Origin of the sequence: Ningiella ruwaisensis, assembly GCF_004798935.1 — a bacterium.
Classification (GTDB): domain Bacteria; phylum Pseudomonadota; class Gammaproteobacteria; order Enterobacterales; family Alteromonadaceae; genus Glaciecola; species Glaciecola ruwaisensis.
In genome coordinates, this window is sequence record NZ_RAHT01000006.1 from 57,672 (window position 1) to 173,014 (window position 115,343).

At 43.0% G+C, this 115,343-nt stretch carries 95 protein-coding genes, 5 tRNA genes and 1 pseudogene (1 of these 101 only partly in view); 42 read left to right on the plus strand and 59 right to left on the minus strand.

Annotation, left to right across the window (positions count from 1 at the left end):
- The 4 genes from D6V41_RS12890 to dusC all read right to left on the minus strand — a co-directional run.
- Positions 1-94: the 5' end (the start) of an exodeoxyribonuclease III gene (locus tag D6V41_RS12890; protein ID WP_136251948.1), read on the minus strand. The gene continues 677 nt to the left of window position 1, outside the view; only the first 94 of its 771 coding nucleotides appear in the window; the start codon lies at positions 92-94; its stop codon lies off the left edge, out of view.
- A gap of 205 nt (positions 95-299) precedes the next feature.
- Positions 300-1,595 carry an amidohydrolase family protein gene (locus tag D6V41_RS12895; RefSeq protein ID WP_179952559.1) on the minus strand — a complete coding sequence of 432 codons (1,296 nt, stop codon included), beginning with the start codon at positions 1,593-1,595 and terminating at the stop codon, positions 300-302.
- The gene (locus D6V41_RS12900) at positions 1,592-3,001 is read right to left on the minus strand and encodes an amidohydrolase (protein WP_136251949.1); all 1,410 of its coding nucleotides are present in this window, start codon (positions 2,999-3,001) and stop codon (positions 1,592-1,594) included. The genes D6V41_RS12895 and D6V41_RS12900 overlap by 4 nt, the downstream gene beginning before the upstream one ends.
- Positions 3,002-3,152: 151 nt before the next feature.
- Positions 3,153-4,082, minus strand: a complete 930-nt coding sequence (dusC, locus tag D6V41_RS12905) for a tRNA dihydrouridine(16) synthase DusC (RefSeq protein ID WP_136251950.1) — start codon at positions 4,080-4,082, stop codon at positions 3,153-3,155.
- Positions 4,083-4,258: 176 nt separating this feature from the next.
- On the opposite strand from dusC, the gene D6V41_RS12910 reads away from it, so the two are divergent.
- Positions 4,259-6,661, plus strand: coding sequence for a two-component system response regulator (locus D6V41_RS12910; RefSeq protein ID WP_168711032.1), 2,403 nt, complete (start codon positions 4,259-4,261; stop codon positions 6,659-6,661).
- On the opposite strand, the gene D6V41_RS12915 is transcribed toward D6V41_RS12910, so the two are convergent.
- The 5 genes from D6V41_RS12915 to gltX all read right to left on the minus strand — a co-directional run bounded on the left by D6V41_RS12915 (position 6,649) and on the right by gltX (position 10,438).
- Positions 6,649-8,454, minus strand: coding sequence for a PAS domain S-box protein (locus D6V41_RS12915; RefSeq protein ID WP_136251952.1), 1,806 nt, complete (start codon positions 8,452-8,454; stop codon positions 6,649-6,651). The genes D6V41_RS12910 and D6V41_RS12915 overlap by 13 nt on opposite strands.
- A 165-nt stretch (positions 8,455-8,619) precedes the next feature.
- Positions 8,620-8,695 (minus strand) — tRNA-Glu (locus D6V41_RS12920).
- 76 nt (positions 8,696-8,771) lie between these two features.
- Positions 8,772-8,847, minus strand: a tRNA-Glu gene (locus D6V41_RS12925).
- 19 nt (positions 8,848-8,866) lie between these two features.
- A tRNA-Ala gene (locus D6V41_RS12930) sits at positions 8,867-8,942 on the minus strand.
- 86 nt (positions 8,943-9,028) lie between these two features.
- Positions 9,029-10,438, minus strand: coding sequence for a glutamate--tRNA ligase (gene gltX, locus D6V41_RS12935; protein WP_136251953.1), 1,410 nt, complete (start codon positions 10,436-10,438; stop codon positions 9,029-9,031).
- 417 nt (positions 10,439-10,855) lie between these two features.
- Here gltX and D6V41_RS12940 point away from each other — a divergent pair.
- The 3 genes from D6V41_RS12940 to D6V41_RS12950 all read left to right on the plus strand — a co-directional run bounded on the left by D6V41_RS12940 (position 10,856) and on the right by D6V41_RS12950 (position 12,864).
- A tRNA-Val gene (locus tag D6V41_RS12940) sits at positions 10,856-10,931 on the plus strand.
- A gap of 27 nt (positions 10,932-10,958) precedes the next feature.
- Positions 10,959-11,034: transfer RNA gene (locus D6V41_RS12945), tRNA-Val, on the plus strand.
- A gap of 465 nt (positions 11,035-11,499) precedes the next feature.
- Positions 11,500-12,864, plus strand: a complete 1,365-nt coding sequence (locus tag D6V41_RS12950) for an MBL fold metallo-hydrolase (RefSeq protein ID WP_136251954.1) — start codon at positions 11,500-11,502, stop codon at positions 12,862-12,864.
- A gap of 5 nt (positions 12,865-12,869) precedes the next feature.
- Here the strand turns inward: D6V41_RS12950 and D6V41_RS12955 are convergent, their stop codons facing one another.
- From D6V41_RS12955 to D6V41_RS12965, 3 genes are read right to left on the minus strand one after another with little or no spacing between them, the layout of a single operon-like run.
- Positions 12,870-14,471, minus strand: a complete 1,602-nt coding sequence (locus tag D6V41_RS12955; RefSeq protein ID WP_136251955.1) for a diguanylate cyclase — start codon at positions 14,469-14,471, stop codon at positions 12,870-12,872.
- Entirely contained in the window at positions 14,471-16,012 is a 1,542-nt protein-coding gene (locus tag D6V41_RS12960; RefSeq protein ID WP_136251956.1) for a bifunctional metallophosphatase/5'-nucleotidase, read from the minus strand. Before D6V41_RS12960 ends, D6V41_RS12955 begins: the two co-directional genes overlap by 1 nt.
- A gap of 58 nt (positions 16,013-16,070) precedes the next feature.
- Positions 16,071-17,789 (minus strand): potassium/proton antiporter, encoded by a 1,719-nt coding sequence (locus tag D6V41_RS12965; protein ID WP_136251957.1) that lies wholly within the window; start codon positions 17,787-17,789, stop codon positions 16,071-16,073.
- 572 nt (positions 17,790-18,361) lie between these two features.
- Between D6V41_RS12965 and D6V41_RS12970 the strand changes: the two genes are divergently transcribed.
- From D6V41_RS12970 to D6V41_RS12985, 4 genes are all read left to right on the plus strand, one after another.
- Entirely contained in the window at positions 18,362-18,652 is a 291-nt protein-coding gene (locus tag D6V41_RS12970; RefSeq protein ID WP_168711033.1) for a DUF3135 domain-containing protein, read from the plus strand.
- A gap of 136 nt (positions 18,653-18,788) precedes the next feature.
- Complete coding sequence (locus tag D6V41_RS12975) at positions 18,789-19,544, plus strand: class I SAM-dependent methyltransferase (protein ID WP_136251959.1); 756 nt, start codon at positions 18,789-18,791, stop codon at positions 19,542-19,544.
- Positions 19,545-19,617: 73 nt separating this feature from the next.
- Positions 19,618-20,163 (plus strand): prepilin-type N-terminal cleavage/methylation domain-containing protein, encoded by a 546-nt coding sequence (locus tag D6V41_RS18475; RefSeq protein ID WP_136251960.1) that lies wholly within the window; start codon positions 19,618-19,620, stop codon positions 20,161-20,163.
- A 68-nt stretch (positions 20,164-20,231) separates the two neighbouring features.
- Positions 20,232-21,317, plus strand: coding sequence for an SO_0444 family Cu/Zn efflux transporter (locus D6V41_RS12985; RefSeq protein ID WP_136251961.1), 1,086 nt, complete (start codon positions 20,232-20,234; stop codon positions 21,315-21,317).
- A gap of 24 nt (positions 21,318-21,341) precedes the next feature.
- On the opposite strand, the gene nhaD is transcribed toward D6V41_RS12985, so the two are convergent.
- Both nhaD and D6V41_RS12995 read right to left on the minus strand, forming a co-directional pair.
- A complete protein-coding gene (nhaD, locus tag D6V41_RS12990) occupies positions 21,342-22,781 on the minus strand; it encodes a sodium:proton antiporter NhaD (RefSeq protein WP_136251962.1) in 1,440 nt (479 codons plus the stop codon).
- Between the two features lie 392 nt (positions 22,782-23,173).
- On the minus strand, positions 23,174-24,220 hold the full coding sequence (locus D6V41_RS12995) for a PLP-dependent cysteine synthase family protein (RefSeq protein WP_136251963.1): 1,047 nt from the start codon (positions 24,218-24,220) through the stop codon (positions 23,174-23,176).
- 225 nt (positions 24,221-24,445) lie between these two features.
- Here D6V41_RS12995 and D6V41_RS13000 point away from each other — a divergent pair, with 225 nt between their 5' ends.
- Positions 24,446-25,222 (plus strand): hypothetical protein, encoded by a 777-nt coding sequence (locus tag D6V41_RS13000; protein ID WP_136251964.1) that lies wholly within the window; start codon positions 24,446-24,448, stop codon positions 25,220-25,222.
- A 157-nt stretch (positions 25,223-25,379) separates the two neighbouring features.
- Here the strand turns inward: D6V41_RS13000 and D6V41_RS13005 are convergent, their stop codons facing one another.
- Both D6V41_RS13005 and D6V41_RS13010 read right to left on the minus strand, forming a co-directional pair.
- Entirely contained in the window at positions 25,380-25,775 is a 396-nt protein-coding gene (locus D6V41_RS13005) for a hypothetical protein (RefSeq protein WP_136251965.1), read from the minus strand.
- A 17-nt stretch (positions 25,776-25,792) separates the two neighbouring features.
- Positions 25,793-26,998: a hypothetical protein gene (locus D6V41_RS13010; RefSeq protein ID WP_136251966.1), complete on the minus strand. Its 1,206-nt coding sequence runs from the start codon at positions 26,996-26,998 to the stop codon at positions 25,793-25,795.
- A gap of 391 nt (positions 26,999-27,389) precedes the next feature.
- Here D6V41_RS13010 and D6V41_RS13015 point away from each other — a divergent pair, with 391 nt between their 5' ends.
- The 3 genes from D6V41_RS13015 to D6V41_RS13025 are packed head-to-tail and all read left to right on the plus strand — an operon-like array spanning position 27,390 to position 30,627.
- On the plus strand, positions 27,390-29,072 hold the full coding sequence (locus D6V41_RS13015) for a GMC oxidoreductase (RefSeq protein ID WP_136251967.1): 1,683 nt from the start codon (positions 27,390-27,392) through the stop codon (positions 29,070-29,072).
- Positions 29,069-29,707: a gluconate 2-dehydrogenase subunit 3 family protein gene (locus D6V41_RS13020; RefSeq protein ID WP_136251968.1), complete on the plus strand. Its 639-nt coding sequence runs from the start codon at positions 29,069-29,071 to the stop codon at positions 29,705-29,707. The genes D6V41_RS13015 and D6V41_RS13020 overlap by 4 nt, the downstream gene beginning before the upstream one ends.
- A gap of 20 nt (positions 29,708-29,727) precedes the next feature.
- The gene (locus D6V41_RS13025; RefSeq protein ID WP_206663262.1) at positions 29,728-30,627 is read left to right on the plus strand and encodes a 3-keto-disaccharide hydrolase; all 900 of its coding nucleotides are present in this window, start codon (positions 29,728-29,730) and stop codon (positions 30,625-30,627) included.
- Between the two features lie 106 nt (positions 30,628-30,733).
- Here D6V41_RS13025 and D6V41_RS13030 read toward each other — a convergent pair whose 3' ends face one another.
- Entirely contained in the window at positions 30,734-30,979 is a 246-nt protein-coding gene (locus D6V41_RS13030; RefSeq protein ID WP_136251969.1) for a hypothetical protein, read from the minus strand.
- Positions 30,980-31,163: 184 nt separating this feature from the next.
- Between D6V41_RS13030 and D6V41_RS13035 the strand changes: the two genes are divergently transcribed.
- Together D6V41_RS13035 and D6V41_RS13040 are read left to right on the plus strand one after the other, a co-directional pair.
- On the plus strand, positions 31,164-31,745 hold the full coding sequence (locus D6V41_RS13035) for a DsrE family protein (RefSeq protein WP_241664543.1): 582 nt from the start codon (positions 31,164-31,166) through the stop codon (positions 31,743-31,745).
- A 32-nt stretch (positions 31,746-31,777) separates the two neighbouring features.
- Entirely contained in the window at positions 31,778-33,583 is a 1,806-nt protein-coding gene (locus tag D6V41_RS13040) for an ABCB family ABC transporter ATP-binding protein/permease (protein WP_136251970.1), read from the plus strand.
- A gap of 4 nt (positions 33,584-33,587) precedes the next feature.
- Here D6V41_RS13040 and D6V41_RS13045 read toward each other — a convergent pair whose 3' ends face one another.
- Complete coding sequence (locus tag D6V41_RS13045) at positions 33,588-34,937, minus strand: class II 3-deoxy-7-phosphoheptulonate synthase (protein WP_136251971.1); 1,350 nt, start codon at positions 34,935-34,937, stop codon at positions 33,588-33,590.
- Positions 34,938-35,047: 110 nt separating this feature from the next.
- Entirely contained in the window at positions 35,048-35,884 is an 837-nt protein-coding gene (locus tag D6V41_RS13050) for an ABC transporter ATP-binding protein (RefSeq protein WP_136251972.1), read from the minus strand.
- Between the two features lie 175 nt (positions 35,885-36,059).
- On the opposite strand from D6V41_RS13050, the gene glpK reads away from it, so the two are divergent.
- Positions 36,060-37,553, plus strand: coding sequence for a glycerol kinase GlpK (gene glpK, locus D6V41_RS13055; RefSeq protein WP_136251973.1), 1,494 nt, complete (start codon positions 36,060-36,062; stop codon positions 37,551-37,553).
- A gap of 29 nt (positions 37,554-37,582) precedes the next feature.
- Here the strand turns inward: glpK and D6V41_RS13060 are convergent, their stop codons facing one another.
- Positions 37,583-38,752, minus strand: coding sequence for a DUF1501 domain-containing protein (locus tag D6V41_RS13060; RefSeq protein ID WP_136251974.1), 1,170 nt, complete (start codon positions 38,750-38,752; stop codon positions 37,583-37,585).
- Between the two features lie 62 nt (positions 38,753-38,814).
- Entirely contained in the window at positions 38,815-40,221 is a 1,407-nt protein-coding gene (locus D6V41_RS13065; protein WP_136251975.1) for a DUF1800 domain-containing protein, read from the minus strand.
- A 274-nt stretch (positions 40,222-40,495) separates the two neighbouring features.
- On the opposite strand from D6V41_RS13065, the gene D6V41_RS13070 reads away from it, so the two are divergent.
- The gene (locus D6V41_RS13070; protein WP_136251976.1) at positions 40,496-41,332 is read left to right on the plus strand and encodes a spondin domain-containing protein; all 837 of its coding nucleotides are present in this window, start codon (positions 40,496-40,498) and stop codon (positions 41,330-41,332) included.
- A gap of 72 nt (positions 41,333-41,404) precedes the next feature.
- Here D6V41_RS13070 and D6V41_RS13075 read toward each other — a convergent pair whose 3' ends face one another.
- The 7 genes from D6V41_RS13075 to bioB all read right to left on the minus strand — a co-directional run bounded on the left by D6V41_RS13075 (position 41,405) and on the right by bioB (position 47,690).
- Complete coding sequence (locus D6V41_RS13075) at positions 41,405-42,376, minus strand: FecCD family ABC transporter permease (protein ID WP_136251977.1); 972 nt, start codon at positions 42,374-42,376, stop codon at positions 41,405-41,407.
- A gap of 15 nt (positions 42,377-42,391) precedes the next feature.
- Positions 42,392-42,862 (minus strand): low molecular weight protein-tyrosine-phosphatase, encoded by a 471-nt coding sequence (locus tag D6V41_RS13080; RefSeq protein WP_136251978.1) that lies wholly within the window; start codon positions 42,860-42,862, stop codon positions 42,392-42,394.
- A 196-nt stretch (positions 42,863-43,058) separates the two neighbouring features.
- On the minus strand, positions 43,059-43,310 hold the full coding sequence (locus D6V41_RS13085) for a hypothetical protein (RefSeq protein WP_136251979.1): 252 nt from the start codon (positions 43,308-43,310) through the stop codon (positions 43,059-43,061).
- 89 nt (positions 43,311-43,399) lie between these two features.
- Positions 43,400-44,113 carry a dethiobiotin synthase gene (gene bioD, locus D6V41_RS13090; protein WP_136251980.1) on the minus strand — a complete coding sequence of 238 codons (714 nt, stop codon included), beginning with the start codon at positions 44,111-44,113 and terminating at the stop codon, positions 43,400-43,402.
- A gap of 41 nt (positions 44,114-44,154) precedes the next feature.
- Complete coding sequence (locus tag D6V41_RS13095; protein ID WP_136251981.1) at positions 44,155-45,189, minus strand: methyltransferase domain-containing protein; 1,035 nt, start codon at positions 45,187-45,189, stop codon at positions 44,155-44,157.
- Positions 45,183-46,508, minus strand: coding sequence for an aminotransferase class I/II-fold pyridoxal phosphate-dependent enzyme (locus tag D6V41_RS13100; RefSeq protein ID WP_136251982.1), 1,326 nt, complete (start codon positions 46,506-46,508; stop codon positions 45,183-45,185). The genes D6V41_RS13095 and D6V41_RS13100 overlap by 7 nt, the downstream gene beginning before the upstream one ends.
- Before the next feature lie 3 nt (positions 46,509-46,511).
- Positions 46,512-47,690, minus strand: coding sequence for a biotin synthase BioB (bioB, locus tag D6V41_RS13105; protein WP_136251983.1), 1,179 nt, complete (start codon positions 47,688-47,690; stop codon positions 46,512-46,514).
- A 123-nt stretch (positions 47,691-47,813) separates the two neighbouring features.
- Here bioB and bioA point away from each other — a divergent pair, with 123 nt between their 5' ends.
- Positions 47,814-49,115: an adenosylmethionine--8-amino-7-oxononanoate transaminase gene (bioA, locus tag D6V41_RS13110; RefSeq protein WP_136252172.1), complete on the plus strand. Its 1,302-nt coding sequence runs from the start codon at positions 47,814-47,816 to the stop codon at positions 49,113-49,115.
- Positions 49,116-49,155: 40 nt separating this feature from the next.
- Here bioA and D6V41_RS13115 read toward each other — a convergent pair whose 3' ends face one another.
- The 5 genes from D6V41_RS13115 to D6V41_RS13135 form a co-directional block, all read right to left on the minus strand.
- Positions 49,156-50,520 (minus strand): sigma 54-interacting transcriptional regulator, encoded by a 1,365-nt coding sequence (locus tag D6V41_RS13115; RefSeq protein ID WP_277750976.1) that lies wholly within the window; start codon positions 50,518-50,520, stop codon positions 49,156-49,158.
- A gap of 1 nt (position 50,521) precedes the next feature.
- Positions 50,522-51,109: a SlyX family protein gene (locus D6V41_RS13120; RefSeq protein WP_136251984.1), complete on the minus strand. Its 588-nt coding sequence runs from the start codon at positions 51,107-51,109 to the stop codon at positions 50,522-50,524.
- Between the two features lie 3 nt (positions 51,110-51,112).
- Entirely contained in the window at positions 51,113-52,570 is a 1,458-nt protein-coding gene (locus D6V41_RS13125) for a sensor histidine kinase (RefSeq protein ID WP_136251985.1), read from the minus strand.
- 83 nt (positions 52,571-52,653) lie between these two features.
- Positions 52,654-52,905: an EF-hand domain-containing protein gene (locus tag D6V41_RS13130; RefSeq protein ID WP_136251986.1), complete on the minus strand. Its 252-nt coding sequence runs from the start codon at positions 52,903-52,905 to the stop codon at positions 52,654-52,656.
- A 405-nt stretch (positions 52,906-53,310) separates the two neighbouring features.
- Complete coding sequence (locus D6V41_RS13135) at positions 53,311-53,730, minus strand: hypothetical protein (RefSeq protein WP_136251987.1); 420 nt, start codon at positions 53,728-53,730, stop codon at positions 53,311-53,313.
- A 180-nt stretch (positions 53,731-53,910) separates the two neighbouring features.
- On the opposite strand from D6V41_RS13135, the gene asnS reads away from it, so the two are divergent.
- From asnS to D6V41_RS13160, 5 genes are all read left to right on the plus strand, one after another.
- A complete protein-coding gene (gene asnS / locus D6V41_RS13140; RefSeq protein WP_136251988.1) occupies positions 53,911-55,308 on the plus strand; it encodes an asparagine--tRNA ligase in 1,398 nt (465 codons plus the stop codon).
- A 288-nt stretch (positions 55,309-55,596) separates the two neighbouring features.
- Positions 55,597-56,751, plus strand: a complete 1,155-nt coding sequence (locus D6V41_RS13145; protein WP_136251989.1) for an efflux RND transporter periplasmic adaptor subunit — start codon at positions 55,597-55,599, stop codon at positions 56,749-56,751.
- A gap of 13 nt (positions 56,752-56,764) precedes the next feature.
- A complete protein-coding gene (locus D6V41_RS13150) occupies positions 56,765-59,926 on the plus strand; it encodes an efflux RND transporter permease subunit (RefSeq protein WP_136251990.1) in 3,162 nt (1,053 codons plus the stop codon).
- A gap of 222 nt (positions 59,927-60,148) precedes the next feature.
- On the plus strand, positions 60,149-61,252 hold the full coding sequence (gene cheB / locus D6V41_RS13155; RefSeq protein ID WP_136251991.1) for a chemotaxis-specific protein-glutamate methyltransferase CheB: 1,104 nt from the start codon (positions 60,149-60,151) through the stop codon (positions 61,250-61,252).
- A 30-nt stretch (positions 61,253-61,282) separates the two neighbouring features.
- Entirely contained in the window at positions 61,283-62,509 is a 1,227-nt protein-coding gene (locus tag D6V41_RS13160; protein WP_136251992.1) for a threonine/serine exporter family protein, read from the plus strand.
- Here D6V41_RS13160 and D6V41_RS13165 read toward each other — a convergent pair.
- Positions 62,506-63,528, minus strand: a complete 1,023-nt coding sequence (locus D6V41_RS13165; RefSeq protein WP_136251993.1) for a GGDEF domain-containing protein — start codon at positions 63,526-63,528, stop codon at positions 62,506-62,508. The two genes, D6V41_RS13160 and D6V41_RS13165, sit on opposite strands and share 4 nt — an antisense overlap.
- A 319-nt stretch (positions 63,529-63,847) precedes the next feature.
- Between D6V41_RS13165 and D6V41_RS13170 the strand changes: the two genes are divergently transcribed.
- Positions 63,848-66,232 carry a M12 family metallo-peptidase gene (locus D6V41_RS13170; protein WP_206663263.1) on the plus strand — a complete coding sequence of 795 codons (2,385 nt, stop codon included), beginning with the start codon at positions 63,848-63,850 and terminating at the stop codon, positions 66,230-66,232.
- Between the two features lie 306 nt (positions 66,233-66,538).
- Here the strand turns inward: D6V41_RS13170 and D6V41_RS13175 are convergent, their stop codons facing one another.
- The gene (locus tag D6V41_RS13175; RefSeq protein ID WP_136251995.1) at positions 66,539-67,456 is read right to left on the minus strand and encodes a LysR family transcriptional regulator; all 918 of its coding nucleotides are present in this window, start codon (positions 67,454-67,456) and stop codon (positions 66,539-66,541) included.
- A gap of 85 nt (positions 67,457-67,541) precedes the next feature.
- Between D6V41_RS13175 and D6V41_RS13180 the strand changes: the two genes are divergently transcribed.
- Positions 67,542-68,225, plus strand: a complete 684-nt coding sequence (locus D6V41_RS13180) for a hydrolase (RefSeq protein ID WP_168711034.1) — start codon at positions 67,542-67,544, stop codon at positions 68,223-68,225.
- Between the two features lie 480 nt (positions 68,226-68,705).
- Here D6V41_RS13180 and D6V41_RS18190 read toward each other — a convergent pair whose 3' ends face one another.
- Together D6V41_RS18190 and cobB are read right to left on the minus strand one after the other, a co-directional pair.
- Positions 68,706-68,846: a hypothetical protein gene (locus D6V41_RS18190; RefSeq protein ID WP_168711035.1), complete on the minus strand. Its 141-nt coding sequence runs from the start codon at positions 68,844-68,846 to the stop codon at positions 68,706-68,708.
- A gap of 23 nt (positions 68,847-68,869) precedes the next feature.
- Complete coding sequence (gene cobB, locus D6V41_RS13185) at positions 68,870-69,568, minus strand: Sir2 family NAD+-dependent deacetylase (RefSeq protein ID WP_241664544.1); 699 nt, start codon at positions 69,566-69,568, stop codon at positions 68,870-68,872.
- Between the two features lie 365 nt (positions 69,569-69,933).
- Between cobB and D6V41_RS13190 the strand changes: the two genes are divergently transcribed.
- Positions 69,934-70,296: a DUF3718 domain-containing protein gene (locus tag D6V41_RS13190; protein ID WP_136251998.1), complete on the plus strand. Its 363-nt coding sequence runs from the start codon at positions 69,934-69,936 to the stop codon at positions 70,294-70,296.
- Positions 70,297-70,425: 129 nt separating this feature from the next.
- On the opposite strand, the gene D6V41_RS13195 is transcribed toward D6V41_RS13190, so the two are convergent.
- From D6V41_RS13195 to D6V41_RS13205, 3 genes are all read right to left on the minus strand, one after another.
- Positions 70,426-72,255, minus strand: a complete 1,830-nt coding sequence (locus D6V41_RS13195) for a choice-of-anchor I family protein (protein ID WP_136251999.1) — start codon at positions 72,253-72,255, stop codon at positions 70,426-70,428.
- Positions 72,256-72,411: 156 nt separating this feature from the next.
- Positions 72,412-73,392, minus strand: a complete 981-nt coding sequence (locus tag D6V41_RS13200) for a calcium/sodium antiporter (protein ID WP_136252000.1) — start codon at positions 73,390-73,392, stop codon at positions 72,412-72,414.
- A 98-nt stretch (positions 73,393-73,490) separates the two neighbouring features.
- Positions 73,491-74,291 (minus strand): alpha/beta hydrolase, encoded by an 801-nt coding sequence (locus D6V41_RS13205; protein ID WP_241664545.1) that lies wholly within the window; start codon positions 74,289-74,291, stop codon positions 73,491-73,493.
- A gap of 300 nt (positions 74,292-74,591) precedes the next feature.
- On the opposite strand from D6V41_RS13205, the gene D6V41_RS13210 reads away from it, so the two are divergent.
- From D6V41_RS13210 to D6V41_RS18385, 7 genes are all read left to right on the plus strand, one after another.
- Complete coding sequence (locus D6V41_RS13210) at positions 74,592-76,283, plus strand: cation:proton antiporter (protein WP_136252002.1); 1,692 nt, start codon at positions 74,592-74,594, stop codon at positions 76,281-76,283.
- 10 nt (positions 76,284-76,293) lie between these two features.
- Positions 76,294-77,262: a universal stress protein gene (locus D6V41_RS13215; RefSeq protein ID WP_136252003.1), complete on the plus strand. Its 969-nt coding sequence runs from the start codon at positions 76,294-76,296 to the stop codon at positions 77,260-77,262.
- 45 nt (positions 77,263-77,307) lie between these two features.
- Entirely contained in the window at positions 77,308-77,754 is a 447-nt protein-coding gene (locus tag D6V41_RS13220; RefSeq protein WP_136252004.1) for a phosphate-starvation-inducible PsiE family protein, read from the plus strand.
- A 117-nt stretch (positions 77,755-77,871) separates the two neighbouring features.
- Positions 77,872-78,642, plus strand: coding sequence for a meso-2,3-butanediol dehydrogenase (gene budC, locus D6V41_RS13225; RefSeq protein WP_136252005.1), 771 nt, complete (start codon positions 77,872-77,874; stop codon positions 78,640-78,642).
- Positions 78,643-78,888: 246 nt separating this feature from the next.
- On the plus strand, positions 78,889-80,595 hold the full coding sequence (locus tag D6V41_RS13230; RefSeq protein ID WP_136252006.1) for an L-lactate permease: 1,707 nt from the start codon (positions 78,889-78,891) through the stop codon (positions 80,593-80,595).
- A gap of 439 nt (positions 80,596-81,034) precedes the next feature.
- Entirely contained in the window at positions 81,035-82,621 is a 1,587-nt protein-coding gene (locus tag D6V41_RS13235) for a sulfatase-like hydrolase/transferase (RefSeq protein ID WP_168711036.1), read from the plus strand.
- Between the two features lie 122 nt (positions 82,622-82,743).
- A complete protein-coding gene (locus tag D6V41_RS18385) occupies positions 82,744-83,703 on the plus strand; it encodes a hypothetical protein (RefSeq protein WP_241664546.1) in 960 nt (319 codons plus the stop codon).
- A gap of 35 nt (positions 83,704-83,738) precedes the next feature.
- Here the strand turns inward: D6V41_RS18385 and D6V41_RS18540 are convergent.
- Positions 83,739-83,801, minus strand: a pseudogene (locus D6V41_RS18540) (hypothetical protein); the annotation flags it as partial.
- On the opposite strand from D6V41_RS18540, the gene D6V41_RS13245 reads away from it, so the two are divergent.
- From D6V41_RS13245 to D6V41_RS13260, 4 genes are all read left to right on the plus strand, one after another.
- Complete coding sequence (locus D6V41_RS13245; RefSeq protein ID WP_168711030.1) at positions 83,775-84,260, plus strand: hypothetical protein; 486 nt, start codon at positions 83,775-83,777, stop codon at positions 84,258-84,260. The pseudogene D6V41_RS18540 and the gene D6V41_RS13245 overlap by 27 nt on opposite strands.
- Complete coding sequence (locus D6V41_RS13250) at positions 84,230-84,772, plus strand: hypothetical protein (protein ID WP_136252010.1); 543 nt, start codon at positions 84,230-84,232, stop codon at positions 84,770-84,772. The genes D6V41_RS13245 and D6V41_RS13250 overlap by 31 nt, the downstream gene beginning before the upstream one ends.
- A 320-nt stretch (positions 84,773-85,092) precedes the next feature.
- Entirely contained in the window at positions 85,093-85,593 is a 501-nt protein-coding gene (locus D6V41_RS13255) for an LURP-one-related/scramblase family protein (RefSeq protein ID WP_136252011.1), read from the plus strand.
- A gap of 252 nt (positions 85,594-85,845) precedes the next feature.
- Positions 85,846-86,127 carry a SemiSWEET transporter gene (locus D6V41_RS13260; RefSeq protein WP_136252012.1) on the plus strand — a complete coding sequence of 94 codons (282 nt, stop codon included), beginning with the start codon at positions 85,846-85,848 and terminating at the stop codon, positions 86,125-86,127.
- 29 nt (positions 86,128-86,156) lie between these two features.
- Here the strand turns inward: D6V41_RS13260 and D6V41_RS13265 are convergent, their stop codons facing one another.
- The 6 genes from D6V41_RS13265 to D6V41_RS13290 form a co-directional block, all read right to left on the minus strand.
- Entirely contained in the window at positions 86,157-87,110 is a 954-nt protein-coding gene (locus D6V41_RS13265) for a sugar kinase (protein WP_136252013.1), read from the minus strand.
- On the minus strand, positions 87,107-88,306 hold the full coding sequence (gene uxuA, locus D6V41_RS13270; protein ID WP_136252014.1) for a mannonate dehydratase: 1,200 nt from the start codon (positions 88,304-88,306) through the stop codon (positions 87,107-87,109). Before uxuA ends, D6V41_RS13265 begins: the two co-directional genes overlap by 4 nt.
- A 145-nt stretch (positions 88,307-88,451) precedes the next feature.
- Positions 88,452-90,596 carry a TonB-dependent receptor plug domain-containing protein gene (locus tag D6V41_RS13275; RefSeq protein ID WP_136252015.1) on the minus strand — a complete coding sequence of 715 codons (2,145 nt, stop codon included), beginning with the start codon at positions 90,594-90,596 and terminating at the stop codon, positions 88,452-88,454.
- The gene (locus tag D6V41_RS13280) at positions 90,589-91,329 is read right to left on the minus strand and encodes a FadR/GntR family transcriptional regulator (protein WP_241664547.1); all 741 of its coding nucleotides are present in this window, start codon (positions 91,327-91,329) and stop codon (positions 90,589-90,591) included. Before D6V41_RS13280 ends, D6V41_RS13275 begins: the two co-directional genes overlap by 8 nt.
- Positions 91,330-91,481: 152 nt before the next feature.
- On the minus strand, positions 91,482-92,663 hold the full coding sequence (locus D6V41_RS13285) for a WD40 repeat domain-containing protein (protein ID WP_136252017.1): 1,182 nt from the start codon (positions 92,661-92,663) through the stop codon (positions 91,482-91,484).
- A 13-nt stretch (positions 92,664-92,676) separates the two neighbouring features.
- A complete protein-coding gene (locus D6V41_RS13290) occupies positions 92,677-93,990 on the minus strand; it encodes a mandelate racemase/muconate lactonizing enzyme family protein (RefSeq protein WP_168711037.1) in 1,314 nt (437 codons plus the stop codon).
- A gap of 120 nt (positions 93,991-94,110) precedes the next feature.
- On the opposite strand from D6V41_RS13290, the gene D6V41_RS13295 reads away from it, so the two are divergent.
- The 3 genes from D6V41_RS13295 (at position 94,111) to D6V41_RS13305 (ending at position 98,092) form a co-directional block, all read left to right on the plus strand.
- Positions 94,111-95,481 carry an SLC13 family permease gene (locus tag D6V41_RS13295; protein ID WP_136252019.1) on the plus strand — a complete coding sequence of 457 codons (1,371 nt, stop codon included), beginning with the start codon at positions 94,111-94,113 and terminating at the stop codon, positions 95,479-95,481.
- A 148-nt stretch (positions 95,482-95,629) separates the two neighbouring features.
- Positions 95,630-96,469 (plus strand): mechanosensitive ion channel family protein, encoded by an 840-nt coding sequence (locus tag D6V41_RS13300; protein ID WP_136252174.1) that lies wholly within the window; start codon positions 95,630-95,632, stop codon positions 96,467-96,469.
- Positions 96,470-96,505: 36 nt separating this feature from the next.
- Entirely contained in the window at positions 96,506-98,092 is a 1,587-nt protein-coding gene (locus tag D6V41_RS13305; RefSeq protein ID WP_136252020.1) for a leucyl aminopeptidase family protein, read from the plus strand.
- Between the two features lie 140 nt (positions 98,093-98,232).
- Here the strand turns inward: D6V41_RS13305 and D6V41_RS13310 are convergent, their stop codons facing one another.
- On the minus strand, positions 98,233-99,468 hold the full coding sequence (locus tag D6V41_RS13310) for a mandelate racemase/muconate lactonizing enzyme family protein (RefSeq protein WP_136252021.1): 1,236 nt from the start codon (positions 99,466-99,468) through the stop codon (positions 98,233-98,235).
- A 201-nt stretch (positions 99,469-99,669) separates the two neighbouring features.
- On the opposite strand from D6V41_RS13310, the gene D6V41_RS13315 reads away from it, so the two are divergent.
- Positions 99,670-100,944, plus strand: a complete 1,275-nt coding sequence (locus tag D6V41_RS13315; RefSeq protein WP_136252022.1) for a WD40 repeat domain-containing protein — start codon at positions 99,670-99,672, stop codon at positions 100,942-100,944.
- Positions 100,945-101,066: 122 nt separating this feature from the next.
- On the opposite strand, the gene D6V41_RS13320 is transcribed toward D6V41_RS13315, so the two are convergent.
- The 5 genes from D6V41_RS13320 to D6V41_RS13340 form a co-directional block, all read right to left on the minus strand.
- On the minus strand, positions 101,067-101,627 hold the full coding sequence (locus D6V41_RS13320) for a hypothetical protein (RefSeq protein ID WP_136252023.1): 561 nt from the start codon (positions 101,625-101,627) through the stop codon (positions 101,067-101,069).
- Positions 101,628-101,846: 219 nt separating this feature from the next.
- Positions 101,847-102,638 carry a twin-arginine translocase subunit TatC gene (tatC, locus tag D6V41_RS13325; protein ID WP_136252024.1) on the minus strand — a complete coding sequence of 264 codons (792 nt, stop codon included), beginning with the start codon at positions 102,636-102,638 and terminating at the stop codon, positions 101,847-101,849.
- On the minus strand, positions 102,625-102,936 hold the full coding sequence (gene tatB, locus D6V41_RS13330; protein ID WP_136252025.1) for a Sec-independent protein translocase protein TatB: 312 nt from the start codon (positions 102,934-102,936) through the stop codon (positions 102,625-102,627). The genes tatC and tatB overlap by 14 nt, the downstream gene beginning before the upstream one ends.
- A 17-nt stretch (positions 102,937-102,953) precedes the next feature.
- Positions 102,954-103,235 carry a twin-arginine translocase TatA/TatE family subunit gene (tatA, locus tag D6V41_RS13335; protein WP_136252175.1) on the minus strand — a complete coding sequence of 94 codons (282 nt, stop codon included), beginning with the start codon at positions 103,233-103,235 and terminating at the stop codon, positions 102,954-102,956.
- Positions 103,236-103,314: 79 nt separating this feature from the next.
- Entirely contained in the window at positions 103,315-105,249 is a 1,935-nt protein-coding gene (locus tag D6V41_RS13340; protein WP_136252026.1) for a PhoX family protein, read from the minus strand.
- A gap of 607 nt (positions 105,250-105,856) precedes the next feature.
- Here D6V41_RS13340 and D6V41_RS13345 point away from each other — a divergent pair.
- Positions 105,857-106,708, plus strand: coding sequence for a hypothetical protein (locus D6V41_RS13345; RefSeq protein WP_136252027.1), 852 nt, complete (start codon positions 105,857-105,859; stop codon positions 106,706-106,708).
- Positions 106,709-106,918: 210 nt separating this feature from the next.
- Here the strand turns inward: D6V41_RS13345 and D6V41_RS13350 are convergent, their stop codons facing one another.
- The 3 genes from D6V41_RS13350 to D6V41_RS13360 form a co-directional block, all read right to left on the minus strand.
- The gene (locus tag D6V41_RS13350) at positions 106,919-107,737 is read right to left on the minus strand and encodes an ion transporter (protein WP_136252028.1); all 819 of its coding nucleotides are present in this window, start codon (positions 107,735-107,737) and stop codon (positions 106,919-106,921) included.
- Between the two features lie 181 nt (positions 107,738-107,918).
- On the minus strand, positions 107,919-110,399 hold the full coding sequence (locus tag D6V41_RS13355) for a polyprenyl synthetase family protein (RefSeq protein ID WP_168711038.1): 2,481 nt from the start codon (positions 110,397-110,399) through the stop codon (positions 107,919-107,921).
- A 209-nt stretch (positions 110,400-110,608) separates the two neighbouring features.
- Positions 110,609-111,916: a TAXI family TRAP transporter solute-binding subunit gene (locus tag D6V41_RS13360; RefSeq protein ID WP_168711039.1), complete on the minus strand. Its 1,308-nt coding sequence runs from the start codon at positions 111,914-111,916 to the stop codon at positions 110,609-110,611.
- A 352-nt stretch (positions 111,917-112,268) separates the two neighbouring features.
- On the opposite strand from D6V41_RS13360, the gene D6V41_RS13365 reads away from it, so the two are divergent.
- Positions 112,269-113,021: a hypothetical protein gene (locus tag D6V41_RS13365; RefSeq protein ID WP_136252031.1), complete on the plus strand. Its 753-nt coding sequence runs from the start codon at positions 112,269-112,271 to the stop codon at positions 113,019-113,021.
- A gap of 44 nt (positions 113,022-113,065) precedes the next feature.
- Here the strand turns inward: D6V41_RS13365 and D6V41_RS13370 are convergent, their stop codons facing one another.
- The 3 genes from D6V41_RS13370 to D6V41_RS13380 all read right to left on the minus strand — a co-directional run bounded on the left by D6V41_RS13370 (position 113,066) and on the right by D6V41_RS13380 (position 115,313).
- Positions 113,066-113,740 carry a phosphatase PAP2 family protein gene (locus tag D6V41_RS13370; RefSeq protein WP_136252032.1) on the minus strand — a complete coding sequence of 225 codons (675 nt, stop codon included), beginning with the start codon at positions 113,738-113,740 and terminating at the stop codon, positions 113,066-113,068.
- Between the two features lie 62 nt (positions 113,741-113,802).
- On the minus strand, positions 113,803-114,819 hold the full coding sequence (locus D6V41_RS13375) for a hypothetical protein (protein ID WP_136252033.1): 1,017 nt from the start codon (positions 114,817-114,819) through the stop codon (positions 113,803-113,805).
- Positions 114,816-115,313: a TlpA disulfide reductase family protein gene (locus D6V41_RS13380; RefSeq protein ID WP_168711040.1), complete on the minus strand. Its 498-nt coding sequence runs from the start codon at positions 115,311-115,313 to the stop codon at positions 114,816-114,818. Before D6V41_RS13380 ends, D6V41_RS13375 begins: the two co-directional genes overlap by 4 nt.
- Between the last annotated feature and the right edge of the window lie 30 nt (positions 115,314-115,343).

The window sequence follows — 115,343 nt, forward strand, 5'->3', positions numbered from 1 at the left end:
AAATAATATCAGGCGCCAAAGCCTCAAATGATTGAAAAAAGTCCTTTTTTAATACGGCACGAATGCCATTTACATTCCAACTTACTATTCTCATTTTTTTTCCTGTTTAAAGATCTGCATACCAAATAAAGCGGCATCGCTAACGCAGGGAAGCTACTAGGCCCACGATAAATGCTCTCCAGCATCGTTAATTTGCTTAGCAGAGGGGCCCCTCTACTTTCGTCGCAAATTAACAAAGCAAGAGAGCACTATTCGCATCCACAGTCCTTATTTTTTGCTGCAGATACAGAGGCTAAAGGCTAATTAGAGTACGCCACCGGTTTAGCCGGATCGCGGTTTAAATAACGGTCGCGAAGTTTGATTTGTCGCGAAGTCATTTCAACCGGCTCGCCTTTAATAAATACCTGCTCAGCCGCCTCGGTGACTTCTAATGGGTCGCCTGTCCAAATCACCAAAGATGCCTCTTTGCCCGACTCCAGACTGCCGAGTGTGTCATCTAACCCAAAGATTTTTGCCACATTTAGACTGATTGCGGCTAAGCCAGCAGAGTGCGGCAATCCATTAGCCACTGCGTTTCCTGCATGCTGTGGCGCCAGGCGAATGTTGTGCGTATCCATGCCAATGGCAACTAGCACACCAGCTTTGTGCAATCTGGCTGCATTTTCAAGCGTTGCACCTATCTGATCAAAGCCACCTGGTAAGTTATTCTCAGGGTTAAGAATTACCGGTACATTCGCTTTTGCAATTTGCTCTGCAACGCGCCAACCCTCCGTCGCGTTTACCAACACAAGGTTTAAGTTTTCATAACGGTTTTTCAAAGCCAATGCCTGTAATATATCAGCCGCTCTATCAGCCGTTATCAAAAGCGGCAGCTCCCCATTTATAACCGGTATCATCGCTTTTGCATCAGCACGCGTTATCATGCCTTCCCAATCTTCCGTTGGGCTTAGGTCAGTACCAGCAGCAAACACTGCTTCATCTAGGGCTTGATTCAATGCCACCCATAATGCAGCACGACTATCACCGTTAGCGTGTGTGCCGCCATCCCCTACATTTACATGCATAAATGCATTGGCTTTAACAAGCGCTGTAAAATCACCTGCCAAATCAATCACCGCACCCTGACCATTAAATAACTGGCCGGTGCGACTGATGCCTGTCACTGCGTGCGTGAAGCCTTCTACGCGCGTTACAGGCACTAAGGTTGAATCCGGATTAATGGCAAATTGAACGTCATAGGCAGCTCCAACAGACGAGACAGGAAGTGCTTCTACGCGCGCATCAACTGGTCCTGCCGATAAACTCACTTCTTCTAAACCAAGAGAGGTCAGTGCACCAATAAAGCCTGGCGTTATTACTTTTCCGTCGGCTTCTATTTCACGATAACCGGAAGGCACTGAATCAGCGTCTAATACCTGCTGAATCTTTCCGTTATCAATCAGTATCGTACCGTCTTCGATAACACCTGCTGAACCAAGCGTATGAATTTGAGCGCCAGTGATGGCTATTTTTTCAGCTACAGCGCTTGCACTTAAGGCAAGTAGACAAGCAGAGGCGAGTAAACTAAAGCGCTTGTTCAATAATGTATGTTTCATTTTGCATCTCCTTGACCAACTTGTCCCACTTCGAAATCACTCACGGGCCAGCTTTCCGGGTTCGTTCTGTCGTAAACCATTGCACCGTCAATAAATACTTTTTCCGCTTGAGAATAGGTTGAGAACGGGTCGCCAGACCAAAGTACAACGTCTGCGTTTTTGCCCGCTTCCAGCGAACCGGTGTGCTCAAATATTCCTAAAGATTTGGCAGGATTGGCTGAAAGCCATGTCCATACATCTTCTTTGGGGATGTCGATACCAGCGCGTTTTCCGTCTGACCAGGCTTTCGCCGCTTCCTGATTTAATCGCTGTATGCCAATATCGCTATCAGAATGCACGATCGCACAGGCGCCCGCTTGATGCACCATTGGAATGTTTTCGCGAATACCGTCATAGGCTTCCATTTTAAAGCCCCACCAATCGGCCCACATGGCGCTACACACGTTATTCTCTGCTAATTTGTCAGAGATTTTGTACGCTTCAACGGCGTGATGGAAAGTTCCTATTTGATAGTCAAATTCTTTCATTACATCCATCATTACGGCCATTTCATCCGCGCGGTAGCAATGCATGTGAACTAGGATATCGCCCGAAAGAACACCTGCCAGAGTCTCAAGACGTAAATCACGCTTTGGCGGATCGCCGGCTGTTCCTGCTTCTTTAGCAGATTCGTATTCATCCCATTTATCTTTGTATTCCTGCGCTTCTATCCAGGCCTTTCGGTATCCGGCTACGTTAGCCATGCGTGTCATCGGACCGCCTTTAGCGCCATATACACGCTTAGGATTTTCACCACACGCCATTTTGATGCCATATGGCGCCTCAGGAAACTTCATGTCCTGAATGGTACGATTCGGTAAATTCTTAACGGTAACGCTTCGTCCACCAAACAAGTTAGCAGAGCCGGGTAATATCTGCAGTGCTGTTACTCCGCCTGCAAGTGCGCGCTGAAAGCCTGGATCCTGCGGCCAGATGCTATGTTCTGCCCATACTTCTGCAGTAACCGGCCCTGTCATTTCATTGCCGTCTGAGTGAGACTGCGTTCCCGGCGACGGATATACCCCTAAATGGCTGTGATTATCAATAATGCCAGGAGTGACCCATTTGCCTGAGCCATCAATCTCAATCGCATTAGAGGGAATAGAGACATCTTCACCTACTGCCGATATTTTACCATCGCGTAGCAAAATAGCCCCCTGTTCAATCATATTTCCGACACCATCTAAAATCGTGACGTTGCTGATGACCACAGGTGCCGATTCAATTCTTTGATAAGTGCTGGGGAAGGGATTGGATTTGTCGTAAACCGGTGCTGTTTGCTCTTGTTTATCGTCACTACAAGCGGCTAAAAATAGCGCTGAGAACACAAGCGCAACACCCACTTTCTTATTATTAGTAAAACGCATAGCTTTCCTTAAGTGAATAACACAGTAATGATAGTTACCGCAATAAGAGTAAATCGCTACGCGCTTTCCTGCAACTTTGATTCGCCCATAATTCCTTATTCATGGAACTGATATTTTCCCAGTAGGTCGCACAGGCTATATTTCGTGTTAGTTAATCTTGGCGAAGGACGGAGACGATACTATTGGAGTCTTTAAGGGTGCGAACCTGACTAAAGAGTTCATGCGCTTCGGAGTATTCCCGTTGCAAGTAGCCAAGCCATTGTTTGATACGATTTGGATAATAACGGCCTTTGTCTCCGAAAATTTCGTATCCGGAATATCTAATCAGTAATTCTTTTACTTGAGGCCACTGCATAGGCGCATCTGAAAATTTTATCGTTGCGGCCAAATTAGGCAAAGATAAAGCGCCTCTGCCTAGCATAATGTCTTGCACCTGGCTTTGCATCTGACACTTTAGGGCATCATCAGCATGCCAAATCTCTCCGTTTGCGATTATGGGAATGGAAACCTGCTGTTTAATTTTTGCGATCCAATCCCAGTAAGCCGGAGGCTTATAGCCCTCCACTTTGGTGCGTGCATGCACAGTCAATAAACTTGCGCCGGCTTTTTCAATCGCATCGGCATTTTCCAATGCAAGCGATTTGTCATCAAAACCAAGACGAATTTTAGCGCTTACCACATGTTCACTCGGAACCGCTTCCCTCACCGCTTTCACAATTTTATAAAGCGTGTCGGGCTCTTTGAGCAGAACCGCCCCACCCTTGCTTTTATTCACGGTTTTTGCCGGACAACCAAAATTTAAATCCACACCATGAGAACCCAAGTCAATCGCTTTTATAGCATTTTCAGCGAGCCACTGCGGATGTTGCCCAAGCAATTGAATTCGCACGGGAACGCCAGAGGGCGTTTTACAGCCATTTGCCAGTTCAGGACAAATTTTGTAAAACATCTTATCGGAATGTAGCTGTTCAACCACCCGCAAAAATTCAGTTACGCACAGGTCAAAGCCGCCCAGTTGCGTGAGCATATCTCGCATGAGGTGGTCGACTACACCTTCCATGGGAGCTAAAAATATTTTCATGATGAACTATACTAAAGTTGTGTTTGTATGCTTAACTAAGCGGGCGAGCATATTACTTGAGAAATGCAGTGCAGTAAAAGGCAATTCTTTAGACGCTGAACGACAGGCATGATAAGTCGGGTTGGTCCAAGCAATTTAATATCGTGCAATATTCACATTAAAATTTAGAGGTGTGTGTGAAAGAAGTTAAGGACATTAGTGTCTTAATTGTTGAAGATGAACTTATTGTTGCTCTGAATTTATCTAAAGAACTGCAAGGGCTTGGGTATCGTGTACTGGATTTAGCCGCCAGCGAAGAAGAAGCCGTCAATACTGCATTCACGCAAAAACCGGATGTCATTCTTATGGATATTAACCTGGAATCTGGCGGCTCTGGACTTTCTGCTGCAAAGCGAATTCGTGAGAGCAGTAATATCCCTGTCATCTATGTAACTGCCTACTCTAGCGATGAAATAATTGAACTGACCGGACAAACAAGTCCTTATGGATTCATTTTAAAGCCCTATAACATACGAGAAGTAAAAGCAGTAATTAATACTGCTCTGGTCAGGCATGAGTTTGAGGCTAGGCTCGAAAGATCAGAAAAACGATTAAAGGTCGCGTTACAAGTTGCTGATATGGGAGTGCTGGAATACGACCGTTCTGTTCATCAATTTCAGTTAAATGAACACACTAAAGACTTGCGCGCCTTAGGATTTAGGCAAAATATGGATAAAGCCGCGTTTTTAGCCTTGTTTGCCCCTTCAGACGCCAAGGATTTAAATCATTTATTGCTTGCAGGAGAACCCTTTTCTCGTAGAGCGCGTTTGCAGAACAAACTCAACAGCCTCAACCAGTACGTTGACGTATACCTCAGCCAAGTCTTGTTTGATGGTGATAAAGTCCAAATTGGCGCCGTTCAGGATGTAACCGATGTACAGAAGAATTTGGATGAGTTACTCGTATCCGACTCTGTGCTGCATCAGATGTTAGAAAGCGTTTTGATTTTAAACGATAAAGAAGAAATTATTCAGGTCAATCCTGCCTTCTGTCATTTGGTTGGTCTGAATGAAGAGCGCATTCTTGGGCAGCCAATTGACAAATTTTTATTGCATGACAGAAAGGATGATCTCAGTTTTTTGGATGGACTGAGTAAAGATGCCTTGTCTCAAAAGCGGGTGAAAGTAAAGCGTCACAACGACTCATCAATCGATGCGCTCCTAACTGCCAGTGATCTTCAATTAAGCGGTACAGATGAACATATCATTTTAACGTTGACCGACGTAAGTGAACTGGTTGCTGCTGAAAAAAAACTCAGTCACATAGCCTACAGCGATAGCCTTACCGGCTTTGGCAATCGCGCGGCTCTTAATAGGACACTGGAAAATTTAAGTAAAACGGAAGATGATTCCAGACCTGACGCTGCATTATTTTTTATCGATTTAGACTCTTTTAAACAGATTAATGACACATTAGGTCATGAACTTGGCGATAAAGTGCTGGCTGAATTTGCGTCTCGTTTACGACAGATTTTCAGAGATCAGGATACCCTTATTCGAATAGGAGGGGATGAGTTTGTCATTGTATTGACAGGAAACTTAAATCGAGATGGACTTGAACAGATTTGCCATAAAATAATGCAAAGCCTTGAACGTGATTTTCAGGTGGGTGAGCATACGCTGGATGTTTCCTGCAGTGTAGGGGTTGCCGTTGCAGAGGCTTCTGTTGACATCAATGAGCTACTAAAAAGAGCTGACGTGGCGATGTACCAAGCCAAGCAGTCAGGCAAAAACACTTATCGATTCTTCAATGCAAGTATGGGAGAAGAGACACATTATCGTATTTTCATTGAACAAGGTTTACGCCAAGCCATTAAGAATAGTGAAATAAGTATCCACTTGCAGCCAATTGTTGATCGAAACGGGAGGGTCTATTCAGCTGAAGCACTGTGTCGGTGGTATTCTCAGGCATCTGGCTTTATACCTCCAGATGAGTTTATCCCTGTTGCAGAAGAAAGTTTTTTAATTCAAAGCTTGGGGATAAAAGTCTTTCATGAGGCAATGCTTGCGAAGCGACAACTCAACGATGCCGGGTTTGGGGATATCAGCATAAATATCAATTTTTCAGAAAAGCAATTACAAAATAGAGAAACCTTTGCTGTTGTAGAAGATATGCTTGCTCAGCACGAACTAAAAGCCAGCGAATTTGTGATCGAAATTACCGAATCCACCCTTCACTCGGCAAAAAGTGACAAGACTATCGACAAATTAAGAGCCAAGGGCTTTCAGATCGCGCTTGACGACTTTGGTACAGGATATTCGTCACTTTCCCGCTTACATGATTACAATGTCAACATCATAAAAATTGATAAAAGTTTTGTGCAGGCAGTGTGTCATCAAGCAGAGCAAAAAATCATTACTCGCGGAATTGTATCGCTGGGTAAGGAATTAGGATATACGATTGTCGCTGAAGGCATTGAAAAACAAGCCGAATTAGACGCGCTTAAATTAATGGGATGCGACGGAATGCAAGGTTACTATTTTGCCAAACCAATGCCTTTGCATGAATTCATGCGATATTTAGGCAATCAGGACGCATGAGTACGAAACGAAATGGTGTGCGTCACGCCTGATTGATTGTTTTTCCCATCTGTACTTATGAGTGTGGCTTTTAACTGTTTCGCAAAAATATCAATTAATTCCTGGCCAAGAGATCCTGTGTTTTTGTGCATTGCCCCGCCCATGCCTTTACCATTGTCTGATACGATAATATCAACGAGATCTGAACATGTATAAATTTTGATACTGACCGTAGGTGACGCAACTTCTACTCCTTTAAACGCGTGCTTGAATGCGTTAGTTAAAAGTTCTGTAAGCAAGAATCCAAGCGGCACCATCTGATTTAATGAAATGGCAATCGATTGCGTTGCAAAATCCTTTTGGATGGAGACCTGTTGGGTATCTGCCATTGAGTCTCGAAGTAAATCCAGTAACTTATCTACAAATAGCTGTAGGCTGGCATGTGTAAAATCTTCCCGTTCATAAAGTAACTCATGGATTAGAGCCATTGACTTTAAGCGGCGTTGACTGTCTAAAAGTGCATCTCGGGTTTTAGCGTCTGTTGACTCGGCATTGGCTTGCAAATTAAGTAGGCTCGACATCACCTGCAAATTGTTTTTTACTCGATGATGCACTTCATTCAGCAACACCGTTTTTTCCTCAAGGGCTTTTTGAAGGCTTTGATTTGCCTCATACAAGGCTGAAACATCAGAAATAGTCGCCAGAAACAAAACCTCCTTACCGTCTAAAAGTGGAGACAAGGCGACTTCGACAGGCGTGTTTGTTGGCAGCAGGCTACAAACATCTTGAGGCGTATATTGGGTGCTTTCAGTAATCGCCTCATGAATACCCACCGTGTGTATTTTATCTTGAATATCTGCAAAACGTTTATGCAAGCGTGGATCATTGATATAAGAGAAAAATTTTGACTTGCCAATTTCTACACTTAGCTTGGTTAATTCTTCAAATCGTTTATTGCTGAACTGAATTGTGCCCTCTGTATCGAACGCAACCAATGCATCAATGGTTCGATTGATTACCGTCTCAAATCTTGATTGAGACAACTTAAGCTGTTGCTCTGTTTTTTTGCGTTCACTAATATCAATGGCTGAGGGGATAATGTGAGTGACGGTACCCTTGTCGTCTTTTAGGACTTCCATCATCAGGTCAATGGTGATAAAACCATCTGCCACTCTGGCGTCAATATCAAAGCGCACTGGTTTTCCCAAAAGTACTTGATGGATTGCCCGTTTTATTGAAGCTTGGACGGCTGATGAATACGACCACCAAAAGCAGTCCCAAAAATGCTTTCCCTTTACATCAGATAGTTTCAATCCTGCTGCAGTTAGAGGCGCTTTATTTGCGTCTAACACGACACCATTTACATCTAAAAGCCCCACAAATGTAAGTAGGCTGTCTAGCACGTTTGTTAATAAACGCTTGTTCGTCTCAGCAGAGCGCTTTGCAAACACTTCGCTGGTGATTTCTTCGGCAGTAACGAGCAAACCTCGTTTACCGTTACTAAAGTCGAAAGGTTGATAATTCGCTAACCAGTAACGAATTTGGTCAGAAGCGGGTGTTTTACCCTCGATCAACTTGTTGCTGACACTCTCATTGTGCAAATACACCTTATCGAAAATAGGGCTGAGGGTGTCAACTAAATCAGGCAGAACTTCTTCAATGGTTTTACCAATTGTATCTTTTTTAGAAACGCCGTTTACTTCTGCACACGCTTCATTCAACGCAATATAGCGTCGTTTATCGTCAAAACAGGCAATGACAGAGGGCAGTTTCTCGATAAATTGATTGAATCCCTCTGTGGTGAGGCTAAGCATCTACTTTCTCGACTAAAGTATTATTATTGAAGCTTAAGATGAAGCGCCCTGTTTGTAAACGGATAAAAATTCCCATAGATGGGATGGGCAGGTTATGGGTTTACGAAAAGATATCAGGCAGCGTCAGATACAAAAAAACCACCGAAAAGGTGGCTTTGATGTGTATGGCGTCCCCTAGGGGATTCGAACCCCTGTTACCGCCGTGAAAGGGCGGTGTCCTAGGCCTCTAGACGAAGGGGACAGAAGCTTTTCTGTTCCTAGAACATGTATTTTACCTTTACCAAGGTCTCAATTATTTTCATGGGCCACTGAGAAAATGGCGTCCCCTAGGGGATTCGAACCCCTGTTACCGCCGTGAAAGGGCGGTGTCCTAGGCCTCTAGACGAAGGGGACAACAATTCATTCGTTGTCGTGGTGGAGCTAGGCGGGATCGAACCGCCGACCTCTTGCATGCCATGCAAGCGCTCTCCCAGCTGAGCTATAGCCCCAGTCTCTGGAGCTGTAATACTCGCTACAGTTCCTTGACAGCGGGGCGCATTCTAGACATCCCCCCCCCGCAAGTCAACGGTTTTTTTTAAGAATTTTCGCGTTTTTCAATAAATTCGATCGCTTTGTCGATTCTTTGTGCGACCTTCGATTGTTTTAACAACACCAAGGTCACATCAAGCGATGGTGAGTTACCTGAGCCTGTTGCTGCCACTCTTAAGGGCATGCCCACTTTCCCCATTCCAAGGCCTAATTTTTCAGCGGTGTTATTGATCGCATTTTGGATATTTGCACTGTTCCACTCCCCTACTTCATTAAGAGCGTCACGCACAGCTACAAGACACTCCTTTGCCACTGGACGTAAATGTTTTTTTGCTGCATTAGCATCAAACTCTTCAAAATCCTCATAAAAATAACGACTGATTTCTGCCAGTTCTTTTAAGGTGTCAACACGTTCTGCCTGCACCTTAATCACGTCTTCAAGTGCCGGCCCATTGCGAACATCAATCTTTTGCTCATCAAAATGCCATTTTGCGTGTTCTGCGACCTCTGACGCGGGTAGCGTTTTAATGTAATGCTGGTTTAACCAAATCAGTTTTTCTGTGTTAAATGCGCTGGCTGACTTACTGATATGATCCAGACTAAATAAATCAATCATCTCGTCTACAGAAAAAATCTCTTGGTCGCCATGTGACCAACCCAAACGGACCAAATAATTTAGTACTGCTTGTGGCAAAAATCCATCATCTCGATATTGCATCACGCTTACCGCGCCATGCCGCTTAGACAATTTCTTACCGTCGTCACCCAATATCATGGAAACATGGGCATATTCAGGCACAGGCGCGCCTAGCGCTTTGAGGATGTTGATTTGACGAGGCGTGTTGTTAATGTGGTCTTCGCCGCGCACGACATGTGTGATACCCATTTCCCAATCATCTATAACAACGCAAAAATTATAGGTGGGTGTGCCATCTGAACGGCGAATAACCAAATCATCGAGTTCTGTATTAGAAATACGAATTTCGCCTCGCACATGATCTTTAAACACCACCTCGCCCTCTTTCGGGTTTTTAAAGCGAATTGCAAAGGCTTCGTTCTCAGGATAATCGGTTCTATCTCGCCATGTTCCCGGGTATCTTGGTTTCTCACCGCGTTTTTCCTGCTCTTCACGAATTTTATCCAACTCGTCACTTTTCATATAGCATCGGTAAGCGAGCCCTTGCTCTAATAACTTGTCGATATACTGATTATATTTATCAAAGCGCTCTGTTTGATAGTATGGCCCTTCGTCATGCTCAAGTCCTAACCATTTCATGCCGTCCAGTATGGCTTGTTTGGCTTGTTCAGTTGAACGCTCTACGTCCGTATCTTCAATTCGTAAGACAAATTTACCACCTTGGCTTTTTGCATAAAGCCACGAGTAAAGTGCGGTACGGGCACCACCAACATGCAAATAGCCGGTTGGACTGGGAGCAAAACGGGTTACAACTGACATTGATTTTCCTAATAGTTATTAGTAACAAATGATGGCGCGTAGTTTAACGGTTTAATGCGTCAACAAAAAGACTGAGCCTGATATTCTTTTTTTAGCGACATTTTGATAGCAACATAAATATGCGCAGTTCCGTAGCAAAAAAGAGTAAAGGCGCCTGATTTGTGCTTTTCAGCCTGGCTGATATCTCCTAATTGGAGAAAATTTCTTCGCTTAAGCGTATTTTATGCAATTTGATGTTGACACTTTAAAGCTCAACTCTATAATACCGCTCCACTTGTTGAGTATCAAAAGGTGCTCGACAGGTTTATGGAAATTCGGACGCTTAGCTCAGTTGGGAAGAAGAGCGAGCATCACCGCCTTTTACAAAAGAAAGGCGAGAGTCACTGGTTTAAGCCCGTGGCTTGAAAGAAAATTATCGGACGCTTAGCTCAGTTGGGAGAGCATCGCCCTTACAAGGCGAGGGTCACTGGTTCAAGCCCAGTAGCGTCCACCACCTTTTCTTCAATTAAATCAATACAATGGACGCTTAGCTCAGTTGGGAGAGCATCGCCCTTACAAGGCGAGGGTCACTGGTTCAAGCCCAGTAGCGTCCACCACCCCTCTTTTTTACACATTATCTGTTATGCATGGCGAGACTGCTTCAATCACACCGTGACGAACCGCAGTAGCGTCCACCACTCCTCTTTTTTACACATTATCAGATATGCATGGCGAGACTGGTTCAATCAAACCGTGACGAACCGCAGTTTCTTAATTTAAAGTCATATTTAGTAAAAATTAACCTGAAATTAATTCAAATTAACTTGAAACATCTACAAAGCTTACTGACTTGGCTTACCCATCTCACAAATAACCATGCTGGATCCGTTGTTCCTCCTCCCCTCCACGTTTTTTTCACTACCAGGTCAACTGGTCTCGTTTTTGCACCCGTGATTTATCCAAAAAGATAATTCAATTTCAGATTATTAATACATTCGACTATTGAATGTTTCTACGAATACTGTCTTAACAAATTGCGTCTTTACAAATTGTGTATTTACGAAAAAAGCGAGGACAACTCTATGTTTATTGAAACGATAAAAACACCCGGTCTTGCGCACTTATCTTATTTTGTCGGCTCAGAAAACAAAGCGTTTGTGATCGATCCACGACGAGATATTAGTCAATACATCAAACTGGCTAAACAAAACGAATGCGATATCACGCATATAATTGAAACACACCGAAATGAAGATTTGCTTAGTGGCGCGCCCATACTGGCAGAAACAGTGAATGCAGAAGTCTTACATGGACCTAACGCCGATGGCGAGGTTGCCTATGCAAAAACCGTTACAGAAGGTTGTCAGATTATAGTTGGAAAGATTTTGCTGGAAATTATAGAAACACCGGGCCATACCAAAGACAGCATCTGCATTTTGCTCTTCGATGAGGATTTCAACCAAGGTCCGGTAGCCATTTTTACGGGCGATACCCTATTTGTAGGCGACGTGGGCAGAACAGACTTTTATCCCGATGAAAGCGAGCATGTTGCAGGCTTGATGTTTGATAGCCTACAAAAAATTAAAAACAAAGCAGCTAATGCACTTATATACCCGGCGCATGGCGCAGGTTCTGTATGTGGCGACGGCATGGCGGAGCGAGAATTTTCAAGTGTTCAGCATGAAGTTGCAAATAATCCGCTTATGGGAATAAGTGAACGTGATGAATTTATTAAGCAAAAAGTTGAAGAGCATCACTATAAGCCCCCCTACTTTTCAAAAATGGAACGCCTTAATCTGGAGGGTGCAAGCGCGCATACTGATTTTTCGTGTGTAGCTTCGCTGACAATTGAAAAGCTTAAAAAACTACAGGCGGATGGCTTTATTTTGGTCGATGTGAGGCCAATTGAGAGTTTTATCGGCGCTCACGTTCCAGGCAGCTACGCCTTACCAATCGATTTTATTACTTCCTACGCAGGTTGGCTATTTTCACCAGACGATAAGATAATCATCATCGGTGATGATCAAAAAATGGCAAGCCTTGCGGCGCTGCACTTCTCACGCATTGGGTTTGATAATGTCAACCACTACTTTTCAGCAAACATGGCAATGCTAGCAGCCAATGGGCATGAGTTCTCGACGCTGAAACTGACCAACGCACAGGAAGTTAGGTCGCTGCTAAAAGAAGATTACAACATTCTTGATGTGCGAAAAGTCAACGAATACGAGGGCGGCCACATCGAAAATAGTGAACATATCTTTTTAGGTCATCTAGCAAAAAAGAAAGATGGTTTGTCTACGAATGCTAAGCTAATTACTATGTGTGCCAGTGGTATGCGAGCAACGATTGCTGCGGCATATTTTCGAGCCAATAAGTTTGACAACGTAAGAGTTTTTCTTGGTTCAATGGGTGCATGGCAAAGCAAGGATTATCCTGTAGTTAATTGATAGTATTACACGGTCAGAAAATAGCTTTGATTTCGGCCGTTCTTTTTCGCAGCGTACAGTGCTCTATCCGCCTCATTGACAATGTCCTTAGAGGAGAGCTGTGCGCTGTTTAGTTGCGTGAAGGTTGCAAAACCAAGACTTAAAGTCAGAAATTCATTTATCTGACTGCCACTATGAGGAATTTTCAGCGATTTAATAGCAGTATGGATTTGTTCTGCGATGACTTTCGCTCCTTCAAGGTCTGTATCGGTCAAAATGCAGATAAATTCTTCGCCTCCATATCGGGCACAAAAATCAGTCTCTCGAGTCATGGTTTGCTGAAGGGTTTTTGCCACACGTTTTAAGCACACATCACCTTCGGTATGTCCATATGCATCATTAAAGGCTTTGAAAAAGTCCACATCCGCCATCACTATACTTAAAGGCAGATTGCTTCTTTTCGCCTGAGCAAGCGCATCAAACAGTCGTATTTCGAAGGCTCGCCTATTTGGTATTCCCGTCAGAGAGTCTTTATAAGACAGTTCTAATAGCACTTTTTCCTGCTTATTCACTTTTCTCACATACTGTGAAAATACTGTCGCCAAATGCGAAATTTCGTCTGAACCGTCAATTGATATTTGTCCTTCACCTTTGTGCCTTGCTGCATCAATTTGCCGAGTCAATGACAAAAGACGCACAACAAAGCGTTTGTAAAGGAACACAAGAATAGAGATGGTTATGAGCGTTGCCAATACACCAAATACAATAGCGAGCTGAGTCTGCTTGGCTATGCGCTTTGAAGCTTCACTAGATGCATTTAAAACGTCTTGGCTCAACAACTCAGTATGATACTCAAGATTACTGGCTAAATCAGAAATAAGACTTCTCACAAAGCTATCTCTGCCTCTTAAACGTCCATTTAAAAGCAAAAGCTCAATCTTCTGCTCAATAATGGCTTCGATTTCAATTATCTCAGGTAAGAACGCTGCCTCTGGCTCGTCGTCTGTTTTAAGCATCTGCGCTGTAATTGCTATTTGTATTTGTTTTAAGTCAAGAGCCAATTGTCTTACACTGCTAAGACGCGATTCTTTTTCAAGCTCAAGAAGGGTAAGAAGAAGATCAGTGAGCTGACGTTTCAAAGGGGCGTCAATACCATTTGATACCGTTCCAGAAACGCTATTTAAAATTGCTTGAGTGAGCTTATTGATATTTGAAGTCAATGTGTTTTGCAAAGACAGTTGTTCTTTAATCAAAGCGTTTAGATCGTTGATTTCATTTGAGATAATATCAACCTGTTTTTTTACAAACGGATCCTTTGAGACATTGTTTTGCGATAAATCATCTAACTGGTCAAACAGTATATTTATCTTATGCATGACCAAGCGTCTGGCGGGCTCATTTTGTGCGCCAGCCAGCATACTGCTTTGAGTAGCCAGCATTTGTATTTTACTGTTAAAAGAGGCAGCGTAAGATAGTTGTGGGATAGCTTGCTCGCTTAACATAGAAAGATTGTCTCGCACATCTAGTAGACGAACCAGGGTAAAACTCGTCACAAAAGCAAACAGAATAAGCACGCTTAATTGCGCATAAATAAAGGTAAAAACGGTTCTTTTCTTTGTTTTATTCATTAATTTTGTTTTGTTGATAATGTAGATTCAGACGAATTATTAGATAAGGCAATATCAACCATTCGCTGATCAATCTTACTTTTGAGCTTGCCTTGGTTAGAAATGGCCCTTACAACCAAGTCAACAATTAGAATGGTTTCAAGCGTTTGCAAATCATTACTCGCCTCGGCTGACCTAAGCGGCCAATAGTTATCCCCTCCAGAGGCTAAATAATCTGTACTTGCCAGCGTATAAGACTCGTCCATCGCTAGTGGACGCCCTTTTATATTGACCTGCACAACGCGTTCTCCAGGCGGTTTTTCACTATCATAAAAAACTTTCATACCTGAGACATGAGGAAAGCCACCTTTCAAATCATCGAGATTAGCCAATCCGGCTTCAAGTGTTTGCCGAATTTCTTCGCCGTTTACCTTTAACACTCGTAATCGCGACCTGAAAGGTAGTTCACTGGCAATATCTTTACGTAAAATGAGCGTGTTATCCGTATAATATTTATCCCCTCGTATGCTACCACCATTTAAAATTGCAATGTCAGTGTCGGCAAAAAACTTCATAGCATCAGCGATGTAATTGGCAAAAGCGTTCTCGCCTCCTCTGACGTCCTCACGTCTTGTTGAGTAATCTCCGTGCCATTTGCCTATAGGCTCATTGAGAAGCCCTGCTAATCGAGATTGATAATTGACAACCAGCTTTGCGGTTTCATCGTCAGCAGCCAAGCTGTTAAGATCAATGGATTCGACGTCAATCAATTTAAATGTTTCTTCAAACGCAAACTGGGCTTTTAAGGCTCTTCCGGGCTCATCTAACAGCAAAATTTTAGGATGTTCCGTAACTTCTTTACGATACTGTGCCTGCAGACGCGTATCAGAAAGAAAAGCCAAATTTATCATGCCGCTATCAACCATCTCAGGAACAAAGTCAAAAGGAAATGAATAATGAAGCAGCACAATATCAGCACCCATTTTTCTGAGTTTGTATGATGCCTGTTTCAGACTTTCCTCAGGCGGTTGAACCCGAATATTAGTGACGAGATACTCTTCATTTAAGCGTGAATTGATAATTGAAATAAAGCCTAATGAGATGCCGTTTTTTTCAATCAACGCGAGGCTCTGAAGTCCATCTGGCGTTTCGTCTATCCTCAAATCCTTAATATTACTTGTCACAATAGGAAAAGCGGACTCATAGGCTCTTAAGGATAACTCATCAGTAAGATAACTAAACTCCCGCTTGGTCACGCCCATTACATCTGGCTCAAGTGTGTTTAATATATCAATAATGTGAGAGCCTTTGTCGAAAGCTGACATGGCGCTGGGTCCAAGCGAACCACCTCCGAACACAAAAAAAGTCTGCTCGCCTGATGTTTGGGAAACATTTTTGATCAATGTCTTTAACTGAGGATATTTACCGTATCTTGTATCAAAAATGTCTGGCATGTCAGCAGCAAATATAATCGTGCCTGTACTTGCCTGTGATACTTGATTCACTTGAAATAGTGCGCAGATCACAACAAGTAAAATACCAACAATACCTTTATATTTCATTAAGCGCTTCCTCTGTTTCCTTTTTAACGGCCAGGCACATAAAACAATGAATAAAACATCAAAGCATCTTTTCTCTAATTTTAACGCCAACGGTTATAATTCTATTATCCAGCATCTCTCTAACACTGAGCTCAAGATTATCAAGTTTTACGCTTTTGCCGACTTCAATACCATCAGACAAGGTCAACTTTATCAGTTCTTCCAGCGTTTCGTCGCTTGGTAACACTATTTGCACATTATACGAATGCGAAAGATCTGCAACTTTCGTACTTGCTTTTACCTGTAGTTCTTTTAATAAAATTTGACGGTGTTTTTTCTTGGATTTTGCTGAAAATACACTATCTACAAACGGCCTGTTAGCTGGCTTAAGTACAATGAATAAATGATCACCCGCCTGTAAAAGCGTCGAGCCTCGTGGTGCGATAATTTTACTATCGCGCGTTATCATGGCGACCACTGCACTTTCTGGCAAAGCAAGTTGTGCCAAACGTCGCCCAATAGCCCGAGACTTCTCATTCAGAACAAATTCCACGATGTCAGCATCAACATCTTTTAAAGACATAATCTCTAAAGTAGCGGCTGAGCTTGCAGGCGGCGGCAAGGTTAACTTTAAGCTTCTCGCCATAAGCGCCAAAGTAGAACCTTGCACAGTTGCGGAAATCAACACAACGAAGAACACCACATTAAAAATCAAGGCTGCTCCAGGCAGACCAAAGATATATGGGAATATTGCTAGAATAATGGGGACTGAGCCTCGCAAACCCACCCAAGAGATTAAGCTTATCTCTCTCCATTTAAAGCCAAACAAGGCAAGGATCGGACTTACGGCTAAAGGCCTTGCGATAAAAATTAACACCAGCGCAATGACAAGTCCTTCTAACCAGACATCGACAAGAGAAGATGGTGTAATTAATAGTCCTAAAACAACAAACATAGTTATTTGGCTCAGCCAGGCTAAACCATCATGGAACAAAAAGGTGTTTTTTCGGGCGACAAATCGGCTATTACCAATAACAGTACCGCTTATAAACACTGCTAAAAAGCCGCTTCCGCCTACATAAGCTGTTATTCCAAACGATAGTAAGCCACACGCTGAAACCAACACCGGGTATAAACCAGCGGCCGAAAGTTCGACTTTATTAATAAGCTTGACCGAAAGCCAACCGATAAGCACACCGAAAAATGCACCAAAGCCCATTTGAGAAGCAAATAAGGCCAACAATTGAACGCCCGGCTTCATGTCGTTGACTAAAATTTCCAATAAACCGACCGTCAGGAATATTGCCATCGGGTCGTTTGACGCACTTTCAATCTCAAGCGTTGATTTAAGCTTTTTCTCTAAATGAATACCAGCATTTCGTAGCAGGGAAAATACGGCAGCAGCGTCAGTGGAACCAACGATTGCGCCAATTAACATACCGTGCAACAAAGGAAGATTAAGAATATGGGCAGCGGCAACTCCAGTGATAGCACCCGTAATTAATACACCGAAGGTTGCTAGCGCAGAGGCGGGCTTCCACACCTTTTTTATTGATTTGAAAGGCGTCTGCAAGCCGCCGTCAAAGAGTATCATGGCAAGCGCGAGGGTGCCTAATGCATGAGCAGCTTCAGCATTGTCAAACATAATCCCGCCTGGGCCATCCTCACCAGCTAGCATGCCAACCAGCAAAAACAGAACAAGAACAGGCAGACCAACCCTAGCCGATAATTGACTTGATAAGATGCCAAGTAAAATAAGAACGGCAGCAAGTAAAATAAGTTGGTCTATTAAAAACATTTAGTGCTCGCCTGTAATATGTGAAATCATTTTTCCTAAAACTCGTTTTGATAAAGAGGTGCAATCAAGCCGCAGTAGTGACTGCTATGATTAAGACAATGATAAGAAATATGCGCATGAAGCCTTCGGCAATATATCTACTGACTAATTCATTTATTAAAGAGGCGAATAAATTAAAAACAATATAGCCTTACTATGCGCTATGAATTAATTTGGTCAAGTCGACTTTCGAATTATTGACTTTAGTTTTTGAAAGCCTTTAAAACCAGAGTAATCTCATTTAACAGATATGACTAAAGTGCCTATAAGCTATTCCTGACATTTTCGAGCTATTTTTACATTAATTGCTTAGTATTCATTTAGTTAGTGCCTCCGGGAATTTTATTCTCATGTCGATATTTTTTACAAATCAGGCTTTATGATTTTTAACCTACTGATTTTAAATCAGTTTATTAAAGGCACATTTTATGCAAATGGACTAATTGATGTTTAAAATCACACTAATTGCGAAACGTGTGACAATTCCGAAATCGCAATACCTCTATGTATTCGCTTTGACAAGGAGAAGTAGTATGTCAACAAATTTAGATTTTGATCACCTTAGCGAACTCTATAAGACCGACCCACAAGCGTTTGAACAGCTAAGAAAACGTGAAATTGAAAAACTAATTTCTAAGGCACCTGAAAAATCGCAGCGGCGTCTGAGGGGACTTCAATTCCAGATAGATGCAAAACGGCAAATCAACAAAGACAAACCTTATCGCGCCTATATGGAAATTAGCAAAATGATGCACGAATCATTCAACAAGCTTAATCATGAGCTTAATCAGTTTTGCGGGCGTAGGTCTTATTATCGAGAGTAACTGGAACATTGATTAACTAGTTATAGTTTGGTATTTTGAATTTTAAAAACTTTACGAAAACAGTTTCTACGAGCCCCGCTAGTAATAATAATTTTCTCACATTTATAAGAGCCGTTGTGCCTACAAGACTTCCTGCATGCTAGAATTTGATAAAAGTTTATTGCCGCCTCCACAATTTCAAATAATGAAATACACTGCGCGGAATTTCATTAGTATAGGACGACAACACCTTGAAGCATTTATAAATGAAGCTGGATTAACACCAGAATCTCATGTCCTTGAAATTGGGGCGGGAAACGGACGTATTGCCAGCGCTGTTGTCCCTTTTTTAAGAAATGGTAGTTATACCGGCGTAGATATCATGAAGCCGTTTATTAAATGGCTCAAATCAACTTATCACAAATATCCGAATGCTCGCTTTGAACACATCAATGTTTTCAATAAAGCGTACAATAAATTTAGCTTCAGGAAAGCAAAAAATTATAAGTTTAAATACAAAGAAGCTTCTTTTGACTTTATTTACCTCACATCGGTGTTTACCCATATGCATAGTGAAGATATTGACAATTATTTGTCAGAAATCAGCCGCATGCTCAAACCGGGTGGTAAGTGCTTTATTACCTACTTTCTGATTGATGAAGCCACGATAAAATTGATCGATCAAGGCAAAAGCAAAAGAGCATTTAAGCTATATCGAGAAAATTCTTATACAGATAATCCTAAAAATCCTGAAGTAGCAATCGCGTTTAACAAAGATTTTGTCGAGGGGCTATATAAAAAGCATCGACTCTCGATTGAAGATCTTTACTTGGGAAGATGGCGAAATCCATTGGAGCTAAAAAAGCTAACATCAAATCAGGACCATATTATTGCTGTAAAGAATGCAGGATAAAACTAAATTTTTCCTCTCAATTTGCCGATAGAGAAATATTGCTTTTAAATACGCAAACACGGGTTGCATTCAGATGCATTATTTCAAAAAGTCTTATAAGGTTTTAAACGGCTTTACGCTAATCGAACTTATCATTGTAATTGTAATTCTTGGTATCTTGGCTACGGTGGCCGCTCCACGATTTATTGATATGAAAAGCGATGCCACCATTGCGGTGCTCAATTCCGTTGAAGCTGACCTTAAGCAGGTTAGCCAAATGGTTTACGCCAAAGCACTTATCGATGGCCTGAACAAGGGTGAACAATCGCTAAGCGTTGATGCCGGTATAAATATCAATATTGTGAATGGTTACCCGAAAGCGCACTGGGATGAAACACTCAGACATATTATAGACAGAGGGGTTTATAACTCATGGGGCGTATCAGACAATTGCGACAAGCCCCTTTGCGGAGCCGGCAACACTAGTTCAATTACTATCGATGGAGGTATTGTGCTGACCGGGCTTGCCGCTGTGATTTGGCCTGAAGGATACGCAATTGACGATTTATGCAGCGTACACTATGTCAATCTGAACGACAGTGACACCCCACTTATCGGTAAATCCACTTCTGGGTGTTGAGACCTTCGATCGCTGACGACTGTTCATGTTATACTTAAGTCATGAGTTTCGTTAGCTTCTGAGGCAACATGAACATCTTTCTCGACTTGTCTGGCAACTTTATCGCTTTATTCATTGAGTCAGCGCCATGGTTACTGCTCGGCTTACTCGTCGCAGGGATTATGCATGAGCTTGTGCCAGTTTCTTTGCTGAATCGACACATGGGTACAGATTCACTTAGCGCGATTGGAAAAGCTGCAGTTATTGGGGCGCCTTTGCCTTTATGTTCCTGCGGCGTCATTCCTGCGGCTTTAGGCTTAAGACGCAGCGGGGTAAGTAAATCGTCGACGATTTCGTTTTTAGTGGCAACGCCTGAAACAGGTGTTGATTCAGTGTCCGTTTCTTATGCCTTACTAGGGCCAGTGTTTGCAATAGTCCGCCCCTTTGCTGCAATCTTTAGTGCAATTTACGCAGGCTTGTTAGTCAAGTTTTTGGGTGACGAAAGCCCACATCAGTCTCTCACTGAGACATCTTGTTGCGCTAATAAAGCCAAAACCGTTTCTTCTTGTTGCGAAAGTCATACTGAAAAAACGCAATCGATTCTAACCAAAACTAAAGACGTATTGAGTTTTTCTGCCGGTAAACTGCTTAAAGATATCACGGTATGGTTATTAATCGGCTTGGGTATGGCAGCGATAATTAAGACCTTCGTTCCAACAGACTTTTTAAGTAGTTGGGGTGATGGATTTCTTGCCATGTTGATTATGGCATTAATTGGCATTCCAATGTATATCTGCGCAACCGCTTCCACGCCTATAGCACTCGGTTTTTTGGCCGCGGGTGTATCACCGGGCGCCATACTTGTATTTATGCTTGCAGGCCCGGCAACAAATGTTTCTACAATGGGTATGATCAGCAAAGAAATGGGCAAACGCACGCTCATGCTTTATCTATTTGCGGTAATAAGCTCAAGTATTGGTCTAGGTTATTTACTCAATTGGGGCTTTAGTACCTTCGAATGGACCTTACCAAACACCTTGCCACATGCACATGAGCATTCATCTTTGCAGGGGATATATACAGCGAGCGCGATTATACTTGCCATTTTAATGTTAAAAAACCAGTTGTCGGCATCACTGAGCTGGATGAAAAAGCAAGAAGTACATCAAGGCTAAAATCCTTTAGCCTTGATGTTTTTATCACGTAAAAAGATGTGAATTTAGGTACAAGTGCAGGACAACACCGCTTGCATAGCCAAGTGCTATGACTGGCGTCCATTTTAAATGGCTCATAAAGGTATAATAACCTCTGGCTTGCCCCATTAAAGCAACGCCTGCAGCCGAACCTATCGACAGCAAACTACCGCCAATACCTGCCGTTAGCGTAATCAACAACCACTGACCGTGAGACATTTCTGGCATCATGGTTAACACGGCAAACATGACTGGAATGTTATCAATTACTGCAGAAATAACGCCCAGAGTTATATTGGCAGCCGTGGCGTTCCAACCGTTGTACAGCACATCTGACATAATCGACAGATAGCCTATAAAGCCAAGTCCGCCTACACACATGACTACCCCGTAGAAAAACAGTAAGGTGTCCCATTCTGCACGAGAAACACGACTGAAAACGTCAAACGGAACTACAGAACCTAATCGATTTAACTTCTCCAGGTCCCCTTCCCGTTCTGCCATCGCTCGCTTGCGTGCCAAAGAGCCCGGCAGTGTGACACGTAAAAAATAGCCAAAAAACTGTAAGTATCCTAATCCCATCATCATGCCTAACACCGGTGGCAGTCCAAACGCCGTTTTAAGTGCTACAGCTGTCGCAATGGTCAGTAAAAATAGAAGTAATATTCGGATAGCGCCGCGTTTGAGTTCTACTTCCTCACCAGCGTTGTGCGGCTTTTTATTCTCAAGAAAAAATGACATGGCAAGCGCCGGAACCAAATACGAAGCAGCTGCGGGGAAAAACAGCGCCAAAAATTCTGTAAACTCCACCACATTAGCCTGCCAAACCATCAGAGTAGTAATATCACCAAAGGGACTAAAGGCACCGCCAGCATTTGCTGCAACGACGATATTCACGCAGCTCACAGCAATGAATTTTTTATCACCATTAGCCACTTTCATCACTACCGCACATAGCAAAAGTGCCGTTGTTAGGTTATCTGCAATTGGAGAGATAAAAAACGCCAGGGCACCGCTAATCCAAAATAATTGCCGGTAGCTAAATCCTTTTTCAACCATCCACTCTCGTAAACCATCAAAAAGTCGTCTTTCTTCCAAGGCATTGATATAAGTCATCGCAACCAGCAAAAACAACATAAGCTCCGCAAACTCAAGCAGTGCATGGCGAAATGCCTCAGTGCTTTGCTCAGACAAACCCAATGAAGAATATTGCCAGGCAATAATTGTCCAGATAAGTCCCGCAGCAACTAAAACAGGTTTTGATTTTGCTAAATGCAATTTTTCTTCGAGGATCACAAGAATGTAAGCAAAAACAAAAATTGCAATACATACTAAGCTTGCTGTGGTGTGCGTAATATCGTACGAACCTGCGGAAGCCAAAACCTCTGGGCTAATGAGTAAAAATATAAGACATAAAGTGCTTAATAGACCGTTTTTGATAAACATGCGCTGCTTTTCCGCTTTGCTGATTAAAAGACTCACTTAAAAAAGCGCGAGATGATAACTTAATTTTTTTTCACCGTGCTTTTACTTTATCAAAGCGACTAACGTGCAGTTTGAAAGGATAAGGTTAGAACTGTTTTAACTTGCTTTGCTAACTCGCTTTAAGATGGTCGCGAGAATACGCTTCACGCCTTTGCTTATCAAGCGTGACTTTAGTCTGATAAGTCATATGACGATAATTCATACAATTTATTAAGCTGCGCTTCGCGACTTGTGTTAATGCACGTAAAGATGTCCAGCCAGTCCTACCATAAAACCGCCAAGTGGCCCGCTAAGTCCATCTAGAAGCGAAAGAAATGTTTCAATCAACATGCTTTGTAAGATCTAGGATGTCATCATTTTTCAAGTATTGAATGCAAACGGTTTCGCGCCTCATCAATGTTACCTATGTTGGACGCTATCCAAGCCGCATCGTAGTAAGTATCTAAATAGCGCTCGCCGCTATCGCACAGCAAGGTGACGATACTTCCTTTTAAGCCTGCTTTTTCCATGTTTAATGCTTTTGTTATCGCGCCAAAAACATTTGTACCCGTACTTGGACCGACCTTGCGCCCTAACACCGACTCAAGATAGAGCATCGTTGCAACACTTAGTGTATCGGGGACATGCTGCATTTCGTCAATCACTGAAGCGATAAACGATGGCTCTACTCGAGGGCGCCCTATCCCTTCAATTCTGCTACCTTTAGTGGTAATGCCAGCATCGTTATTTTGAAAATACGGAAAAAATGCTGAGTCATCTGGGTCAACGACAAGGAGTTTTGTATCGTATCCTTTATACCGAATATATCGCCCTATGGTTGCACTTGTTCCTCCAGTACCTGCACTCATAACAATCCACTCAGGAATAGGAAACGTTTCTTTTTCCATTTGTGAAAAAATGCTGCTCGCAATATTGTTATTGCCTCGCCAGTCTGTGGCTCGTTCTGCATAGACAAACTGATTCATGTAATGACCGTTTAATGCGTGGGCAAGCTTTTCAGATTCTTCATAAATCTGCTGAGTGTGCTCTACAAAGTGACACTGGCCGCCATAAAACTCAATCTGTTTGATTTTACTTTTGGCAGTACTTTTGGGCATCACCGCAATAAAGGTTAAGCCCAAGAGTTTAGCAAAATATGCTTCCGATACGGCCGTACTCCCTGAGGAACTTTCAATAATTGGCGTGTCAGGACCAATCCAGCCACTAATCAGCGCATGTAAATACAAAGAGCGAGCTAATCGGTGCTTTAAGCTACCTGAGGGGTGAATACTTTCATCTTTTAAATACAAATCCACATTTTTAAACGCTGAGAGTTCCAATTTGATTAAATGCGTATCTGCACTGCGTTGAAAGTCTGCCTGAATTTTAGTTAATGACTGCTTGACCCACTCTCGTGACATATGATTTTATTTTAACCCTTGTTTTTTATTCACGTTAGCAGTTTTCCTTCGTTTTTAAAATGTCGAATACTCACCTCTTTTGTAAAAGCTAAGCTTGGCTTTTGGCCTACAATCTCTTCCTAATATTACCTTATTGACAATACTGAGAGTGAGTGATAGCTTAACATTTCCGGCAAAATCAAAGAGTTACACCAATAATAATTCATTCACTAGGGCAGGAAACGCATGAAATTGATTAAAGGTATATATTTGGCATTTGGTCTTGGAGTTATTGCGACTATAGGCTTTGCAAGCGACGCTCAAGACAGAAAACTCAAAGCCAATTTGAGTTTAAAAGAAAATCAGAATATCCAATTAAAAGCAGAGCAACTGGGCGTTGATATAGGGCTCTACCGTAAATTAGGGGTGATTGCCAGAGGATACGATAACTTGTCAGTATTTGAAAATACTACCGACATCAGAAACCACCCTGCCAGTTTGCAAATAAACCAACTACAGGCAAGTTTTCAGGATATACCATTGGTTTTGAGAGATGAATATTCTTCACTGTTGCGTGCCAATTACGCCGAAATTGCGAGTCAATTGGGGCTTGACGAAAAGCAGTTTTATACCTTGCTAATCAATTATATTATTTTAAACGGAGAGCCAATTGAGCAGACGGATCCTGAGTCATTAAATGGACCTTCCCTCTCACAGCCTGATTTGCTGAATATGAACGATGATGACGAGGATGAACCACAAGACGAAGAAGTGGTTGAAGTGATAACCGTGACGGCAAATGATCTTAATGCACTGCGAAGTGGTGGTCACGCCGGCATGTTTAATCGTCTGCACCGAAATGCTTATAATCGCTGGGGAGGTTCTGGCCGAGGAACCACGCTAGCGGTATTTTCAGGTGGTAGCTTCACTATTTTTCGTTATTACCATTATGACAGCAACTGGACAACTACCGGTTGGAGTACGTGTATAGGAATGTGCGCTCCAGCCTCAATTGACGGTTGATAATGAATTTATAGTCATGTTCAAGCATTTGCATGACTTCAATTAAAACAAATGCTTGGTAAATCGGAGAACTACCCTTTCTGATTTACCAGGCCTTTACAGTAATGGCACTTAGCACTTAGCACTTAGCTCATAGCAAAAAAATTGATTAACATATTCAAGTTAGTGACTTTTCATTACGTAGACTAAAGTGAGCCACTTCGATTTCTTCAACTTCAACATGCACCCAATTAATGCCAAGAATAAATTCCTTTTCAACAAGTCCAAGTAAACGTTTTAAAAAAGCATAGGCGCTTTGTCTGTCGGCTACAGGAACGCTGACTTCTATTTTCATTCCATCTTCTACGCATCCTTGGGAGTAGGCAGACTTAAATTCACTGCCATCCTCAGCCCAAACACCATCTATGGGATTGCAACAAGCACCAGCAAACTGTTCACTTAACTTGGGTGCTATAAATTTCAGTACCGCTGAATAATCAAGTCCGCTAGCAGCAAAAATAAATGTGTACCGGACTCGCCGGTTGTTTTGCATATCCTTAAGATTGTTTGTCATGTAATTTAAATTCTCATTTACTCGTGGTTTCGGTAAAAATAAAGCGTCAGGATAACTACTACAATGATCGTTATATTCAAAATATTTTCTGTCGCTACGAGCTGGAAAATATCCAAAATACCGTAGGTTTTATCGTGATCACTATCAGCGTGTAAACTCGCTAAATCGACAACCAATCCCAGCAAAGACAGAGCACCTAAAAAAGCCAAAAGCGTTTGTATAGCCCGATTTTGTCGAGAAAACTGTTCGTTCATCAAACGATTTAAGCGTTGCTGAATCAGATTAGATAACTGCTCTATGCGCGATTGTTGCTCAGAGAACTGCCATGCATGCTCAAACTGCTGAAAAAGCAAACGACGTTTGCCTTGCATGCCCGCGCCAGCGGCTGAATATTGAATGCCAATGAACTCAATATGATCATTTCGTTGTTGATGTAAACAGAGATCATTTCGAATCTCTTTTGTTACTGATGCGTCAAAATAAGCCGCATTAAAATTTCGCAGTGTATTTTTTAAAATCTCTTCAACTCTTGCCATTAAGGCTGCATGGAACTGGCTCAAAACCATTACCCTGTGAACATCGACAATATCTTGCGCATTTAAAATCAGCGAATTTCCTGAGCCGAGCAAGAGCATGTCTGAAGATTCATCGATATTCTCAAGCCACTGCTTATATTTGTCCATTTCACATTGCTTATCTTTTAAAATTGCACGAGCCACCCAAAGCGGTTTGGCACTGACCAAATCTTTTCTGTCATCCTTAAAAAAGGTGTATTTAGCTGGCGCTATCAGTTTGCTCCCCCCCTTATAAGCGTAAAGCGACTCGCAAATGGGCGAAATGTAACGTTTCGATAATGCTTCCACGCGCGCTGAAATAGCAGCGTCGTCCACAAGCTTGGTCTTGTTTGCATTGACAGCAGATTGTGGCAAATAAAAATGAATAAACAGTACGGCCAAACAATTATCAAAACAATAAAGTTGCGCTTTTTTAACATCATCCTCCTGTTCTAATTCACAAAGCGTAATTGTAGCGGCGACTTGATACAGCACCGGCAAATTATCATGAGAGAGGCTTCCGTAACCTACCGGCCATGGGTTGTCCTCAACTTTGTTAGAACCATTTACCAAGGTTTTGATCAGTCTGAAACGCTCACTTTTTTCACTTAACAGTTCTGATTGCCAGTTAAGTGGCAAGCATATTGGCGCGTAGGTGTATAGATTCAAAATGTTTCCATCATAGCTTTTTACGTACAACAGATTTAAGTGTACGAGTAAGCCTTCTTTAAATAAACCTTTAAAGCCGAATTGCATGGTGGTAATCACGGTATTTTAAGTTTAGGTGGCGTAACCAAAGAACTTAATCGTTTAATCTATAGTCCAAAGCGTGTTATTTGCATGCTTTTTAAACAAATCTGTCAATGAATTTGAAATGCGCCAAAAGCGCGCCGAAATTATTTTACCGAAGGCTGAATTTGTTTTAACGACGTCACGCTCATGTAAGTAAAGTGTAAACAATGAGTGAAAAGCATTATAAGCTTATGTGCTTATTCGCTTGCACGCGTCATATCAAAAACGCTAGATTGACGCAGACGCACAACAAATACGGAAGAGTCTTATGAAATACGACGCAATTGTCATTGGTAGCGGTATCTCCGGTGGATGGGCTGCCAAAGAACTTTGTGAAAATGGTTTAAAAACGATTGTGCTTGAACGCGGTCGCAAAGTTGAGCACATAAAAGACTATCCCACCATGTGGGACGATAAGTGGGACTACGAATTAAAGGGTCGTCCACGTCCTGAAACACGAATCAATCAATTCAAGCAAGCCCGTACAGGCTACACAACTAATCCCGACATGGCACATTGGTTCGTGGATGATCTAGAGCATCCCTACAACGAAGAAAAGCGCTTTGATTGGATGCGAGGTTATCATCTTGGTGGCCGCTCTATCACATGGGGCAGACAAAGCTACCGGATGGGAGATTTGGATTTTGCTGCCAATAAGAAAGAAGGCGTAGGTGTTGATTGGCCCGTCCGCTATGCCGACATTAAGCCCTGGTACGACAAAGTTGAGAAGTTTATTGGTGTGTCGGGGCAAAACCTCGGGATTGAGCAAATACCAGATGGGGAATTTCTCACGCCGTGGGAGCTTAATGTCGTCGAAAAAGAATTGCAGCAGAAAATGGCCTCCTGGAATACCTCTCATATGTTGACCATTGGCCGAACTGCACATATCTCCGACGATACCCCTTTTGAAGGACGCGGTCGTTGTCAAAATCGAAGTCGCTGTTCGCGTGGTTGTCCCTTTGCCGCGTACTTTAGCAGTATCACCTCAACGCTTCCTGCCGCGCAAAAAACCGGAAATTTAACCATTCGCAGCAACAGCATTGTTCACTCAATTGAATATGATGATAAAACCGGCCGAGCCACAGGTGTCAATATTATTGATGCAGAGACAATGGAAAAATCAACCATTTATGCACGCGTCATTTTCTCTTGTGCGTCTGCCATGGCATCGACCGCGATTTTACTTAACTCTCGTTCAGAACGCTTCCCTAACGGTATGGGGAATGATTCTGGAGAGCTAGGTCATAATATTATGGATCATCACCTTGGCATTGGTGCAAGCGCAGAAGTGCCTGAATATGAGAATAAATATTATAAGGGCAGACGCCCTACCGGTTTTTACATCCCGCGCTTTAGTAACATGGATGAACAATCTGCATCAGATAAATTTATTCGTGGCTATGGGTTTCAAGGGAGTGCAAGTAGAGAAAACTGGACAAGAGGCATTAAAGAGCTAAGCATTGGTGAACCGCTTAAGCAGGAGCTAGTGAAGCCCGGTCCATGGCGTATCGGCATGATGGCTTTTGGAGAAGTATTGCCACACCACGACAATCATATGAAACTCGATTTCGACAAGCGCGACAAATGGGGAATTCCAACAATTACCTTTAATGCCGAGCTTAAACAAAACGAAATTGCCATGCGAGAAGATATGAAGCAGCAATCCAAACTCATATTTGAAAAAGCGGGCTTTAAAAATGTTCAGGTGTTTGAAAACTCTTATGGACTGGGTTTGGGGATCCATGAAATGGGCACTGCACGCATGGGGCATGACCCTAAAACCTCAGTGCTCAATAAACACAATCAAATTCATGCGGTGCCGAATGTGTTTGTGACTGACGGTGCATTTATGACCTCTGCTGCCTGTCAAAACCCTTCATTGACTTACATGGCTTTCACCGCTCGCGCTGCAAATTACGCAGCTAAAGCAATCAGGGAGAATTTGATATGAATATGAGCCGTCGCGATGCCTTAAAAACTTTAATGCTAGGCTCAGGCGTAGCACTTGCTTCTTCAAGCTTATTGAGTGTAGCAAATCGCGTATATGCTGCTGTTGCCAAAGGCGAAGCTATGGATTTGGCCTTCTTAAAGGCCGATCAGGCAAAAGATATTGAATTAATGACCCACATAATTCTGCCTAAGTCTGCAGAATTACCAGGTGCACAAGACGTAGCGATTGTGCCCTTTATCGATGCCGTTTACGCAAAGTTAATGAGCGCAGAAGAACAAGAGAAATTCTTACGCGGATTATCTCTTGTTCAAAAACAATTTCGCGAAGAGCAAGGAGCTTCTTTCAGTCAAGCAAGTGAGGATGCGCGCGTAAGCTTTATTTCGGCACTTTATAACCTGCCTGAAAGCGATAAGTGGGAAACGCTTAAGTTGATTGATTTAAGCCAAGCACCTGCAGGAAAAGAAGATATTTATCATTTGTATCACTTCCTGTTTAACTTGCGGGCACTCACGCTGGAGGGCTATTTCAATTCAGAGTTAGTTGGTGAAAGTGTAACCGCTTATTTGCCCGTGCCCGGTCCTTATGATGCCGATATGACGATCGACGAAAACACCCGCGTTTGGTCAATTAATTAAGTAAAGGAAATATCAATACGATGAAACAATCATTATCTAAGCGACATTCCGTTTTTTCGCTTGCCTTTTATTCACTGGCATTAGCCGGTGTCTCACTCATGTTAGGAGCATGCAGTGACGCGGGCCAAAGTACAGAAAGTACAGAAAATCAGACTGATATTGGTAGCTCAAGCAGAGTGGAAGTGAGCGATAGTGACGCTCATGCAAGCGCACAAGAACAGCAAACTGAGCAAGCCTCGCAAGCAATGAACACCCTGAGCGAGGAAGAACGCGAACAAGGCTATCAGCTTTTATTTGATGGAAAAACGACTGAAGGCTGGCGTGGCTTTAACAGAGATGATTTTCCGCCTAACTGGGTAGTCGAAAACGGAACTTTGCACATGGTGGGTATAGCCAATATGAGCGATACCCAGAAGGAAAATCGCGGCGATATTATATATGATGAAACGTATAGTGACTTTATTCTAAAACTTGAATGGAAAATTTCGCCAGCGGGTAATTCAGGCATTTTTTACCTAGGTGAAGAAAGCGAAGAGTACGATTTTATTTGGAAAACCGCACCAGAAATGCAAATTCTGGATAACGACGGCCATCCGGATGCTTCAAAGGGAAAAGATGGCAATCGTCAGGCAGGTTCGCTCTATGATCTGGTTCCGGCAGAGCCACAAAATGCAGCACCCGTTGGCCAGTGGAATCAGGTAGAAATTCATGTGAGCGACCGCAAAGTCAAACATATACAAAATGGCGAAGTGGTGGTGGAATACGAAATGGATACCCCCGAGTGGAATGCGATGATAGCTGTCAGTAAATTCCCTGCCTTGAACGAAAATTGGGCGCAGGTGCCTGAATCCGGCTACATCGGTTTGCAGGATCACAGCGATCCGGTTTGGTTTAGAAACATTCGAATCAAGAAGCTATAACAAGCAAAAAACGCTACGGATAATCTTCATCCGTAGCGTTTCTCTTTTTTAATTCATAATTTTAAGTAACTCAGTATTTTACAATGCTTCTAAGGCGTGCGAGTAATTACATTGTGCCAGGATTCATAAATTTACATACAAACACTGCCTGGCCTACTTGCTGATAGGTGTAAGTGAACTCACGACCGAGCTTTGCCATAAGATAATCCGCGTCTCCTGTTACAAAGGTTGCGGTTTTACCCACTGACACACTTAAATTTTCATCGTCTTGCAAACGCTCAATAAAGGCCAGTACAATCGAGGTATAATTGTCATCGAGCGGATAGCAAGAAATTTCAGCGCTGATTTTCATAAGTGTTATTCAAACTCTGTAACAAGTGTCGCAATATTACGACAGTTTTTCTTATTTTCCTAGTTTACAGCAACATACAAAGAAAAAACGTCGAATCTTTAATATTTGATGTCGTTAGCATCGGGTATGCCGAGCCAGAGTAAACGTTGGCTCCGATATCATTCTTTTTATTTAAGGAGAAAATGTGAAAATATTTACAATGCCTTTCTTATCGGGTGTTACTGCATTTAGCCGTGTTTTGGCAGTTTTATTACTACTGGCTTTAACACAAAATAACGCATACGCGGTGGATTTGCCCGGTTTTGAAGACGGTCCGGTGATTCAGGGTTTTGGCAAACATGCAAAAGTGCCAAGTGCTTCGCTGAGTAGTCGAGATACATTTAAGATTGCCTTTGATGTGGCCGCCGGCGCTGGAGCAGGAGAAGTAAACAGAAAGTTCGATAGCTTGGCGCGTTTTATCAATATGCATGTCGCTTCGGGTGTGCCAAAAGAAAATATTGAACTTGTACTGGTCGTGCATGGAAAAGCGTCTATAGATTTACTGAAAAGTCCTATCTATGCCCGCGTGTATGAAACAGATAACGCGAATGTCCCTTTGCTACAAAGTCTTATGGATAATGGCGTTAGAATTATCTTATGCGGTCAAACGGCCAAGGCCTATGAGATATCGGTCGATCAACTGGTAGACGGGATAAGCGTTGAGCTTTCAGCGATGACAGCGCATGCACTGTTGCAACAACAAGGGTTTACGGTAAACCCGTTTTAATTTATTTCCACACTCAATAAGAAGGGCATTACATGCGCTCAACCCGTTTTCCGATAAACGAAGACGCTAAATTCAATTGGCGCGTGTTAACGCAACTTTGGCCCTATTTGGCAGAATTTAAGAGCCGGGTCTGGCTTGCTCTGAGTTGTTTGGTGTTCGCAAAAATCGCCAGTGTTACCCTGCCCTTCGTACTGAAGCATATTGTCGATAATCTTAACCTTGAAGGTGCCAAAGAGACGGTGATGGGAGTGATAATCGCTCTCATCATTGCATATGGCTTGCTTCGCCTTGCTAACGTCCTGTTCGGCGAGATACGCGATACCCTATTTGGTCGCGTAACTGAGCGTGCCATGCGAAGATTAGGCTTAAGCGTATTTAATCATCTGCATCGACTGGATTTAGACTTTCACCTATCCCGTCAAACCGGAGGGTTGTCGAGAGACATGGAGCGAGGGACAAGCGGTATCAGCTTTCTCATGCGTTTTATGGTCTTCAATATTGGCCCTACGCTTTTAGAAATCGCGATGGTAGTAGGGATTTTGTTTTACAACTATGGTTTCACCTTCGCGACCGTCATATTAACAAGCGTGCTCATTTATGTTGTATTTTCGATGCGCGCCACCGATTGGCGAACGAAGTACGTAAAAGAGCTTAACCAAGCCGACAATCAATCTAACACGCGCGCGATTGATAGTTTGCTGAATTTTGAAACCGTTAAATACTTTAACAATGAAGGTTTTGAAGCAGAACGTTACGATCTTGGACTGGCAAATTGGGAAGTTGCCAGGCGCAAAAACCGCTTGTCGCTATTTGCCTTAAACGGGGGGCAAGCATTGATTATCGCCCTTGCGATGACTTCAATGTTAGCCTTGGCCGCGTTTGAAGTGGCAGAAGGCAATATGACCATTGGTGATTTTGTTCTGGTTAACGCGTTTACCATGCAAATCTTTATGCCGCTTAACTTTTTAGGCTTTGTGTATCGGGAAATTCGCGGCTCCTTAACTAATATCGAGAATCTGTTTAAACTGCTTGAGCGCTCCCCTGGTATTCAAGATTCGCCAGATGCAAAAGAGTTAAGTGTCGATAAGGGCAAGATTACGTTTTCTCAGGTGAATTTTGGCTACAGCGAGGCCAGACAAATCTTGCATGATGTAAGCTTTAGTATTGGCGCGGGTGAAAAGGTGGCAGTAGTCGGTGAAAGCGGCTCAGGAAAATCCACACTCGTTAAACTACTTTTTAGATTTTATGATATCGACAGCGGTAGCATCAGTATCGACGGTCAGTCTATAGCTTCAGTTACACAGCATTCGCTTCGCAAATGCATCGGAATTGTGCCGCAAGATACGGTTCTGTTTAACGACAGTCTCTATGAAAATATCCGCTATGGTCGTCCAGAAGCAAATGATGAAGATATTCAGGAAGCGATAAAATTGGCGCATTTGGATGCCTTTATCGCGAAATTGCCAGAGGGTACCGATACACAAGTTGGGGAGCGTGGATTAAAGCTATCAGGCGGTGAAAAACAGCGTGTAGCCATCGCCAGAGCGATTTTGAAACGCCCGCCAATTATGGTGTTTGACGAAGCTACATCATCGCTCGACTCGCAGTCTGAACAAGCCATTTTAAGTGCGCTTAAGGCGCTGGCGAAAGGTCACACCAGCCTAATGATAGCGCACAGGTTATCAACAATCGTCGATGCCGACAAAATACTTGTTATGCATCAAGGCCGAATTATTGAATCTGGTTCACACGAGAAGCTACTGGAGGCTGATGGTCACTATGCCAAGCTATGGCGCTCGCAACTAAAACAAAAGCAAGCGCCATCAACCTTGTCTTAGCTTACTAACTCTTAAGCTGCTTTAAATGGTCTGCGACTAAAAAGGCCATTTCAAGCACCTGATCTGCATTTAAGCGTGGGTCGCACTGCGTTTTGTACGCCTGGGCTAAATCGTCATCGCTAATTTCGTAGGCACCGCCAGTGCATTCGGTGACGTGTTGCCCTGTCATTTCTAAATGAATGCCGCCTGCGTGCGTTCCTTCCGCTGCGTGAGCATCAAAGAACTGCTTAATTTCTCGCAGTATTGCATCAAAATTTCGCGTTTTATACCCTGAAGAGGCTTTAAATGTATTGCCATGCATTGGATCAGAGCTCCACACAACATTTCGTCCTTCCTGCTTAACGCGTCTCAGTAGACGGGGTAAGTTATCTGCAAGTTTATCTGCCCCCATTCGCGTGATCAGGGTTAATCGGCCCGCTGAATTGTCGGGATTTAGCGCGTCGATAAGCCTTATCAGCTCATCTTCATCCATGCCAGGCCCCACTTTGACACCAACAGGATTATGAATACCTTTGAAAAACTCCACATGAGCGTGATCAAGCTGTCGGGTTCGCTCACCAATCCATAGCATATGCGCTGAGCAGTTATAAGGTTTGCCTGTGAGTGTGTCGATGCGCGTAAGTGCCTGCTCGTAATTTAACAGAAGCGCCTCGTGCGAGGTATATAAAGACGTTTCGTGTAGCGCAGAGGTGTTTGAACTATTAATGCCAATCACATCCATAAAGCCAAGCGTGTCTTGAATGCGTTGCGCCAAATCCTGATAACGATCTTTAAGTGGATTATTTTCAAGAAAGGCCATATTCCATCGATTAACCTGATGCAAATCTGCCAAGCCCCCCTGGGCAAAGGCGCGCAACAGATTCAATGTAGACGCACTGCGATGATAAGCGTCTAGCATACGCGTGGGATCTGGCTCACGGGCGCTTTCAGTAAATTCAAAGCTATTAATAATATCACCGCGATAAGATGGTAAACTCACGCCATCGATCGTTTCCAAATCGGCTGAGCGAGGCTTCGCGTATTGGCCTGCCATACGTGCCACCTTAGTGACAGGTGAACGACCTGCAAATGTTAGCACCACAGCCATTTGAAGTATGACTTTGAAAGTATCACGAATTTTTGGCGCATTAAACTCTTCAAACGATTCAGCACAATCACCACCCTGGAGTAAAAAGCCCTTTCCATGACAAACGTCGCCAAGCTGCTTGTAGAGTTGCCGCGTTTCTTCGGCAAATACCAGCGGCGGGTAGCTTGCAATTTTTTTCTCTACATCTTTTAAAGCGTCTTGGTTGTTGTAGGTAGGCTGTTGCAATATTGGCTTTTTGCGCCAACTATCAATACTCCACTGACTCACTTGTTTTCCTTTCATGTTGGTGTTCAATAAAATCTTTGTCGTCTATCGCTTTTTTTCTTATTAGGCTTTCAAAACATTTTTAAACGCAGATCCAAAATAATATCACAGATTTATTGGCATGCGCTGACAAAATAACTGCTTTGACCATCTTGGCTGATGATTGACTCGAAGGGGTGCTCATAAAGCTCAGAGAGCGCAGTAATACTCAAAACATCATTTAGCTTCCCTTGCTTAAAAATGCGGCCGTTTTTTAACAAACAGGCGTGTGAGCAATACGTTTGTACCTGATTGATATCATGATGACTCATCACCAGCGTATTTCCCTTTTCCTGCAAAAGCTTAAACAGGGCCAGAGCCTTATGTTGATAATTAACATCAAGTTGCTGAAGCGGCTCATCAAGTAAAACAAGCGCTTGCCCTTTTTCGATTTTTTGCCCAATTTGTAATAAATTTCGTGCAAGGTGGACGCGTTGCTTCTCGCCACCAGAAAGCTTGCAAAAGCTTCGTTTCATCAAAGTTGCAATATTAAGATGCGCTTCTAACTGGTACAAAAAATCCTTACCTGATGTTTGTTTCTCTTGAGCTTCGCCTTGAATAAACTCAAATACATTATTTGGCACACCTGCGAAAAAGTGCAAAAGCTCCGCGACACTTATTGCAAATTCACTGTGATAATCCTGCGTGACTAAGCATCGGGAAGTGCTTAACGTTGGCAAGTCTAAGTCCGAAAGCTCACGCCAGTGCATTTGTGAGTTATCATCGGCAATCTCAAGACAGATTTTCCCTTCGCCCGCTTCTTGCAATGGCGCTATTCCAGAAACGACTTCCAATAAGGAACTTTTACCAGCGCCGTTTGGCCCCATGACTGCCCAGAACTGCCCTCTGACAATGTTAATAGTCACATCGTACAACCTGTTATTTAAATGCAGATTTTTAACCTTAAGCAATGTTTTTCCTGCTGTGCGGTAGTCTTGTATACCCGAATTGGCCGAAACGAATAAGCTAGGGCACTTAAAAGAATGGCAAGGCCTTGGCAAGGTAGCTTGTCAGGTTTGCCCAGTACCGGCAAATTATGTCATTATTCGCAGATGGATTCATTACTTCATCGATAAGAAAAATAATATGTCTACTACAGAAACCGGAATTCTATCCATTGATCAAGGTACCACTTCAAGCCGCGCCATTGTTTTTTTAAAAAGCGGAGAAATAGTGGCAAGTGCTCAACAGGAGTTCACCCAGTATTACCCGGATAATGGGTGGGTGGAACACGATCCAGAAGAAATATGGCGTTCTACCCTACTGGTTTCAAAACAAGCGATAGAAGCTGCCGCCACAAAAGGCATTAAAGTAGCCTGTATCGGTATAACAAATCAGCGTGAAACCACGCTTGTATGGGATAAGTCAACCGGCAAAGCCATTTACAATGCGATTGTGTGGCAAGACCGGCGCACTGCTTCAATATGTAAAGATATCCAGAGTGAGCTTGAGACCGTACGCGCAAAAACCGGGCTCTTGTTGGACCCTTATTTTTCAGCCACCAAAATTAGCTGGATATTAGATGAAGTAACCGGTGCGCGCGAATTGGCCGAAAAAGGACAATTGGCTTTTGGTACGGTAGATTCGTTCATTACCTGGCGTTTAACGCAAGGTAAATCTCATATCACTGATGCAAGCAACGCAAGTCGAACAAATTTATATAATATTCATACAGGCAAATGGGACGAAGACCTTCTTTCGCTATTTCGCGTGCCTAAAAGCATGCTTCCCGAGGTAAAAAACTGCTCTGACGATTTTGGCGTATCTGAAAAAAATGTTCTTGGACATGCCTTACCTATCACGGGAATTGCCGGTGATCAACAGGCGGCTTTATTTGGGCAATGCTGCTTTAATGCAGGTGAGTTAAAATCCACTTATGGTACGGGCTGCTTTGCTTTGCTAAATACAGGCGAAAATCCTGTCGATTCCAAGCATAAATTATTAACAACCGTTGGCTATCAGTTAAACGGTAAAACCACCTACGCGCTTGAAGGCGCGATTTTTACCGCGGGCGCGAACATTCAATGGCTTAGAGACGGTATTCAAGTTATTGAACATGCGCGGCAAACCCAAACGCTCGCTGAAACGCTATCTTATGATCACGGCGTCTTTCTTGTACCAGGCTTTGCAGGGTTAGGCGCGCCACATTGGAACCCAAACGCTCGCGCGAGTTTATTTGGTATGACGCGTAACACAACAGCCGCTCATCTGGCTCGCGCCGGACTGGAGGCAGTATGCTATCAAACCTTTGATTTACTCACCGCAATGCATAACGATGGAATGGCCTCAACGAACGTATGGGTAGATGGCGGAATGGTAGCTAATGATTGGTTGTGTCAGTTTTTAGCCGATATTTTAAATGTCCAAATTAAACGCCCTGCCATTATGGAATCGACAGCCTTAGGCGCAGCGTATTTGGCGGGCTTGCATACCGGCATTTATGAAAACCTAGAAGATATTGCTTCGCATAAGCGAATAGACAGCAGCTTTTCGCCTAAATTAGATGAAGACACGCGCAAACAACTTTTGAAAAAGTGGCACAAAGCGGTGGATGCAACGCTCGCATTTGCAAATGATTAACTACGCTCTAATAATCTTGGAAGATAATTTTAACTTTGTACATCCGGGAAAACGCGTTTGATTTGTTGCTGGGATAATCCCCAGTGAGATTCAAGCGCTTTTGCCATCCATCCTCTAACATCGCTTGTAGGCATAAGATCGCGCCCTTCATAAAGCTCGGCCAGACCCGGCCAGCGCCCGTATATTCTGCCTCCTTGCAAAACCCTGCTGTTAGTTGCCGATGTTGGCATAGTTGAAAAGCTACCCGACAGTAAAAACATGCAACTCGCCGTACCGTGATCAGTACCTGATGTACCGTTTAATTTGGCGGTTCGGCCAAATTCGGTGCTAATTAACACTAAAGAATTCTTCCAATCTGAGCCTAATGCGTCATGCAGTGCCTTAAGTCCGTTATCTAGTCGCTCAAATTGACGTTTAATTCTATATGCCTGATTGACATGCGTATCCCATCCATTCATTTCCAGCATTGCACAACTTGTCATGCTGTCTCTGCGCAAAATCTCTGCGCACTGCTCACAAAGATATTGAAAATCAGGTCTTGGTTTTTTATCTTTTGCCATACTGCCCTGAGAAGACTGACTTATTGCCTGTGCAAGCGTCGCAGAAAGTAAAGGATCAGATTGGTAAATATCTTCTAATCGCTGTAACAAGTCTGCATCTGCTGCCGCCAATCTTGATGGATACCAGGTTTGCGGGTATTGCTCACTTCCTTTCAAGGCAATAGGCGTAGTCTGGGAAATCGCGAGTGAGTTACCTTGATACTCCCCGACTGCCCTGCCGAGCCATCCACTTTCATGATCCGTAAGGTCAAATCCACTCTCCATGTGGTCTTGGGCTTCAAAATGAGAACGGTCTCTATATGTTGTAGCGCTTGCAATAACCGCTGACGCTTCATTTCTGTCGTAAAGGGTTTTGACAAACTTCAAACCTGGATGCAAACCAAACTCAGGCGCTATGGGAAGCGCTTGCTGCTGAGCCATCTGGCCATATTCACCGCGCAATGCAATTAAAGCTTTGTCTTTCAAAGGCACCACGGCATCTAATGAATCCATTGCGCCTCGCAGAAATATCCATATGAGCTTTTTACTGGCGTGAGGCTTGTCTGAGGCCTTTGCCAGTTTAGCAAGGGCATGGCTGGGCAAACTATTGAATAGGAGCATTGCGCTACCCACGCCCTGAATAAACTGTCTTCGCTTCATCCTTCTCTCCTCGCTGTGTTACACATGCGCAGCTACGCCTTTTCGTAACATGTTCTGCAGCTCTATCGGCGCTGAAAGTCAGGACTCAACAATAGCATCGCCAAGGATTGCTGAGCACTTTCTGCCCGATTTAAATGCATCATAAGCTGTTTATCTACATCCGGACCGAGCATGGCTTTTGCTAAACTCATGACTGACATATTGTGTGATGCAACAATTTGTTTTTCTGCCTTGCTAAAATGATTGGCCCAGTCAATTCGAGCCGTTAGTGCGCTTGCCCCAAGCCAGTCTTGCGCGAGGTCGCCATAACCCGCTGGAGAGTTTGCCTTATACATTCCCTGACCTAATATCTCCATACTCTGGAACAAGGCAGGTCGCTTTGGCACAAAAGCGCAGGAACGACAGGCCGAAAGTACAAAATCACGCGGTGTTTTATATTTTTGCTTTTTGGGTAACCAGCTATCTTCATGCTTGATTAGGGTTTGCATTACACTAGGGATGTGTGCTTGCGTTTCTATCCAGCTTGATTTCATATCATCGATTAATGCGTCAGTCGGTTCATCGGAGATAAAATGACGAGCAAGCTTATAACTCAAATGTGTGGCAGTTGCAGGATGAATGGCCAGATCTGACAACATCGCCTCACCTTGTTTTGCAGTACCTTTCGATGTTTTATAGTGTTTAGACAAAAGCAGGTGTTCGCCGGGCTCATGGGCCAAGTGGCGATATTTAAATTCCGGTGCTTCATCTCGCTGTATAAATCCAATCGACCAACCGCTTATCCCTTTTGCAAGTGACACAACATCATCTTGCGTATAGCCGCTAGAAGCTCCCATTGTATGTAACTCAAGTATTTCGCGAGCAAGATTCTCGTTAAGTCCTGTAAGATTGTTGCGTTTGGCAAGCTTTGATTTGGCAAGAAGACTGTTCGGACCGATGGAGCGTTCATTATTCAGATACATGAGCATGGCCGGATGCTGAGTAACCGCAATGAGCATATCTGCAAAGTGGCCATTTAGATTGGGTAAGACAGCCTCGATATCTTTTGTTGGTGCAAGAGAAGAAACAATAAAGTTTGTGCGATTTACACTAAAATGATTCGAAAAGAAATCCAGTAATCTGGCTTGTAACGGCTGCTTTGTTTTGATCGCTGAATATGCAATTTGTTCGGCAAGTTGCGCCGCCTCTCGGACCATTGCCAGCCTTGCTGTTTTTACTTCATCCTCATTGGCTGAGCCTTGTTGCATCACTCTTTTTTTAAGTAATTGCGATTTTGCGCTTGCTCTTAGCGCGTCTTCACTTCTCCACAGCGGCTCGCCTTTTGATGTAACAAGCTCATAAGGCGTCAATTGCTGATTCAAATAGGCGTGCGCCTCTCGCTTGCTCATCTGCACTAGCTTGCTTGCCTCACTTGGCAAGGCGCCGTATCCAAAACGATTGGCGGCAATAAAGCCATAAGCAGTTTTCATCTTTATCTATCAGCCCAATGCGTTATTTTATTTAGCTGACTTTTAGACTAGAGGCTGCGCTTAAAAACAACAAGCGACATTACACATTCTTTACATATTTTACCTAAGAATTACCGTCAAGTATTTTGAGCTTTCTGGCGAAGTGAATAAATCTTTATGGAAGCGTGATACTTTTGTGATGATTTTACCTTTTACTAATCGAGCGAGCGAAATTTGAGCTTGCAGTTTCTTTAATTGAATTGTTCACGCTACTTACATTAGAAAAGGACCTACCATGAAAAATCACGGCTTAATTAAAAAAGCACTCTCAGTGCCTGTAAGCGCAGCATTGATGTTGGTGTTTATAACAAATTCCCATGCTGCTCTTGTGGATGTCACGGTGACGATAGAAAATCTGGCACCTACAAATACCATTTCCTTCGCTCCGCTTCGACTTGGCTTCCACAATGGCACATTTGATGCGTTTGACGATGGCAGCGCTGCTTCTGATGCTATCGTATCAATAGCAGAAGGCGGCAGCGGCGTTGACTGGTTTGAAGCCTTCGCAGCAGCCGAACCTGACGCTGTATTAGGGACCGTTGCAGACGGTGGCCCGGCGGTGCCAAATGGAAATGCGGGTATTGGAAATATGTTTAGCTCCACAGCATCAAGCACCTTTCGAGTAGATACAAGCGAAAACGCTTTTTTTACATTTGCAAACATGGTTGTTCCCAGTAATGACTTATTTTTAGGAAACGACTCACCCATTCAACTTTTTGACGCGAGTGGCAATTTACTTGTTTCGCAGATTTTTCAGACGGCTGCAAACATTTGGGACGCCAATTCGGAAGTAGCTGACCCTGCAGCTGCCGCATTTGTAGTGGGTGGCGTAAACGGAGACAGAACTGAAGAAAATGGACTGATTGCCTTTGATTTTTCTGAACTTGGTGTCTTTGATGGTTTAACTACAGCAGCAGCTTATGACTTCGATTTTTCGGCGCTAGCTAGAGACACCGCTATCTATAGTATACGCTTTGATGCGCAATCGGTTATGGTGTCTGCCCCTACCGCATTTACTCTAATGTGTATCACTGCGTTGGGGCTATTAATCCGAAGAATGAATAAACACTGAAGCGACAACAATTCGCGTTTTTTAGCGCAACTTGGCGCTGCTGCTTATCTCGAATTAAGCTTATGTACTTTTTTACGCAAAACTGCGCCGCTTTAGCATAATATAAATGAAAAGCGGCGCTCCAATACTTGCAGTAAGCATGGATATCGGTAAGCTAACGGATGAAAAGTGCGTGTTAAAAATGGCACAGAGTACCATGACGCTCGCGCCAATTAGCGCACTAATTGGCATGACTATTTGATTGTTATTGCCATGAATACGCCTGACGAAGTGCGGCACCAACAAGCCTAAAAACGCGATAGAGCCCGCAACTGAAACACTCACACCAACTAAAATAGAGACCAGGATGATAACGCGCGTTTGTAATGTCCGCGTATTTACGCCAGACAGAATCGCATTTTGCTCGCCCAAATATAGTCTATTAAGCGAAGGACCAATGCGTATTAAAAATACCAAGGCGAACACGATTAAAATAGCGCTTATGCTCAAGGTGGTGTAATTACTATTATTAAGCGAACCCATCAACCAAAAAGTGAGGTTTTGCAAACTGTTAGGAGGCGCAACTAAAAACATCCAGCCAACCAACGCACTGCATAAGGTTGATATTGCAATACCCGCTAATATCACAGAGCTAACCGAGCCCCCCATCCAGCGGGCCATATAGAATATTAACAGTGCACTAACAAAGGCCCCTGTAAAGCATGCAATGGGTAAGAGATAAATATCTAAAACTGGGATAAATGATAAGCTTAATACACTGCCTGAAAGCAACAAAACCGCTGCCGCCATTAGCGATGCACCGCTTGTAATACCAATAATGCCTGGGTCTGCTAATGGATTGCGCAAAAGCACTTGCAGGCTAGCTGAAGCGCTACAAATCGCTGCGCCAACGAGCCATGCAGTGAGCAGGACCGGCACTTTTAACTGTATGAGTATATGTCGCTCAATTTGGTTAAAAACAATGTCAGGCGGTATCAGGTATATTAAGCTAAGAAGCAATAGCGACAAGGTATAAAAAATGTAAAGCTTCCTGGCAAGCCGCATTATTTGATTTTACTCTTAACTTGCAAGTTTCAGCAGTAAGCCGTCTGAAGCCTCTTCTATTAAATCCAATACAAGTTCAAAGCCTTTTAAACCCGCGTAATAAGGGTCGGGCACTTCCTCAAATTCACTTTCACAATGAGATAAAAAAAGGCTTATCTTATGATGGAGCTCTTCAGGACATTTTCGCTTTAAGTCGCTTACATTTTGATGATCCATAGCCACAATGTAATCAAATTCTTCAAAATCTGATTCAGCCACTTTGCGGCATTTAATAAGTGACAGGTCATAGCCACGGCTTCGGGCGACCTGTTGAGAGCGCTTATCGGGTGGAGCGCCAATGTGATAACCACCCGTTCCGGCCGAATCGATACGAACACTTACACCGCTTTTTTCGGCCTTGTCCCTGAATACGCCTTCTGCGGTCGGCGAGCGGCATATGTTGCCTAAACAAACAAATAGTACGGAGGGCGTTTGTTGAGATTGCACGTTACATCCTGGTAATGATTCTGTCGTTCGACATTAGTTGATATTCCTGCGCAAATTATATGCGAATATCGCTTTAGATGCATCCGCTAAATTCAGCTTCGCATTTTGCTATTAAGAGAAAGGATTGAAAGTCAGCGCTGTGTTCAAGAAACGCTTATAAGCAAAGCTATGCATCAAATTAAGCGTTGCATTAAAACTAAGTCTTTTTTGCGTTGTGCTTTTCTTTTTCGTCTTGCTCTCGTTTTACAAGCAAAAACGTAAGATACATTTTTGTAGGAAGTGACATGATCATGCCAACTGCGACCGTGATTGCGCTGATAAGAATGCCAGTCACCCCCATTTCTTCAATTGTTTTATTGAACATATGAAAATAAATGCCAAGTAAAATCAGGCAAATACCTGTCACCATTACAATTTTTAAAATATTTATCACTTTTGCATCATTCATACACTGCGCACAAGCTCCCTGTTGGGTCACTATCTCACTATAGATTAGCAGACCGTCGCACTTTTACTTTGATGCAAATCACTGAATCGTTACTTTAGAAGAGCCTTAAATGCTGGGCTTAACTTTATTTCGCCTCTCGCTGTGTGGCTTACCGAATTTTCGATGCCAGTATCCTCGGCAAAAGGCACTTCGGCCAGTAGTGGTGCTTTTATCAATGAACGAAGCGTATTCAGATTTTCTTGATAATACGGCATGTTTTGATCTAATTGATTTGCTATCCAGCCTACGCAATGCAACCCGTCTTTTTCGATGGTTTCGTAGCTTAATATGGCATGGTTTAAGCACCCCAATCGCATGCCCACCACCAAAATAACCGGCATTTTGTTACGGATCGCAAAATCGGACAGATACTGTCCTTTATTATTCAAAGGTAAACGCCAGCCGCCAGCACCTTCTATAAACAAAACATCGGCACCGCAGTCAAGTATCGCCTTATAGTGAGATTGAAGTTCTTCCAAATCTATGACTTGTCCAAGCTCGCTGGCTGCAATATGCGGGGCAATGGGCGGTTCATACGCAATGGGATTAATAAGTGAGTAGTCTACATCCAGGCTGCCTGCGGCAAGTAAATTAAGTGCGTCGTCATTACGCAAGCCTTCAGATGTGTTTGTGCAGCCCGCTGATATGGGCTTAAAGCCCAGTGTTTTAAATCCTTGTGCATTTAGCGCGTCAAGTAAAAGCGCTGTCACAAACGTTTTGCCAACGTCGGTGTCTGTTCCTGTGATAAATATACTTTTTGTCATGCCTAATAGAGTGTGCTTATTTTGTTAATAAAAAATGCTGCCTAAACGCCTTTGCGCCAATGCATAAACAGAACATGATATTCAAGTGAATACATGTCTTGCTCTCGTGACCACAAAGACTCCACTCGCTCAATTTCTCTTTTGCCAAGCATATTTGCTTTGGCCTTTGATAGAGCCGTATTTGCACCAATAGCTTTTAGGGATTTTAAGGCATGCAACAAGTTAGGATGCCAAGTGCTAAACTGCATGAGCTGTGTGGTGTTTTCTTCTATACTTCCTGCCGTGCTTTCTGCAATACGGCTTTCTGCAATACCGCTTTCCATATCCTCTTTAAGATTCTCATAAATACGTTCATTCCCTTTCGTAGCATACCTTTTGAGCCGCTCAAATGCAGATATCCAGCGTGATTTATCAGCAAAACGATTCAAACGAGAAGCGTAGCCAGCCCGCTCCCACGCTGATTCTAGAGAATAGAAAGAACCTTCTATCATAAAGGCAATAGATGCTTCGCCATGCGGTTTTAACACGCGGTGTATTTCGGCAAGACTGGAGAAAGGGTTTTCAGACCACTGCAAAGCCATACTTGAATATACTTTGTCGATGGATCTCGTCGCAAAGGGGAGCTCATTTGCATGGCCAAGGATAAAATGCTGCTTGTCTTCAACGCTTTTTGCTCGTTTAGTACGCATGTTCTCAGCATGCGCCTTTTGTCGCGCCTGTTGTAACATAGCAAATGACAGGTCCAGGTTGAACCACTGTGCAAACTGCCCCGATAGCATTAGCGCTAGCTGACCGGTACCACAACCTATATCCAGGGCAACTGAATTAGCGTAATTGCTGTTTGAAGACGGCTGACTCTTTTGCCAATCTACCAGTGCTTTGGCAATTCTTTGTTGGACTTGCGCATGTTTATCGTAATGTCTAGCTGCTCGACTAAAACCCTTTGCAATAGTATTGCTTTTAGCCGATAAGACTTGCCTTTGGTTTACCTCAGTTTCAACCTTGGCAGTAGGCAGTTTATCACGGAGTTCATGAGAAGCTTCCTTGTTATGCTTGTCATCAAGCACAGTCAGCATGCGTTTGTGCTCCAATTTTGTCTTTCGCGCAAAATGCAAAGTGCATCAACCAAAGTTTGAATATCTTGCCCCGAGTGCAAAGCAGAGAGCGTGATACGCAAACGTTCTTTGCCTTTTGCAACCGTCGGCGTTCGAATAGCCGGCGTATAAATACCCCATTCCATTAATTGCTCACTTGCTTGAGTACAATGTTGGCTAGTTTGCGAATCTGCAATAATAAGTGGCTGTATTGCGGTATCAGAAGCTAAGAATGGAAGCGCATGTTTTGCAATTAAGGATTTAAACAGCGCAATATTTTGCTGGAGCTTTTCTCGCTCTATACCTTTTTGCATTATTTCAATACTTTTTAAGGTAGCGTGAGCCTGGGCAGGCGGAATTGCAGTGCTGTAAACGTAATGCCTTGCAAAATTGATTAAAAAGTCGATTAGCGCTTTGCTTCCTGCAATAAAAGCGCCGGCTGTGCCTATCGCCTTTCCAAAAGTTGCCATAATGATATCAATCTGGTTTGAATCAATATTCAAGTGCTCGCATACGCCCAATCCATGTTTGCCAATTACACCAAAGCCATGCGCATCATCAATCATTAACATAAGATTTTTATCTGCTTTTTGGCTGCGCTTGAAATTTTGAGCTTGCGTTAGTACTTGAGCAATATCGCCGTCCATACTAAACACGCCTTCGGTTGCAAGCAGCGTAATTTGCTCTGCTTTTTGCGGATTTTCCAACTGCGTGCTGGCCGCTGCATCCAAGAGTTTTTGCATGTGGGCGGCATCGTTATGACGAAAACGGGAAAGGCGAGCATTCGCATGTAGCGCACCTTCAATAAAGCTGGCATGCATCAATTTATCGCAGATGATTTGTCCCTTATACCCGTGTTCTTGTGTATCGGTTCTGGCTATCTGATGACGTACTCCGCTGTCAGAATGAGGCAAAGTGCGCCTTGATGACTGCTTTGTTTGCGAAAAAAGTGCATGTATAAGCGCCTGGTTAGCCGCAAATCCACTATTAAACAAAAGCGCCGCCTCTTTATTGAACATTTGGGCAAGCGCATCTTCAAGTGCTTTGTGCGGCTGCATATACCCGCTTACTACTGACGAGGCAGTGCTACCCGCGCCATACAATGCAAGCCCTTCTGCATAGCTTTGTAATACATCTGGATGTTGGCTTAAGCCGAGATAGTCGTTACTGGCAAAATTTAAACAAGGCTTGCCATTGATCGTAACAATACCATCAGCATTTTGACTAACGAGCTTTCTGCTACGAAGTAAACCGTCGGCTTTACGCTTATCTAATGCAGCTTGTAAAACGTTATTGTGCAAAAATCATCCACCACTAGACGAATTGGCAGACATTTTGACCAATGAGCTTTTAGTGGCGTCAATATACAAATCTGCCTGTTGATTCTGCTGAATTTCTTCAGTGAGGGCTGCGTCAATCGCCTCATCAGAAAAACTTTTTGTTTGCTGCGAGTTTATGCCGAGCTTTTTAAATAACATAACATCTTCATGTGTTTCGGGATTAGAAGTCGTGAGCAACTTGCAACCATAAAATATGGAATTAGCTCCCGCCATAAAGCAAAGTGCCTGCATCTGTTCGTTCATCGATTCTCTGCCGGCCGACAAACGAACATAGCTTTTCGGCATCATTATTCGCGCCACTGCAATCGTGCGAATAAACTCAAAAGGCTCCAAATCTTCAACGCTATCAAGTGGAGTCCCTTTTACTTTTACCAGCATATTAATTGGCACGCTTTCAGGATGCCGCTGCAAATTGGCCAATTGGATAAGCAAACTTGAGCGGTCGTTTGCGCTTTCGCCCATTCCGACTATACCGCCAGAACACACATGCATGCCTGCCTCACGCACATGCTCAAGTGTATCAAGCCTGTCTTGATACGTTCGGGTGGTGATAATTTCGCCGTAAAACTCCGGTGATGTATCTAAATTATGATTGTAATAATCCAGCCCTGCCTGCTTTAGTGCGATGGCTTGTTCGCGCGTTAACATACCAAGCGTCATGCAGGTTTCGAGTCCTAATGACTTTACTTCCCGAATCATATCGGCAACATATGGGATGTCTCTGTCTTTTGGATTTCGCCATGCTGCGCCCATGCAAAAACGCGTCGAGCCAGCCGCTTTGGCCTCTTTCGCACGCTGAATGACCTTTTCAATTTCCAGTAATCGCTCTTTTTCCAAGCCGGTATCGTAACGTGCACTCTGCGGACAATATTTGCAATCTTCAGGGCAGGCACCGGTTTTTATTGACAGCAGTGTACTTACCTGAACATGATTAGGGTCAAAGTGTTCACGATGGATGGATTGCGCTTTAAATACCAGATCGTTGAAAGGTAAGTTAAATAGTGCATTGACCTCTTCCAGAGTCCAGTCATGACGCAACTTATCTTCAAAATTGTGTTTTTTACTTGGATAAGCGGACGCCGTCGAAGAATGTAGTGTTTGCTCATCTTTGCTTGACGATGAATGGACGAGAGATTCAGACATAAAAAGGTTTACTCATAAGTTGTATGGCACTAGTCTATGCCCAGTCATTAATTTGTCAATTCAAGTGAAGAACAAAGTTTTACTAAAGGTTAAAATTTGAGCAACCCACTAAAGCACTTTTCATTGAGCAATACCGAGTTTGATAAACAACACATTTGGCATCCTTACACCTCGGCAACGGCCCCTCTGCCGTGCTATGAAGTGACAGGAGCAAAAGGTGCGGAACTTACCTTGATAGCACAATCAGGGAAAGAAGCGACGGTGGTAGATGGCATGTCTTCGTGGTGGTGCACCATTCATGGTTACAATCACCCCGTCTTGAACGCAGCCGTTAACGATCAGCTTAATAAATTTTCGCACGTCATGTTTGGCGGCTTAACGCACGAACCTGCGATAAATTTATGTAAGCGCCTGCTTGATATTGTTCCGCAAGGCTTAAACCGCGTATTTCTGGCTGACTCAGGCTCCGTATCTATTGAGGTCGCCATCAAAATGGCCATTCAATATTGGGCCTGTCAGGGAAGAGAAGAAAAATCAAAGTTGATTACGCCCCGCGGCGGTTATCATGGTGATACCTTTGCAGCCATGTCTGTTTGCGATCCGGTAAATGGCATGCACTCATTGTTTAAAAAAACGCTCATTCAGCATTTTTTCGCGCCAGCGCCTCAAATCCCTTTTCATCAAAACTGGCATCCAGATGAAATTGCGCCAATGCGAGATATATTTGAGCAGCATCATCACGAAGTTGCCGCGCTTATTCTTGAGCCGGTGGTTCAAGGTGCAGGCGGTATGCGTCTTTATCACCCTGAATACGTTAAACAGTGTCGGCAGCTTTGTGATGAATATGATGTTTTGCTCATTTGTGACGAAATCGCCACTGGATTTGGTCGCACAGGAGAGCTTTTTGCCTGTAATCATGCTGACATTTCACCTGACATACTCTGCATCGGTAAAGCGCTTACCGGCGGCTATATGACCCTCGCTGCTGCAATTTGTACTGAAGAAGTTGCCTTGGGCGTATGCGAGGGTGAACCTGGCGTTTTTATGCATGGCCCTACATTTATGGGTAATCCGCTTGCCTGCTCGGTAGCTAGCGCCAGTATCGACCTATTGTTGAACGGCATATGGGAAGGTGAAGGCTGGCAAAAGAATGTAAAACGTATTGAGAGCTTACTTGAGGATGGTCTGCGTCCACTTTCACAGCACCCGAAAGTTGCAGACGTACGCTGCCTTGGCGCAATTGGCGTTGTCGAAATGAAGCAAGCTGTGGATGTTGCACAAATTCAGTCAGAGTTTGTAAAAAAGGGCGCATGGATACGCCCTTTTGGTAAACTGATTTATGTGATGCCACCTTTTGTCTGTTCCAATGAGCAGATTGCTACCCTTATTGAAGCCATTCATTACGGCGTTACCAAATTACCTTAAATGCAGTGGATAATTCCTGAGATAGAAAGCAAGCGCTCAATTAATCGTTTGACCTAAAGTCCGCTGCGTTCAAACCGTGCTTTTTCATTAATTTGTGCATATCGGTGCGGTTTCGACCTGCCATATCCGATGCACGCGTTACGTTACCGTCGGTTAATTGCAATAAGCGACACAAATAACGGTACTCAAAGGAGTCTCGCGCTTCGGTAAGTGTTGGCCAATACTCCGTTTCTTGCGAAAGCGCCTGTTCCACCAAAGACACCGGGATAATTTTCGAATTGGTCAGCGCCACACAGCGCTCCACTACGTTGACTAACTGACGCACATTCCCTGGCCAATCAGCTTTGGTAAGTCGATTAATGGCATCATCGGCAAATTTTCGTACGTTAATACCGTGCTTTTTCGCGCTTTCTTTAAGCAAATAATCAGCAAGAAGCGGGATATCCTCAAAACGGTCTTTTAAGCGAGGAATATCCAAATTCACCACATTTAAGCGGTAGTACAAGTCTTCCCTGAATTCGTTTTCCTGCATCGCTTCTTGCAGATTTTTATGCGTTGCCGAAATGATACGCACATCAATATCCACGGTCGTTGTGCTTCCAACTGGCCGAATAGAACGTTCTTGCAGAGCGCGTAAAAGCTTTACTTGCAGCGCCATTGGCATGTCGCCAATCTCATCTAAAAATAGCGTTCCGCCATCAGCTTCTTTAAATAAGCCTGGATTTGCCTGAATCGCCCCGGTAAAGGCACCTTTTGCATGACCAAACAATTCTGATTCCAATAGGTTTTCAGGTAGTGCTCCACAGTTAATTGCCACAAAAGGTTTATCTTTTCGGCTTGAGGCTTTGTGAATAGCTTTAGCTAATAGTTCTTTACCTGTGCCGCTTGCACCGTTAATAAGCACGCTGACGTTTTTGTCTGCTACCTGTTCGGCCTGCTTAAGCAGTTTAATCATATCAGGTGAGCGCGTAATTATGTCGCTGCACCAATCGCCCAAATCATTTTTTTGGGTTTGGCTAATTGCTCTTAATAAAATGCGCCGTAATTCTTCATGATCAACTGGCTTGGTTAAAAAACTAAACACACCGCGTTGTGTTGCGGCTACGGCCTCTTTAATCGTACCGTGAGCCGTCATTAAAATAACCGGCAAGTCGCGATGCTGGGCAAGCACCTCATCAAAAAGTGCCAGCCCATCCATGCCAGGCATACGCAAATCACTTAACACCACATCAAAATCGTTATTGAACATTAGCCTTAGCGCCTGCGTGCCATTATCCACACTTGTTACATTAAAGCCTTCAGCTTCCAATCGAATCGACATCAAGCGCAATAGATTTTCATCATCATCAACGAGCAATAAATTGGGTTTTTTATCAGGTGTCGTGCTTATTTGCTTGGGATCCAAATTAATTACTCCTTTTATCGTCTGACATACTGGCTTCGATCTTGAGCAGTTGCTCAACTTGCTCTTGTTGCTTTTTCATCTCGGCCTGACGTGCTTCCAAGGTTCGTTGAAGTTCATTGATGGTTCGTTCCTGTCGCGCATTAACGCGACTAAGAATGGTAATAGCTGACTCAAGCTCTAACATCTGCTGCGAAGGGATTTCAACAATCACTCGCGCAAGCTCGTACATTGGCGCTTCCATTCGCTCTTTGAGTTCATCGAACCAATTTTGCGCGCGTAAGCGGTTCGTGTACGGGGTATCGACTGCCTGACTAAGTAAAATTTTCTGCAGTTTATCGTAAGGTTCATCGCCTAATAATTTGATAGATTCCATTCGGGTTTGCCAAGGCGTTTTTTCCGCTTCAATCAAAAATGCTGTCCACGTTCCAAGCTTACAAAATTCATAAAATTGTTCTCTCGCTGGCTCTGACTCACACAAATCGGTTGAAGGTTTAATGGCTTCAATTGTTTCAGATTTACCGCGGGGATGCTCAAATACCTCACATCCCGCAAGAAAGATAATGACTATGCAACACAATACCACTTTCATTAACTACTCACCTCTTGGCAAGCGCACTCTAAAGCACACTTCATTTTCGTGTCTGTCAACAATGATGACGTCACCATTTAGCAGTCTCGCGCAATCGGCAACAATTGAAAGTCCCAAACCTGCGCCCATTACTTTATCATTGCGTTTGTCTTTTCCGCGCTTAAAAGGTTCAAAAATCTCTGCTCGAGCTTCCATCGAAATGGGGGTGCCTTCATTCATGACGTCTATCATGACATGTTGATTATTTTGCGACACTTCAATGCCTATTTCAGAATCTGTTTTCGCATACGCAATGGCGTTTGACACCAGATTATCCAGAATACGTCGCAACAGTTCTTCATCACTGACCACTTTCACTTTTTCATCAATAGTGGTGTGTATTGTTTGATGATTTTGAGACAGCAGAAGCTTGTATTCACTGGCGCAATCTTCAATCATATCGGCTATATCAATGGGCCTGAATGTCGGTTCAGCTTGCTGGAGCAACGCGTTATAATCGAGCAGTTTGACCACCAAAAGATTTAAGCGTTCAGTAGAACTATTTAGCAATCCCACCACTTCAGCCTGGCCGCTGGATAATCTACCCACCACTTCGTTCTCTAAAATGGCGCAGCCTTCTTTTATGCTTGCAAGTGGCGTTTTCAATTCATGAGATGCATGGCGAAGTAGCGCAGTTCTGACCTTTTCCAACTGTTGCAAGCGATCATTTAACCAAAATAGGTCTTTTTCAACGGCCATTAACTCCCGCGGGGCAGAAGCTGATTTTTCAGGTAATTTTTGACTGGATGATGCAATTGCATGAATAATTTCCTGGAGTTTTCTGACGGGCTTGACGATAAGTTGGGCTGCAACCAGAATAAGCGCAAGTGACAAGAGTACAAGCAAGCCCGTTGACCAACCCTGACGGCGCTGAATATTTTCGAAATGTTCTTGTTGTTCTTGAACTCTGATTTTTACCGCATTTCCCACCTGGTCTTTTATGGTATCGATGGATTGTGAGAAGCGCGCTAATTGTGCATTGACAAGCAATTGGTCATTAAATTCATCGTACTCTTTTAACCTGGATACATGTCCTGTCATCACCGAACATTCGCTCAGCCCGCCCAACATGTTGCACAAAAACTTCAATTTGTCTTCAAAACGAACAATGGCAAAATCGGCCAGCTCTTCAAGCTGGGGATTAGGAAGTACCTGATACTGCTTAATATAGCGCTCAACATCATCGCCAATAAGTTCAAGATCACGAAGTTCAATGCCCACAGAGACAAAGAATTGCGTATTAAGGGTGGTTACGTAGCTAACATCGTCGAAGTCTTGTTGGCTCTGCCAGAGTAATGCGATTAAAGGCACTAAAGCCACCATGTAGCTTCCAAGCACCAACTGACGTAACGAGCGTATCTGCACTTTGTTAACCGTATCAAACTTCCCTATTGCTAGAATTGCATAGCTAAGCAATTGCATCAACTAATAATCGCTCAAATAAAAAGGGGACGCCCGCCACTCGCAAAGCAAAGCGCCCCACTAAAACTCAAATGAACGCCAACTTACTCCTGTAAAAAAGGACTAGACAGCATTTCATCCATACTTATATAGCCATCTTCATTGATGTCTATGCGGGTAAAGTTTTCCAATAATTTGGCATGGCCTGCGGCTTCTCTGAGCGAAATCAAACCATCTTGGTCTCGATCAAGCGCTATGAAGAGGCTCTCCTGCGCAGTCACTTTCGAAACGGACGATATGGCTTGCAATACCAGCACACTCATGCCCACTATTAATAACTTTTTGTACATTCTCATTACCGTTTCCCCGCATGATACTAATGTCTTTTATTTCTATGCGCCTTTAATCCTGAGCAGTTCCAGACTTGGCATGGGCATAGCGCTTTGACATAGCTTTTAGCTGATGCGAGTTTGCCTGTTGACGACGTCAAATCAGTAAATGATTTTGTTTTCGTTCTGATTCTTATGTGCTGATTGGTATACAAGCGCTGTGCCAATATTTAATTATTATTTATTTTCAATAACTTACGATAAAACAAAACATTTATCACTCTTCTTTGTGTTGCTATTTTGCAACGTCAGCAAGTAAGAAGAGGACAGAGTTAAGGTAAAAGTGGCTCAAACGACCTAATAAACCTGAGCTAGCAGGATGTTGCTAATCACTCACATGTGGAGTTGTTTTGGGGTCGTTTTGTAGGTTTTTTAGTGAACGGCGACAAGATAAATTGAAAAAAGACTAACTAAGGAAATAACACTAAGAATTATCAGATTAAAACCAAAGCGATCGGAGCTTCGTCGGTTGCGTCTTGCTCTTAACACAATACTTATTAAACTCAGAGCTAAGCACAATTGAAGTAAAAGCAACAAGCGTTCAAGATGGTGTTGCGACCATACTTCCCTGCCCTCGATGTTCCAGTATTGCTGTACGCCGGTAATAAATTCCGGTCTGGCATAGTGAAACACCACCAAAGCCATGACCAAGGTTAGCCAACCTACCGCGTTTAATCCGATAACCAGTCGATAAAAGGCATCTCGCTCCCGAGCTATGACACGTCTTTCACGTCTTACTTTCGATAAGCGGACATGCGACTGCTGATCAATTTCTTTATGATCCTGCCGCATTATTCTCTTCCCTAGACAACGAGCATTTTATTTTAAGCATTTTTCGTAATTTTTGTATTTTTAGGAGCTGCACTAGTGGCATCCTCTTCACTGATAAGTATACTAAGGTCCTTTTATATATAAATGCAAATTACGAGCACTGATAAAACAAACGTACTCGCTTGGTAAATGGAGACCTTTATGATCACAGCGCCAGTCGCCGAAGTTTTGGCTGGAAAATTTGAAACAGGTAGCAGTATTAGAGTACAAGGTTGGGTGCGTACAAAACGCGACTCTAAAGCCGGCCTGTCGTTTATTGCGCTTCACGATGGGAGCTGCTTTGATCCAATACAGGTTGTTGCACTAAATACGCTTGATAATTATAAAGATGTGTTGCGCTTGACTACTGGTTGCTCGCTTCAGGTGATTGGAGTGGTGAAGCAGTCTGAAGGTAAAGGTCAGGCAGTTGAAATAGAAGCCAGTCAGATAGACGTTGTTGGATGGGTAGAAAACCCAGACACCTACCCAATGGCTGCTAAGCGACATAGTATTGAATATCTTCGAGAACACGCCCATTTACGACCGCGAACCAACATTATTGGTGCCGTCACTCGCGTTAGAAACTGTTTATCGCAGGCAATTCACCGATTTTTTCACGAAAGTGGCTATTTTTGGATAAGTACGCCGATATTGACAGCATCTGATACCGAAGGTGCAGGTGAAATGTTTCGAGTATCCACTCTTGATATGATGAACTTGCCACGCAACGATAAAGGCGGGGTTGATTATTCTCAGGACTTTTTCGGAAAAGAAACCTTTTTAACGGTATCTGGCCAGTTGAATGTGGAGACATATTGTAGCGCAATGTCAAAAGTCTATACTTTTGGTCCTACGTTTCGTGCTGAAAACTCCAATACAAGTCGTCATTTGGCCGAATTTTGGATGATTGAGCCAGAGGTTGCATTTGCAGACCTTTCTACCATCGCACAGCTTGCAGAAGATATGCTTAAATACGTGTTTAAAGCCGTGCTAGAAGAACGCGCTGACGACATGGCGTTTTTTGAGCAACGCGTTAACAAGGACGTCATTAAACGCATGCAGTCTGTGATTGATTCTGATTTTGTTAGAATGGACTACACGGATGCTATCGACATTCTGCAAAAGAGCGGTCGCGAATTTGAGTTTCCTGTTGAGTGGGGTGTTGATTTATCGTCCGAACACGAGCGCTATATTGCAGAAGAGCATGTAGGTGCGCCGGTAATTATGCAAAACTATCCTAAAGATATTAAAGCGTTTTACATGCGCATTAATGACGATAATAAAACCGTAGCGGCAATGGATGTACTTGCGCCGGGTATTGGTGAAATTATTGGCGGCTCGCAGCGTGAGGAGCGTTTAGAAGTTTTTGATAGGCGTCTTGCTGAAATGAACCTGAGCGCAGAAGATTATGCCTGGTATCGCGACCTGCGCCGTTATGGCACAGTACCCCATGCTGGCTTTGGTTTAGGTTTTGAAAGACTGGTCGCTTACGTAACTGGTGTTGCTAACGTCAGAGACGTCATTCCCTTCCCGCGCACACCTGGCAACGCTAACTATTAATTGCAAACAATAGCGCGTCGATACAGGGCGGGATGCGTCGCGATTGACACAATCGCACCCCGCCGTGCTAACGCAGTTAATTTTACGAAGAATTAACAATTTTAACCAATCTCTTGGCGAAAAAGACTACTTTAAATAAGTGGTCTTTTTTTTCGTCTCTTGCATATTTGATAAAAGCCTTATCAGACGAGTCCTGTATCCAATTTTATATATTTCGTTACATTTGGCACATACCTTGTACACACCTCACCTATATAGTGTAAGCGTACTCATTTAGGAAGAGACTTCATGAACAACAAACTTATTCAATTTTTAGCCTTTATTGCCGTGATTATTATCGGTGTTGCGGTAATGATAGGCATCGAAGCTACAGCACAGAACAGTGAACAAAAAGAAGCCGTAGATACCCGTCCAATTGTAAGCGTCGAAGCGCTGGTACCAATCAATCATGACGTGCTTATATCAAGTTTTGGAGAAGTGAAGCCTTTAGAAACGACTACTCTTGCTGCACAAGTCAACGGTGAAGTGCTTAACTGGAATCCTCAGTTTGTAGAAGGTGGCGTGGTTAAACGTGGCGAGGTGCTTTTTACCATTGAACCAGAAGCCTATGAAGCAGCGGTATTACAAGCTGAAGCGCAGGTTTCTCTGGCACAGGCGACACTGACTGAAGAACTCGCCAGACAACAGGTCGCAAAACGCGAAGCCCGAAATATTGGTGAAAATAGCGTAAGTGACCTGTACCTGCGAAAGCCTCAAGTGTTAAGTGCCCAGGCACAACTTAAATCGGCAGAGGCAGCGTTACGGATTGCCAAACGAAATCTGGCAAAAACTCAGGTCACAGCGCCTTATGATGCGCTGGTTATGGCACGCTCAATTGGTTCAGGTCAATATGTAAGTGCAGGAATGAAAGTGGCTGAATTAAGCAACATTGAAAGCGCTGAAATTATTATACCTGTGGCGGGTTTTGATCGCCCGTTTTTGCAGGATGATATGGCTGGTATTGAAGCAGTGGTAACGACTAAAGATCGCGCGCCCATCACCCGCTCGGGTTTGGTCAACCGTGACCTGGGTGTGCTCGACGAATCCACAAGAATGTTGCACTTGGTTGTTCGTATCGAAGACCCTTACAGCCTTGAAAGTGATGCACCGGCACTAAAATTCGGCTCCTACGTTGAGGTAAACGTAAAAGGCAAGCAACTTCAGAACGTATTTAAAGTCCCCCAATCGCTTGTAAACAACCGTAAAATCTGGCTATTGGATGAAGATGACAAGCTTCAGTCGCATCCGGTGGAAGTGATTAGAGAAGAAGGCAGTTATTTCTTTATTTCAGACGGTGTCTCTGCTGATGACCGCTTAGTCAGAGGATTACCTGAATATCCACAAAATGGCATGCAAGTCAGGGTAAAAAATCCTGATCAAGCTCTGATCTCATACAACCAATAGGAGGGAGTAAAGCATGTCAACATCAAACGAAACATCACAAGCGTCCGAAAACAAGCCACTTCCTTCCGGTCTGATTTCGTTCTTTGCGCAAAACTCTGTCGCCGCGAATCTCTTGATGGGATTTATTATTATCATGGGGTTAATTAGTTACTTCACTATTCAAAAACAAATGTTTCCGAATATTGAAATCAACTACATTAACGCTTATGTCTCCTATCCCGGTGCCTCCCCTAAAGAGATAGAAGAGAACATCATTATCAAAATTGAAGAGTCGCTGACTGATGTGACAGAAATAAAAAAGTCAATTGGTCGTTCCTGGCGCGGTGGTGGCCGCGTGACAATGGAAATCCATACCAGTGAACACTTGCCAGACGTACTCGATAAAGTTAAGGCAAGAATTGACGGAATTGCGACATTCCCGGCATCTATGGAACCCATTACCGTCCAGCAAATTGAGTGGCAGCAAGAAGTGATGGAGCTTGCGGTGGTGGGTGATTTACCCCTTGCCGACCTCAAACCTATCGCTGAACAACTTGAAGAAGAACTGCTTCAATTGAGTAATGTGCAGTTAGCCAGTGCAGGTAGTCCTCAAGACGAAATTGGTATTGAGGTTCGTCCTGAAATGCTCCGCAAATATAATTTAACCATTAGCGATATTAGTACAGCCATTCGTCGCTATTCTGCGAATTTTTCGGCCGGTCAAATTCGAAGCGACAGCGGAATGATAGCGGTTCGCGTTGAAAATCAGTTCTACAACGGAGAAGAATTTCGCAATATTCCGGTAAAGGTGGGTGAAGGCGGTGCAAAAGTTCTGCTCAAAGACGTAGCAGATATCAACGACGGATTTACCGAAGGTGAGCGCTATTTTAAATACAATGGCGAAAACGCAATTTACATGGATGTAAGCGCGACAAAATCACAGAACATTTTGCCGGTTGCCGATTCGGTGCGAAGTTTTGTTGAAGCACGCAATAAAACCCTTCCTCAAGGCGTGGAGCTTAAAATCTTAGTTGATATGACCTACTACCTGAACGGTCGTCTTGACATGATGCTGAACAATCTGGCGCAAGGTGCGGTTCTTGTCTTCATTATGCTGGCTATCTTTTTGCGCGTAAAGCTTGCTGCCTGGGTGATGATTGGACTACCAGTGTGCTTTTTGGGTGCCATGATGGTGATGCCTTTTGTCGGTATTACCATCAATATTCTCTCACTATTCGCCTTTATCATGGTGCTTGGTATAGTGGTTGACGATGCCATTGTTATCGGGGAGAGCGCCTATACCGAGATTGAGTCTAAAGGCGGCGGTGTGCATAACGTTGTGGTGGGTGCCAAACGCGTTGCAACCCCTGCTACTTTCGGCGTGCTGACTACCATCGCCGTGTTTGCGCCCTTTGCTTTTGCAAGCGGCCCAATGGGCGACTTTTTTATCAATATTGCAGGTGTAGCTATTTTGTGCCTGATTTTTTCACTCATTGAATCTAAGCTCATTTTACCTGCCCACATCGCTCATTCTAATTTTGGTCCATTAAAAGAAAATGGCTGGCGCATGCGCTTCAATGCGCTTTATTTTGGTTTTATAAACGGCCCCTATAAACGTTTTGTTACTTGGTGCACCAATTGGAGATGGCCCGTGTTCGGTGCATTTTTCGCCCTAATCCTGGCAGCCGCTGGACTCATAGGAGGCAATTACGTTCGATTGGTGCCAGAACCAAAGGTTCCGCACGACTTTCCGCAGATTAATATCGAAATGAGTGAAACCGTGTCTGACGAAGTAACGATTCAAGCTCTGCAAGCCATTGAACAGGTTGTTCTGGATGTTGATAAACAAATCGAAGAAGAGTTTGGTAACGGCATGGTACGCGATATTTTGGTGTGGAATAACGATCGCACAGAAGGTCGTTTGCTTGCGCCACTTGTAGATGAAGAACTGCGACCTATCGATACCTTTGAACTGGCTCGTCGCTGGCGTGAAGCGCTTCCTGAAATTGCCGGCATGAAATCCATAACGATACGCGATGACGTAAACGGCGGTGGGGATGATGGTGAATTTGGCTACATGCTCTTCGGTTCTGATATTGCCACATTAAACGCCGCCGGTCGGATGTTTATTGACCAGCTTCAGCTACAAAAAGGCGTATTTGACGTTAGTTCAACCATTGACCCAGACAGTAAAGAAGTGCAGCTACAGCTTAAACCTGTTGCGTATGATTTAGGCCTGGATTTGAGCACGATTGCAGCTCAGGTGGGCGCCAGCTTCTACGGTGGTGAAGCACAGCGAGTATTGCGCGATGGCGAGGAAGTTCGTGTAATGGTTCGCTATCCCAGACTGACTCGCGAGCGTTTTGCAGATTTGAAGTATGCAGTAATCACCACGCCAAGTGGTCAGGAGGTTATGTTAGGTGATGTGGTCGATTTGTACGAAGCACCAGGGATTAGTTATATCCGAAGAGAAGGTGGCTTTAGAAGTGTCTACATCTGGGGTTCGATTGATGAAGAAGTTATTGAGCCCAACGAGGTGGTCAACAACATAAGAGAAACCCTGCTTCCTGCAATGAAAGAAGCCTATCCATCTGTAAAAACCGAATTAGGCGGCAAGATTGAAGAGCAACAAGCGCAGCAAACTGAACAGCTTCTGTTCTTTGCGGCCGGCATGGTGATGGTGTACATCCTGCTTGCTGTGCCCTTAAAAAGCTATTCACAGCCATTGATCATAATGTCGGTAATACCCTTTAGTTTTACCGGCGCGGTATTCGGTCACTTTATGTTTGGATTGGATATTAGTATGTTTTCGTCTTTTGGTTTAATTGCCGCAGCAGGGGTGGTGATCAATGACTCGCTGGTTATGACGGATTTTGTTAACCAGCGCAGGGAGCAAGGGTATTCAATTAAAGAAGCGGTGATAGAGGCAGGTTGTGCGCGCTTTAGAGCAATTACATTGACCTCTATTACCACCTTTGCTGGCGTGTTACCGATCATGTTTGAAACCAGCCTTCAAGCCGCGTTTGTAATTCCAATGGCGGTATCTTTGGGCTTTGCGGTCATGTATGCCACACTGGTAACCTTGCTACTAGTCCCTTGCTTGTATTTGATGTTGCACGACATAAAGTCCATATTCAAACGCAAGAAAAAGCCAACGCAAGCCATTTCAGGCGAAGTCGGCTCGGTATTGAAGTAAGCGACTTTTAGCGAATTAGGTCAGAAAAACGCTGACTTAAAATAAAAATCTCAATAAAGCGGATGCTAAATGCATCCGCTTTTTTCTTTTTTCGCTTCACAATAAATTAACTTAATCTACATCATAAAATGTTCAGAAAAATCTAAACCTTTGTCCGTTTAGTCCGTTAACCTTACATGAATCCAGCTCGTCAGTTTTATGCAAGGAATGACTTAGAAAAGCATGTTTAATCAAAGCTCATTGCGCGTATTAGTGGTCGATGATTCCTCTTTGATGAGGCGGCATATCTGTGACACCTTAAGCGAGCATGGTATGACAATAGAAGTGGCAAAGGACGGGCAGGATTGTCTGGAAAAGATCCCGCAGTTTAGACCCGATGTTATTACCCTAGATATTAATATGCCGGTCATGGACGGTTTTGAGTGCTTAAAAAAAATTATGAGTAACTCTCCCCTTCCGGTGCTAATCGTTTCCTCATTAAGCCAGGAAGGTGCGAGTGAAACGCTCAAAGCCCTTGAGCTTGGCGCAGTGGATTATGTTGCGAAACCTCATGGCCCTGTTTCTTTGTCATTGAAGCGCTCTAAATACATGCTGGTAGAAAAAGTGAAAGCCGCCAGCAAAGCCCGAGTCAACCGAAAAACTACGCATATTCGTCCTTTATCAGTCGACACACCTCGCGGCCTATTACATAAAGCTGAAACACCTCAGAACGAAGTATTGCCTCAACGAATAAGAGATTACCGCGCTTCTGTAACACAAAACTGTGAGCTTATTATTATTGGCGTATCAACAGGCGGGCCTGCCAGTTTGCAAGAAATCATCCCCCAGCTGCCAGCCAATTTTCCCATACCAATTGTTATTGCGCAGCACATGCCAGCGCGTTTCACACAAGTATTTGCTCAGCGACTGGATAAGTTATCAAATGTTACTGTGCAAGAGTTATCCAATCGCGTCGAGCTACAAGCTGGAAAGGTTTACATTGCGCAAGGTGATGCGAATGTAGAAGTGTACTCGCAAGGCGGCAAATTGTGCGCAAAACCAAATACTGATGTCTCCCCATACATTTGGAAGCCAAGCATAACGCATTTAGTTGAGAGTGCTTTATCGAGTTTAAGCGCACGCAAAATATGCTGTGTGCAGCTCACCGGCATGGGTGATGATGGCGCGAAAGCGATGGCAAAAGCACATAGCCTTGGAGCCATCACCATTGCTGAATCTGAACAAACCTCGGTTGTTTACGGAATGCCGAAAGAGCTTGTAAAATTAAATGGAGCGAGTAAGGTATTGCCGAATTACGATATCAGTAAAGCATTGATGTCTCTTTAAATTCTCATCTTATAATCGTTTGGGTTGGCTGTGGAAAAATCAGAATTTATTCAAATTCGTCGTTTTATCGTGAAATTAGGCAAAATGCTGCACAAGTACGGCACTCCCGCCTTCAGATTAGAAGCCCACTTGAGCGAAGTTGCGAGCTATTTAGGCGTGCACGCCAGCTTTATTTCTACGCCTACCTCCTTAACTTATGTCATTTGGTCAGATAAGCATGAAGATGAGTATACACATGCCGCCCGGGTGCAACCTGGTGATATCGACTTAGGTTCTTTGTCTCGCACAGATGAGTTAGTAAACAAGCTGTTAAGCGGCGAATTAAGTCTTTCTCAAGCCGATGCTGAACTTAGCGCAATTGATGAGCTTCCGCCTTTTTACCACCCTGTGCTTGAGTTCTTTGCTTTTGGCCTATCTACCGGTTCTTTTGCGATTGTGATGGGATCAAGTTTTGACGATGCCTTTGCTGCTGGTGCCATTGGTCTTGTGATGTACCTGATTTATTACTTTTCGACAAAAAGTAAGCGTGTTGCTCTAATGCTTGAGCCTGCGGTTGCCCTAATTGCAGGTATATGCGCTTGTGCGATCAGCGCCTTTGTTGACCCCGCCATCAACATCCGGCTGGTGGTGCTATCATCCATCATTATCTTTATTCCGGGACTGGCATTGACCATCGGCTTAGCCGAATTATCTTCTCGAAATTTAGTCTCTGGCACAGCCAGGGTTATGGATGCGCTGATGCAGCTATTTAAGCTGTACTTTGGCGCATTTTTAGGTATTGCTATCGGATTTTGGCTGTTCAGTGAAGTGGCCATGACGCCGACCAAACCTACCCCTTTTTGGGCCATCATTGCAGCGGTATTTATTCTATGTTCTGCCTTGGTTGTTATTTTTAAACTCAGACTAAAGCACGCGCCATGGGCAATTATTTGCGGGATTTTAGGTTATTTTGGTACCTACTGGGCCTCAAAATATTTAGAGTTTGGTTTGGGTACATTTGTAGGGGCTTTCGCCGTTGGCGTATATGCTAATCTGTTCACGCGCCTGGCACATGCCCCCGCAAGTATTGTTCTAATGCAGGGACTGATTGTATTGGTACCCGGCTCTAAAACCTATATTGGGCTGAATTCATTTGTATCGGGGCAGGATTTTATGCAAACAGAGCATATCGGTCAGGAAACCTTTGTCATTTTTATGTCTCTAGTGGCCGGTTTGTTATTTGCAAATGTGATTGTGCCAACTAAAAAAGCACTTTAGGCAACATTTTCATTACTTGCCCGGCATTTATTTCTCCCTGAGCTTTTTGCTTTGTACAGGGCTTCATCTGCCCTCTCGAGCCACTCGTAAGTGCTCTCGCCTGTTTCATATTCTGCAATGCCTGCAGAGGTAGTGATGCGTAAATCCTTTAAGTGCCATTGCGTTTGCTCTATTTCGAAGGCAAGCTGCTTAGCGACGCTTTTTGCTTCAAACAGCTTTGTATCCTCAAGAATTAAAACAAACTCTTCTCCCCCAAGTCGATATAAGCTATCGGTAACGCGGATCCGCGTTTTGATTACGCTGGCAAAGCGTTTAAGCACCTCATCGCCGCAAGCGTGACCATGTTGGTCATTTACCTGTTTAAAATAGTCAATATCAAAAATAACCAGTGAACAGCTCAACTGGTCATTACGTTTAATGCGCTGAGTGATTTCCAGCAGCTTTTCTTCCAGTTTTCGCCGATTGCCGGTTTCAGTGAGGGGGTCGGTTGTGGCAAGTTGTTCCAGAAATTGCGCCTGTTGCCTCATTCGGTTTGAGAATGCATAGCAAAATAGAAAGGTTGCAGTTGCCGTAATACTGAAAGTTAGTAAAAACAACGGGCTGGATTCCTGCCAAATCATGGCAAGCACTACTAGTAAAAAGGTCAGCGTAAGCGTCGCTGCAAATTTGGGGCGCAGAAGGAAGAAGGTAGTTGTAAGCGCCGGATAAACCCAGTGAATATTTTGCGCGCCTTTTAAAAAGATTGTACCCGTCATCACAATGACGGTCAGAAGCGCAAGCCCCGTGCGAGTTAGATCAGACTTTTTGGTGATGTAAGCATGTAGAAACAACACAAAGGTAATAAAAACAGCCACAGCATTCATTGCTGCGTGCGCATAGTCTTCTTGCAAGACGCGCAAAATCACAAAGGGAAAAATACCTAAGCTTATGCAACCACTTATGACCAGTAAAACGAAATTATCGGTGCTTCTCGCCTTACTTTTGTTTAGGTTATCGGTATTCACAAGACATGTTTTCAATTAAAAGCGTATTCGCCTTTATCTGATTGTAGTTATAAGTGTATCGGTTGTTAAATAAAAGTAAACTTATGATCTTTGCGAAAAGGTGTGCTTTAATATACCTATGCAAAACAGGACAACATCTTGCATGTCAATTTAAGCAATAATGCATCACAGGCGTCGGGTTATTAGGCGCATCACGCTATTCAGAAAGTTGAAAAAGGAATTGTGGACGCTTTAGTGCGTTCGTTTTTAGCACAACAGGCTGTTTTAAGCTACTGCTTAATTATGAATAGTCAGTATGAAAAAATATGCAAATCACTTTTTACAGGCACACAATATGCGCACAATTTCCAATCCTTACTCATTTATACATAATTCCACGTCTATGAAATTTATCACCTTTTTATTACTTGCCGTCTTCGCTCAATCGCTATTGGCCAGCGATACTCGCTATCATGAGTACGAACAATCAATCGATGCGGCCAGCATTGTGATGGTTGAAAACATAAAACCTTCAGCGGATAACGGCTATATCTATTCTTTACGAATAGGCAAACAATCCATTCAATTTAAACTATTCATCAATGATGACCTGCAAAATAAGCTCGATGCCAATACCAATCTTCTGGTGCTAAAAGGTAACACTTTAGATAAACCCAACACGTGGGCGAGATTTGTCAATCAAAACGGAAAAATAAGTGGCGCATATTATGATGGCGAAAATTTTACCATCATCGAGGCAGCCTCCCGTTTAACAGACGTAAACATTGCTGCTATCACAGGCCTTAAAGGTGAATTAACGCAGGCTGATGATAGTCAAACGCTTGCCGTTAATTTTAATGCAATTGAACACAACGGCACTTGTGGTTTGAATACTCCTGCTGTTTTCGACGAATTTTCGGCTCATCAATCAAGCTTTGAACACTATTTAGGCCACTTACAGGCCATGACAGCAAATGCAACAGGTGAAATCAATATAACGCTAATTGCAGATACTGAATTTGTTAGCGCAAGTTCTGATGCCAGTACTGAAATGATTAATAATCTTAACGTAGCTGACGGCATATTTAGCGAACAACTTGGCGTTAGTATTAAGCTGTTTGACACAGTTGAATTAAGTAATAACGGAAGCCTTACAAGCAGCGACCCAATTACGCTGATTCAAAATTTAGTGAACGTGAATATTCCTAACCCAGGACTTAGGCATTTATTTACCGGCAAAAACCTGAACGGCTCAACCGTTGGCATTGCCTATGTAGGATCGCTTTGCGGACAGTTTTCGGTGGGAATTACGCAGCGCATTGGTGCACTGACCTCGATTGTATTTGCACACGAACTTGGCCATAACTTTGGTGCACCTCACGATAATCAAAGTGGTTCGGTTTGCGCCAGCACACCAAGCGGCTTTATTATGAACCCGAACGTAAACGGCGCGGGCGATGAATTTTCCAACTGCAGCGTAGACCAAATGCTTCCTTTTGTTGATGCAGCCACCAACGGTCCGTTTGCCTGCATAGAGCCTATAACGCCTGTGGTGCAAGCTCCTGTTATAATTTCAACGCCAAACCTGAGCGCAAGCGTAGGCAACGCCTATTCATATGACGCTGACAACACGGTTGAAGTTGAGGACAATATTGAAGTGAGCTTTAACCTGGATATTGCACCTGATGGCATGGAAATCAGCAATGAAGGTGAAATTATCTGGACACCAACCGAGGATGATCTTGGCACTGTAGCCGTGCAAATAAGCGTAACTAACGCAGGCGGAAGCGATACGCAATTTTTTGAAATTGAAGTGAGCAGCAACGCTATCGACTTTTCGCAGTATTCAATTGACAGCTTTGCAAGCAATCAGGATCAAAGCGGCGGTGTGGTAAACACTGACAATAACTTTGCTTTGGAGCTTGAGGGCAACACCTGGAAAAGCATTGCTTTTGATTATGCTGTTACCAGCAATACCATATTAGAATTTGATTACTCCAGCGATATTCAAGCTGAGATCCACGGTATTGGCTTTGATAATAAAAATGAAATTGACCGTTCACGCACCTTTAAATTGCACGGTAGCCAACGATGGGGAATTGAGGCAGCAAGCTACACCAATCTTGGCTCTGTTCAAAGCATCCGCATCCCGGTAGGACTTTATTTTACTGGCGAATTTGACCGCCTGGTGTTCATGGTAGATAACGATAGAAATATCTCGGGCGCCAACGCTCGCTTTTCGAATGTAAGAATTTATGAAGATGCAGAGCCTGGCTCACCTGCGCCAGACGTGGAGCCTGTAGATTTTAATACCGTGATAGTATCTCCTCACTTGCCAGATGAGCAAAATATAAGTGGCTCCGTTGAGATAATTGAAGATGGCGCTGCACTTTCGCTAAGAGGCAACTTATGGCAGAAACTGATATTTGACAATAGACAGGTAACGCCCGGCACAATTATCGAATTTGAGTTTAAAAGTGATGCTATTGGCGATATTCACGGCATCGGCATTTTACCGGGTAACACCCTAGAAAGAGACCGTTCATTTAAGCTCTATGGCACACAAACATGGGGTCGCAGTGACTTTAGTTACACGGCAGATGGTGAATACCAAAGATTTGTGATCCCCGTTGGTGCGTTTTTCACATCAAACAGCTTTGAACTGGTATTTATCAACGATCATGATGTAAACAATCCGGATGCCAACAGCGTGTTCAGAAATTTGAAGGTGTATGAGTAGAATACGCCATACCCGCTCCTATCGTCATTCCCGCGAAAGCGGGAACCTGTTTAAACGCGCCCCTATCCTCATCCCCGCGCAAGCGGGGACCTCTTTAAACGCGCAACCATCGTCATCCCCGCGCAAGCGGGGACCTCCTTAATTATGGTATGAACCGTTGCCAAAAAATAAGAGCAAAAAATAAGAGGGCGCTACTTCAACACTAGCTCAATGCCAATAGAAACGCATTGATTAATCGAATAATAGAGAAAAGCTACGTTGGAGTGTTCTTCCCCTCCCTCCCGCTTTTACATGGATAAAGTGATACTATACATTCTCACTTTCAAGATATTGCGAAAGATAAGCAAACGCATGATCAATAAACTTTCTAACAACCGGTCGTTGGTTATTTCGATGTGTAAATGCTATCGCCAAGTCTGCCGCTCTCGCATAATAGTCGGGTAGAATTGGCCGAAGTCTCTCTGAACCTTTACCTCGAGACACAAAATCGGGCAAAACTGCAATAAGATTACTGTTTTCCAAAGCGCTTTTGATAAGCCAAGGATTCATACAAACAATCTTGGCGTTTACAGTAAGCTCTAATTCATCAATGGAGTCATTAAACAGCTTGATACGGGTATTCTTGCTATCACCAGCGTAGAGCAGCGCGAATGGATGCGTTGCCAGTTCACTTGGATGTGTGACTACAAGTTTGTTTTCGATATCAACATATAGCTTTGTTCTGACCTGGGTTATTTTTTTCAAGATTACTGTATTGTGCTCAGTCGTACCTACTTTAAAACCTACATCGATTTGCTTGTTCGCATAGTCTGTTTGCTCATCACTGAGTATTATCTCAAATGTAACGTTTGGGTAATGTTTTATAAAATCAGAAATGAGCCCTCCCAATACTAGTTGCCCTAAAATTACAGGTGCTGTAACGCGAACATTGCCAGATATTGTATTCGTGTTTTCTGAAATATTCGAATTGAGCAGTTCTAATTCATCTAAAATACTGGTCGCGTGACGCAAGAAAATCTGTCCAATGTTAGTTACTTTTACACCTCGTGTATTACGGTGGAAAAGTAATGCCCCTGCTTTACCTTCAATTTCTTTTAGGCGTCGGCTGAGAGTAGCGATTGGCATCTTCAACTGTTTAGCTGCTGCTGTTATAGAGAGTGTACCTGCCAACACAACTATTATCTGAGCGTCGGAGAAGTTTGATAAAAGTGTTCCGTTTTTCACAATTATTATTTCCAGTTTTGCAGGGTACTGCTTTTTTTTTGCGATGATATGTTTACGTTATCTAACAAAAAAGGATGATAAATATATGACTTTACCCTCAAGTGAATTGACAGCTGAAAATTGCGTTTTTTTAATGATAGATCACCAATCTGGTTTATTTCAGTTTTTAACTTCGGTTGATCCCCTTCAACTGAAAAATAATATTTTAGGACATGCCAAAACTGCAAAAGCGTTTAATATTCCAGTTATTATGGGAACAAGCTGGCCAACAGGGCCGAACGGCCCTACGATGCCTGAGTTAACTGCTTTATTTCCCGACGTCGAAATTATTGATCGCCCATATGTAAATTTTTGGCGAGATGAAAAATCACGAAAGGCTGTTGAAGCGACAGGAAGAAAAAATTTAGTAATATCCGGATTGGCAACTGAAGTTTGCGCAGCATTCCCTGCCATTTCTGCATTAAGAGATGGTTACGAGGTCTATGTAGTTATAGATGCCTGCGCCGATTTTAATGAATTGATTACTCAAGTCACCATACAGCGATTAGCTTCTGCCGGTGCCATTGTAACAACTTGGGTGGCGGTATTAGCTGAACTAGCGGGAAACACAGAACAAAATGGTAAGCATATAGGTCAGTTACTAAGTGACCATGTTGGTCAGTATTACGCCGCCATGAATAGCTTTTTGGGGTCTGCGAAAAATGCTGAAAATGTTAAGAAAGCACTAGAATTTAATAAAATCCCTCCGATAAGTGCACCTGGATTATAAAGTTTGTAATTTATTGAAGACCCTTTACTAAATTTTGTTGTTAATAAAAATTCAAGGGTTGCTCTCTAACAAAGCGAGATAAACAATCGTTTAAAGCTGGTTAGGTATCTAGTAGTACTAATCAACCTCGTCGCAACTATCGATGACGATAGCAAAAGCTGGTGAAAGGACGATTTGCTTTACAAAAGTAAGCGTCCTTTCAGTTCTTTATGTATTCAGCAAACTGTCAGATGAGCGTGTGCAAGATATCGACATTTCGCGATAGCGTGTAAACTGACAAAAAAGTGCAGTAATTGAGAGACGAAAATCCGCTTGCTCTTAGCGGACTCCAAAACAGGAAAAAGTGGGGCACTACAGCGATCCTATTTTGCAATCGTGATGAATAGTAGACAGTTTCACCAATTGACAAAAGACTCGATGCGTTGCGCGCGACTTTAATCTATGTTTTACGGAAGCTTCTGATATTAAAAAGAGTTGACGCTATTTCAACAGCACCTCAACAGCGTGCTTGTCGTATTGATTTTGTGCATCACAAATGAGCTGTACTCTTTCGTCTATACAAAAACTTGCCAAATGCTTAATGCCCTCGTAGTACTGACAGCCTGCTATGTAGGTGCTCAAAATAGAATTGCGCCTAAGCCCGCTCAACGCTGTAGCAAACTATCAACGTATTGAGGTACTTTTTCTGAGGCCATGCCGTGGATGGCCAAATCAAAATCGCTGTATCTTTCGCTTGCTTCCAGGTTTATTTCAACGGTTTTTGCACCACATTCTTTTGCAAATGCAACGAAGCCCGCCGCCGGGTAGACTTTTCCAGAGGTACCAATCGAAATAAAGAGATCACAGTGAATCAATGCAGCTTCTATTTTATCCATATGATAGGGAATTTCGCCAAACCAGACGATATCTGGCCTTAATATATTTGGAGGTTGGCAGCAAGCGCAACGTGAATTGGCATCAAAAGGCGTATGCATTCTTATTGCCTCTTCGCTTTGCGCGCATTTAGCGCTTAGTAGCTCTCCATGCATATGAAGCACATTTTGGCTGCCTGCCCGCTCGTGTAAGTCATCCACATTTTGCGTCACCAAAGTGAAGTTGCCTGAACAGGCTTGTTCCAGGCGCGCAAGAGCATGGTGAGCTGCATTTGGCTGGATTTTATCCGACAATAATTGTGCTCGTCTTTGATTATAAAAGCGATACACTAACTCAGGATCGCGCGCAAAGCCTTCAGGTGTGGCCACGTCCTCAACACGATGATTTTCCCAGAGTCCGTTACTATCTCTAAACGTTGAAATACCGCTTTCTGCAGATACGCCAGCGCCAGTCAGTACTACTATATTCAAGATATTATTTATCCTTCTGCCTTATCTATATATTTCAAATGTGGATTCATGTAACAAAACTATGTCTAAAACATACGTAAACTGCGTGCGAATGTAAAACTTATCGCGAGAACCACTGGTCAATTTCGCGCGAAAATCATATCTAAACTATTGAAATAAAATAGCTAAATCATTTTCTGATTTTTCAAACACTAAACACCATCTGTTACATCCAATTATTCTGCTGCAACACCTTTTTTGCTTTTTTATACGACTATACACAGGCGACCTATCGTGTTTTTACACGTTTGCTTTGGCGCAGCTCTTATTTTTGAAAAGAGCATTCTTGATAAGAGCATTTTTAAAAAAGCAATTTGGAGATAAGCATGAAAAAGTTACACCTTAGCCTAGCAATGATTTTGATGAGCGCGAGTTTTGGAAGCCTGGCACTTGCAACGCCTATACAATTTGAAGCGGCTGACGACAGTTACGAAAGCCGACTATGTGTGGCTGTAACCAAAAAAGGAGCAGATTATCGAGTCCGGCAGTTAGTGAAACAAGCGACTTCATCAAGACTGATTACTCATAACTACCGAGAAGTTGTTAACAACATTAACTGTAATGGAATGAACATTGTCGATTTTGCAAGAGAAGTAGATAACCATGTTTTGGCAAATAAGCTCGATAGCTTCCGAGATAAGCGTCGCGCTAAATCAGGCAAAATTATTGATATTGTGGCGGCAAATTAAAGGTTGTCCATAAAGGATATAGCTTGATTAAAAACGGCCAACTTTTTAAGTTAGCCGTTTTCCTTTACTTTCGATATTTATTCTTTCTTGCGTCGAAAGTTACTGCGCTGAAAGTTACCGCGGTGAATATTACTGCGGTGAAAGCTCCCAAATAGTGACGCTACCTGAAACTTCATTGCCAATAACTAACAGTGCATTACCTGTTGGACTGGTATCAGCTTCTATAAAGGTCATTCCCTCTGGCGCTAAATCACCAGTAATATCAGCACCTTCGGCCACTCCGCGATTGTTGAAATAGCTCACAAACTGCACGTTGTAAGGGTTGGTAATGTCGTAGGTCATGACACCGCCCATGCGCTCTAATCCTACAAATGCATATTGGCGATCACCAATTTTACCTAAAGCGAGTGCTTCCGGCTCTGGCCCTTTCGCATCCGAACGGGTATCCCCTTCATTTTCGTCATTATTGTTGTTAAATAATGAACCGTAAATGGATGCTGTAATTCGCTCAAAATCATCCGCAGAGTCAAAAACAACCAGTCCATTTGTATCCCAAATAGTAAACGAACGCGCACCATATGTGTAAAGTTCACTGTAGGTGCCGCTACCGTCTGTTGAGCCGTCTGTTGCGCCTTTAAAAGTAGTAACCAATAAGCGACCGATGTCGTTGTCGTCGTTGTTCAAATAATCGAAATTGCTCGCAAGCGTCAGGTCTTCTGCACGAATTTCATCTATGAAAGCCAAACATCCATCATCTTCGTCATAATCAAGGCCACCTGCTGCTGTGCATGCCGCTTCATCTGCCACATCAAAAAAGTATTCACGGCCATCACCTTCATTGGCGGTGACAATAAAGTTCGCACCGTTCCATTGATAACTGTCTACGGTGTCAACCTGATACATGCCAAATAAGCCGGGATAACGTTGAAAATTTACGCCCCCGTCTCTATCGGAAGCATCCAGTTGAAGCTGTCCCCAATCCTTAAACCCTAAACCAATAACAGAAGAGAGTGTATTATTCGTTAAGTCGACGATTGCTAGCGCATTGGCTTCCTGAATAGATACAAAAGCAAGTGTGTCGTCTTCACTCACACCAACATATTCAGGCTCTAAATCTTTTGAGACGCTTGCTTCATATAAATTACCGTTGATAGTTCGACCGTCAGGATTAGCAAAAATGGCTCCTTGTGATTCAAGGCCTGACTGCTCAATTCCCGCAAAGGTTAATTCGATATGTGTATCAGCCGGAACGCCATCAGTTAGCTCGATGATTGAAATAGAGCCTTCTGGGTCAACGCTGTAATCTCCGGCAGGTTCGCCCTCATTTGCAACAATGGCTTTTGCGCCATCATGAGTAAATGCAACGCTGTCAGGTAAAAATCCAACTTGTACATTTTTAATAAATACAGGCTGGGCACCTGAAACATCGTAAAAGGCAATACTGCCCCGCTCGCCGGTTGTTTCAGCAGCAACAGCTACAGCCAGCACATCATTATTGTTATCAAAAGCAATGCTGTTAGCCTCACCACTTAATCCGCTAGTGGCATTGACATCAAGCGTTATGGCTGGGTCAAGATTTGTATTATTGATTACGCCCACTGCATCAGCACTTAATGCGGCTGCATCTAAACTGTTGATATCCATTATTTCAACAACTACAGGACTCGTAGAGCTATTTACTGCGTATACCCACCCTTTACTGGACTGATAGGCAACAATTTCTGCAGCACCCTCTGGATCTTCAGGATTAAGAACGGCTCTGCCTAACAAAGTCGCGTTAAGTGTAGTCGGAGCATCTGCGCCGTCCGCTCCGTCTGCGCCAGCATTTCCAGGTGCGCCCGGTGAACCTGCTGGGCCGGCCGGACCGGTCTCACCATCATCTCCTTCTAAAAAACAGCCAGATAAACTAAGACTAAAGGCACTTACAACAGCTAATAACAACAATTTTTTCTTCAACATTCGTCTTCCCATCAGTGTTTGAACAAGTTATTTTCATGCACAAGACTGCATCAGGAATGTGACGAAGACGTGAAAAATTTATGACCGGTTTATGACCGGTTTTTGACAGTACCGTTACAAAACGGGGCTGAAATATCCTTATTAATTCAAACGCTGTCAGGCAAAGCTGGTACTTATCAGAATGTAGTTGTAAACAATAAAACAAACTAACAAGGCTGCACCCTCAAGTCGGCTTACTTTTCCCGGGCCCTTTATTCCCAAACAAAAGACAAGTAAAGCCAGCGTTACTGCAAGGGAAAGGAATGCATCTCGATACAAAAACATATTGTCGATTGGGATCGCGCCTAAGCTACCGGCGATGCCAACAACGGCAAGCGTATTGAAGAGATTTGAACCAACTACGTTACCAATAGCCATTTCATGCTCGCCCTTTTTCACAGCAATGATTGACGAAATCAGCTCAGGTAACGAAGTTCCTATACCAATAATGGTTAAGCCAATAATCACATCGCTTACATTAAAATACTGCGCGACCTCGACGGCTCCCCACACCAGTACTCTGGAAGAAATAATCAGAATAATAACGCCAAACACTAACCACATAATGTGCTTTGCCAGCCCAGACGAGACTTTTTCTTCGTGAGGATTAATTTCAATCGCAACATCGTCAGCCAAAGCATCTTTTGTTGTGCCGCGTAATTGCCAAATACTCCAGGCGACTAGCAAAATAAATATACCTAACAAAGTAAAGGCATCGTCTCGAGACAGCTCCAAATCAAATAACTGCCAGATAGCCAGAAAAGTCACGCCTAGCAAAATAGGAAACTCTTTTTTTAACACTTCAGATTTAACCATGATGGGGCTAAGTAAGGCAGTCGCACCTACTACAAGTGTAATGTTAGTGATGTTAGATCCGTATACGTTTCCAAGCGCAAGCCCTCCGTTGCCCTGCATTGCTGCAAAAAACGATACAATAATCTCAGGGGCAGAAGTGCCAAACCCGATAATAAACATCCCGATAAAAAGAGGCGATATTCCAAAATAACCTGCCGTGAATGACGCGCCGTGAATGAAGCGCTCAGCACTCCATACTAAGATAGGAAGGCCCAGAACAATGGCCAATGTGGCTAATAACATATAGTGATTTAACTGCCTCTAAATAAGTTCAAGTAGACTACAAGTGTAGTACACAAATACTGCCTGAGTGATAAACAAATATAGATACAAATTAATTTTTATAAATGTGCCCTAAAAAAGGTATCTACGTCAGCGGCAACCGGTAAACCAGAAGGATTCGCCCAACTGAACGCGCCAACAGTAGCAGTGTGCCCGCCCGAATCATAAATAATCGTTTCAACTCTTCCATTGGCTTTTTCAATACCGGCTTTCAGTAATTCCAGGTTGCGAATATGCACTGTTGAGTCATTTTCAGTATAGATAAGTAACATAGGCGGTTCGCTACCGTCGATAAACGTCGTGACCTGCATATTCGGATAATTACTTGGAGGACCGAACATATCTTTAAGCTCTGGCGCTTCGGGCTCAAAATCATAGGGGCCTGCCATGCCCGCAAAGGCGTTAATAATATCGGGGGTTTTATCGAATGCTGCCAGATACGCCTGATTGGCCACAACCATCGCCCCCATATGCGCACCAGACGAATGCCCTAATACGAATAAATCATTGGAACCCTGATAATCGGCGATATTATCATCAACCCATGCGATAGCTTGCGCCGAATCTTCGATAAAGGTCGGGAACTTCACCTGCGGATATAAGCGGGTGTTTGGGATAACTGCGATATAACCTAAATCAGCTAGCCGCATGCCTACAAACTCGTATTGTCCTTTGTTACCCGTTGTCCATCGACCTCCATGAAAAAACACAACAACGGGCAATCGTAGAGCGTTTGAAGCGTCACTAAGTTGTGCTGGCAGATAAATATCAAGTTTTTGCGACGGCAATTCCCCGTAGGCAATATCGCGCTTAATTTCGCCTTCAAACACATACTTTGGTGCATTCGCGGCAGTGAGCAAAAGCTTTGTACAGCCTTGTAATAAAAAAGAAAAGATAAGAATCGTCAATAATCGGTACATAAAGCTTATACAAGGCCATCAGGTAATTGGTTCATAAATCAAAAGCGGTAGATATTGCTTTCAATACATCGAAAATAACGAACGAATGCTTAGATCTAATACGTTTATGCTGAATTATCGAGTTGGTGCTAATCTTCGTTATCAGACAATAGTTTATTACATGCTTTAAAGCGATTTCGCTTACTACAAGCATCAAAATCGCCAAGAATATTTGAAGCATGCATGTCTTTAAGGCGAATTATGCTTGATATCATTCACCAGTCTTCATTCATCGAAATAACGGCTTTATTGGCCTTAACCGCTATTGCAGGCTTTATTGGAAGTTTTTTACGCCAGCCGCTCATTGTCAGCTTTATTTTAGTGGGTTTAATTGCAGGCCCGTCGGTATTAGATATTGTTCATTCTAAAGAAAAGATTGCCTTATTGTCTGAGCTGGGGATCGCCTTACTGTTGTTTTTAGTCGGCATAAAGCTTGACGTAAAACTGATTCGCTCTATAGGTCCGGTGTCTTTAATGACGGGTTTGGGACAGGTGATTTTTACCTCACTTGTTGGTTATCTCATTGGTTTAGCACTAGGCCTTGACCATATAACAAGCATCTATGTTGCCGTTGCGTTGACCTTTTCGTCCACCATCATTATCGTAAAACTACTTTCAGATAAACGAGAAATTGATTCGCTGCATGGACAAATAGCACTTGGTTTTTTGATTGTGCAAGATTTAGTTGTTGTGTTTTCAATGATTGTGCTTGCTACTATTGGAATGGGCAACGAAAGTGGCAACGCAGGCATTGGTGTTATCATTCAGGTGATATTATCTGGCTTGGCCTTAGTAGCATTCGTCATGTTTTTTATCAAATATTTAGCCAATCCGTTTACTGCGAAACTGGCCAAAGCACCTGAGTTATTAGTCATTTGCTCGCTTGCATTAGCAACATTGTTTGCATCTGCAGGAACACTCGTTGGTTTGGGAAAAGAATTAGGTGGCCTGCTTGCCGGTGTTGCCTTGGCCTCTACTCCTATCAAAGAAAGCATTGCCTCAAGAATGGCGCCTTTACGAGATTTCTTACTGCTGTTTTTCTTTATCGCTTTGGGTGCTACGCTAGATCTAAGCCTGCTTGGGAACTATCTGTTTGAGGCGATTGTATTTTCACTGTTCGTACTAATTGGCAATCCTCTGATTGTTCTGATTATTATGGGCGCCCTGGGTTATCGCAAACGCACGGGATTTTTAGCCGGTTTAACCGTAGCTCAAATAAGCGAATTTTCGCTTATTTTTGTCGCCATGGGGGTCACTATTGGACATGTTGCTCCAGAAGTAGCCGGTTTAGTGACGCTGGTTGGCATTATCACCATTGCCAGTTCTACTTATATGATCACCTATTCTCACACGCTATACCGTATTTTTGAGCCAGCCTTAGACAGGTTTGAAAGAAAAGAGCCGACAAGAGAGCTTTCTACATCACCGTTTAAAGAGGGCGAGCGCTTTGATTTGGTGATGTTTGGACTGGGCCGCTTTGGTAGTTCAGTGGCGAAACAATTATCTAGAAAAGGCTTGTCAATTTTAGCTATCGATTTTAATCCTGATGTGGTGGAAGCACACCGAAAAAAAGGCATGAAAGTCAGCTTTGGAGACGCAACGGATGCAGATTTTGTATCTGAACTGCCTCTAGCTAAGGCAAAATGGGTGGTTTCGACAATTCCTACTCACCATTTAGGATTGGTGATCGACGACACTCGCAAAACTATTGTGCAATTAAGCAAAGCAGCAGGCTTTGAAGGAAAGTTTGCGGTGGTTTCGCACTCTGATAATGAAGCGATGGCGCTCAAACATGCTGGGATTGACTTAGTGTTAAAACCCTATACCGATGCAGCAACACGCGCTTGTGAGCTGTTAATAAACCGCTTTGAAGCTTCTAAAACCGAATCATAAGGAAATTCCAATGCGTCACTTTAAACATGCGCTTTTTGTTTTAGATAAACACTTACCTAAAACCTCAGCCGCCCTTAAAACCGCCATTGAGTATGCTCAAAAGCATAGTACCGCCTTAAGCTTTATTTGTGTGCTTCCCGATTTAGCACCACTGCATTACAGCAACTCATCAGAAACCTTACACTCGATAAAGCAGACTTTACTTGATGCGACTCGCAAGCGTGCACTAGAACAATTGACATGTTTAGGAGCGGAAATTGACGGCAGAGCCATCGAACTTGATGTGTTGTTTGGAAAAGAATATATCGAAGTCAGCAAAGCGGTTTTGAAAAAACAACACGACCTGGTGATAAAACAAGTGTCGGATCCATCCTGGCTTGACTCAGTGCTAGGAAGCAATGATTTACATCTTCTAAGAAAGTGTCCGTGTGCAATTTGGCTAATTGATGCAAAACACAATGCGCCTTTTTCAAACGTTGTGGCAGCGATTGATTTTTCTGACGATGATACTGAAAGCGCGCTAAACATAAACATCGCCAGCCATGCCGCAAGTTTTTGTGACAGCGATAGTACCCAAATGCATGTGCTATCAGTGTGTGACGGTTCGTTAAGTGACTTTGCCAGTTTGTGGGCAAATGATCCAAATAAATTTGAGCGGGAATATTTAGAAGAAGAAGAGCGGCGCCGGTCTTTTTCAGCCTCGTTCTTGGTCAAGCAACTTTCAAAGCGAGATGATTTGCAAGGATTTAGACCAAACAAGGTACGTCAGCATATTTTAAAGGGACACGCAGAAACGCTCATCCCTGAAACCTTGAAAACGCTTAATGCTGATTTACTAGTGATGGGCACCATCGCGCGGGGTGGCGTTTCTGGTATGTTAATTGGAAACACGGCAGAAGCCATTCTGCTTCAATTGCCCTGCTCTGTGCTGGCATTAAAGCCTACAAACTTTATTACACCTATTGCAACAACGGATTAGGCACGCATTCATTCTTGGATTAAAACTATTTAGCAGGAACACATCATGAAAGATGAAGATAATCATTTGAGCAATCAGGGCGACTGGTTAATCTGCCGCTTAAACAGCGTAATCCGTCAAGTAATTAGAGTGCTTGCCGTACTTATGGTGATTGTGATTATTTTATGTGTGGCCGATGTGGTTTGGGTGCTGTATAAAAAAATGACGACTCCACCATTGTATTTGTTGGATCTTAACGACATCTTCACCGTTTTTGCGGCATTTCTGGCAGTACTGATTGCAATAGAAATCTTTGCCAACATCACGCTTTATCTGCGCGATGATGTTATCCATATTCGACTGGTCATTGCCACCGCACTTATGGCCATTGCCAGAAAAGTAATTGTGCTTGACTATTCAACCGTTGAACCGCAGTACGTTTATGCAACCGGCGTTGTGGTGCTTGCCCTGGGTATCACTTACTTTTTGGTGTCTAAACAGGCTAGGACTTAAGTGAGGCGATTACTCTTATGATAAAAGACTTATCGTTAGCAACGATTATGATTATGAACCACAATATGGAATATTAACTAACTATTGATTAAGCGAGTTTTCAAAAAGGATGAAACGATGTCAGATCCAAAAACAGTCATGATCACAGGCGCAGGCTCCGGTATCGGTAAAGCGACTGCTGAACGCTTTTATCAGGAAGGTTTTAATGTTGCCTTACTTGGCCGTACGCTTGATAAACTTCAAGCCGTTGCTGAATCTTGGGATAGCGAGCGTTACAAATGCATTAAGTGTGATGTTAGCGAGCAACAAGATATCAAAAATGCGGTAAATAAAGTGATCAATAATTTTTCGCGTCTTGACGTTCTTGTAAATAATGCGGGCGTTGCAAACATGGCACCTATTGATGAATTTGAAGTGGATGAGTGGGAGCGCATTCAAACCATCAATTCAACTGGAGTATTTTTGAGCATCAAACAAGCCTTTGAGCACTTAAAAGCAGTAAAGGGCAATGTGATCAATGTTTCATCGGTTTCAGGCATTCGAGGCGACTGGGGCGGATTTGCCTACAATGCCTCAAAAGGCGCAGTAAGTAATCTTACCCGCGCGCTTGCGCTGGATTTTGGTAAAGAGGGTATGCGGATTAATGCCGTCGCGCCAAGTTTAACGCGAACAGAAATGGCCCAGGGTATTTTTGACGATGAACAAAAATACGCTAAATTTTGCGAACGTATTCCGATGGGTCGCGGTGCAGAGCCCGAAGAAATTGCAGATGTGATTTATTTTTTAAGTAGTGATGAAGCCCGCTTTGTGAATGGTGTTGTTTTGCCGGTTGACGGCGGCTTAAGTGCGTCTAATGGCCAGCCGCCTTTAATAACTGGTTCAGGTTAAAACCCTAAGAACAAGTTAAAACCTAAAATACCATCTTAATTAAATATGCATGCCAAAAATTTAAAGCTGAAATGCAAAGAGATTTATTTTTCGAAAGATAATTAAAATTAACAATAGAGAACTTAACGTAAGCACAAACGACACTTAATGGTTGAAAAATTGTTAAAAATTTGACAATAATTGGTTATACCGAATTTATAATTGGTCAGTCAGATGGTGATGCGGGCCAAATTAAAAGGAATAACTGTGTCTCAGACCTTATATGGAATAATAGCCCTTTCGCCTATTCTGCTCTCAGGACTATTATTGATTGGTTTAAGAATGCCTGCGAAAACAGCCATGCCAATCGTTTTAGTGTTAACAGTCGGCATTGCTCTTCAGGTTTGGGATATGAGTCTGTCTCGTATCATCGCATCAAGCCTACAAGGCTTAGTGATTACAAGCTCAGTCCTTTGGATAATTTTTGGAGCGATTTTTCTACTTTTTACTCTTAAACACACCGGTGCTATTGGTGTAATCAGACACGGGTTCATCGCCATCTCTCCTGATAGACGCGTTCAAGCAATCATCATAGCGTGGTGTTTTGGCACCTTTATCGAGGGAGCTTCAGGCTTTGGTACACCCGCAGCAGTAGTTGGTCCATTGCTTGTTGCAATAGGATTTCCTGCCTTAAGTGCAGTTATGTTAGGCATGTTAATTCAAAGTACGCCGGTCAGTTTTGGAGCGGTAGGTACGCCTATTGTTATTGGAGTAAACAATGGATTGGATGCTGCCAGCATTTCTATCGAGTTAAGTAAGGTTGCATGGAGTTGGGAACAATTTGTGATGCTTATCACGCATCATGTTGCTGTCATTCATGCAATCGTCGGTATTCCAATTCCACTCATAATGGTGATGCTGCTTACACGATATTTTGGGAAAAATAAAAGTTGGAGAGAAGGACTGGCAATTGTACCTTTCGCCATCTTTGCTGGATTAGCATTCACGGTTCCATATGCTATCACGGGCATTTTACTCGGTCCTGAGTTTCCCTCATTATTGGGCGGTCTGGCCAGCATGCTAATTGTTTTAACTGCTGCAAAACATGGTTTTTTAATGCCAAAAAATCATTGGGATTTTGCTCCGTCAGACAAATGGCCCCAGCACTGGTTAGGCACTCTAAGAGCAGAAAGGTCGCAAACTAATAAGCAAGTTCTGAACATGTCTATTTCAGTTGCATGGGCGCCCTATTTGCTTATGGCTGCACTACTGGTGCTGTCGAGGACAATACCTGAACTAAAAAGCAGTTTAAACGCGATTTCTATCTCGTTTACCGACATATTGGGAGAAGCCAATATAAATGCTTCGTTTGCCCCTTTGTTTTTACCAGGAGGGATTTTGATTGGTTGTGCACTTATTGCTGCTGCAACACAAGCGTCGAAATCTTCCAGTATCCTTACCAAGTCATTTAAAGACTCTGGCATAACAACGCTTAAAGCTGGCTTTGTTTTGGTGTTTACCATTCCTATGGTACGCATCTTTATAAACTCTGGCGTCAATCTTTCTGATTTACCCAGCATGCCCGTGGCAAGTGCTGAATTATTTGTCAACATTTTCGGAAGCGCATTCCCACTTATATCACCTACTATAGGCGCTTTGGGCGCCTTTATTGCTGGTAGTAATACAGTGTCGAATCTTATGTTTGCTCAATTCCAATTTGAGGTAGCAATGAACTTAGGTGTATCACCAGCACTAATTGTGGCGACTCAGGCAGTTGGCGCAGCCGCTGGTAATATGATTGCGATCCATAATGTCGTCGCAGCCTCAGCAGTTGTCGGGCTTTTAGACAAAGAGGGTGAAACGCTTAAGCGCACGATCCTACCAATGTTTTACTACGTGCTCGCAGTCGGTACTCTTGCGATGATAGGGATACACATTTTAAAGATATTTGATCCATTGATTAAAGTTTCATAAATAAGGCAATCGTATTACTGATAGTTGTTGATTAAGAACAAGACTCTTGAAAAAAATCATTCTTGAAACAAAGCATTCTTGAAATAAAGCATTCAAATGAAGTACTAGGCAAGACTATTTATCTTTGGACACTAGGGGGGGGGGTGAAACCTAACCCTCTATTAGTTTTTAGAATATTGAAAACACTTTGATCGTAATCTTGACAGACATGCCATCTCCATCTATATTACACATTCACTTCGACCTATATGACCAATATTTTATACATCAAACGGATAAACAATTTATTAATTGGCTCAAGATTTCTATTGGTTTCGTTTGCAATAATATTCTGGCATTAGTTAAAACATTGAGGTCAAAAATGCATCGCGGTATCAAAGAGTCTTGCCAAATAATTTCATTGACGCTTATATTCTCATGTCTTTATTGCGCTAATATTTTGGCTAAAGAGTCACCTGAGCAGAGTCCAAACGTTGTTCTTATCCTCGCAGATGATTTAGGTTGGTCAGATTTAGGCAGTTATGGCAGTGAAATAAATACACCCGTGCTTGATGAACTCGCTGATAATGGCATGCGTTTCACCCAATTTACAAACACCTCAAAGTGTTTTCCAACCAGAGCCTCTCTTTTAACCGGTCAGTATGCGCAAAGTGTCGGCGCCAGTAAAACGTGGAGACAGCCTTGGGTTAATAGCCTTACTTTAGGTGATGTTTTTAGAAACGCCGGTTACACCACACTTTTTGTAGGTAAACATCACGGCGTTGACCATCCAATGGATTTAGGATTTGACCATTACTGGGGATTATTTGCAGGAGCGGCGAATTATTTTAATCCTGGCTATCAGCGTCCAGAAGAGGCGCTCCCTGCACAAAAACGTCCCCTGGAACGTCCCTATTGTTTTGACCGAAAGTGTTTTGCCCCTTTTACCCCTGAGAAAGGTTTTTATGCAACTGATGAATTTACCGATTGGTCTATTGCTTTAACGCAAACGAGTATAGAAAAGCAGCAGCCCTTCTTTTTGTATCTGAGCTATACAGCGCCTCATGACCCGCTACATATACCAGATGAAGACAGAGACATGTACAGTGGCGTTTATGACATGGGTTATGCACCCATTCGTCAAAAAAGAATCGAGCGTATTAAATCGCTAGGGCTTATCGATGAAAATGCACCGGTATCTGATGCTATTTATCGAGACTGGTCTTCACTATCTGACAAGCAGCGAGCAGATGAAATTGCTCGTCAGGAAGTATTCGCAGCAATGACCACCCGCCTTGATAAGCAAATCGGCCGTTTGCTTGATCACCTGGCCAAACATGATCAGCTAGACAATACCCTGATCCTCTTTTTATCAGACAATGGCAGTTCGGCTGAAGAAGTTGACATAGGCGAAGGTAAAATCGGTCAAATCGATCGCTGGGCAAGTTTAAACGGCGATTGGGCAAATGTTGGAAATACACCCTTTAAACAAGCAAAAAACTCAAGTTATGGCGGCGGTGTAAATACGCCTTTTATTGTGCGATTGCCAAAAAGTATGATTACGCAGTCGACTGATAACTCACAGCAAAATGAAGAAAAAGACGCAGCTAAAAACAAAGGAAGAATAGTTCGATATCCTGCTCACGTAAAAGACATTTTACCTACCATGCTTGCGTTCGTAGACAATTCATATCCAAAGCAAATCAGAAACGAACCTACTATCGCGCCAGCTGGTGAGTCTCTGTTGAAGCGTTTTACTAATCATGAACTAGACGAAGATCAGACACGAAACACCCCCATATTTTACCAATGGCAAAATCAACGAGCCGTGCGCTACGGTAAATGGCGATTGGTGGGGCAAAGAGACAAGGAAGATCAACAGTGGCAATACAGCCTTTATGATGTGGTTGATGATATCGCTGAAACAACAGATATCAGCCAACAATTTCCAAAGGAATTGGAGCAACTTATAGATATGCTTGATGCCTGGGAGAGTCGCACTTACGCAGAATTTGATGCGGCCAAGCAACGTCGCGAGCAAATGTAAAGGTACTAAATAATAAGACTATTGAGTACTTGATTATTGAGTAACGCGATTATTGAGTAAAGAATAATGCGTGATAAGAAATAAGTGCGCTATTTAATTTAAATCGTTTTTAAGGAGACTCCATGTCTGAACATATTACCCACGTGGCAGTTTATGAAGATGCTATGCGGCTGATAAAACTCGCTGAGGATAGATTTCCTAAACGCTTTACGCAATGCTTATCGCGTGCATATGATTCAGGATTGTTATGTTCTGCCATGCGTGGCGGTCGTTTCTTTATTGTGACTTTGTTACTGGAACAAAGAGCCATAGACTTTGAAAACGCAAGCATAAAAGATGATGAAAGACTCGCAGCGAGTCTTGGCGCAATCGGTCATAGAGCGGCTGACAACACTTTTAAGCCTATGTTTCAAGCGGTTGCAAGCGACGAAAATCCTCATTTTTATGAACAAGAAGCGCAGACTTTCCACGATGCTATCACCTTTGAAAAGGTTTACGATAATGGTAAAAGACCAAGCGTATCACCCTTTCAAGACTTTAATCCTTCAACTTTAAGTTACCACCTTGAAAATTTAAAAGGCATCGAAGCAATACAAGCTGAGCCGTTTGAAAAGCTTGTGACTTACGCTTATCTAGACGACTTTGCCACTGTTAGGCACATAGACACTAGCGGATTAGACGCGCAAAGTATGGCTGATAAAATCATCGAAAACGTACAATCTCCTTACGAACCATTGCCATGGTATGTGCAAGCTAATCAAAATCCGGATCCGGTCAAACTGCAAAAATATATAACTAAACCCAACATGTATAACGAAGAAGATTTAATCATAAGATTAGTCCGGGAACAGCAAATCAACGGTAGCATTGCGACTGAAAGTAGGTTTGACGAAGCAGTTAAGCTGGCCACTGATGAGGAAAATCCGCAAAGTGGCTACGCAAGAGCTTTGGGGCTTGCCTGGGAATATTTGCGTGTAGCCGCAGATACCTTTGATGGCAGGCTTTCAGAAAATGAAGCATACAAAGGTTTTAGAATTTCGAATAAACAAAAAGCGCAAATACGCGCTCGTTTCGTCGCATGAGTAAACGTTGCATAAGTAAGCGTTGCATGAATAAGCACTGCATAAGTAAAGGTAGCATGGGTGAATCTAGCATGAGTGAATCTAGCATGAGTAAACAAGGCATGAGCAAACTAAACGAACGACGTCGATTCTTACAGCTTTGTGTAATAAGCAGTGCGCTTGGTGGACTAGCGCTTTCAGGCTTTGGTTCAAATTTCGCATTCGCAAGCAATCACAATGAAAGACAAAGCATTGATGCCGATTCTCGACAAAGGTATTTCCCACTGGGAATTAGTCCCATCGCTTTAGTTGAAGATGCAGGTTGGTTTGCCTTTGCTGCAAATTTAGTGAAGGATGAAGATGCTCAGGTTGCGTTATTATCTGCGATGCGCGCAAGACCTGTAGAAGATAGAGATGACTACTATCATCCCGGTAGTAAAGGCCGTGTTTTATCAACTTTAGATCCACAGGATCCCCGCCTGGATGAGTTAATTAACGATTTAAAACAAAATCAGGATATAAAACTGCGTAGTGAAAAATTTGCACTATGTATGGTTGGAAGGGAAAACAGATTCTAAATGCCGCATTAAAAGACCTGTATCAAAATGCTATAAAACAGAGCAATAACGGCGCGCGTGACATTGCTCGCGCGCATGACGCTGCTATTTTACGTCAGTATGTTAGCTTAAAAGCACTGGATGATAAAAGCGCCACTGAAGCTGCAGTTAACCAAGCACTAAATACCATTCACCCAAGAACTTTGGTTCGCATTCATACCCTGTCACACAACAATGGCGATGCGTCATGGATCCACAGAATGGCAGACTACCGCAGGCATCAGCAAGAGCACAATGCCTTGCTAGCCAAGGAGATATGTAACCCAAACTCCTCGACACAGCAACTATACGTAAAAAACGTAAACTTTCTGGATGCCAGTGACCCTGTATTGCAATTGCTTAACAGAATGAGAGCTAATCAACGAGTCACAGCAGACGACGTAAGTGCTGCTCTTGATGAACAACGCAATCGCTCTATTTACGCGAAATCATTGGTAAAAACGGTTGTTGAGATTACAACAATGAGTGCATAAAGGATTTTTTAGGACCTTATTTATGCTAATGCATTCTGTGCTCGTCGTTCTATGTTGCTTATTTCTTTGCCTGATCTTTCTTTTCTAGTTCTTTCTTGTTTAGTTCTTTGCTAGAAATGCTTAGCATTGCCTTAAAGGTTATATTAAACAATAGTTAAGGTGCTTTCTTTGTTTTCAAATCAAGGTAAATACCTAAATTTTCTTCACTCATTACACTTACTTACATCTTTTTTCTTAAACTTCTCAAAAGCTACGCCTATTATCAGTATATTAAACTTGCGCCGGTTTAAAACTAGCATCGGTTCAAAAAAGGAAGCCTTATGAAATATCGGATCAAACAAAAGTTTTTTAGCTTATCAGACAGTTTCAATATTGAAGATGCACATGGGCGAACTGCATTTACCGCCAAAGGAAAGATATTTAGTATTTCCAGCAGTCAAACAATGTTTGATGCATCGGGACGTGAGATTTTAAAAATCAGACGGAAATATTTATCGTTTAGACCCGCTTGTCGCATAGTCAATAGTGATGGCAGCGAGTGGTTGATCAAAAAACGGTGGTGGCCATTTTGGACAACGCGTTTCACTATTAAAACGCCTAAAGGCGAACTTGAAATGACTGGCAATCTTTGGCAATACGAGTATGAAATTCGCCGCAGAAGCGAACTCCTGGCCACTGTGTCAAAGGCGCTATTTAGCTTCAGCGATAGTTACGGTATTGATATCTACGACGAATCCTTAACGCCGCAACTTATTGCTTTGGTGATTGTTATTGACAGAATGCAACATAAAGACAGTGGTTCTATGTTTGCGGATGATTAGTCATCCCCATAATCATTTCTCGATGTAGATAGAAAGCGATAAAAAATTACTACCCGTTCATTTTTAGTCTGCTTACTGCTATTCTCGACATCTGGTTGGGTGGCGAGTTTTGAATAAGAATTTGGTTATTCTCGGAAGGTTTTCTTGTGTTTGAAAAAAATAAAACATTTGGTGAGAGACCGTATTGGTCTGATTATGCCGATAATGCTCATTGGATGCTCAGCGTTGAAAGTATTCAGTAGGGCTTAATTCATGACTGAATTATTCGGCTATATCGCGGCGTTTTGCACAACCATTTCCTTTTTACCACAAGCAGTAAAGGTCATAAAAACAAAGGATACACAGAGCCTTTCACTTACCATGTATTCTGTATTTATGCTGGGAATTTTAATGTGGCTTGTTTATGGCCTGCTTCTGATGAACTGGCCGATGATCTTGGCGAATGCGTTTACTATAACCTTTGCCGGCATTATTCTATTTCTAAAAGTAAAACATACTTTGCAATCGAAACGTTTGCGCTCCCAGCAAAGATAAAATAGAGCTAGGAACACCTCGCCACGGCGCTAGAGCGCGCCGGTTTTAAGCGACGTTTCCTGCGCATTAAACGCTTGGTTAAAACTGTCAGGCTGTATGATAGCACCAGGATGTTGGATAACCACGCTAGCTACTTTTTGAGCAAGCTCAACACACTTAGACACTTTGCCGTCTTTCATATAAGCATGTAGGTAACCTGCATTAAATGCATCGCCAGCCGCAGTTGTGTCGATAGGTGTAATTGGCAAGGTCGGAAAATGTTGTATTCGGTCGGTGTTTGACGCTTTCACATAGCAACCATCTGCGCCGTTTTTCAATACAATGGTGCCAATACCAAATTCATCATAATAGTTTACTGCATTTTTTTTAGAATGCTTCGGATGTAATACAAGATGATCATCATAACTTGGAAAAATAATATCCAAATAGGGTAAGACATCCTCTATATTGGATATTGCATTTTGAGCAGATCGCCAATTTGCTGGGCGATAATTTAAATCAAAGGCAACTTGTTTACCTGCCTCTTTTAAACGCATGAGCATATTGATAAATGCACTATAAGTTGTTGCAGATAAGAGTGAAAGTGTAATTCCCGTAAAATAAATAATGTCGTGCTTTATCAAAGATTGAAAGTAAGCGGTGCTTAATTGAAACATTTGTCGAGCTGCGGATTCCTTTCGCCAATAATAAAAAGAACGTTCTCCATATTCGTCAGTCTCTATTAGGTACATGCCTGGCAAGCGCTGTTCATCCTGAAACACGGCATCAACGTCTAAGCCCTCTTTCTGCCATTTTGATATGACATTTTGACTGCGCTTATCTTGCCCCATGGCAGTAACAACAGATACCTTACTTCCAAGTCTCGATAAATATACCGCCGTATTTAGCACATCTCCGCCATAGCGCATCTTAAACAAGTCATCACCTGCTGCACTCAGTTCAAGCATGCATTCACCCAAACAGGCGATACTTTTATTGCTCATAACTTACTATCCATAATATGGCTTGTGGCGTGAATGACACCTCTTAATTCAGCAAGCCCTTTTAAGCGACCCAAATAGCTATATCCAGGTTTTACCGACACATCGCGTTGCTCATCGTCAAGTGTATGACCGTGATCAGGACGCATGGGGATCAAAATATTATTGTCGTTCGGATCATCGCTTGATTGTCGGCGACGTTCTTCAGTCAGCAAGGCATGGACCAAGCCCACCATGTCATTGTCGCCCTGTAAGTGGTCAGATTCGTAAAATGAGCCGTCTGCCTCTCTTATTACATTGCGCAGATGCACAAAATAAATACGAGGTGCAAAGCGTTTCACCATTTGCACTAAATCATTATCAGAACGCGCTCCGTAAGAACCCGCGCACATTGTTAATCCATTTGCTGGACTGGGGCAGGCATCCAATAAAGCTTGTGCATCATCGGCTGTAGAAACCACTCGAGGAAGGCCGAAAAGAGAAAATGGCGGATCGTCAGGGTGGATGCACATTTTGGCTCCCACTCGCTCTGCCACAGGAATAATCTCGTTTAAAAACAAAAATAGGTGTTCCCGAAATTTATCGGTGCCTAAATCGACAAACTGCTGAATAGCCTCGCCAATGCTTTCTCGATTGTAACTTCCTTCCCCACCAGGCAAACCGGCGATTATATTTTTCTCAAGTGCGGCTTTTTCTTCCTCATTCATTTGCGAAAAACGAGATTCGGCTTTATCCATCACTTCGGCACTATAGGAATCTCTTGCACCTTTGCGCTTTAGCATGAACACATCGTAAGCTGCAAAATCTGTCATCTCAAATCGTAAGGCCTGGCTATTGTTCGATAGCGTGTAATTGAGATTTGTGCGCGTCCAATCCACTACGGGCATAAAGTTATAGCAGATGGTAAAAACCCCTGCCTTCGCCGCATTTTCAATACTGATTTTGTAGTTCTCGATGTAGCGCAAATAGTCGCCGGTACGCGTTTTAATATTATTATGGACAGGGATACTCTCAATGACTTCCCAGGTAAGCCCTTCCTGTTCAATCATTTCTTTTTGCTCAATGATTTGCTCAAGCGGCCACGCTTCACCTGTTTTAATATCATACAGGGATGAGACAATACCTGTCGCGCCTGCCTGGCGGATTTTTCTCAAAGAAATCGTGTCTTTTGGACCAAACCAACGCCATGTTTCAATCATAAATCTTCTACTTTTAAATTACGTGACGTTAATCATATCGAATTTGTAAATATTGGTAAAGTAGGTTCAGGATGTTTGCATTACCAATTTTAGTAAAAACTTTACACTTTCTCGTTTATTTAATCTTAAACAGGATTCGGATTATCTAAAGTCTTCCATCAAGCGTTAACTCGAGAAACCGACCGCTTATGCGCTGTCGCAACTCAATTTCACGAAGGACATTTCCCGCAATATTACCGCGATACCGTTGCCTCTCTCGAGTTTCCGTTTGATTTAGTAGATTATTAACAGACAAAGTGAGCTGATAATCATTGCTTACACGCGTTTCAATAAAAAGATTTAAATTCCCTATATCTTCAAACTCATGTTGCTGGTCATCAAACTCAATGCGCTTTGCTCCCGACTGCGCCCCATATGCTACTCCAAACTCGGCATTTACCATTGGCAAATTCCCCTGAAGCCCTATCTGATAAGTATGTCTGGGTTGATCGCTAAATTGACGGGAAATACCTAGAAAGGGATCAACAACTGACGATTTTCGCCACGAGTATTCAAGCTCCAGTAGTGGCGTGATCAGTTTGTCGTTAAACTGAAAACTAAGGTCAGCATCTAGTCCCCACTCCGTCGCGTTGCCAATGTTGCCCACTACAGATTCTTGCTCTATCGCAATACGTTCTATCTTGTCTCTATGGCGACTGTAAAATCCTAAAACTTCGATGTTTCCGCGTTTTTCAGTAAAGCGCTTAACAAACTGAAGGCTTGTGACCCATTCTTGCTCTGGTTTTAAGTCAGGATTGCCTCTGCGTATTTCGTCATCTAACTGAGTAAAGGTGTCTCTGAAGTCATCAAAATCAAGCTGATTAACCGAACGCGTAAATCTTAACCTGAGATTAGTTTGCTCATCTAGTTCAGTTTCAAGATTAAGGGTAGGTTTTAAAAATTGATTCGTTTTCTCTGTCTTTCCTGAGTCAGTTACTGTGGTCAACTTAGTAAACTCCCAGGCTAACTCAATACCAAATCGAAATTGCTCTCTACGTTGCCGAAAGCGCAGATCGGGTTCTATTCTCAATTCCTCTATCTGTGTCTGCGTTGCGTTTAAATCGCTAAGGGATTCAAAGATGTTATCATCAACGTCTTGCCTTGAGAGAAACGAATCGAGGTTTTGATGTTCGATATTAAACAGATACCGCAGACGATTATCATCATCAATATCTTGCGTGACCTGCGCAGCAACACTGCCGAGTAAACTTCTGTCTGATACAATTCGCCGCTCTGTTTGATTATATACAAAATCTCGTAAACGAAAACTATCACTTGTTTCATCAGAATCGTTGAATTCAAATGCAGCAAGAAGCCGCATTTGAGTGTCGTAAAACGTGTCGTCTCGATATTCCAGCGATGAATTAACTTGTTTTCGAATAAAGTTTTCATCCAGTTTTTCAAGGCGTGTTCTTTCTCGCTCTATTTCAAATCTATCAGCATATCGTGTTTCTGGTGTGTCCTCATACAATGTTGCAAGGTTGATACGCAAGCGGTTATCACTATCAAACTCTGCCGCCCCACTGCCTCCGAGTTGATAGCGAAAACCCCGTCTGAATATTTCGCGTGACTCCTGCTCAGCAAGTGTCATGTCAGGCGAAAAAGTATTAATTGATTCGAGCCGATAACGGTCACGAGGTCTTATGCGAGCGGTTAATCTTAAATCTCGCTCTAAACCAGATTGCGAAAATGTTTGTGTGCGAGACAAACGCAAGCCTGGAGAGATTCCGTGGTTTTTTGCTTTAGAAAAGGACAGACTCCAATTCGTTTGCGCGCTTTGCAAACTATCACTATCCTGTTTCAACTGAATGTCGATATAAGGATCACTCGTGCTTTGTATAAGTGACAAGTCTTGCTGAAATACAAGCACGATCCGCGCGACTTTACTTGCGGGAATTTCGTTTAATAAATCAATTAAGTTTGATTCTTCTGAACTGGCTATCGTGCCATTAATCAATAAACGGATGGATTGTAAGTCAGATGCATCTTCATTATTGCCAGGTGTTTGAATTATTCGCTGTCCGCCAGGAATAACGCGCACCATATCTGCGGCTGTAACAGGGGAGAATTCAGCAAACCACTGGGCATCGTAAACTTGCGCTTCTTCAGACTCAGATGCTAATTGTGGTAAGTTTGGGTTTGCTGATTGATATGTGTAAACGTTAGGAGTTATTAATAAAAAAAAGCAAATACACGCAAGAGCTATAAATTGTCTCGAAAGATTATCAATATTAACTCTATACTCATACATCACTTTTCAAAAATCGATTCCGCTGCTGCTCCAGAGCACGTTTTGCCTGCTCTATAGCTTCTATTTCTGTCGCTTCAAAAACCATGTCAATTACTCGGGTTAAATGTTCTTTCATCGCTTTGCGCGCAGCCTGTGGGTCACGCTTTTCAAGCGCGTTTAATATCTGGCGATGTTCATCGACTCTTGGTTGTATACCTTTGCTTCTTACTTGGTCTAAAAGTCGCATACACAAAGGAGAGTGATTTCTGACATCCCACAAATGTGCGATCGAAAACTCAATGGCATTGTTTTTTGTCGCCCTTGCAATAAGCATGTGGAACTCTCTGTCTGCCGATTCCAAGTTTTGTACATTAGCCTTATTATCGCGCTCCATCGCCTCTACGGCTTCAGCCATTGCTTCAAGCTCTTCATCAGTTACCTGACTTGCGGCCAATGCTGCAGCTTCAGATTCAAAAAGCCTGCGTGCTTCGAGCAACTCAAAAGGACCAATGTCATTATCGCTTGTTTCATCACTGCCTGGTTTGAGACTAATTACAAACACGCCTGCGCCGTTTCTAACTTCAACCACACCCGATATTTCAAGCGCAATGATTGCTTCTCTTATAGTAGGACGACTCACCTCATAACGCTCTGCCAATTCTCGCTCAGAAGGCAAACGCTGGTGAAGCTCGTAATTTCCACTGGTAATTTCGTTTAGTAATTTCGAAGCAATCTGTTGATAAAGTCTTTTCACGGTTTTACTCGATTTTCTCAATAGCAACAACAAAGCGTTAAAAAGCCCCGTTGTCACTTCAGCCCAAAGGTTAGTTGTATAACTTTAATAGACCTCTGATAGTATCACAAACAAGCAAAAACAACGCATTGCAATTTTTACAATTGACTTTGCTATTTCACTTCCGACTGCACCTCTTTAACCATCTTATGGCGCAACTGATTGATCATCGGGTTGTCGGACATAAACGTAAAGAGTTGGATCGTGCCATCTTGTTGCGCTGTCGCAAATAAAGTACCTTCACGATTAAACTCCATGTATTCCAGATTATCTGTTAGAGGCACTTCTAAAGCCGTCGGCACAAATCGGCTTTGTATTCCTTCAGTTAAAATGGCATCAAGCGAAAAAAAGGTAACAACCGGTGAATGGCCAGCTTGAAGAATATAGCGACCGTCTGCAGTCCAGGTCACGGTTTCAATTTTTCTGCCGGTACGATTGATCGTTTTAACGTGTTTTAATTTTCCGTCATCTTTTACTCTGAAAACATATAAATTTCCACTGCCTGTTCCCGCTGCTAAATAGCTGTCGTCGTCATTAATTCGCGCACTCACAAAACCATCATACTCACGGCCAAAGTTTCCTTGACCGAAAGTTTCAAATGTATCAATCAACTCTCCGGTCTTTGTATTCCATACTTTGATAAACGGATGCCCAGCGGTAATAAAAAACTGATCATCTGAGCTAAAATCAACATCGTTTATGGTGGCTCCATGATCCACTTTAAGCACTTCAGACCAATCCTCGGTCGAATACAATGTAGCAGGTGCATAAGAAATTTTATTATCTTCGTCCTGCGACTCAGCGCCGGTGGCCATAAGTTTGCCGTTATTAGATAACGTCAAACCATCCATGCCAGCTTCCTGTTTTATTTCCTCCAGTAGTTCACCCGACTTGGCATCAAATACGCGCATAAAAAAGTCTTCGCTGACTGAAACGACCCGCTTACTATCTGCCGTCCATGCAACACGCTCGATTTCCTGTCCGACATTTACCTTCCACATTTCAAATCCGTCAGACACTCTGAACATTCTTACTGTGTAATCATATTTTGAGCCGGAAACGATGTACTCACTGTCTGGAGAAAACTCCACTGATTCAATGGAACCTAATTCTCCATTTTTGTCAGCTAATCGACTCCACACGTGGTTAAGCGCCATTTTTTGTGGAGCAGCGCCTTCTTGCGCCAATACCGAAGAAGATAGAAAAAGACTCGATGCAGCAATACAAGTCACTACGCTTGCCAATAACGGATTGCGGACATGATGCCTGACTTTTTGAAGCGTGTTTTGTAACATAGAAAATTCTCTTCTAACTCAATTGACTTGGAATGCTGCTTGTAATTTCTTTCATTTCGGCGATATATTCCGGATCGAAGGTAATTCCCAAACCAACACCTTGAGGCGCGTTTATATAGCCATCTTTTGCTTTGTAGCGTTTATTCGTGCCGCTAAGCACATAGGGAACTTTGTCTCGGTCACCTTTGTATTCCTGAAAATCTGTCGTATTGGGCAGCGCGGTAACAAAGTGCGCCATATAAAGCTGACCGAGTCCTAAACCTGATATGTGCGGTACACAGGGGAGCCCAGCCAATTGCGCCATTCTTGCCACGCGCATGCTTCGAATAAGCCCACCAAAATAAATCAGGTCGGGTTGAACAAGCGTTAGAGCACGATTTGCAATGAGCCATTTAAACCGCCACATACTGGTTTCCTGCTCTCCGCCAGCCACCGTAATGGCTAGCTGGTCAGTAACGGCTTTTGTTTCCTCCAGATAATCGAAGGGGACAGGCTCTTCAAAAAAGCCATAGTCGTGTTCTTCCAGCATCTTTCCCATATACAAGGACATCGGGATATCGTACGAGCCATTTGCATCAGCATACAGGGTGACGTCGTCTCCAAAATGCTTTCGTACGCCTGGAATAAGCTTTTTATCTCTTGCGGTAGAGGCCTCAGTATAATGCATACGCGCACCCAGCTTGTATTTCAGTGCACGCGCACCAGACTCCTCCAATAGTGATTCTAATTTGCGAATGACCCATTCGGCAGAATTTTTACGATCGCCATTAGCATGATAAAGCCCTATTTTCTCCCGCTGTTTTTCTCCTATCAACGCCCACAGCGGCAGCTTGGCGATTTTACCCAGTAAATCCAGAATCGCTATTTCAACCCAGGCAACGCATGACCAAAACGCAAGCCCTTGAAATTTGTAGTTTGGAGAGGTTATATAGACTTCATGCAACAAAGCTTCTAAATCACGCGCGTCCTTCCCCTCAAAGGTGGGTTTGACTAGCGTCAGAATCATTGGCCAGGCAGAATCAGCTCTGCGTGAATTACATAATGACAGACCTTGCCTTCCTTCTTTATCAGTCACCCTGACAATAAACTCATCATCTTTATTCAACAGTTCTAATTTTTCGATAGTCACTGGCGTTTTAAACAAATCGCGTTTTAAAACCGGTTGTTGAAGGATAGCGTCAAAATCAGCACCGTTTGGCGTTCTGTTATTAGGCTGCAAGTTTTTAGATAGTGAAGAATTGCTTGATGCTAAGATCGTTGTAGAGGCGCCTAAACAGGCCGTTGCTGCTACACCCGCACTCAACTTAAGCAGGTCACGTCTTTTCATAAATGTTAACCCTTTGTTGCAAAGGTTAATCATATTTGGTAAAACCAATGCAGTCAACCTGTATGACAGATATTTTTATCTGACTACTTTTACTTAATTTAAATTTTGCCTATAAATATTATGCCTCTAAATAAAATCATGTTTCTCCTCGGCCCCATCATAGCTATTAGTGTTTATGTATTGCTTTTATCAGCAGGCTTTGGCAATTTTGCCGCCATTGCAGGGGCAGTTACGACTCTTTGCGCAATTTGGTGGATATTTGAAACCATCCCCATCGCCGCCACTGCGCTGATTCCCATTGCCGTTTTTCCTTTCACAGGTGTGTTAAGCGCAGGACAAGTCGCCTCAGCATATGGCAGCCCTATTGTATTGTTGATGCTTGCTGGCTTTATGCTTTCCATTGCTATGGAAAAAAGTGGCACTCACCGTCGCTTGGCGCTGGGCATGCTCAACGCCACCGGCACTCACCATCCCTGGCGCTTGATTTTTGGGTTTGCCCTGGTTTCGGCAAGCTTGAGCATGTGGATTTCAAATACTGCCACCGCGTTAATGCTTTTGCCTATTGCACTGGCCACCCTTGAAAGCAACCATAATAAACGCCTGGCTATTGCCGTTATGCTCGCCATTGCTTATGGCGCCAGTGTTGGAGGTTTGGCAACGCCTATCGGTACACCCACTAATTTGGTGTTTATGCAGGTCTATTCGCAAACTACCGGTGCTGATATTAGTTTTACCCAGTGGATGAGCATTGCCCTGCCCGTTACTTTGCTTATGCTACCGATTATTGTGTTTATTTTAAGCCGTGGCTTAAGCAAAGTTGGTGATTTAAACCTGCCTGATATGGGGCAATGGCGCACAGAAGAAAAACGCATGCTCATCGTCTTTGCCTGCGTTGCAGTTGCTTGGATTACCCGCAGCGAGCCTTTTGATGGTTGGAGCGCATGGTTTGGTCTGCCAGCCAATGACGCTAGTGTCGGGCTCATTGGTGTGCTAGCTATGTTTCTAATTAGTGATGGAAAAGGCGGTAAACTGCTAGATTGGGAAAATGCAGAGCGTATTCCATGGGGAATTTTAATACTATTTGGCTCTGGTATCAGTATTGCTACGGCGTTTACTGAAACCGGACTAAGCGATGCCATCGGTGCGCAACTAGCCGAAGCTGTCAACATGCCATTAATCATTACCATTGCTCTAATTTGCCTTATCGTGACCTTTTTAACCGAAGTCACCAGCAATACCGCTACCGCTGTGTTGCTTATGCCTATACTTGCCGCCACTGCACTGGCAACCAGTATCGACCCGGCGCTTTTGATGATCCCGGCTGTCTTAAGCTGTAGTTGCGCATTCATGCTCCCGGTCGCTACTCCGCCTAATGCCGTTGCTTATAGCTCTAGGCTTTTCAGTATTAACCAAATGGCACGAATTGGTATTCTGTTAAATCTTATCGGCGTAGTTGTCATCACCAGTGTAATATTTTTACGATTGGGATAAGCATTTTCTAAAAAACATACGTAAGCAAAATTCGATTATTGTTTTTGCAAAAACCGGAGTACGTATGTTTAGTTTTAATGTTCAGGAAGAAACGAATCCACAGAGTACCAGTGCACCAGATTTATCAGCTGAATCCATGGTGGAAAAGGTGATGAACTTAAATGCAGATGACCTAAGTACCTTTTTATACGACTATATAGTTCCATTTTCAATCGACCTGATCATTGCGATAGTTATATTTCTGGTAGGGCGATTTGTTGTAAAACAGGTTATTAAACTGGTGGGTGCCGCGCTTTCAAAATCCAAATACGATGAAATGTTGGTCGATTTTTTGAAGTCGATTTTAAGTGCGATCCTAACGCTGATTGTCATTATCGTCGCCTTATCCCAATTAGGGGTCGATACAACATCGCTAGTTGCAATCATCGGTGCAGCAGGCTTGGCAATTGGGCTTTCTTTGCAGGGCTCGCTTTCAAACTTCGCTGCTGGGGTAATGCTGCTTGTATTTAAACCATTTAAGTCAGGCGATTTTGTTGATGCAGGCGGCTCAATGGGAGTGGTAGATAACATTGGAATTTTTACCACCTCAATGAGAAGCATTGATAACAAGCGGATCATCATCCCAAACGGGAAAATTTACTCAGACAGTATTACGAATTTTTCAGCGATGGAAACACGTCGAGTAGATATGAAATTCGGTGTTAGTTACGAAGATGACATTAAAAAAGTCAAACAGGTACTAACCGACATGATTGAAAAAGACGAGCGCGTTCTCTCAGATCCTGCACCTCAAATTGCAGTAGCAGAATTAGGGGAAAGCAGTGTCAATTTTGTGGTAAGACCCTGGGTGAAAGCCTCTGACTACTGGCCCTTACTTTTTGATTTTACTGAAGCGGTAAAAATAAGATTTGATGAAGAAGGTATATCAATCCCCTACCCTCAAATGGATATTCACATGCATAAAACCGAATCGGGTAATACACCTTAAACTAAACCCGTTGAGATTAATTTTTTGGAGTTCATCATGTTTTTTACTACCACGATTACCTGTTTGCAAAAAAGAGCGCAACAGCATTTAAACATGCTTACCGTTTTGACAGCCTTCTTTGTATTGCTTTTATTCGGGTTGCTTTCATTCGGCGCAAAAGCAACTACCGTAAATTTTACAAATACTGCAAGCGACAATTCCTTTGCCCGTGTTTTGTTTCAATTTAGTGACAAAAACGGAAATGTATCGGCAAATGTTGATGGCTCAACAAAAGAGCTGATTGACAAAGCATCAGATATCCATGATTTTTCTGGTGAGTTTCAAAGCTCAATCAGCATTGTTGCGCCAGCAAGCGCAAACACTCAGAAAATTGTTGTTATAGGGCTTGGTGAGGCCAGTGAACTGGGCCGTGCTGAGGCTAATGCGATTGGTGGACAGATTGCACAAATGTTCACCCACGAAGACGTACAGGCAGTGGATGTAATTTTGGAAGGCCTTACAACCTCGATAGATGATTCGCTTTTAGCTGCCAGCATCGCTCATGGAATAAACTTAGGTTCTTATCGCTTTACCAAATATCTGCAATCGGCTCCAACGCCAAATAACAATTATCAGATTGTAAGTAATGCATTTCAGGAGGCCTCAGATCAATATCTGAGCTTTCGCGCCATTGAAAATGGCGTGTTTTTGGCAAGAGATTTAGTCAATCAAAACGCACGGGACATTACTCCTGTGACTTTTATCGAGGCTGCAACAGAAGCGCTTGAAGGCTTGAATGTTGATATCAAGGTATTTGATAACAAACAAATAGCAGATATGAACATGGGCTTATTGCACGCAGTAGGTCAAGGCAGTCAAACAGGCTCTCGCCTAATGATCGTTCACTACAAAGGCGGCAATGACAAAGCTATTGCGCTTGTTGGAAAAGGCATAACCTTTGATACAGGTGGTTACAATATTAAAACACACGAGAGTATTGCCTTGATGAAAGGCGACATGGCAGGTGCGGCGGCTGTGCTTGGCACGGTAAAGGCCCTAGCTGAACAAAATGCGAAAGTGAACGTCATTGCGGCCATGCCATTAGCAGAGAATATGGTGTCTGAAACAGCCTTGGTTCCAGGAGACATTATCACTTCAATGTCTGGAAAATCGGTTGAAATAAAAAACACAGATGCCGAGGGCCGTTTGATTATGGCTGATGCCATGTGGCACGTGCAAAAGGAATATGAGCCACAAATCATGATCAATATTGCAACCTTGACTGGCTCAAAAATTCGGGCGGTAGGAGACCGTTATGCAGCGTTATTCAGTGACGACGACGAATTGCTACAAGGCCTCCAAAACGCGGGCGAACTCGTTAATGAACCTCTTTGGCATTTACCATTAGCGTATGGCGATATGCTCAAAAGCACGCACGCTGACACCTCAAATATCGGTTCTGGTGGGCCTGGTGCGTCAACCGCGGCGATGTTTCTTAAACTATTTGTTGAAGAAGATACAAGATGGGCGCATTTGGATATAGCAGGTAGTGAACTAACAACTACCACTAAAAATGAAGTGCCCGCTGGCGGCGTGGGCTATGGCGTGCGCCTGTTAACTCAATGGTTGACAGAAATTGAATAGTCATTTGGTTTGGATTTGTTTTATTTGTTTCTGTTCACCGTCATACGTTGGGGGTCCCGAGTCAAGCTCGGGATGACCGTTCTTCATAGCATTGGGGGTCCCGGGTCGAGCTCGGGATAACGGTTGTTCTTAAAGGTAAACTACATTGCATCACGACGGACAGCCTTCTCATTAACAATTAAACCAAGACCTGGTTCTTCAGTAACCTGCCCCCAACCGTCTTTCACTTCAATTTTGTTTTCAAAATATTTCCACAATTCACTTAAGCGACGATTGCCAGGATGTTCCTGAGTGCGATGTGCCCCTTGGCAACTCACAATAAAATGAAAATGCGCAGCCGTTAACAAAGTGGGTCTTGCGTTATGAACAGAGATAGGTACGTCAAAGGCTTCAGCAAGCGCAGCTACTTTTTTACCTTCAGTGATACCTGCCATTTTACTTACGTCCGGATTTAACAGATTTGCTTTTCCTTTTAATATAAGGTCTCTAAACTGCCACTTGGTATATTCATGCTCTCCGCAAGCGATGAACATAGGAAGTGCCTCTGACACCTTTGCCAGCGATTGATAATGGTATTGTGCAACCGGCTCTTCAAACACCTCTACGTTAAATTCTTCAATTAACATTTTGCCAATTTGAATGGCGCGAGCGGGAGAATACCCATTGTTGGCATCAATGTATAGGGGCACTTTATCACCAATAACATCACGTACCGCTTTCGTGCAAGCTCTCGCCGGATCATCAAAAGGATCCTGATTTTCTTCTCGAATGCCAAGGCGCAACTTAATTGCTTTAAAACCTTCACTCATAAGCTCTTCTGCTTTTTCAGCGCATTCTTTGGGACTGCGATATTCACCGCGTCCTTTGCTACGGCTAAATGAGCCGTAAAGCGGAAACTTTTCTCTGAACTTTCCGCCAATAAGCTTGTAAACCGGCAACCCTAATAATTTACCGCGCAAATCCCATAAGGCACAATCAATTCCAGCCATTGCCTGAGTTGCAGCGCCACCTCGTCCAATTTCATCTACTTCGTGAAACTGATTCGCCCACAGTGGCTCTGTATTAAACACATCCTCACCAATCAGAAGCTTGGCAAGGTACTCTTGAACCACGCCTACTACTAACTTGCTGCCGTCGTGACCACATTCCCCCCAACCTACATTACCAGCATCGTCGGTTATTTTTGCATAAATTGCACGGGGAACGGCAAATGCTTCGACCTTTGCAATTTTGGCCTGTCCTCTTGCACCCTCAATTGCTTGAGAGGCAAATGTGCCTGACGATGCAAGCAGACCTACCCCAGCAGTAGCGGCCAATGGTAAACTCGCTGCTTTTAAAAACATGCGGCGTGACATAGTATTATTTGAAGATTGCATAGTGATTACCTTAGTTTAAGCGAAATGGCGGATGTATTCTCGGATAAAAGTAATGAGAAGCCTAAAACCTGTATTACCAATATCTTAATTTTAGCTATATATTCGACTAATTGGCTTGACCTTTCAAGTGGTCTTTTATAGTGTTGCTAAAAATCAGTAACAATTATTGCATTCCATAGAATTTTTTAAGGTAGGTATAAGATGGAAGGTTCTCGACGCAACTTTATGAAAGGCTTAGGAATGAGCAACGGCCCTTTAGCGCTGACTTCAAGCCAATCACTCGCGCAAGAACATGAGCGAGATGTTGCAGACTCAAAAGAAAAAAGCATTTACGCTCTACAAACAGGAAACAAAATGAAAAAATTTACCTTAACCGCTTCCACTATCTTAACAGCCTTGGCTCTCGGCGCTTCAGCGTTTCCAAGCTTTGCGGGTGGAAAATTAGCACTTAATCACGTTTGGTCACGGATGGCTGATCTTAACGGCGAGCTTGGCTCAGTAGAGTCTGCGGAGTTTTCAGCAGATAGTCGATTTATTACAACAGGAACAAAATTCGACTACAGCGTGCGAGTCTTTAGCACCATAGATGGTACGCAAGTATGGGAACGCACCTTACCGCAAGAAATTGAGCGTGTTGCATGGACAAAAGATGGTAAACATGTCGCGTCAGTGAGCGAAGACGGTATGCTCAAAGTCTTTAACTCTCAAACAGGAGAAGACGTTTTTTCTTTTAAGCACACTAACGGCATTGATGGCTTAAGTGTCTCCCACGATAATCGATATTTAGTGTCAGGCCGTGAGCGTGTGGATGGCATTGGAATGGTGCGAGTGTTTAGTACTAAAGATTGGTCAATAGAAAAAGAGATAGAGTTCCCTGGCACGGTGAATGAACTTGACTTTAGCAGCGACGATAAATATTTAGCCGCTGTTGGCGATTTTTCAGTGAAAATTTTTAATGTGTCTGATTTTTCTGTGCATCAGGAGTTCTCAATAGATGAAGACCGTTATTTTGAAGACGAAAAACATATTTTCATTAATACTCGGTTTAGCCCAGATAACAAAACGCTGGCAGTAGGCGGTACTCAGGGGTACGTGTATTTTTTTGATGTAGAAAGCGGTGAGATGATCCGCAGAATGAATAAATCAGGACAAAAAACTGAAACGGTGGAATGGACAAAAGATGGCCGCTTTTTTCTTGTGGCGGGACATGGAAATACCATCGACTTTTTTGACGTTGACCACATCATGAACAAAGAGATAAAAAACGACTCTATTCCTTACGCTTTGCGCGCTGAGGTTACAGATGCGCTTGAATACATGGATTTTAATGAAACCGGTGTATTACTGACTACTGCTCACCAAGACGGCACGGTGCAACTATGGACATATATGTCTGACGACCCGCGAATTAATGAGCGTCGCCATAGAGAAGTACGCGCTTATCAAGACAAATCATGGGCGGCAGATAAAAAATAAATCAGACTGGTAAAAGACTTGGCAAGAACGTGTTGCAGGATGCTGGTGAACTTTTACTCTTTTTGAAAGAAAGGATAAAGCCCCTCTATAAATTAATCGAGTCGGGCTTTATCCTTATAAACTTATTTTGCTGCGAATTTTCTGCTGGCGAATACACCTAGCATTACCATCAACATCATTAGGAATGTTGCTGGGCTGTTCACTCTTACGCCTTGAACGACTTCGATAAATGAACCCGCTAAAAAGATTCCGTCTATCCCAGCATCGTCAAAACTGTCACCAATAGCAACTTCCCACTCACCAGAACCGTCAAAAATGGTTCCCATATCAAGTGATATCAAACCAGAAGCACTGAACACGCCTGATTCATCTGCAAACCCCAAGTCAGCTTCACACTCTACCCCAAAATCTGCACAACCAAAACCTGCTGTACCAATCTGGAAAAAGGTATTGGTATCAAAATGTACTAACTCTACAATTAGATCAGAAGCCCATGATGGGTCAAAAGCTTCAAAAATGAAGTTGTAGCTTATTTCCAATACTTCGTCGGTATTCGTGTTAGTTAAGTTTAATACATTGAAACCAGCGCCATCAGCCTCTTGTCCATCCAGTGAAATAATCACTGCATTTGCCTGAAGGGACAAAAAGAGCAATATCGTCGCAATAAAACTTTGTTTTTTCATATTAATTCCATGTTTAGTTGATGATTGTTAAGGATGGTGTAGGTTGCAAATGCCGAAGCGTTTTCTTTATTCGACCGATAAAGTTATTCAACCGATAAAGATGAACGCCTGACAAGTAACAACCAAGCTTACAAAATAAGCCGTTAAGAGCTTCGTTACTTAACCGCTTAAAATGATTTTGTGATTGATGGCTTAAAACAGAATTTGGGCGGCTCATTTTTAGTTGCTCACTCTTGTAGCAGCCGCTTTTTTTGAATGTTCCAATCTGGAGTCGTTCGATTTAAGCCAGCTGGCAAAAATTAAGCCTATTTCAAATAAGAGCCACATTGGAACAGCTAATAAAGTTTGAGAAATCATGTCTGGCGGCGTTAATAACATGCCAATCGCAAAGGCCCCAACAATCACATACGACCTGCTTTGTCTGAGCTTTTCAACAGTAGTTGCACCACTTAGCACCGCAACAACCGTAAAGATTGGCACTTCAAACGCAAGACCAAAAGCAAAAAACAGCTTGATCATGATGTTTAAACTGTTCGTCATATCAGGAATGTATCTGATACCTTCTGGCACAACCGATGGGAAAAACTGAAACATCAAAGGAAAAACAACGTAATAGCAAAACACCATGCCCAAATAAAACAGCAATATGCTCGTTACCAGAATTGCTCTGCTGGTTTTGCGCTCTCGCGTGTAAAGTCCTGGTGCAACGAATGACCAGACCTGATGCAAAATAACCGGAACCGCAAGAAAAAAAGAAAGAATTAGCACCAGTTTGAATGGTGTAAAAAATGGGTCAATCAAACCAGTAGCAACCATTTCGCTATTTTCTGGCAATTGTTCCATTAAAGGTTTCACTAAAATCAAATATATTTCATTTGCAAAGGCAATGAGTGCAACGAAAAGTATAACGACCGCAAGAACTGCTTTTATTAAGCGGGATCTAAGCTCAATTAAATGCGCCAATAAAGGCATTTCATTCTTATTATATTGCGGCGATTTAGTTTTTGACATGAGTTTGCTCCACCTTTTCGAGTTTACCTGGTGGCATATCTGCTGACTCGCTTTCTAGCTCTGCCTTCGCTTCCATCACAGAATTCAACTTCTGCTTTTGCGATTCGACTTGACGCCTGAGTTCATCCATTTCCAGCTCACGGTTTATTTCAGACGTAAATGAATTTACATTGCGGCGTATGCCGCCAAACCATTTACTCAACTGACGCGCAGCAACAGGAAGTTTGTCAGGTCCAAGCACAATCAACCCAACAATCAGTAATATGCAAAGCTCAATAAAACCAATATCAAATGGCATCTGCGTTTCTCAATGTATTAATTGCTTGTTGCTTTTTTATCAGCAAAATCAAGCTCTGTGTCACGCATATCCCCACCCGATTTAAATTCTTTGTTTAAATCAGAACAATCTGAATGCTCAGACTTTTTCTCAGCGATGGCACCGATTGGCTCTTCATTTTTTTCTTTGTCGTTGACGCCCGATTTAAACCCCTTAACTGCTTCACCTAAATCTGTACCGATATTTCTTAATTTTTTGGTACCAAAAAGCAGCACAACTATGAGTAGTAAAACGATGATTTGCCAAGCACTTATTCCCATTTCCAATCCCCTTTATTCCGTAAAAGCGTGGTTAAAGCACGCTCAAGCAAAGTCTTGAGCGTGCTAATTTCCACTCTACTTAAGAGCCTATAACTGCACCATTTTTACGGCGCAATACTAAGGTCACATCACGAGGGATGGTGACGCCATCTGGCGCTGCAGGGAAATTGGTTGCTGCCGGGTTACCATTGCCAGGATGCTGTAAGTTTACAAACGCTGTACGTCTGTCAGGCGTAACCGTAAAACCGGTAACTTCATCACTGGCGACGCCAACTAATAGCCGTTTTGGCTCTGGCGTAGGTTTGTTGGTGTCAATAACCGTTAGCTGATCTTGCAAACCATCTGGTTGCCCGCCATCTGTACCAATAAATAAGCGTCCGTTTGCATCCGACCACGCAAGATCCGGATCAGTAAACACACCTTCTGTTCCGCGCGTATCAGACGACAACAAGTAAATTTCCCAAGTGAAGGTGTTGCCCATATGGTCAGCCGTATCAACAGTTCGAATTATATGACCGTCGCTATTGGGAGTTTGTGGATTAGCCGCGTTTGCCACTTCACGCTGTGAGTTGTTGGTTAGTGTCCAATAAACATCGCCTTTTTGACCAATAGTTGTCCATTCGGGGCGATCCATTGGCGTTGCACCTAAAATATCAGCGGCAACACGAGTATTAATCAACAATTCAGCCTGATCAGCGAATCTGTCAGCAAGCAATGGATTATCTATCGTTAATTCCATCCACTCGCCTGTGCCATCTTCGTCATACCGTGCAACAAAAAGTTTGCCATCATCCAGAGGGCTATCGCCACGTTCAATCACATCACGCCATGGCTCATTTGATACATACTTATAGCAGTAATCAAATCGTTGATCGTCGCCCATGTAAGCAGCAATTCGACCATCTGCGCTTTCTGCAATGGCAACTGCTTCATGTTTGAAACGTCCCATTGCGGTGCGTTTGACTGGCTTCTTCGTGCCGTTGAATGGGTCAATTTCCACAATCCAACCAAAACGGTTATGCTCATTTACATAATCGGCGTTGGTTAAATCAAAGCGTTGGTCGAACATATGCCAGCCATATCCGAATCCAAACGCGCTAAAACCGTAACGAGCCTGCTCTTCCGTTCTTACAGCTTCGAACTCTTCACCTGTTAAGGTAGAAGAACCGAAGTAACCATTAAAGTTTTCTTCACAGGTTAGATAAGTACCCCATGGAGTCGGACCTGAGCCGCAGTTGTTAACTGTACCTAAAGGCATATTGCCGGCAGGATTTTGAAGCAAAGCAGAATCAGCAGCCGGACCTGCAAATTCAACTGGTGTGTTAACAGTGATGCGTCGGGCATTTGGGCTGGATTCTACGCGCCATCCATCAAAATGTTCCTTAATGTGCAACACAGACACACCGTGTACGTGTTGCGATAAACGCACGTCTTCAAGACTTTCTGGCGCATCTTTGCCCAACACGTGAGGATTTGTACCAAACTCATGGTTTATACAAAGCATTCCCTCGTCACTGCGCGCTCTGTAGCGTCGTCCGTATTCCATTTGTAAGTCGAAATCAATAGGGAAAAACCACATGCCATCGTGACCTATTCCAACCTGAAGCTCAGCTTGGGCAGATGTAGGACGTGTACTTGGATCGCCTGCATACTCGCTGGTGATGCCTGGCTGAATTGGCGTTCCCCATGGAATGAAGGATTGATATTCATAATCTTCAGATATGGTTGGCATGCGAACATCTGTCACGTCACTAATTGCAACAGGTTTGAATCCAACAAGCTCACGATTGATTCGATCGTTGCTTCTGTCCATTCCTCTTAAGCTGGCACTCGCTGCAGGCGCAAAAAAACCTGCTGCGGCAGCAGCAACACTACCTGCGAGAACCTTGCGTCTTGAAAGGTTGGTTTTTAAAACGTCGGTAAAAGGCCGATTGCCAGAATTATTTGAAGGAATATTTTCGTTATCGTCATGCAATTGAGCATTGTCGATTGGGTTTTCAACATGTTTTAACATTACCATTATCCCATAATCAGTTATTTGTTTAGTTTTTGATGGCATGAAATTACTGCGTCCATACAAACAAAAAGTATGGAGAAGGAAAATGACAGTTTTGAAACAGATTCATGAACAATTCATGCTGTTTTTGTTTCAAGATTTTTGCAAATTTGTTACAAACTGCGTAAACGGCTAATTGTGAAATAACAACTATGAACTGTCATCCCGAGCTTGACTTGCGATCTTCATCCTAAAACATAGGAACCGCCATCCTAAAACATAAGAACCGTCATCCCGAGCTTGACTCGGGATCTTCATCCTGAAACATAAGAACCGTCATCCCGAGCTTGACTCGGGATCTTCATCCTAAAACATAAGAACCGTCATCCCGAACTTGACTCGGGATCTTCATCCTAAAACATAAGAACCGTCATCCCGAACTTGACTCGGGATCTTCATCCTAAAACATAAGAACCGTCATCCCGAGCTTGGCTCGGGATCTTCAATCTCGCTTACTTGAATGTTTATGTTTCCATGCTAAAAATAAGGGATTCAAAGCGATCTTTTTACTCAATTACTTCATAAACAATTGAATTCACTCATTTTGAAAAACAAGGACCCGGTAATGCCAACAACAAAATATAAAGTCACAAAAAATCTGCTTATTTGCGCAATAGCGACTAGCCTCTTTGCATGCACACAACCCGCTGAAAACGAAAATGACGCAAGTAAAATGGATCAAATGACAGACCAGGCAAGTGCACAAATGCAGGAATTGACCAATGATAGGATGGCTACGCAAATTAGCGTTTACCGTCTGGAAGATTCACCCGCTTTTGCTAATGCATCATTGCAGTTGATCTCACCTGATAATTTGGAGTCGCTTTCCTCAGGTGATGTAGCCTTTGAGTTTAAGGTAGAAAATTATGACATTGGTGCACAAACCCAAGGCTCCAATGCGACTTTGCTAGCGAATTCAGACAAAGGTCAACACATTCATTTTATACTGAATAACCAGCCCTACTCTGCGCACTACGAAACATCCTTTATGCGTGAAATACCGGAAGGTGAGCATCATTTAGTCGCATTTTTAAGCCGCTCCTATCATGAGTCGGTCAAAAATGATAACTCCGTGTTTGTTGCCAGATTAGCGGTTGGAGAAGATGTTGGCCAGCAGTTAGATATGGATAATCCCACCCTTATTTATAGCCGTCCAAAAGGCACTTACACCGGGGCTGGCACTGAGAATATCCTCTTAGACTTTTTCGTTTTAAATACTGAACTGTCAGAAAACGGAAATAAAGTAAAAGCAGTTATCAATGGAGAAGAATTTTTTATAAGTGAATGGGCACCTCATGTGATAAAAGGTTTACCAATGGGAGAAGCGACCATCGAACTATCGCTTGTCGATGGGAACAATCAACCTATTCCAGGCCCCTTTAATCAAGTGACTCGCACTATAACGCTAAACGAATAAACTTTTTTTGCATCGGCGAGGCACCAATTTTTTTAAATTTGGTGCCTTGCTTTTATGATTTATCGTCTTGATGCCCTACCCTAATATATTTTCACTCGCAAACTAAAGATCAAGGCTTGTTTTACACGATACTCAGTCAATATCCTTATATTATTTATGCACTCGGTGAAGCACTAGCGCATTTGCATGCTGGTATGAAGCCATTCACCATTAATCTTTGCCTTTTTGCTGCTGTTGAAGCAGCTCGCTTAATTGCTCAATCTGCTTTTTAAGCATTAAGACATCCTCTTGAGTAGCAGGTGTAGGTAAGGCTTTCAAATTCGCTTTATCTTCTTCTTCGTGCATGATTTGCATGGCATCTACAATGATTCCAATGAATAAATTTAACACTGCAAAGCTAGTGATGATGATAAATGGGACAAAAAACATCCAGCTCCACGGAAAAATCTCCATAGTCGGTCGTACAATTCCCATCGACCAGCTTTCCAGAGTCATTACCTGAAAAAGTGTATAAGCAGAATCACCTATGCTGCCAAACCATGCTTGCATGTTTGGGTCTTCGTGCGTACCAAACAATTTGGTAACCAGCACTGCCGATACATAAAAGATGATACCTAGCACACCCACTACAGATGCCATTCCTGGTAAGGAATGTCCCAGCGCACCAATTACTCTGCGCATTTGCGGCACGACCGAAAACAATCTTAATACACGTAGTATCCTAAATGCTCGAAGAACTGACCAAGCGCCGCTTGCTGGCATCCACGAAATAGTCACGATAATAAAGTCAAACCAGTTCCACCCGCCTTTGAAAAAATCGAATCGGTAAACGATGAATTTAAGACCTAACTCCAGGGTAAAAATGCATAAAACGATAAGGTCAATCACATACAAAATACCAATGTAACGTTGACCAAAGTCAGTCGTCTCAAGCCCTAGCGTTACTGCGTTAAAGAGGATCAGAGCAATTATAAAGTTTTGAAAAAACCGAGACTCTACGAAAGGTTTTAGCGTTGTTGATAGATTCATTGCGGGCGAAAGTTAATTGTTTTCATTATTGTGGGGGTAATTGGAGAAAAGACAATCTTGAAAAACAGTATTTCCGCGAAAGCCGAGAGCGATTTTACTGATCAAAACAAAATAGACTCTCCAAAAAAACGCGCGACGGAGACGATAAAGCAATGAATAAAACGGCCGAGCACTTCATTTACTAGTGACTGCGATACACGATGTAGTCAACCAGAGACTTAAGAAATGACTGCGCAGCCGCGGGCAAATGCCTTTCAATAAGCGACAGCGCTTTAGCTTGATGGGTGAACATTAAATTAACCGCTGCTTGTTCGCCTAGCATTTGCACCATTGAATGTGAGTCTTTATTGGCAGACTTTCCGGTGACTAGCGCCGAGGCATTGATATCCAGAAGATCATCTTTTATTTGAAATGCAATGCCTAAATATTTTGCAATACGCTTTAACATACTTATGTGCACCTCATCCTGCTGAGCAAGTATGGCCGGAATAACGAATGCAGCCTCCAGTGCTAAACCTGTCTTGAGCCAATAAAGATTTTCCAGCTCTGATTGAGAGTCTAAACAATGATCCTTTTTTAAATCTTGCAATTGCCCTTCACAGACCAATTGGGTGGTATTGGCTGCATAGGCTAAGCTGGAAAGTACCGCGCAAGGAGGATGCGATTTTATACTACTTTGTACTTCAACCGCTCGCATCATTAAGTACACAGCACTTAATTCAGCCGTTGCTTGAGATTGATATTTAACGTGAATAGTCGGCTGTCCGCGACGCTGCGAGGCATTATCTTGTGTGGGTAAATCGTCTAAAATCAACGAAGCAGTATGCATGTACTCTAGCATTTTAATAGTTTCAACACATTGCTGATGCGTGAACTGATAGACGCTTTGGCTCATAAACGACGCAATCACCGGGCGCAGTCTTTTACCCCCCGCGGTTATGGCGTCATCTACAATTTTTGCTAATCTGCCATGCCCATATCGGGGCAAAGAACTAACCTTCAAATTCGCGTTTACGAAATCTAAGTGTGTTTGGTAAAGGTCTTTAAACTTTTTCTTTTTTTCATTTTCAGCTTTAAAATAAAGGCTTATTTCCTGACTTATCAACTTATCAAACCATGCACACGCTGTGGGAGCAGACACCAGTCTATCGATAATTGCGTCAAAAGCTGGTGACGAGGTAAACAGTAAATTTTGCCGTAGAAAGGCGTATTTTTCTTTCCCTACCTTTTGTAGTAATGATTTGTGTGCGTTTATCGAACGTTCTAGTAGCAAACTCCGACATTGCTTATTATCTTTGTAAACCACAGAAATAAGATAGTACACCACCGCCCAATAATATTCGTAAGGGCTTTTTTCAGGTGTCTTAGTTTTTTGATCATTCGTTTTTTGATCATTCGTTTTTAGACAAGTCGTATTTTCCGTGGTGCTAGTTTTAAGATGCAAAAAGCGGGTATATGGAGTGACATTCCCCTCCTTCATGTCATCAAATACGTCCTTTATGTCATCGTTAAACTGATTGTAAATACCAAAACAAAAACTTCGGTAATCATATTCTGCGTCAAAAGCATGGGTAACTAAATCTCTTACTATCAAACGACTGCCCGCTGATTTAAGCATAACTGGCACAAATAAAGACTCTAATGACAACTGAGTTGCTTTGGAAAACGTTAATGCTCTGTCTTGCGCCTGTGCTTCAAAAAAGACATATGCTTGATTAAAAAAACGGCGACCTTGCGCTACGGGTAAATGATGTTGAATATACTCAAAGGCCCATTTGAGCTCTTCATATATCTGTTGTAGACGTTCGACATTGTCAGAAAAAGCAGGCATTGGTGCTACTTCACCATTTTGTAGGGTTCTCCGCAAAGCCTGAGTAAAAAGAGCTTTGTCTGCGTCGTTGGCAAGTAAGTGATTAGAGTCAAGCAAGTCATCTACAAATGGATAGGTCAACCCATAGCAATATCCAAGCTTAATTGACTTATCTAAATCTTCGCTGCTTGCATCTGGATTCTCAATTAACTGATGCATAAGAACACCAGCTACCACTTTTACCAGCTTACGCAAGCCCTCCGATTCATGATGTTTAGAATCAAACAACGTTTGCAAAGACGCAACTTTAAGCATTAGCCATTGATAGCTGCTTTCAATCTGCTTATCTTGTGCAATCTGCTTAAACTGCTGTTCGAAGACGTCTTGCGCCTGCGTTTGTTTTGACTTTACCGACTGTTTTTTTAAACTTTTCCCTAACTTTTTAACAACTTTATCGATTTGGTTTTTTGTTTGTGGGTCATTTAAGTCTCTGCCGAGGTCGCGCATAAACAGATAACTTATCGTTTTATTTAAATAGGCATCTAACTGCTTTTCTGCTCTTAGCTTGTCAATTAAGGACCAGCTATTAAGTGTGTTTGCATCAAAAGCGCTTGATTGATAAATAAAATGACTATCTGTTCTACGCGACTGTTCCCAATTTTTAAATTTGCTCCCGAGACTTTCAAGTGTGGCAGGGTCATCGACAAAAGTGCAAAGCTCAGTGAAATACCAGGATGCCCTCTTGGTAGCCTGCTCATAGGTCTCAAAAGAAATTTGTTCGTTTAAAGTGCCTTTATAGCTGATAGGCGCAACAATCGACGTAAATTGAGAAATTGCTTCTTTAGATGTCATCTCTTGCATCATTCCCTGTTTGTTTTAGTTATCTGGCGTTTGGCATATTGACAGGCGATGCAACATTCATTCCCTGCTCAAAAGCGGATATTTTCAGTAAAAATGCTGCCAACTCGTACTAAGCTTAGGCTAAATGACAACTTTTTAGTAAAAGTGACGATGATCTAAAAAGCTGACGTTGACTCTGGTTTTAGCTTCCAACAGTGAGATTAGTTATTACCAGCACGCTGTTGAATGTCATCCAATCGTCGCCGCACGTAGTCCAAATGATGTTGAGCAGTGTAGGCCTGTTTTCGATAGATGTTCGGAAGATTTGCCTGCAACAAGGAAATCTCTATGTCGTCCAGCTCTTTGCGCAGACCGAGCAACTGCTCTTCTGTAAGAGATTCACCTTCAGAAGCCAGTTTTTTATCAATTTCGTGAACGCGAGCGTAGTGACGATATACACGTCTATTAAACACCGCACTGTATATGATCGGAAGAACTTTAAAAATCGGCAACAATAATAAAATAAGAGGGATGAGAAAAAGCAAGATGCGATTAAATTGCGCCACTATCCAGTAAGGTAAAAACGCCTCCAGTGGACTAAAGCCATTTTCAAACAGGTCTACGGCAAGTTTATCTGTTTCAATACCAAGGTCATTGGTAGAAGGATACAAACTATCGGCAGGGATTATGTTTCCGCCACCATGCACTTCAATTACCGCCTTAACGAGTCGATTGACTATTGCGGGGTGAAGGTCTTTTTTACTGACTAATCGAGCGACCAAGGCAATCATGTTTAAGTCGCTCTCGGGAAGCGGTCTCTGATAATTGAGTGAACCAGAAGGTAAGCGGATATATTTGGCACCTGGTATTCTGATAGCCAAGGTTTCACTGTGAGCAAGCGATATCAATTGCAATTGAGGGTCATCTAAAAGCGGAGCCAGATAGCTTGCGCTGACCGGAGCAACAAAAAGCGCAAGATCAAGCTCACCATTTAACAATGCTGACGCGGAGTCATCGCTACTTAAAGCAAGCGTATTACTTCCGGTAAGACCCATCGCTCCGGTAATCTCAGCAACGAATTCAACGATGATACGCGTTCCCCCTCCCTTAGCCCCGGAAGACAGCGAAATGCTATCCCAGGTGTTTGGATTGTTATCAACCTCTGGCCTTGCAAAAATCCATAGTGGCTCAACCTGAACGGAGGCGATGCCTGAAATGTCGTTTGGAATAGTCACACCGCCTTGCACCAATGCGAGGTCTACCGCATCTTCCTGAGCCAGTTTTGAAATATTTTCGACTGAGCCATTGGTTTCAAGGATAGTAAGCTCAATATCATCACGTGCGAGAATATCGCGATATTGGACTGCATAGTCATAATATGCAGATCCAGGTTTTCCTGCTGCGATAGTAATTTGTTGAGGGGGATATAAATTGAGCTGCTGAAGTACATAAGTAATGGCGCCCGCAAGAAGAGACAGCAGTAAAACAAAAATGATTATAAAAGGCAGAAATCGCATCAGGGTTTTCATGGTTTTATCCGTACGCCATAAGCTATGGTTGCGATAGTCACGACTCGTTATTAAATAACATACAAGGTGCAACATTCACTATGCAATCTAGAAGTGACTAATTTACCGCGTCATGATTAATGTTGCTATGCTTTTTGTTTTCAAAATAACGCCGCACGCTCCTTGATGAATTTATTTTCCAAAAAAATTTTGGCTTTGGTGCTTGAAGTTTAAACAAACGTAAAGCTGGAACAGGTAAAAAACAGGTATGTAAGACTAAAAATTGAGTATTAATACTCAATTAATCATTGTTGCGTTGCCTCTACACTGGATGAACTGACAAAAAATCCAAAACATAAAACACGGAGGCATTATGCGCACGGTCCTATCTATATCATTTCTTCTTCTTTTACTACTTAGCCCCACAAGTAAAGCTGTTCTTATCAATGCTGGTGATACCGCATTTTTAGCGGGTACAACTTCGGCTGCAAATCCCGATTTAGACGGCACAGTGATTCTGAATAACTCAGCGTCTGATGTATTATTTCTTTTAGAGCCTGCACTTTTCATCGCAGGCAGTGTTCGCAATCGAGTGGTTCGTTCTACTAATACGGGAAATCTGATTTTTATGCCACGGTTTGAAAACCCGGTAAACGTGACAGCAAGCAATTTTCTAATTGATAGCGTTGAATTTTTTGGTTTTGGTGATTTTATGACCGATATCGATTACCGCGTTGACGGTTTGGGTGATCGAGGGCCAAACCAGGCGACTCGTTCTGCTGATGGCGACCTGTTAAGCTTTGATTTCTTATTTCCTTTGGTCATTGGCAATCTAGTTGGAGAACCTCAAGAAACCAGTCGATTCTTTAGTATCGAAACCGACGCAACTGACTACTCTCTAGATGGGAGAATACTGGTTCATGGGCGGCATCCTGATTTCGCGTCAGGTACGTTTACCTTAAGCTTTGATAATATCGCAGTACCGACCTTCTCAAGCGTTGATGGCCCATCACATATCGCAATTTTCCTTGGCCTGATTTTGCTGATTTATACCCTTAAGAAGGAACGAGACGAACAAGCATACTATCGCCAACAGCGGGGTTCACTGATAGACTGTGGCGGATAGAGTTTTGCTTAAACACAGTTCGCCGTCCCGATGGAGGAGCGCAATTATTCTGAAGGTGTTGTTGTTTTTGATTTCAACCAATACCACAGAGCAAGCACCAGCGCTGCTCCCAGCGTCCATCCAGCAATAACGTCGGTTGCCCAGTGTACGCCGAGATATAATCGGCTCACACCAACGGCCGCTATAATAATTATTGTACTCACCCACAAGGTGACTTTTTGGCTTTTATTGTTAAGCGACTGGCTGAAGATCAGGCTCATTGCAGAAAAGATCGTGATGGTCATCAAGGCATGGGCACTTGGAAAACTCTGCGAATACACCTCTACCTCGCTTGAAATTAGCTGCGGGCGATTTCTGGAAAAAAAATACTTCAGTGAGAAGCTTAAGGCCCAACTGCCGATAGCGCTAAACAAAATAAACCAGGCTTCTCGCTTGTTTTCACCGAATACTTTTATCAGCATTAAAACAAACGAAATACTAAACAGCCACACAATGCTTCCCAACGCAGTGACATCCCTGGCAGTTTCAGATAACCAATGCGGTCCAATCGCGATACTCAAGTCATCCGCATTGCGCATCATCAGTAAAAGTGCTTCATCCAACTGCGCCGTTTTACCTGACATCACCAGAATGCTCAGCACTATAAATAGTCCAATTAGGCCAGCTATCCAGATCAAATACTTTTTTCCGCTAGATTTTTGATTGTGATCATTCGTCATATGAACTAAAGGTTTCTTCTGTTTAACACTGATTAATAGTCTACACGTGCCAAGGCGATTTTCTAGCACTGCTCACTATTTGTCCAGGTAACAAACACACTGTTGTCTACCACTGCAATATCTGGAAACCCACTTTCGTCTGAGGTCGCAAGTTTGACTTGATGAATTTGATCTTTGCCCGTAAACCAAGCGAAAGCAACATTGTTATTCTTGGCTTGGATCACGGGCCCATTGACTGGACACCCTGCGATTTCCCATCCATCCGTATGCACTGGGACTGGGTCAGTCCACACATCATCAATTGAGCGGGTAATAAAAATATCTCTGACCTCATGGGTCGACCTATTTCGGTAGACAACCGCCGGACCTTTTGCTGTTAAGGCTGTACTAGTTTGACAGCATTCGCATACTCGGTCATCAAGCTGCCATCGATTAACTGCAGCGCCTGCAAAAGTAAATTCTCCCGCTCTAAGCGTCATAGCGCCTGCATGACCATGGCCATTATCATGGTTATTATTATGGCCGTCGGTATCCTTATGGCTATCCGTTCCACTTGACGCTTTTGTATTTCTACCATCTAGCCAGCTAACCAGCGTGTTGCCATTATCTAAAGGAATCATGCTGACAAATCCATGTTCGGCAGTTACTCCATCATTGTGAGCGGTGAACGGTGTAAGCCATGTTAAACCATTGTCAGAGGAGAAAGTTAACTTCACATCGTAATCATATGAGCCTGGTCCGCTTTTTTGCAAAAAATGCGCAGTAACAAGATTTTTATTTTTAATAACTGAGGGAAAATCAGCCCAATTGTTGAACCAATTACTGCCACTGACAACGGAAATAGCTCCCTGCCAAGTGCTACCATCTTCATCAAGTTGAGCAAAATATAGAGTGGAAAGGGTCTTTTCTGGGTTTTGCGCAACCCACGACAAATAAACCTTACCTTCATCATCCGTGAACACCCGTGAAAAACTTGTCCGTTCACCTGCAGGCGTATTCAGTATATGTACTTTTTTTTGCGCATTACTTGGAAAGGAAAAGCCTATAGCTAACGCAACCAGCAAAATAAAATGTTTCAAGGCGTCACCATTCGCTCATTATTTATTAATTCATTGACTTTAAATTTCGGATTTACATGTTCCATGGCTGCAAAAATACTTTCGAGATTTTGTTTACCAATCAAACTAACTTTAACCTCACCAGTAGGCGAAACAATATAAGTCGCTGGCAGTGCAGCAGGCATTTTTAAGTTGATTGACGCTTGTTGGCGTGCATCCATCTGAGGAAAGCGAATATTAAGGCTGTTAATTGCATCGTCTAACTCTGCCCCTTCAATACCATCGTAATTGATGCCTAAGACTTCAATCTGGCTAGAAGCAAGCATATCTGAAAGGCGATTCAATGCAGGGATTTCTTCTCGACAGGGCTTACACCATTGCGCCCACAAGTTAACAATCATCCACTTGCCTTGCTCTTGTTGTGCTTGTTGCTGCACGTCAGCTGCGGCGTGGACACAATAAGAAATACCTAGCAGAAATAGAACCGTTGATTTTGTAAGAGTAGGCATTAGCATGAAATTAAAGTTGCTCATATCGCGAATATT

What these genes read in the sequence shown, in the direction of transcription:
- D6V41_RS12895 (WP_179952559.1), bottom strand. Translation starts at nt 1,595, where the DNA reads ATGAAACATACATTATTGAACAAGCGCTTTAGTTTACTCGCCTCTGCT.
- D6V41_RS12900 (WP_136251949.1), bottom strand. Translation starts at nt 3,001, where the DNA reads ATGCGTTTTACTAATAATAAGAAAGTGGGTGTTGCGCTTGTGTTCTCA.
- dusC (WP_136251950.1), bottom strand. Translation starts at nt 4,082, where the DNA reads ATGAAAATATTTTTAGCTCCCATGGAAGGTGTAGTCGACCACCTCATG.
- D6V41_RS12915 (WP_136251952.1), bottom strand. Translation starts at nt 8,454, where the DNA reads ATGCTTAGCCTCACCACAGAGGGATTCAATCAATTTATCGAGAAACTG.
- gltX (WP_136251953.1), bottom strand. Translation starts at nt 10,438, where the DNA reads ATGTCAGTTGTAACCCGTTTTGCTCCCAGTCCAACCGGCTATTTGCAT.
- D6V41_RS12950 (WP_136251954.1), top strand. Translation starts at nt 11,500, where the DNA reads ATGTTTATTGAAACGATAAAAACACCCGGTCTTGCGCACTTATCTTAT.
- D6V41_RS12955 (WP_136251955.1), bottom strand. Translation starts at nt 14,471, where the DNA reads ATGAATAAAACAAAGAAAAGAACCGTTTTTACCTTTATTTATGCGCAA.
- D6V41_RS12960 (WP_136251956.1), bottom strand. Translation starts at nt 16,012, where the DNA reads ATGAAATATAAAGGTATTGTTGGTATTTTACTTGTTGTGATCTGCGCA.
- D6V41_RS12965 (WP_136251957.1), bottom strand. Translation starts at nt 17,789, where the DNA reads ATGTTTTTAATAGACCAACTTATTTTACTTGCTGCCGTTCTTATTTTA.
- D6V41_RS12970 (WP_168711033.1), top strand. Translation starts at nt 18,362, where the DNA reads ATGTCAACAAATTTAGATTTTGATCACCTTAGCGAACTCTATAAGACC.
- D6V41_RS12975 (WP_136251959.1), top strand. Translation starts at nt 18,789, where the DNA reads ATGCTAGAATTTGATAAAAGTTTATTGCCGCCTCCACAATTTCAAATA.
- D6V41_RS18475 (WP_136251960.1), top strand. Translation starts at nt 19,618, where the DNA reads ATGCATTATTTCAAAAAGTCTTATAAGGTTTTAAACGGCTTTACGCTA.
- D6V41_RS12985 (WP_136251961.1), top strand. Translation starts at nt 20,232, where the DNA reads ATGAACATCTTTCTCGACTTGTCTGGCAACTTTATCGCTTTATTCATT.
- nhaD (WP_136251962.1), bottom strand. Translation starts at nt 22,781, where the DNA reads ATGTTTATCAAAAACGGTCTATTAAGCACTTTATGTCTTATATTTTTA.
- D6V41_RS12995 (WP_136251963.1), bottom strand. Translation starts at nt 24,220, where the DNA reads ATGTCACGAGAGTGGGTCAAGCAGTCATTAACTAAAATTCAGGCAGAC.
- D6V41_RS13000 (WP_136251964.1), top strand. Translation starts at nt 24,446, where the DNA reads ATGAAATTGATTAAAGGTATATATTTGGCATTTGGTCTTGGAGTTATT.
- D6V41_RS13005 (WP_136251965.1), bottom strand. Translation starts at nt 25,775, where the DNA reads ATGACAAACAATCTTAAGGATATGCAAAACAACCGGCGAGTCCGGTAC.
- D6V41_RS13015 (WP_136251967.1), top strand. Translation starts at nt 27,390, where the DNA reads ATGAAATACGACGCAATTGTCATTGGTAGCGGTATCTCCGGTGGATGG.
- D6V41_RS13020 (WP_136251968.1), top strand. Translation starts at nt 29,069, where the DNA reads ATGAATATGAGCCGTCGCGATGCCTTAAAAACTTTAATGCTAGGCTCA.
- D6V41_RS13025 (WP_206663262.1), top strand. Translation starts at nt 29,728, where the DNA reads ATGAAACAATCATTATCTAAGCGACATTCCGTTTTTTCGCTTGCCTTT.
- D6V41_RS13030 (WP_136251969.1), bottom strand. Translation starts at nt 30,979, where the DNA reads ATGAAAATCAGCGCTGAAATTTCTTGCTATCCGCTCGATGACAATTAT.
- D6V41_RS13040 (WP_136251970.1), top strand. Translation starts at nt 31,778, where the DNA reads ATGCGCTCAACCCGTTTTCCGATAAACGAAGACGCTAAATTCAATTGG.
- glpK (WP_136251973.1), top strand. Translation starts at nt 36,060, where the DNA reads ATGTCTACTACAGAAACCGGAATTCTATCCATTGATCAAGGTACCACT.
- D6V41_RS13060 (WP_136251974.1), bottom strand. Translation starts at nt 38,752, where the DNA reads ATGAAGCGAAGACAGTTTATTCAGGGCGTGGGTAGCGCAATGCTCCTA.
- D6V41_RS13065 (WP_136251975.1), bottom strand. Translation starts at nt 40,221, where the DNA reads ATGAAAACTGCTTATGGCTTTATTGCCGCCAATCGTTTTGGATACGGC.
- D6V41_RS13070 (WP_136251976.1), top strand. Translation starts at nt 40,496, where the DNA reads ATGAAAAATCACGGCTTAATTAAAAAAGCACTCTCAGTGCCTGTAAGC.
- D6V41_RS13075 (WP_136251977.1), bottom strand. Translation starts at nt 42,376, where the DNA reads ATGCGGCTTGCCAGGAAGCTTTACATTTTTTATACCTTGTCGCTATTG.
- D6V41_RS13085 (WP_136251979.1), bottom strand. Translation starts at nt 43,310, where the DNA reads ATGAATGATGCAAAAGTGATAAATATTTTAAAAATTGTAATGGTGACA.
- bioD (WP_136251980.1), bottom strand. Translation starts at nt 44,113, where the DNA reads ATGACAAAAAGTATATTTATCACAGGAACAGACACCGACGTTGGCAAA.
- D6V41_RS13095 (WP_136251981.1), bottom strand. Translation starts at nt 45,189, where the DNA reads ATGCTGACTGTGCTTGATGACAAGCATAACAAGGAAGCTTCTCATGAA.
- bioB (WP_136251983.1), bottom strand. Translation starts at nt 47,690, where the DNA reads ATGTCTGAATCTCTCGTCCATTCATCGTCAAGCAAAGATGAGCAAACA.
- D6V41_RS13120 (WP_136251984.1), bottom strand. Translation starts at nt 51,109, where the DNA reads ATGAAAGTGGTATTGTGTTGCATAGTCATTATCTTTCTTGCGGGATGT.
- D6V41_RS13125 (WP_136251985.1), bottom strand. Translation starts at nt 52,570, where the DNA reads ATGCAATTGCTTAGCTATGCAATTCTAGCAATAGGGAAGTTTGATACG.
- D6V41_RS13130 (WP_136251986.1), bottom strand. Translation starts at nt 52,905, where the DNA reads ATGAGAATGTACAAAAAGTTATTAATAGTGGGCATGAGTGTGCTGGTA.
- D6V41_RS13135 (WP_136251987.1), bottom strand. Translation starts at nt 53,730, where the DNA reads ATGCGGCAGGATCATAAAGAAATTGATCAGCAGTCGCATGTCCGCTTA.
- asnS (WP_136251988.1), top strand. Translation starts at nt 53,911, where the DNA reads ATGATCACAGCGCCAGTCGCCGAAGTTTTGGCTGGAAAATTTGAAACA.
- D6V41_RS13145 (WP_136251989.1), top strand. Translation starts at nt 55,597, where the DNA reads ATGAACAACAAACTTATTCAATTTTTAGCCTTTATTGCCGTGATTATT.
- D6V41_RS13150 (WP_136251990.1), top strand. Translation starts at nt 56,765, where the DNA reads ATGTCAACATCAAACGAAACATCACAAGCGTCCGAAAACAAGCCACTT.
- cheB (WP_136251991.1), top strand. Translation starts at nt 60,149, where the DNA reads ATGTTTAATCAAAGCTCATTGCGCGTATTAGTGGTCGATGATTCCTCT.
- D6V41_RS13170 (WP_206663263.1), top strand. Translation starts at nt 63,848, where the DNA reads ATGCGCACAATTTCCAATCCTTACTCATTTATACATAATTCCACGTCT.
- D6V41_RS13180 (WP_168711034.1), top strand. Translation starts at nt 67,542, where the DNA reads ATGACTTTACCCTCAAGTGAATTGACAGCTGAAAATTGCGTTTTTTTA.
- D6V41_RS13190 (WP_136251998.1), top strand. Translation starts at nt 69,934, where the DNA reads ATGAAAAAGTTACACCTTAGCCTAGCAATGATTTTGATGAGCGCGAGT.
- D6V41_RS13195 (WP_136251999.1), bottom strand. Translation starts at nt 72,255, where the DNA reads ATGTTGAAGAAAAAATTGTTGTTATTAGCTGTTGTAAGTGCCTTTAGT.
- D6V41_RS13200 (WP_136252000.1), bottom strand. Translation starts at nt 73,392, where the DNA reads ATGTTATTAGCCACATTGGCCATTGTTCTGGGCCTTCCTATCTTAGTA.
- D6V41_RS13210 (WP_136252002.1), top strand. Translation starts at nt 74,592, where the DNA reads ATGCTTGATATCATTCACCAGTCTTCATTCATCGAAATAACGGCTTTA.
- D6V41_RS13215 (WP_136252003.1), top strand. Translation starts at nt 76,294, where the DNA reads ATGCGTCACTTTAAACATGCGCTTTTTGTTTTAGATAAACACTTACCT.
- D6V41_RS13220 (WP_136252004.1), top strand. Translation starts at nt 77,308, where the DNA reads ATGAAAGATGAAGATAATCATTTGAGCAATCAGGGCGACTGGTTAATC.
- budC (WP_136252005.1), top strand. Translation starts at nt 77,872, where the DNA reads ATGTCAGATCCAAAAACAGTCATGATCACAGGCGCAGGCTCCGGTATC.
- D6V41_RS18385 (WP_241664546.1), top strand. Translation starts at nt 82,744, where the DNA reads ATGTCTGAACATATTACCCACGTGGCAGTTTATGAAGATGCTATGCGG.
- D6V41_RS13245 (WP_168711030.1), top strand. Translation starts at nt 83,775, where the DNA reads ATGAGTGAATCTAGCATGAGTAAACAAGGCATGAGCAAACTAAACGAA.
- D6V41_RS13250 (WP_136252010.1), top strand. Translation starts at nt 84,230, where the DNA reads ATGTATGGTTGGAAGGGAAAACAGATTCTAAATGCCGCATTAAAAGAC.
- D6V41_RS13255 (WP_136252011.1), top strand. Translation starts at nt 85,093, where the DNA reads ATGAAATATCGGATCAAACAAAAGTTTTTTAGCTTATCAGACAGTTTC.
- D6V41_RS13260 (WP_136252012.1), top strand. Translation starts at nt 85,846, where the DNA reads ATGACTGAATTATTCGGCTATATCGCGGCGTTTTGCACAACCATTTCC.
- D6V41_RS13265 (WP_136252013.1), bottom strand. Translation starts at nt 87,110, where the DNA reads ATGAGCAATAAAAGTATCGCCTGTTTGGGTGAATGCATGCTTGAACTG.
- uxuA (WP_136252014.1), bottom strand. Translation starts at nt 88,306, where the DNA reads ATGATTGAAACATGGCGTTGGTTTGGTCCAAAAGACACGATTTCTTTG.
- D6V41_RS13275 (WP_136252015.1), bottom strand. Translation starts at nt 90,596, where the DNA reads ATGTATGAGTATAGAGTTAATATTGATAATCTTTCGAGACAATTTATA.
- D6V41_RS13285 (WP_136252017.1), bottom strand. Translation starts at nt 92,663, where the DNA reads ATGTTACAAAACACGCTTCAAAAAGTCAGGCATCATGTCCGCAATCCG.
- D6V41_RS13290 (WP_168711037.1), bottom strand. Translation starts at nt 93,990, where the DNA reads ATGAAAAGACGTGACCTGCTTAAGTTGAGTGCGGGTGTAGCAGCAACG.
- D6V41_RS13295 (WP_136252019.1), top strand. Translation starts at nt 94,111, where the DNA reads ATGCCTCTAAATAAAATCATGTTTCTCCTCGGCCCCATCATAGCTATT.
- D6V41_RS13305 (WP_136252020.1), top strand. Translation starts at nt 96,506, where the DNA reads ATGTTTTTTACTACCACGATTACCTGTTTGCAAAAAAGAGCGCAACAG.
- D6V41_RS13310 (WP_136252021.1), bottom strand. Translation starts at nt 99,468, where the DNA reads ATGCAATCTTCAAATAATACTATGTCACGCCGCATGTTTTTAAAAGCA.
- D6V41_RS13315 (WP_136252022.1), top strand. Translation starts at nt 99,670, where the DNA reads ATGGAAGGTTCTCGACGCAACTTTATGAAAGGCTTAGGAATGAGCAAC.
- D6V41_RS13320 (WP_136252023.1), bottom strand. Translation starts at nt 101,627, where the DNA reads ATGAAAAAACAAAGTTTTATTGCGACGATATTGCTCTTTTTGTCCCTT.
- tatC (WP_136252024.1), bottom strand. Translation starts at nt 102,638, where the DNA reads ATGTCAAAAACTAAATCGCCGCAATATAATAAGAATGAAATGCCTTTA.
- tatB (WP_136252025.1), bottom strand. Translation starts at nt 102,936, where the DNA reads ATGCCATTTGATATTGGTTTTATTGAGCTTTGCATATTACTGATTGTT.
- tatA (WP_136252175.1), bottom strand. Translation starts at nt 103,235, where the DNA reads ATGGGAATAAGTGCTTGGCAAATCATCGTTTTACTACTCATAGTTGTG.
- D6V41_RS13340 (WP_136252026.1), bottom strand. Translation starts at nt 105,249, where the DNA reads ATGTTAAAACATGTTGAAAACCCAATCGACAATGCTCAATTGCATGAC.
- D6V41_RS13345 (WP_136252027.1), top strand. Translation starts at nt 105,857, where the DNA reads ATGCCAACAACAAAATATAAAGTCACAAAAAATCTGCTTATTTGCGCA.
- D6V41_RS13350 (WP_136252028.1), bottom strand. Translation starts at nt 107,737, where the DNA reads ATGAATCTATCAACAACGCTAAAACCTTTCGTAGAGTCTCGGTTTTTT.
- D6V41_RS13355 (WP_168711038.1), bottom strand. Translation starts at nt 110,399, where the DNA reads ATGACATCTAAAGAAGCAATTTCTCAATTTACGTCGATTGTTGCGCCT.
- D6V41_RS13360 (WP_168711039.1), bottom strand. Translation starts at nt 111,916, where the DNA reads ATGAAAACCCTGATGCGATTTCTGCCTTTTATAATCATTTTTGTTTTA.
- D6V41_RS13365 (WP_136252031.1), top strand. Translation starts at nt 112,269, where the DNA reads ATGCGCACGGTCCTATCTATATCATTTCTTCTTCTTTTACTACTTAGC.
- D6V41_RS13370 (WP_136252032.1), bottom strand. Translation starts at nt 113,740, where the DNA reads ATGACGAATGATCACAATCAAAAATCTAGCGGAAAAAAGTATTTGATC.
- D6V41_RS13380 (WP_168711040.1), bottom strand. Translation starts at nt 115,313, where the DNA reads ATGCTAATGCCTACTCTTACAAAATCAACGGTTCTATTTCTGCTAGGT.